83 protein-coding genes and 2 tRNA genes are annotated in these 103,066 nt (G+C 42.7%); 42 read left to right on the top strand and 43 right to left on the bottom strand.

The annotated features are described in order from the left end of the window. The first annotated feature begins 94 nt into the window (after positions 1–94). The 13 genes from GKR48_RS11485 to GKR48_RS11425 all read left to right on the top strand — a co-directional run bounded on the left by GKR48_RS11485 (position 95) and on the right by GKR48_RS11425 (position 14,182). A complete protein-coding gene (locus GKR48_RS11485) occupies positions 95–925 on the top strand; it encodes an SUMF1/EgtB/PvdO family nonheme iron enzyme (RefSeq protein ID WP_154627210.1) in 831 nt (276 codons plus the stop codon). Further along, positions 909–1,169, top strand: a complete 261-nt coding sequence (locus tag GKR48_RS11480) for a formylglycine-generating enzyme family protein (RefSeq protein WP_336431154.1) — start codon at positions 909–911, stop codon at positions 1,167–1,169. Before GKR48_RS11485 ends, GKR48_RS11480 begins: the two co-directional genes overlap by 17 nt. Before the next feature lie 228 nt (positions 1,170–1,397). Then, positions 1,398–1,664 carry a PAAR domain-containing protein gene (locus GKR48_RS11475; RefSeq protein ID WP_154628184.1) on the top strand — a complete coding sequence of 89 codons (267 nt, stop codon included), beginning with the start codon at positions 1,398–1,400 and terminating at the stop codon, positions 1,662–1,664. Between the two features lie 2 nt (positions 1,665–1,666). Continuing rightward, entirely contained in the window at positions 1,667–2,809 is a 1,143-nt protein-coding gene (locus GKR48_RS11470; protein WP_154628183.1) for a hypothetical protein, read from the top strand. A gap of 8 nt (positions 2,810–2,817) precedes the next feature. Then, a complete protein-coding gene (locus tag GKR48_RS11465) occupies positions 2,818–6,153 on the top strand; it encodes an ImcF-related family protein (protein ID WP_230088651.1) in 3,336 nt (1,111 codons plus the stop codon). Between the two features lie 20 nt (positions 6,154–6,173). Beyond that, entirely contained in the window at positions 6,174–7,784 is a 1,611-nt protein-coding gene (tssA, locus tag GKR48_RS11460) for a type VI secretion system protein TssA (RefSeq protein ID WP_154628181.1), read from the top strand. A gap of 23 nt (positions 7,785–7,807) precedes the next feature. Continuing rightward, the gene (gene tssF, locus GKR48_RS11455; RefSeq protein ID WP_006662671.1) at positions 7,808–9,559 is read left to right on the top strand and encodes a type VI secretion system baseplate subunit TssF; all 1,752 of its coding nucleotides are present in this window, start codon (positions 7,808–7,810) and stop codon (positions 9,557–9,559) included. Further along, on the top strand, positions 9,535–10,626 hold the full coding sequence (gene tssG / locus GKR48_RS11450) for a type VI secretion system baseplate subunit TssG (protein ID WP_154628180.1): 1,092 nt from the start codon (positions 9,535–9,537) through the stop codon (positions 10,624–10,626). The genes tssF and tssG overlap by 25 nt, the downstream gene beginning before the upstream one ends. Before the next feature lie 15 nt (positions 10,627–10,641). Continuing rightward, positions 10,642–11,181, top strand: a complete 540-nt coding sequence (tssJ, locus tag GKR48_RS11445) for a type VI secretion system lipoprotein TssJ (protein WP_154628179.1) — start codon at positions 10,642–10,644, stop codon at positions 11,179–11,181. A gap of 1 nt (position 11,182) precedes the next feature. Beyond that, a complete protein-coding gene (tssE, locus tag GKR48_RS11440; protein ID WP_006662674.1) occupies positions 11,183–11,611 on the top strand; it encodes a type VI secretion system baseplate subunit TssE in 429 nt (142 codons plus the stop codon). A gap of 23 nt (positions 11,612–11,634) precedes the next feature. Next, entirely contained in the window at positions 11,635–12,981 is a 1,347-nt protein-coding gene (locus GKR48_RS11435) for a VasL domain-containing protein (protein ID WP_154628178.1), read from the top strand. A 111-nt stretch (positions 12,982–13,092) separates the two neighbouring features. After that, positions 13,093–13,770, top strand: coding sequence for a DUF1345 domain-containing protein (locus GKR48_RS11430; RefSeq protein ID WP_154628177.1), 678 nt, complete (start codon positions 13,093–13,095; stop codon positions 13,768–13,770). 151 nt (positions 13,771–13,921) lie between these two features. Further along, complete coding sequence (locus GKR48_RS11425) at positions 13,922–14,182, top strand: DinI-like family protein (RefSeq protein ID WP_036952942.1); 261 nt, start codon at positions 13,922–13,924, stop codon at positions 14,180–14,182. 170 nt (positions 14,183–14,352) lie between these two features. Here GKR48_RS11425 and GKR48_RS11420 read toward each other — a convergent pair whose 3' ends face one another. After that, positions 14,353–14,592: a hypothetical protein gene (locus GKR48_RS11420; protein WP_154628176.1), complete on the bottom strand. Its 240-nt coding sequence runs from the start codon at positions 14,590–14,592 to the stop codon at positions 14,353–14,355. A 161-nt stretch (positions 14,593–14,753) separates the two neighbouring features. Here GKR48_RS11420 and GKR48_RS11415 point away from each other — a divergent pair, with 161 nt between their 5' ends. From GKR48_RS11415 to GKR48_RS11405, 3 genes are all read left to right on the top strand, one after another. Continuing rightward, a complete protein-coding gene (locus tag GKR48_RS11415; protein WP_154628175.1) occupies positions 14,754–15,428 on the top strand; it encodes a response regulator in 675 nt (224 codons plus the stop codon). Then, positions 15,418–16,785 carry a sensor histidine kinase gene (locus GKR48_RS11410; protein ID WP_336431153.1) on the top strand — a complete coding sequence of 456 codons (1,368 nt, stop codon included), beginning with the start codon at positions 15,418–15,420 and terminating at the stop codon, positions 16,783–16,785. The genes GKR48_RS11415 and GKR48_RS11410 overlap by 11 nt, the downstream gene beginning before the upstream one ends. A gap of 182 nt (positions 16,786–16,967) precedes the next feature. Next, the gene (locus tag GKR48_RS11405; RefSeq protein ID WP_154628173.1) at positions 16,968–17,543 is read left to right on the top strand and encodes a cysteine hydrolase family protein; all 576 of its coding nucleotides are present in this window, start codon (positions 16,968–16,970) and stop codon (positions 17,541–17,543) included. 332 nt (positions 17,544–17,875) lie between these two features. On the opposite strand, the gene GKR48_RS11400 is transcribed toward GKR48_RS11405, so the two are convergent. Further along, positions 17,876–18,400: an anti-virulence regulator CigR family protein gene (locus GKR48_RS11400; RefSeq protein WP_154628172.1), complete on the bottom strand. Its 525-nt coding sequence runs from the start codon at positions 18,398–18,400 to the stop codon at positions 17,876–17,878. Positions 18,401–18,580: 180 nt separating this feature from the next. On the opposite strand from GKR48_RS11400, the gene GKR48_RS11395 reads away from it, so the two are divergent. From GKR48_RS11395 to GKR48_RS11375, 5 genes are all read left to right on the top strand, one after another. After that, a complete protein-coding gene (locus GKR48_RS11395; protein WP_154628171.1) occupies positions 18,581–19,831 on the top strand; it encodes a mechanosensitive ion channel family protein in 1,251 nt (416 codons plus the stop codon). 308 nt (positions 19,832–20,139) lie between these two features. Continuing rightward, entirely contained in the window at positions 20,140–22,569 is a 2,430-nt protein-coding gene (locus GKR48_RS11390; RefSeq protein WP_154628170.1) for a DMSO/selenate family reductase complex A subunit, read from the top strand. Positions 22,570–22,580: 11 nt separating this feature from the next. Beyond that, positions 22,581–23,198, top strand: coding sequence for a DMSO/selenate family reductase complex B subunit (locus GKR48_RS11385; RefSeq protein WP_036952921.1), 618 nt, complete (start codon positions 22,581–22,583; stop codon positions 23,196–23,198). Between the two features lies 1 nt (position 23,199). Then, on the top strand, positions 23,200–23,976 hold the full coding sequence (locus GKR48_RS11380) for a dimethyl sulfoxide reductase anchor subunit family protein (RefSeq protein ID WP_154628169.1): 777 nt from the start codon (positions 23,200–23,202) through the stop codon (positions 23,974–23,976). A gap of 124 nt (positions 23,977–24,100) precedes the next feature. Next, the gene (locus GKR48_RS11375; protein ID WP_154628168.1) at positions 24,101–24,700 is read left to right on the top strand and encodes a TorD/DmsD family molecular chaperone; all 600 of its coding nucleotides are present in this window, start codon (positions 24,101–24,103) and stop codon (positions 24,698–24,700) included. A gap of 61 nt (positions 24,701–24,761) precedes the next feature. Here the strand turns inward: GKR48_RS11375 and GKR48_RS11370 are convergent, their stop codons facing one another. Further along, the gene (locus GKR48_RS11370) at positions 24,762–25,304 is read right to left on the bottom strand and encodes a DUF924 family protein (protein ID WP_154628167.1); all 543 of its coding nucleotides are present in this window, start codon (positions 25,302–25,304) and stop codon (positions 24,762–24,764) included. A 464-nt stretch (positions 25,305–25,768) separates the two neighbouring features. Here GKR48_RS11370 and GKR48_RS11365 point away from each other — a divergent pair, with 464 nt between their 5' ends. Then, the gene (locus GKR48_RS11365; RefSeq protein WP_154628166.1) at positions 25,769–26,044 is read left to right on the top strand and encodes a hypothetical protein; all 276 of its coding nucleotides are present in this window, start codon (positions 25,769–25,771) and stop codon (positions 26,042–26,044) included. 75 nt (positions 26,045–26,119) lie between these two features. Here GKR48_RS11365 and GKR48_RS11360 read toward each other — a convergent pair whose 3' ends face one another. From GKR48_RS11360 to GKR48_RS11340, 5 genes are read right to left on the bottom strand one after another with little or no spacing between them, the layout of a single operon-like run. Beyond that, on the bottom strand, positions 26,120–27,862 hold the full coding sequence (locus GKR48_RS11360) for an acetyl/propionyl/methylcrotonyl-CoA carboxylase subunit alpha (protein ID WP_154628165.1): 1,743 nt from the start codon (positions 27,860–27,862) through the stop codon (positions 26,120–26,122). Continuing rightward, on the bottom strand, positions 27,849–29,453 hold the full coding sequence (locus tag GKR48_RS11355; protein ID WP_154628164.1) for an urea amidolyase family protein: 1,605 nt from the start codon (positions 29,451–29,453) through the stop codon (positions 27,849–27,851). Before GKR48_RS11355 ends, GKR48_RS11360 begins: the two co-directional genes overlap by 14 nt. Before the next feature lie 9 nt (positions 29,454–29,462). Then, positions 29,463–30,269 (bottom strand): putative hydro-lyase, encoded by an 807-nt coding sequence (locus GKR48_RS11350; protein WP_154628163.1) that lies wholly within the window; start codon positions 30,267–30,269, stop codon positions 29,463–29,465. Then, on the bottom strand, positions 30,266–31,045 hold the full coding sequence (locus GKR48_RS11345) for a LamB/YcsF family protein (RefSeq protein WP_154628162.1): 780 nt from the start codon (positions 31,043–31,045) through the stop codon (positions 30,266–30,268). Before GKR48_RS11345 ends, GKR48_RS11350 begins: the two co-directional genes overlap by 4 nt. Positions 31,046–31,072: 27 nt before the next feature. After that, positions 31,073–32,311, bottom strand: coding sequence for an NRAMP family divalent metal transporter (locus GKR48_RS11340; RefSeq protein WP_154628161.1), 1,239 nt, complete (start codon positions 32,309–32,311; stop codon positions 31,073–31,075). 429 nt (positions 32,312–32,740) lie between these two features. On the opposite strand from GKR48_RS11340, the gene GKR48_RS11335 reads away from it, so the two are divergent. From GKR48_RS11335 to GKR48_RS11325, 3 genes are all read left to right on the top strand, one after another. Further along, positions 32,741–33,403 (top strand): GntR family transcriptional regulator, encoded by a 663-nt coding sequence (locus GKR48_RS11335; RefSeq protein ID WP_154628160.1) that lies wholly within the window; start codon positions 32,741–32,743, stop codon positions 33,401–33,403. Positions 33,404–33,798: 395 nt separating this feature from the next. After that, entirely contained in the window at positions 33,799–35,106 is a 1,308-nt protein-coding gene (gene gltP, locus GKR48_RS11330; RefSeq protein WP_154628159.1) for a glutamate/aspartate:proton symporter GltP, read from the top strand. A 342-nt stretch (positions 35,107–35,448) separates the two neighbouring features. After that, positions 35,449–36,957: a phosphoethanolamine transferase gene (locus tag GKR48_RS11325; protein WP_154628158.1), complete on the top strand. Its 1,509-nt coding sequence runs from the start codon at positions 35,449–35,451 to the stop codon at positions 36,955–36,957. A 407-nt stretch (positions 36,958–37,364) separates the two neighbouring features. On the opposite strand, the gene GKR48_RS11320 is transcribed toward GKR48_RS11325, so the two are convergent. The 3 genes from GKR48_RS11320 to GKR48_RS11310 form a co-directional block, all read right to left on the bottom strand. Continuing rightward, entirely contained in the window at positions 37,365–37,652 is a 288-nt protein-coding gene (locus GKR48_RS11320) for a putative quinol monooxygenase (RefSeq protein ID WP_154628157.1), read from the bottom strand. A 443-nt stretch (positions 37,653–38,095) separates the two neighbouring features. Continuing rightward, positions 38,096–38,171, bottom strand: a tRNA-Thr gene (locus GKR48_RS11315). 5 nt (positions 38,172–38,176) lie between these two features. Beyond that, a tRNA-Ser gene (locus tag GKR48_RS11310) sits at positions 38,177–38,264 on the bottom strand. A 215-nt stretch (positions 38,265–38,479) separates the two neighbouring features. Between GKR48_RS11310 and rcsD the strand changes: the two genes are divergently transcribed. Both rcsD and rcsB read left to right on the top strand, forming a co-directional pair. Beyond that, positions 38,480–41,179 carry a phosphotransferase RcsD gene (rcsD, locus tag GKR48_RS11305; protein ID WP_154628156.1) on the top strand — a complete coding sequence of 900 codons (2,700 nt, stop codon included), beginning with the start codon at positions 38,480–38,482 and terminating at the stop codon, positions 41,177–41,179. 1 nt (position 41,180) lies between these two features. Then, on the top strand, positions 41,181–41,831 hold the full coding sequence (rcsB, locus tag GKR48_RS11300) for a response regulator transcription factor RcsB (RefSeq protein ID WP_154628155.1): 651 nt from the start codon (positions 41,181–41,183) through the stop codon (positions 41,829–41,831). 240 nt (positions 41,832–42,071) lie between these two features. Here the strand turns inward: rcsB and rcsC are convergent, their stop codons facing one another. Together rcsC and gyrA are read right to left on the bottom strand one after the other, a co-directional pair. Next, the gene (gene rcsC / locus GKR48_RS11295) at positions 42,072–44,924 is read right to left on the bottom strand and encodes a two-component system sensor histidine kinase RcsC (RefSeq protein WP_154628154.1); all 2,853 of its coding nucleotides are present in this window, start codon (positions 44,922–44,924) and stop codon (positions 42,072–42,074) included. A gap of 147 nt (positions 44,925–45,071) precedes the next feature. Beyond that, positions 45,072–47,675: a DNA topoisomerase (ATP-hydrolyzing) subunit A gene (gene gyrA / locus GKR48_RS11290; protein ID WP_154628153.1), complete on the bottom strand. Its 2,604-nt coding sequence runs from the start codon at positions 47,673–47,675 to the stop codon at positions 45,072–45,074. Between the two features lie 329 nt (positions 47,676–48,004). Between gyrA and ubiG the strand changes: the two genes are divergently transcribed. The 4 genes from ubiG (at position 48,005) to yfaE (ending at position 52,767) form a co-directional block, all read left to right on the top strand. Further along, the gene (gene ubiG, locus GKR48_RS11285) at positions 48,005–48,727 is read left to right on the top strand and encodes a bifunctional 2-polyprenyl-6-hydroxyphenol methylase/3-demethylubiquinol 3-O-methyltransferase UbiG (RefSeq protein WP_154628152.1); all 723 of its coding nucleotides are present in this window, start codon (positions 48,005–48,007) and stop codon (positions 48,725–48,727) included. A gap of 334 nt (positions 48,728–49,061) precedes the next feature. Continuing rightward, positions 49,062–51,353 carry a class 1a ribonucleoside-diphosphate reductase subunit alpha gene (gene nrdA / locus GKR48_RS11280; protein WP_154602862.1) on the top strand — a complete coding sequence of 764 codons (2,292 nt, stop codon included), beginning with the start codon at positions 49,062–49,064 and terminating at the stop codon, positions 51,351–51,353. An 11-nt stretch (positions 51,354–51,364) separates the two neighbouring features. Continuing rightward, positions 51,365–52,501 (top strand): class Ia ribonucleoside-diphosphate reductase subunit beta, encoded by a 1,137-nt coding sequence (nrdB, locus tag GKR48_RS11275; RefSeq protein ID WP_036952796.1) that lies wholly within the window; start codon positions 51,365–51,367, stop codon positions 52,499–52,501. 2 nt (positions 52,502–52,503) lie between these two features. Next, entirely contained in the window at positions 52,504–52,767 is a 264-nt protein-coding gene (yfaE, locus tag GKR48_RS11270) for a class I ribonucleotide reductase maintenance protein YfaE (RefSeq protein ID WP_154628151.1), read from the top strand. A 166-nt stretch (positions 52,768–52,933) separates the two neighbouring features. On the opposite strand, the gene GKR48_RS11265 is transcribed toward yfaE, so the two are convergent. Further along, on the bottom strand, positions 52,934–54,274 hold the full coding sequence (locus tag GKR48_RS11265) for an anaerobic C4-dicarboxylate transporter (RefSeq protein ID WP_154628150.1): 1,341 nt from the start codon (positions 54,272–54,274) through the stop codon (positions 52,934–52,936). Between the two features lie 483 nt (positions 54,275–54,757). On the opposite strand from GKR48_RS11265, the gene tyrP reads away from it, so the two are divergent. Continuing rightward, entirely contained in the window at positions 54,758–55,906 is a 1,149-nt protein-coding gene (gene tyrP, locus GKR48_RS11260; protein ID WP_230088653.1) for a tyrosine transporter TyrP, read from the top strand. A gap of 206 nt (positions 55,907–56,112) precedes the next feature. Here tyrP and GKR48_RS11255 read toward each other — a convergent pair whose 3' ends face one another. Next, complete coding sequence (locus GKR48_RS11255; RefSeq protein ID WP_154628148.1) at positions 56,113–56,655, bottom strand: YfaZ family outer membrane protein; 543 nt, start codon at positions 56,653–56,655, stop codon at positions 56,113–56,115. A gap of 335 nt (positions 56,656–56,990) precedes the next feature. Between GKR48_RS11255 and GKR48_RS11250 the strand changes: the two genes are divergently transcribed. Next, on the top strand, positions 56,991–58,430 hold the full coding sequence (locus GKR48_RS11250) for a catalase (protein ID WP_154602866.1): 1,440 nt from the start codon (positions 56,991–56,993) through the stop codon (positions 58,428–58,430). Between the two features lie 88 nt (positions 58,431–58,518). On the opposite strand, the gene menE is transcribed toward GKR48_RS11250, so the two are convergent. From menE to GKR48_RS11220, 6 genes are all read right to left on the bottom strand, one after another. Continuing rightward, the gene (gene menE / locus GKR48_RS11245; protein ID WP_154628147.1) at positions 58,519–59,934 is read right to left on the bottom strand and encodes an o-succinylbenzoate--CoA ligase; all 1,416 of its coding nucleotides are present in this window, start codon (positions 59,932–59,934) and stop codon (positions 58,519–58,521) included. Beyond that, positions 59,922–60,893 carry an o-succinylbenzoate synthase gene (menC, locus tag GKR48_RS11240; protein WP_154628146.1) on the bottom strand — a complete coding sequence of 324 codons (972 nt, stop codon included), beginning with the start codon at positions 60,891–60,893 and terminating at the stop codon, positions 59,922–59,924. The genes menE and menC overlap by 13 nt, the downstream gene beginning before the upstream one ends. Next, positions 60,893–61,750 (bottom strand): 1,4-dihydroxy-2-naphthoyl-CoA synthase, encoded by an 858-nt coding sequence (gene menB, locus GKR48_RS11235; protein ID WP_154602869.1) that lies wholly within the window; start codon positions 61,748–61,750, stop codon positions 60,893–60,895. The genes menC and menB overlap by 1 nt, the downstream gene beginning before the upstream one ends. A 12-nt stretch (positions 61,751–61,762) precedes the next feature. Further along, complete coding sequence (gene menH, locus GKR48_RS11230; protein ID WP_336431151.1) at positions 61,763–62,545, bottom strand: 2-succinyl-6-hydroxy-2,4-cyclohexadiene-1-carboxylate synthase; 783 nt, start codon at positions 62,543–62,545, stop codon at positions 61,763–61,765. Next, positions 62,539–64,218, bottom strand: a complete 1,680-nt coding sequence (gene menD, locus GKR48_RS11225) for a 2-succinyl-5-enolpyruvyl-6-hydroxy-3-cyclohexene-1-carboxylic-acid synthase (RefSeq protein WP_154628145.1) — start codon at positions 64,216–64,218, stop codon at positions 62,539–62,541. Before menD ends, menH begins: the two co-directional genes overlap by 7 nt. Positions 64,219–64,374: 156 nt before the next feature. Then, positions 64,375–65,700, bottom strand: a complete 1,326-nt coding sequence (locus GKR48_RS11220) for an isochorismate synthase (RefSeq protein WP_336431150.1) — start codon at positions 65,698–65,700, stop codon at positions 64,375–64,377. 720 nt (positions 65,701–66,420) lie between these two features. On the opposite strand from GKR48_RS11220, the gene GKR48_RS11215 reads away from it, so the two are divergent. After that, positions 66,421–67,632: an alpha-xenorhabdolysin family binary toxin subunit A gene (locus GKR48_RS11215; protein ID WP_154628144.1), complete on the top strand. Its 1,212-nt coding sequence runs from the start codon at positions 66,421–66,423 to the stop codon at positions 67,630–67,632. A gap of 11 nt (positions 67,633–67,643) precedes the next feature. Then, positions 67,644–68,651 carry an alpha-xenorhabdolysin family binary toxin subunit B gene (locus tag GKR48_RS11210; RefSeq protein ID WP_154628143.1) on the top strand — a complete coding sequence of 336 codons (1,008 nt, stop codon included), beginning with the start codon at positions 67,644–67,646 and terminating at the stop codon, positions 68,649–68,651. 79 nt (positions 68,652–68,730) lie between these two features. Here GKR48_RS11210 and nuoN read toward each other — a convergent pair whose 3' ends face one another. The 14 genes from nuoN to GKR48_RS11140 form a co-directional block, all read right to left on the bottom strand. Further along, a complete protein-coding gene (nuoN, locus tag GKR48_RS11205) occupies positions 68,731–70,242 on the bottom strand; it encodes an NADH-quinone oxidoreductase subunit NuoN (protein WP_154628142.1) in 1,512 nt (503 codons plus the stop codon). Between the two features lie 9 nt (positions 70,243–70,251). Continuing rightward, complete coding sequence (gene nuoM, locus GKR48_RS11200; RefSeq protein WP_154628141.1) at positions 70,252–71,775, bottom strand: NADH-quinone oxidoreductase subunit M; 1,524 nt, start codon at positions 71,773–71,775, stop codon at positions 70,252–70,254. Between the two features lie 19 nt (positions 71,776–71,794). Continuing rightward, complete coding sequence (gene nuoL / locus GKR48_RS11195; protein ID WP_154628140.1) at positions 71,795–73,651, bottom strand: NADH-quinone oxidoreductase subunit L; 1,857 nt, start codon at positions 73,649–73,651, stop codon at positions 71,795–71,797. After that, positions 73,648–73,950 carry an NADH-quinone oxidoreductase subunit NuoK gene (gene nuoK, locus GKR48_RS11190; RefSeq protein ID WP_006660292.1) on the bottom strand — a complete coding sequence of 101 codons (303 nt, stop codon included), beginning with the start codon at positions 73,948–73,950 and terminating at the stop codon, positions 73,648–73,650. The genes nuoL and nuoK overlap by 4 nt, the downstream gene beginning before the upstream one ends. Beyond that, a complete protein-coding gene (nuoJ, locus tag GKR48_RS11185; RefSeq protein WP_036952750.1) occupies positions 73,947–74,492 on the bottom strand; it encodes an NADH-quinone oxidoreductase subunit J in 546 nt (181 codons plus the stop codon). Before nuoJ ends, nuoK begins: the two co-directional genes overlap by 4 nt. Before the next feature lie 12 nt (positions 74,493–74,504). Continuing rightward, positions 74,505–75,047 carry an NADH-quinone oxidoreductase subunit NuoI gene (gene nuoI, locus GKR48_RS11180; RefSeq protein WP_004259834.1) on the bottom strand — a complete coding sequence of 181 codons (543 nt, stop codon included), beginning with the start codon at positions 75,045–75,047 and terminating at the stop codon, positions 74,505–74,507. A gap of 14 nt (positions 75,048–75,061) precedes the next feature. Further along, positions 75,062–76,039: an NADH-quinone oxidoreductase subunit NuoH gene (nuoH, locus tag GKR48_RS11175; protein WP_036952747.1), complete on the bottom strand. Its 978-nt coding sequence runs from the start codon at positions 76,037–76,039 to the stop codon at positions 75,062–75,064. Further along, entirely contained in the window at positions 76,039–78,771 is a 2,733-nt protein-coding gene (gene nuoG / locus GKR48_RS11170) for an NADH-quinone oxidoreductase subunit NuoG (RefSeq protein ID WP_154628139.1), read from the bottom strand. The genes nuoH and nuoG overlap by 1 nt, the downstream gene beginning before the upstream one ends. Before the next feature lie 88 nt (positions 78,772–78,859). Further along, positions 78,860–80,221: an NADH-quinone oxidoreductase subunit NuoF gene (gene nuoF / locus GKR48_RS11165; protein WP_036952742.1), complete on the bottom strand. Its 1,362-nt coding sequence runs from the start codon at positions 80,219–80,221 to the stop codon at positions 78,860–78,862. Beyond that, on the bottom strand, positions 80,218–80,790 hold the full coding sequence (gene nuoE, locus GKR48_RS11160) for an NADH-quinone oxidoreductase subunit NuoE (protein WP_230086728.1): 573 nt from the start codon (positions 80,788–80,790) through the stop codon (positions 80,218–80,220). The genes nuoF and nuoE overlap by 4 nt, the downstream gene beginning before the upstream one ends. Positions 80,791–80,792: 2 nt before the next feature. Next, positions 80,793–82,595, bottom strand: coding sequence for an NADH-quinone oxidoreductase subunit C/D (gene nuoC / locus GKR48_RS11155; RefSeq protein WP_195848244.1), 1,803 nt, complete (start codon positions 82,593–82,595; stop codon positions 80,793–80,795). A gap of 74 nt (positions 82,596–82,669) precedes the next feature. Then, positions 82,670–83,344 (bottom strand): NuoB/complex I 20 kDa subunit family protein, encoded by a 675-nt coding sequence (locus GKR48_RS11150; RefSeq protein WP_004912254.1) that lies wholly within the window; start codon positions 83,342–83,344, stop codon positions 82,670–82,672. A gap of 18 nt (positions 83,345–83,362) precedes the next feature. Continuing rightward, positions 83,363–83,806 carry an NADH-quinone oxidoreductase subunit A gene (locus GKR48_RS11145; RefSeq protein ID WP_036952734.1) on the bottom strand — a complete coding sequence of 148 codons (444 nt, stop codon included), beginning with the start codon at positions 83,804–83,806 and terminating at the stop codon, positions 83,363–83,365. 978 nt (positions 83,807–84,784) lie between these two features. Beyond that, positions 84,785–85,693 (bottom strand): LysR family transcriptional regulator, encoded by a 909-nt coding sequence (locus tag GKR48_RS11140; RefSeq protein ID WP_154602877.1) that lies wholly within the window; start codon positions 85,691–85,693, stop codon positions 84,785–84,787. An 810-nt stretch (positions 85,694–86,503) separates the two neighbouring features. On the opposite strand from GKR48_RS11140, the gene GKR48_RS11135 reads away from it, so the two are divergent. Then, positions 86,504–87,718 carry a pyridoxal phosphate-dependent aminotransferase gene (locus tag GKR48_RS11135; protein WP_154602878.1) on the top strand — a complete coding sequence of 405 codons (1,215 nt, stop codon included), beginning with the start codon at positions 86,504–86,506 and terminating at the stop codon, positions 87,716–87,718. Positions 87,719–88,090: 372 nt separating this feature from the next. On the opposite strand, the gene GKR48_RS11130 is transcribed toward GKR48_RS11135, so the two are convergent. Beyond that, on the bottom strand, positions 88,091–88,480 hold the full coding sequence (locus GKR48_RS11130; RefSeq protein ID WP_154628138.1) for a hypothetical protein: 390 nt from the start codon (positions 88,478–88,480) through the stop codon (positions 88,091–88,093). Positions 88,481–88,686: 206 nt separating this feature from the next. On the opposite strand from GKR48_RS11130, the gene yfbR reads away from it, so the two are divergent. Beyond that, positions 88,687–89,268, top strand: a complete 582-nt coding sequence (yfbR, locus tag GKR48_RS11125; protein WP_154628137.1) for a 5'-deoxynucleotidase — start codon at positions 88,687–88,689, stop codon at positions 89,266–89,268. Positions 89,269–89,694: 426 nt separating this feature from the next. On the opposite strand, the gene GKR48_RS11120 is transcribed toward yfbR, so the two are convergent. The 5 genes from GKR48_RS11120 to yfbV form a co-directional block, all read right to left on the bottom strand. Then, positions 89,695–90,120: a hypothetical protein gene (locus GKR48_RS11120; protein WP_154628136.1), complete on the bottom strand. Its 426-nt coding sequence runs from the start codon at positions 90,118–90,120 to the stop codon at positions 89,695–89,697. A 175-nt stretch (positions 90,121–90,295) separates the two neighbouring features. Beyond that, on the bottom strand, positions 90,296–92,125 hold the full coding sequence (locus tag GKR48_RS11115) for an SLC13 family permease (RefSeq protein WP_154628135.1): 1,830 nt from the start codon (positions 92,123–92,125) through the stop codon (positions 90,296–90,298). 87 nt (positions 92,126–92,212) lie between these two features. Next, complete coding sequence (locus tag GKR48_RS11110) at positions 92,213–92,887, bottom strand: sugar phosphatase (RefSeq protein ID WP_272522786.1); 675 nt, start codon at positions 92,885–92,887, stop codon at positions 92,213–92,215. A gap of 68 nt (positions 92,888–92,955) precedes the next feature. Next, complete coding sequence (locus tag GKR48_RS11105; RefSeq protein ID WP_036952716.1) at positions 92,956–93,450, bottom strand: YfbU family protein; 495 nt, start codon at positions 93,448–93,450, stop codon at positions 92,956–92,958. A gap of 161 nt (positions 93,451–93,611) precedes the next feature. Then, positions 93,612–94,067 carry a terminus macrodomain insulation protein YfbV gene (yfbV, locus tag GKR48_RS11100; protein WP_036952713.1) on the bottom strand — a complete coding sequence of 152 codons (456 nt, stop codon included), beginning with the start codon at positions 94,065–94,067 and terminating at the stop codon, positions 93,612–93,614. A 637-nt stretch (positions 94,068–94,704) separates the two neighbouring features. Here yfbV and ackA point away from each other — a divergent pair. The 3 genes from ackA to GKR48_RS11085 all read left to right on the top strand — a co-directional run bounded on the left by ackA (position 94,705) and on the right by GKR48_RS11085 (position 99,384). After that, on the top strand, positions 94,705–95,907 hold the full coding sequence (ackA, locus tag GKR48_RS11095) for an acetate kinase (RefSeq protein ID WP_154628134.1): 1,203 nt from the start codon (positions 94,705–94,707) through the stop codon (positions 95,905–95,907). 81 nt (positions 95,908–95,988) lie between these two features. Further along, positions 95,989–98,118, top strand: a complete 2,130-nt coding sequence (pta, locus tag GKR48_RS11090; RefSeq protein WP_154600249.1) for a phosphate acetyltransferase — start codon at positions 95,989–95,991, stop codon at positions 98,116–98,118. A 138-nt stretch (positions 98,119–98,256) separates the two neighbouring features. Beyond that, positions 98,257–99,384 (top strand): hypothetical protein, encoded by a 1,128-nt coding sequence (locus GKR48_RS11085; RefSeq protein WP_154628133.1) that lies wholly within the window; start codon positions 98,257–98,259, stop codon positions 99,382–99,384. A 46-nt stretch (positions 99,385–99,430) separates the two neighbouring features. On the opposite strand, the gene yfcD is transcribed toward GKR48_RS11085, so the two are convergent. Beyond that, positions 99,431–99,973 carry an NUDIX hydrolase YfcD gene (yfcD, locus tag GKR48_RS11080; protein WP_154602882.1) on the bottom strand — a complete coding sequence of 181 codons (543 nt, stop codon included), beginning with the start codon at positions 99,971–99,973 and terminating at the stop codon, positions 99,431–99,433. Positions 99,974–100,244: 271 nt separating this feature from the next. On the opposite strand from yfcD, the gene GKR48_RS11075 reads away from it, so the two are divergent. Next, complete coding sequence (locus GKR48_RS11075; protein WP_154628132.1) at positions 100,245–101,153, top strand: TIGR01777 family oxidoreductase; 909 nt, start codon at positions 100,245–100,247, stop codon at positions 101,151–101,153. A gap of 226 nt (positions 101,154–101,379) precedes the next feature. Beyond that, the gene (locus tag GKR48_RS11070) at positions 101,380–102,885 is read left to right on the top strand and encodes a hypothetical protein (protein ID WP_154628131.1); all 1,506 of its coding nucleotides are present in this window, start codon (positions 101,380–101,382) and stop codon (positions 102,883–102,885) included. Positions 102,886–102,904: 19 nt separating this feature from the next. On the opposite strand, the gene GKR48_RS11065 is transcribed toward GKR48_RS11070, so the two are convergent. Further along, positions 102,905–103,066, bottom strand: a 162-nt coding sequence (locus GKR48_RS11065) for a flavoprotein (RefSeq protein WP_336431155.1), incomplete at its 5' end; no start/stop codon positions are given.

Raw genomic sequence — 103,066 nt, 5'->3', positions numbered from 1 at the left:
CGGATATGAATCAGCAGACACCGTTAAAACAAGTCGATTTTATCTACGTCGACAGTTGTATGCGCGTGTTTGTGAACAATAAGGAGTTAGGATAATGAAAATGCCATGGCGTCTCTACACACCTTTACTGATAGTCATACTTACAGGGTGTGATAGTGGGCAAAAAGCAGCTGAATCGGTTAAGTTGCGTCAAACCTCGATGGATAATATGGTTTCTATTCCCGGCGGGCGTTTTCAGATGGGGGATTTTGGACCGTTAGTGGAAGATAAGCTGCCGTATAGTCTTGATCCGTCGACCCGACCGTTGCACTGGGTTTCATTGCACGATTTTAAGATGGGGAAATACCGGGTCACGTGGGGGGAGTTTAACCGTTGGTTGGATATACAAGGAAGAGAACATCTTGAGTTTTACACTAAGGGTAAAAAGAGCGAACTTACCTATTGGGATATTCTTGGCGATGATTACCCCGCAAAAGTTTCATGGCGGGATGCAAAAGCCTATTGTCAATGGCTAGGGAAGTCGAGTGGAAAAAAAACGGATTTACCCACGGAAGCCCAGTGGGAATACGCAGCTCGGAGTGGGGGGCAGTTTTTAATTTTCGGTAACAGTGATAATCAAATGCACTATGAGCAAGATCCTGAACGAAACTTTGTACCATGGGGAAAACCCGTCGGCAGTTTTGCACCGAACCACATTGGGTTGTACGACATGATGGGCAATGGTACAGATTGGATCAATGATTGGTACAGTGAGGATTATTATCAACACTCACCAGAAGATAATCCGCAAGGTCCTGATAGTGGAAAGGAAAAAGTGACCCGAGGCTACCATGGCAGTATAGATGGTGCATTCACAATCTCTAGAGGTGCAAAAGCTCCTGACCATGAGTATGGTTCTGGATTTCGGTGTGTTGAAAACCCTTGAATGGGTTAACCCTATCGAACTGTATGACATGATGGGCAATGGAACGGATTGGGTTAACGATTGGTATAGTGACGATTATTATCAACATTCCCCCGAAGAGGATCCGCAAGGACCGGAAACCGGAACGAAGAGAGTCGTCCGTGGTTATCGTGGCAGCGTTGATGGCACATTAACGATCACTCGGGGCGGTGAACATCCTGACCGTGAATTTGGAAATGGGTTTCGGTGTGTCGAAAATCTATAATCCCATTGAGAGGATTAATATTTTATCCAGTATGCGCTGTAATCGTTCGATAGCGACACCTGAAATTCAAATATCACCCGGTCATTACCGCCAAAATCTGGCGGCGCTGTATCAACAAAGTCCCCAACACCTATTTCAATCACTGAAAATTATAGCCAATAATTAATATTAAAATACTAAGTTAATATTTTTTGAATATCACACCTACCCATTACTATTTAAACTCTTATGACTAAAAATATTATTTTACTGGGTGATAAAACCAGTCATGGTGGCACCGTTATTACCGCAACTTCCGATATTATTATTAATGGAAAAAGAGCAGCTAAAATAGGTGACTTAGTCAGTTGCCCCAAAAAAGGTCATGGCACTAATGCCATTATTGAAGGTGCTACAGACCTTACGTGTAAAGGCATTCCTGTTGCCGTGGATGGAAGCAAAACAGAGTGTGGTTGTTATCTCATTGCTAGTATTACTGACTTTAATTTAGGATAATTATGTCTTGGAATAAAAAAGCATCGCTACAAGTACCTAAACCTCAAAAACCTCCTTACGTTAAATGGATTATAGCGTTAGGTTTAACATTATTTTTTCTATTTTATTCACTCTATTTTAACGCTCAAAAAGACGTTCTTGATACAGGTAGAGGAAAGATTATCACAATCCTTATGGCTACAGCCCCGTTCATTACTATTTTAAGTGTCTTCTTTGTAAAACTTATTTTTTATTTTAAATTAAAAAATAATTATGAATTCTTAGAAAATGAAAAAAAATATGCGGATAAAAAGTGGGAGGAATGGGGTTCAAGAGCAATTAGTATATTAGACTCCGTTATTTTGCTTCCTGATAAAATCACATTACCCTATATTTTAAAACATCAGAGTTCACATATCGCAAGCTACCAACTACCAAAGAGAATTAATTATTTACCTGAAGATAAATCTCCGTGTTTTATTTTACTAAGGACACTTCAAGATAAAATTCTTGAAGTCAGTACAAAATACCCTTTCTCTGTTCACTATTTAACAAATCAAGACCTCAGCACATCAAGAAAAGAATTTGAATATTCATGGGAAAAATTATTTCATACCCCACCACCACACAATGTAAATTTCACTCATGAACTAGATTACAACTACATCGAAGACACTGTAAGAAACAATGAAGACCTAATCCAACTTGTACTCATTGAGCAGGCATATAACCAAAATCAATCTGCCGCTTTTTCAGCGTTTATTTTTACTTCCGATGAAGTCGCTTTGGCATATCAACTCAATACGATTGCTAATGTAAAAAGACCGATGCCAATCACAATCGATGAAGATAAACAGAATGCCATCCATCTATTTACTGAAATACAGACTGAATCAAAAAATACGTTACTCTGTTTTTCTGACAATAAATGCCAAAACGATTTAATCGGCGCACTTTTCAGCGCCTCTGAGGCACTCCCTAAAATAGAACCCAATAAGTTACTTAACTTAGAATTTTTTATTGGTCCAGTAGGTGAATTTTCAAGTTGGTTAAATTTAGCCATCGCCATTGACTATGTTTCTCAATCCAAGAACTCAGCATTAACACTTTCTCAAGATAATCAATCAATGTTTATTGGAACTATTACTTCGAGTCCATCGATATGAATATAAAATTGAATAAACCCGTAGTGAAGACATTTTCTTTCTTCATTTTTGTTGTCTTACTATGCCTTTGTGTTTGGTTCTATGGTGAACATTTTTACCTAGAAACAGAGTTCAAAAAGTACATTGCGATCGGTATTATTATTTCTTCTAGTCTTATTTATAGTGCCGTTCGATGGGGATTCCATCACAAAAAAATAGCAGATCACCGTGAGGAAAACAAAGACACCGGTACTTACCCAGATAAAGATAAAAAATCCATCCTCAATAACCAGAATTTATCCCCCATATTAGCAACCCTAAAATCCCAATACGGCACTTTCTGGCATTCCAAAGTCTCCATTCAACTCCTCCTCGGCTCCCACTCCGCTGTCGAAAAACTGGCCCCTAGCCTGACTCAAGAAATCTGGCAAGAATGTGATGGCACACTACTCATCTACGGTGGTGACATCGGGAGTTCCATAGATTCAGAGCGACTAGAAACCCTCAAACACCTACGCCGACGTCGTCCGCTCGATGGCGTGATTTGGGTGACTGAAAACAGCATTTCGTCCCAGCTTTTAGACAATAGCGTTACTTTCACTAACCTCAATACCGCAACAGCCCATAACGCCGGGCGTACTATCCAAAACCTCTTCCAAGAATTAGGTTGGCGTGCGCCAGTTTGGGTATGGAGTGTCAGTGACCAACAATCCCTCAGCGCTGTCGAAACGCCCGCTATTCTCTGCATGACAGAGCAAAATATGCCTGCCGAGGCGCTATCCCCTAGCTTATTAAGCCTGATCCCCGCTCTTGTGATCAACGGAACCCAAGCGTTATTGCGTGAACAGAAACACACCTATCTGCTCGCCTTAGCACAATTTCTACAAAACGGTGGCAGCCAGCAGCTTGCGACCGCATTAGCCCCACTCAATACCCAATTACGTACGCTGCCTTTTTCCGGCATCACATTTAGCCCTTGCATCAATCCGTTAAATCATCAGCGTTTGCCAAATAGTTGGCACCCTGATACCCGCTGGAAAAGCTGGTTGAATGTGCAATCTGAACTGGCATCCGGTTTACAGCCTGCCGCTTTAGGCTTTGACAAAAAACGTCTCGTTCAATACGGTGCTGCCACCGCGATGACACTCTGGGGCGCAGGCATGATTGTCTCTTACTTCGCCAATCGCCAGCTTATCGAAGAAAGCTACCAAAGCGCGAGCGTCGCTGCTAACAACCAATTACCGGAGACTGAACGCCTCAAAGCCCAGTATGATTTTCAGCAAACCCTAGGCTTACTCAATCATCGCGAACAAACTTCTGTGCCTTTCTGGCTCCATTTTGGGCTAAACAGTAATCAGCCACTATTAGCCCATTTATGGCCGCTATATCAACAAACGGTATTACCGCCTTTGCGGGATACCATCGCTCAACAATTGACTCAACAATTACAAGCCTATGCCCAGTTATCCCCTAACAGTGATGACCGTCGTCAAGCCACCCAAGGGGCGTATCAAACCCTAAAAACCTACTTAATGATGAGTACCCCTGAACGCATGGATCCGGCGTTTTTTACTGATAGCGTGCTCACTACCCTTCCCGTTCCACAAGGGATGAACGAAGGCGAATGGCAAACCCTCGGCAAAGAATTACTTATGTTCTATGCCCAGCAGCTACCGAAGCACCCTGAATGGCAATTAACTGCCAACAATAACCTGATTAATCAAAGCCGTACTTTACTCATTCGACAAATTGGTCAACGCAGCGAAAGTGCCACGCTGTATCAAGAAGTATTATTACAAGCGCAGCATCAGTTCCCAGATATGACCTTAGATGATATGACCGGCGATACCGATGCCAGCTTTTTATTCACCACCAATGAGTTTGTGTCGGGAATTTTTACCCGCAAAGCATGGGAAGAATCTATTCAACCCGCCATCAAAAAAGTGGTTGAATCCCGCCGCAATGAAATTGATTGGGTATTGAGTGATAGCCAGCATGAACTTAGCCAAGATATTTCGCCAGATGTGCTTAAACAGCAGCTCACCGAACGCTATTTTGCTGATTTTTCTGATAGCTGGTTAAACTTCCTCAATAGTCTGCAATGGCGCCATACTGAAAGTTTGTCCGATACTATTGACCAGTTATCTTTGATGAGCGATGTGCGCCAGTCACCAGTCATTGCATTGATGAATACCGTGGCGTATCAAGGGAAAACCGGACGACAGCAAGAAAAGCTCGCCGATTCCTTTATGAACTCCGCGAAAGACCTGCTCAACAAAGAACAGAAACCCGTCATTAGTCAGAAAGCCGACTTTACGGGTCCACTTGAAGATACCTTTGCCCCTGTTCTGAGTTTTGTGGATCCGCAAGCCACCACGCAAACAAGCGATAACCTCAGCCTACAAGCCTATCTCACCCGTATCACTCGCGTACGATTAAAGCTTCAGCAAGTGGTTAATGCGCCGGATCCGCAAGCGATGTCTCAATCCTTCGCGCAAAGTATTCTAGAAGGTAAAAATGTCGATTTCGCCGAAGCGCGGGATATGGGTAGTTTGATTGCCGCCAGCTTTGGGCAAGAGTGGCAAAGCTTTGGGGATGCGCTGTTAGTGGAGCCGATGACCCAAGCGTGGCAGCAATTACTCACACCAACCGCCCAAGGCATTAATAGCGAATGGCAAAATGCCATTGTCAGTGAATGGAACAACGCTTTCGGCGGACGCTATCCGCTAAAAAATACCCAAAGCGATATCTCCTTACCATTAATGGCGCAATATCTGCGTCCTGATAATGGCCGTATCCAACGATTCTTAGAAACACGTTTGCAAGGCGTATTACGCAAAGAAGGCAATCACTGGGTACCGAATAGTACGAATGCCCAAGGCTTACGCTTTAATCCTGCTTTTTTAACCGCGCTAAATACCCTGACAGAGTTAGGTGATGTGGCTTTCGCGAACGGGGAAGCGCGTCTCTATTTTGAAATGCGCCCGGGCACCAGTAAAAACGTGATGCAGACGATATTGGTGATCGATAAGCAAAATCTTACTTACGATAACCAATTCCCTGAATGGCAACGTTTTGTTTGGCCTGCGGACACGGTCGCGTCAGGGGCATCATTAACCTGGATGACCACGTCTTCGGGAACCCGACTCTATGGCGATCATCGCGGTGTTTGGGGTCTGATCCGTTTACTCGAAACGGCCAACGTTGCGCCTTATGCAGGCAGCACCAGTAGCTATACCGTTTCGTGGGTAACACCGGATGGCAACACGTTGAATTACCAACTGCGCACCGAAATGGGTCAAGGCCCGCTGGCGCTATTAAAACTGCGCAATTTCGTTCTACCTGAAAAGATCTTTTTGGATTAGCCATCGATAGGACATCACCTATGCCTTTATTAACTGCTTTGCGCACCGCTTGCTTTACTGGAAATCCGCTTGCCGCTAACCTGCTTGTTGAGCAACAAGTGGCACTATGGGAGCGCTGGCTACTGCCCATTACCGCCGAAAATCCAATGGGGGATGACCCCGGTTATGACGATGACTTCGAACGCATGAAAGAAGAAGTCAATAAACTTTCAGGCTCGGATACGGAGTTAATTTGCGCCCTTGCCGAGAGCCTCCTGACCAACGTCTGCAAAGATGCGCGAGTTATCACCTACTATATTTGGGCGCGTTTGCATCGTGAAGGGGAAACGGGATTAGCCGATGGACTCGGTCTACTCGCAGGATTACTGCATCGCTACCATGACAGCCTACTGCCTTCGCGTCCAAATAGCCGAAAAGCCGCCATCGAATGGCTGGCAGGTCAACGTGTCCTCGACAGCTTATCTCTCTACCCTGAGGTGGATAGCAACGAATTTTCCCGCATTGTGGCGCTACTTAGCGCGATAGTGGATGAGTTTAATACATGGGATGAAGCAAGCCGCCCTAGCCTTGCTCCCCTCTTACGCGCCTTAGAAAATCGACTCGCCCAATCGGGAGGGGCTGATAGCGTCGTCCCGCAAAATATCAAAGCGTCGGAAAATGTCGCGACAAAGCAAACGGCCTCGGGTATCAGCCCCATCGCCCCCATCCAATCGGGTCGCGAACTGCTCGACCAAGCAAAAGTGCTCGCCAATTATCTACGTAATCAACCCAACGGTTGGCTGTCAGGTCATCGACTGATGAAATCCGTCCGTTGGGATACCCTACACCAATCGCCACCTCAGAACCAGCATGGTTGCACACGTTTAGCGCCACCGCGCTCGGATGCGAAAGCCCAATTAAAACGTTTATATTTGCAACAAAACTGGTTAGAACTCACCGAACAAGCCGACCGGTTATTTGCTGAAGGCGTTAACCATTTTTGGTTAGATGTTCAATGGTACTTACATCAAGCACTCAGTAAATCTCCCGCGCCTTGGGATGGTTGGGCGGACGTTATTGCCTCGGATTTAAAACAGTTTTTATTGCGCCTACCGGGGTTAGAAAATCTCGCTTGGGAAGATGGCACGCCTTTCGCTGATGAAGTCACGTTAGTGTGGATCAAACAGCAGATTCTAGAAGACAATATTCAGTCCCTCCATCACATGCCCGTTCAAGGCGCAGATGACGATGATAACGGCTCGATATTTGCCTTAGAGCAAGAAGCATTAACGCAAGCCGATACCGAAGGGGTAGAAGCCGCCCTAGCATGGTTAATGTCTCGTCCGAATATTCAGACCACCCGCCAAAAATGGCTATTGCAATTGGTAATGGCAAGAGTGGCAGAGCAGTTTGCCCGTCATGATTTGGCACTGAACTTATTGCGTGAATTAGATAATCGCGCTGAGCACATGCAACTGGCTGATTGGGAGCCGCATTCCCTGTTTGAAGTCAAAGCCCGCCAATTACAACTTCTGCGCGGCAAAGCACAGCGTAATCCCCCTGATAAAGCTGATTTACATCACCAAATGTCTGAGTTACTGGCTCAGCTAACACGATTAGACCCTGTGCGAGCGTTAGTGCTCTATCCCTAAATTAATCAAAGAGAACCACACTAATGGATGATTTAACCCTTCGCTATTATGATGCAGAAATGCGCTATCTACGCGAAGCTGCGAAAGAGTTCGCCCAAGCTCACCCCGACCGGGCGGCACTATTGGATTTAGACAAAGCCGGCATTCCCGACCCTTTTGTTGAGCGATTATTTGAAGGTTTTGCTTTTTCGATGGGGCAACTTCGCCAAAAAATTGATGATGATTTACCGGAATTAACGGAAGGATTAGTCAGTCTACTTTGGCCTCATTATTTACAAACCATCCCTTCCCTGTCCGTGGTTGAACTTGCACCGGATATTCACGATATGAAATTATCGTCGGTGATCCCTGCCAATTTTGAAGTACTTTCACGCCCGATTGGTGAGAAGAAAACCGTTTGTCGTTACCGCACCACGCGGGATTTAACCTTAAACCCCATTACGCTATCAACAGTGAATTTAACCACTGAGCCTGATGGGCGTTCCGTGATCCGATTACGCTTCGATTGTGCAAAACTGGTCGATTGGAAACAGAGCCCTCTTGGTGCCATTTCCTTCTATTTAGCGGGTGACGTCCCGACCACTTACGCCCTGCATCTAGCCCTCACCAAACACGTCGCAGCGACCTATATCCGTTTACCATCATCCCCTGACCGAGTTCGTTTACCGCTGTGGTTTTCTCCCGGAGGATTTGCGGAAGAAGATCAATTGTGGCCCAAAGGAGATAGTACCTTCAGTGGCTACCAGTTATTGCTAGAGTATTTTTCTTTTCGCGAAAAGTTTTTCTTCGTCAACTTAAACGGGCTTGGTGAAATTCAATTACCTGAAGGATTAAGTCACTTTGAACTGGAGATTGTGCTCGATACCTTGTGGGATAGCGACATTCCATTAAGTCGCGATAACCTAAAATTGCACAGCGTTCCGGTGATCAACTTATTCAATATTGAAGCGGACCCTCTTACCGTTAACGGGTTAGAAAGTGAATATTTACTGCGTCCCCGCCGCCTACAAGATGGGCATACCGAAATTTATGCTGTCGATACGGTTCATGGTACAAGGCGAGGTGAACACATTCACTATGTCCCATTCAGCAGCTTTCGCCATCGAGGCGGCATGTTGCGCCGCAATGCACCAGAACACTACTACCACACTCGCGTTAAGCGCGGTGTTAGTGGGTTGCATGATACATGGCTGATTTTAGGCGGAGAACGTGAACAGCCTACCGCCACCCTTGAAAGTGAAACCTTATCGTTGCAATTAACCGGCACTAACGGGCAACTTCCACGCAAAGCGCTGCAAAGTACATTGCTAGACAGAACCGAAGAAACACAACAAACCCAGCTGCAAGTTCGCAACTTATGCAAGCCAACCCTGCCTTGCTATCCCCCAGCCGAAGACCGTTTCCATTGGCGCGTTCTCAGCCACCTTGGCGCCAGTTTCCTCAATATGATGGATAACGTAGAAGTATTACGCGGCACATTGGCGCTCTATGACTGGCGAGAGGATGATTTAAACAGCCGCAAACTCGATGCCATGATCCACGTTGAACAGCACCTTATCGAGCGCTTCGAAAAGGGCTTTTTACAGCGTGGTATTGCCATCGATATCACCCTTGATAGCAACGGATTTAACGGTGAAGGTGATATTCATCTCTTTGGTGAAATGCTCAACCGCTTTTTCGCACTGTACACCGACGTGCATCTATTTAACCAATTGACTCTCCATATTTTACCAACAGGAAATAGTCTCACATGGACAGAGAACCATCCTCAGTAAATCAGCTTTTTGATGCGCTAGGGGAGCGTCTACCACGGGTTAACTTCTATCGGTTTTGCCAGCTGCTAGAACAGAGTAATAAACAACGCCCGCCACTTGGTAGCACCCAAGACCCGAAAACAGATGTTATCCGGTTTCGTCCCCATCGTGGGATGGGTTTTCCTGTCACCGAAATTAAAGGTATCGACATTGAAGACCGCTACCGAGATAGCAATACGCCCAGTATTCGAACGACCTTTTTAGGGTTATATGGCGTCACATCGCCGTTACCCACCGCCTACCTCGATGACATCGCGCAACAACGGGAAGGCACCGAATCGCTTACGGATTTTTTGGATATTTTTAACCATCGGATCACGACTCAATTTTACCGTATTTGGCGAAAATATTCCTATCCAGCGACCTTTTCCGCAGGTGGCGAAGATGAAACTTCCCAGTATTTATATGGCTTAATTGGCTTAGGAGTCCCAGGCACTGCCCAACATGTGCAAGCGCCTTTATCCCGCTTTCTCGCCCTATTGGGTACATTGCGTTTTCCAACCCGCACCGCAGAAGGCGTTGTGTCACTCGTTAAATTACTCGCGCCTGACACTCACGTAAAAATCAAACCCCATGACCCGCGGCGCATCGAGCAAGCTACTCAAACGAGGTTATCGTGCAGAACACCGATGACCTTAACCAATAAACCCGTTTTAGGTCAGTATTCTACCGATGTAAACAGCCAAATTTTGATTACCTTACAGACTGATAACTTTGATGAAGCCCGTAATTGGCTGCCAGATGGGCAGCTGTATCAAGACTTAATGGCGCTATTGCATGTCTACCTAGGGTCAAGAGTCAATGCGCGTCTTTGTCTCAAATTACCCAGAAAGTTGCTCCCTAACGCAACGTTAAGCACGCAATCTCACCAAGGTGTTCAACTGGGACGTACTGCCGCAATGGGTGCACTCGCGCCTAATGCCGCTCCCCGAGAACACATTATTACCTTAAATTTAGGGCGCTATCAGCGATTATCGGCAACATTACACTCTACGCCGCCCTCACATTACGCTAATTATCGATTCTAATTCTGGGACTCCCCTATGAAACACATCCCTTTATTGCCACTTTGCGGCAAAACATTGGTGCTTCTGACTGCATTAAACCTCGCTGGATGCGGGCTCACTCAAATGGTCAGTGATGGCACTCGCAGTGCAGCAAACGCGATATTTTATAAGCAAGTGAAAGTCGTCCATCTCGATTTCGTGGCGCGTGAAGCACTCAATACCGATGATACAGGCGCATCGCTGTCCACCATCATTCGCGTATATCAATTAAAAGATACGGAAAGCTTTGATGAGAGTGATTACGCGTCGTTATTTGCCAAAGATAGCCAAGTACTCAAATCCTCTCTCGTGATCCAAAAAGATTTACGTATTCGTCCAGGTGAGTCGATTTCCCTCGATATGCCCCTTGAAGACGGCGCTGAATTTGTTGCCGTCGCCGTGATGTTCCATCACCCTGACCTTATTACCGACGACTGGCGCGTGGTGATCCCCAAAAAGCGGTTACTACCGGATGACCCACGCTTACTCACCCTCGCGGATAACTCCATGACCTTAAAACCACTCGGAGAAAAATAGCATGTCCCAACCTTCATTATATGAAATGTTGACGGGGTATTTTGCGGGTGGATTGGATATTGATGCTATCCCAGAACATGACCAAGTGATGGTCTCTGTGATGGACAATATTCGCCGCATTCTCAACGCCAGAGCGGGCAGTATCGAGCATCTTCCCGACTACGGGTTACCTGATATGAGTAAAATGATCCAAGGTCTCCCCGGTACCGCTCACAATATGATGACCATTTTATCGACAACGTTACTCAAGTATGAGCCCCGCATCAAATCACTCTCTTTAGTTTTATTACCACAAAACCGCTTTGGGGCACTCCATTACGCCCTTGAGGTTGAATTACATGAGCAAGGTTTGATCCGCTATGGCACTGAGTTTATGCCGGATGGACGCATTCTCGTGCACCATCTAAAAAAACAATTCGATACGATTTAAACCGACGACAGCGTGAGAAGACTATGAATCCAGATTTAAACACATTGCGCCTTGGTGGCGACCCGCGCACGCTGGCTGATTTTGCTGCGCTCAAAGAAGAATTAAATAAACGCTTTCACCCTGCCCGCCCAGATGTAGACTGGGCGCGAGCTCATGGGCTATGTTTGTCCTTATTCAACCAAAACGGCGCTGATTTACAAACTTGCGCGTGGTTTACGCTGATCCGCCAGCATCAAAATGGCATCGCGGGATTAAACGAAGGCTTATCTTTACTCCAACATTTACTGAGCCGCTACTGGCAAGGATTATGGCCACAACAGACCCATGCCCGAGTTGAAATCCTCGCTACGCTGAGCCAACAATTGATAACAGGGTTACGCGCCCATGCACCTGTTTATGCAGACCTGCCAGCACTGTATCAAACTGAAGCCACCCTCAACCAAATTGGACAGTTGCTGCAAACATTAGAGCTCAAACACCTCACTCAGCTGGAACGACTGCAAAACTTGCTCACCACCCAAGCCAAACAGCTCGAAAATACCGATGTTCAGGGCAGTGGTTTTATTCCACCAACACCGCTCCAATTGCCAAAAACCTCACCATCATCATTTCATGCCCGTACCGCAGCAACACCAATTTCCATCAAAGCCAATGCCACCATCAGCACACCAACACCGACCAAGCCTTCTTACCGCAAAGGCATTTGTGTGGGCCTGGCTTTCGGTATTGTGCTCACAGGCGCGCTGTGTGCAGGAACCTTGTATGCGTTACACCCGCAAATCAATAACCACGTTTTAGCGCAAGCGCTACCCCAGTTACCTGACTTTACGCCGAATATTGCCTCAATTCTTGAGCAACAATTACAACCTAATGCCGCGCAACCGAATAGTTTTTCTCCTGAAAAACTCAAGGTAATCGATAACTACCTCGTGGAATTAGAGTCCGTCTCCCCAATTTGGTCTCAGCAGTATGGGCTTAGCATGGTAGGTTACCTCACGAAGCAATATGGTGAACGGCAAGAAGTCAGCGCATTTAACGATAAATGGCAGCAAAATATGCAAATTAACGCGTTATCTAACGATAAATTGCAGCAATGGTCTGAAGGAATGGCAGAGTTAAATAATCTCAGTACGCGCTTAGACAGTCTCGATGGTAAACCTCGCAGCTATATCACGGGGTCTGAATTAAAAACCATTATTTTCAATGCCCGCCAGCATTTTAATCAAAGCGTTCCGTTAGAAGAAGAATTGCGTCGTCTTGAGCAACTTCAAACCCAAGGTTCCGTCCCAGAGTCTGAATACCAACGGATTGATAACCATTTTAAACAACTACTCAATCGCTATGCCTTGATAAAACAAAGCGAAAAATAAACCTATTTATTCCTAAGCAATACCTGTGTGGAGCACCTTATTCGTGCTCCATTTTTTTCAGTGATATACTCGTTTAAATTAACATGATAATTATTTTTCAAGGAATACCCCATGCTTCGCTGTGCTGCTCGTATCACCCACCAGCTACGTCATACATTTTATTCTCGACCACGCTTTTTGGTCTCGCTTATTGTTGCTTTCATCACTTTCTTCTCTTTATTTAAAACACAAAATCTGATTATTAACTTAATTATCAGTTGGAATGCATTTGCGTGGTGCTATTTGCTGTTTCTGTTCCAGAGAATTATTAGCCACAATGTGAAAGACATTCGTAAGCTGACAAAAATCGAAGATGAAAGCGCGAGCATGGTAATATTTTTCTTGATGTCAGGCTGCTGCGTCAGTTTATTAGCCTTATTTTTTGCCTTGGGCGGACACAGTGATATCCCGAAAGCCGATAAAATTTACTCTTATATTTTAACTGCCTCGACATTGATATCCTCTTGGCTGCTCTTACCCACCGGCTTTACCATGCACTATGCCCATCTCTATTACGGTCATAGTGAAAATGAAAAACCGTGGCTAATTTTCCCCGATAAAATCACCCAACCCAGCTATTCGGATTTTATGTATTTTTCATTCACCATTGCCGTCGCCTCACAAACAGCCGATGTGGAAGTTGCCTCAACCCCTATGCGACGCGCAGTATTGCTCCAGTCCGTTATTTCATTTGTCTTCAATATGGCCATTTTAGGGTTGTGTATTAATATTTCTGCCAGCTTCTTTTAAAGGGTAAACACCCTTTATCGGAATAACTTGTCAAAATAAAAAGAGTTAGCCTGCTATCACAATAAAAAAATATTCAATGCGGGATATTGACAATATCCCCATATAGATCTAAAAATACTGTATATTAATACAGTCTTTAGTAGAGGCTATTATGTTACGCATCGAAGTGTTATTTGATAAGAATTCACCACAAAAACCAAGTGGCTTGGTTTTACAAGCTTTAGAGTCTGAGATTTTACGCAAACTACAGTCACAGTACCCTGATATGGTCACTCGAGTAGGCTTTAGCTCTCAGCAGGCGATTAATATTTCAGGAACAAAGATTGCGGATGACAAATTACGCATTGAAGAGATCTTAGAAGAAATTTGGATGGATGACGGCTGGCTACCTGAAGCAAATACCGATGACTAGATAATTCGCAGAGAAATGGAAGGGTAATATCCATCTTCCATTTCTTAATTCATTATTCTTTGAAGTTAATCTGAATTACTTTCAATGTGTTTCTGTCTATCACTTATACGCTTCTACATATAAAAACCGATAGCACCACAATTCACTATTCCGCCATTGACGAAAAAGTATTAATAAAGTTTCTGACGAAGATACGATTTAAACTCATTCACCGGATTACGTTTCGTTTTACTCACTTCAAGTATCCGAGCCTCTACTAAGCAAGTTTTCGCATCAGTGCATCGCTGAACTTCATTTAATTTCGTCGGATTCAACGCCAATTGTGGCTTATTGAAACTCTCCCCCATAAATACCATGGCAATAAAAATAATCCCGATAAATAGAGGCACTTCAATATACGCTTGTTTCATGATGAATGCTCTTGTTATGGTTGTTGAGGGTATATTAGTGGTTTTGCATTTTAGTACCTTAATATTTGGTTAAACCAACCTTAAGGGATGCTTAAGGGGGTAAATATCCTAGTTGCTGGGTGAGCGGAGTCTGCTTATACTCCGCAACAGAGGTAATAAATATGAATATTTTATTGGTAGAAGACGATCTTCAGCTCGGCAAAGCGTTATGTCGTGGACTAGAATTAGCCGGATTTAATCCTTGCTGGGTCAGATTATTATCTGATGCTAAGCTGCAATTACAGACACGCAATTTTGATGTCATGCTTTTAGACTTGGGATTACCTGATGGTGATGGTCAAGAGGAATTAATTTCATGGCGCCAATCTGGAGAATCAATACCGATTATTATTCTTACCGCCCGCAATAAAATGGATAATTTAGTGGCGAGTTTAGATTCTGGTGCCGATGATTTCTTAACAAAACCCTTTGAGATGCCAGAGTTAATTTCTCGCGTAAAGGCTATTAGCCGCCGTATGGCTGGGTTTTCATCTGAAATTTGGCAATTGGATAATCTGCAATTAAATCCATTAAACCATCAAGTCACCTTGGATGGTCAATTATTATTACTCTCCGGCAAAGAATATCTGTTGCTATACGAGTTAATTAAAAATGCCGACAATGTCGTGCGAAAAACGGATTTAGAGCAACGTTTATTTGGCTTGGATGATGTGGAAAGTAACTCCCTTGAAGTCCACATTCATAATTTACGCCGCAAAATTGGTAAAGATAGAATTATTACTATCCGTGGCATCGGTTATTTACTAAAAAAAGAAGCGCAATCTGGTGAAGATTAAATCCTTTCTTGTCTACACATTTGGTATTCAGATTGGCGCAGTCATCTTTTTATGGCTGCTGCTAGTCGGTTGGTTACAATTTTTTTATCTACCTGATTTGGTCGATGATGATGAATTTAACCAACAACAGCAAATTGTCACACAAGGGATTGCGCGTACATTAGGCACTGTTTCAGATACCCCAGAACATTTTGATAAGCTCGCGGTTATTCTGCAAAAAATGTATACCGATGCCATGGAAAACGGCATCGAAACTAGCTATAAACCGTATATGGTTGTGCGAGATAATCGGGGACATGTGTTATATCGCAATAGTGAAAAGATTTCGGACCCATCACTAAAATCGGTCGAGATGCTAACTGCCCAACATAAAGATTGGCATTTCACCTCTGCATGGGATGATGACCATACCCTCGAAGTTGTGATTGCAGAATCGTATCTTGAGCGACGAAAGTTAATTGGTAACCCAGCCGAAGGCACCGCCATTCCTCTTGCCTTTATTTTAGGCATAATGTTAATCGCTATTTTGATCACTGCCTATTTTAGTATTCGTCCAATTAAACAAGTCGCTAAAATTATTTCATCGCGTCAACCGGGAAATTTAACGCCGATTGATACCAAAGATATGTATAAAGAAACTCGCCCGATTATTTCCGCAATTAACCAATTAATGGCGCGAGTAGATGCCGCTAATTTACGCGAAAAACGTTTTATGGCAGATGCGGCTCATGAATTGCGGACACCAATTGCAGCAGTGACAGCACAATTACATGTGTTAATGCATATCGATAATCCAAAAGAAAAAGCTGAAATTATTAATGATATGAAAGAGACATTAACGCGGGCCGCCTCTTTATCTCATCAATTAATTGATCTCGCACGTTTGGAAGCGGAAGATTTTGCCATTCGTAAGGAGAACATTGATTTACCGATGTTAATCAGTAATCTCATTTCATCGCACATTCCTTATGCTCTCAATAAACATATTGATGTGGAATTATCCAGTCCAGATTCTTTTTATATTGAAACTGATAAGCTGGCGCTGAGTAATGTGTTCACTAATTTAATCGAAAATGCGATTAAATATTCGCCAGAAAAAGCCAAAATAAAAGTGACACTGGCTGATCTCACCCCTTTTGGAGCCACCATTACAATTCAAGATAATGGACGCGGTATTCCAGAAGAGAGTCGTGCGCATTTATTTTCTCGCTTTTACCGTGTGCCTGGAACATTAGAAACAGGAAGCGGTTTAGGATTATCTATTGCCCATAACTTGGCATCAAAAATAGGTGCGACATTAAAAGTCACTGATGGATTAGAAAATAAAGGTATTGGATTTATTATTGATTTGCCTTAATTGAGTCGGTAGTCGAGAATAATACCATTAATTAAAATAATGTTATTCAGTTAACATCCCGAGTGCGCAATAAGCATTACAATCCCCTATTACGTTAAATTACTTAATTGTCATTAAATGACTTAATGGCAATTAAACGACTTAATGGCAACTAAACTACTTGGCCATAAAAAGGGGCAATAATGTCACAAGCGCTAATCATCATTGATCTTATTAACGATATTGTGGGTAAAAATGGTTTATCCAATAGCAGTTATTCCCAAGTCAATTCCCGCAATATTATTGAAAAGGCGAATCAAGCCGCTAATTACGCAAGAAGTCAGCGTATTCCTGTTATTTGGGTCAAAGTTGGCTTTAGCGATAATTATCAAGATATCCCCGCAGGCTCTCCACTTTTTTCACAAGCTAAACAGAAAGGCGCATTAAAATTAAGCGGCTATGGCTGCCATTGGGTGGAAGATTTGGAAGTTCATATGCAAGACAGGGTTATTATTAAGAAAGGCGTCTCGGCATTTGCAGGCAATAAGCTCCACCAATGGCTCAACGATAATGATATTACTCAGCTCTATTTTGGTGGCGTCAGTTCAGTAATGGCAATCCAAAGTAGTGTGAGACAAGCCCATGATTTAGGCTATTTTTGCCATGTCCTCGAAGATATGTGCGCCGCTGCAACCATTGAACTACACGAACAAAGTATGCAGGCGCTGACGAGTTTAGCCACGATTTCATCCAGCAAGACGTTTATGCAAGGCAAATAACCGTCATGATGAGTATGATGTAAACAATAATTTACAACTTTCAGATTAAAAATTAGTTTAATATTTAAAATATCTTTTGGCTGATTATTGACTTTGATCAATAAAAAACTAGAATGCTCCTACGTGATCAAGATCACACATTAACATTCGGAGCGAACATGAAAAGCATCAAAGAATTTTTCGTTAACCTGCAAGAAGTTGTTGAATTACTGTCCAAGCGTTTTATGTAATTTGCTTTAAACTTTAGTTAAACCTTAGTCAATCAAACCTTTCATTTACCTCATTCAAGTATTTGCAAATTTTTGCTAACGGCCTTTTTTAAGGCCGTTTTTTTATTCAAATACGTTCTCAATAATTTCTGCCACTATCGCCGTTTTAATCGCGACTAACAGCAAATCTTTTCCGCTCATTCGCCACTCATACCCTGAGTAAGTTGGCAAACAAGCTCTAAATGAGGCGGGTAACGCTTTTTTAGCAATTCCCGGCGGCAACGGCTTACCTCGACGGATCTGTTTTTCAATTCCAGGAGGAAGTCCTTGATAACCCACTAGCCCATAATTGATGGCAACGGGGCGAACATCGCCGAAATTGATATTAATACTAATCAAAGAGTTATCATAATGACTTGAGTGTTTCTTCACATCACAGTCATATTTTTTGCCCTTATGTTTATGCTTTTTATTATGCTTATGATGGTGGTCATCATGATCATAATAATAATAGTCACCCTTATGCTTACCATTTCCTTCATTACCTTGATGGTTAGAAGCCAGAGCAAATAGCGGCATGCACATGAGTGCAGGCAGTAAGATAAACTGCAAAATAAATGGTTTTTTGGCTTTATTTTCGATGTGCATTTTATTGTGAATTCCTTACCATGCTGGGTCGTAAAACATTATGTCCCCAGTAAGAGGACAGCAATAGGAAATGGCTCATTCACAGTAATGTTATGTAAATGTTAGTAATTTCAGCCAAACTTAAGTCCTATTTGCTTATACTGGGTCGTCATTTATGGATAACGCAATAAAGGAGAATTTATGCAGCAGCAACTGCTCGACTGGGCTCGCCAGTTTAATCAAGACTATGCCACTCTCGCCTCTCTCTTAATGGTTCTTGGGCTGATACTGATTGTCGCCCTGATTTTGCATCTTTTTCTGCACAAAATTTTGCTTCCTACGATTGAAAAAAGAGGATTAAAATCGGGTTCCGGTTGGCAACATCAACTCACCCAATATAATCTGTTCAATCGAATTGCCTTTATTATTCAAGGTATTGTGGTCAACATTCAGTCCACCTTATGGCTATCTTCGGGCTCAACGACACAAATGGTATTGAATGTCGCTTCCCAAGCATGGTGCTTGCTGTTTGGCTTGCTGGCTATTTATTCCATTTTAGATATCACGCTGGGCGTATTACAACGTGCGGCAAAAACGGCACATCTCCCGCTACGTGGAATTTTCCAAAGCATTAAGCTTATCGCCACTGTTTTAATTTCGATTATGATCATCGCGCTACTGATTGGTAAATCTCCGTTGATTATCCTCAGTGGGTTAGGTGCGATGACCGCTGTCATGATGTTGGTGTTTAAAGATCCGATTATGGGATTAGTCGCTGGTATTCAGCTCTCTGCGAATAACATGGTCAACATTGGTGATTGGCTGGAAATGCCGAAATACGGTGCAGATGGTGCGGTGATTGATATTGGATTGACTACGGTTAAGGTTCGAAATTGGGATAATACCGTCACCACCATTCCAACTTATGCCCTGATTTCAGATTCCTTTAAAAACTGGAAAGGCATGACCGAATCAGGCGGACGCCGTATCAAGCGCAGCCTACGTATCGATGCCAATAGTATTCATTTTTTGAAACCTGAAGAAATTAACAACTTTGAAAAAGCCAACTTATTAGAGCCTTATATTGAGAAAAAAATCTCTGAAATTCAGGTCTTCAACTCTGCGTTACCCGAAGATAAATCGACGCCACTCAACCAGCGACGCCTCACAAATATCGGGACATTTCGTGCCTATATTGAAGCATATCTGCGTGCTCACCCGCAGATCCATAAAAATATGACCATCATGGTTCGCCAACTGGAGTCAGACTCAAACGGTATTCCAATTGAGATTTACGCGTTTACCAACACGACAGTGTGGTTAGAGTATGAACGTATCCAATCGGATATTTTTGACCATATTTTTTCTATCCTGCCACAATTCAACTTATCTGTGCATCAGTCACCTACCGGTAATGATGTTCGATTCTTAGGTCATTCAGCGAATAAATAACTCATCATAGGTAACTTATAAATACTACTTAATGATTAGCGAACATGGCCAGCCTACCTAGAGGGGGAAACCCCTCTTATACCCACAGATCACACCCTACCATTATATAATCTTGAATATAACGATTGATAATAAAAATAGAACAAAACGGGTACTCACGACAAAAAAACTCCTTATAAATTAAACAAATAAAAATATTTCCCTTGATGTTATCAAGGATATTATTGATGCATATCATGTTAGTGAGCGGGTATTTTTTCTAACATATTGAACATACCTAATACGTTATTTACATATAGGCAATGTCAATGCATAAAAATAAAACAAATACTCATTTCGCAGAACTGAGCAGGAGGGAATTTCTTCAGACCTCCGCAACCGTAGCGGGTGCAGCCGCCGTTGCAGGCTCAATCACTCTGCCTTTTGCTGCTCAAGCAAAAACACCAACCATCATGCCCGACGAAGTCAGTGAGAAAATCAGCTACAGCGCTTGTTTAGTCAACTGTGGTAGCCGCTGCCCTCTAAAAGTTCATGTGAAAGATGGCGTTATCAGCCGTATTTCCAATGAAACCATGTATGACGATTCAACACTGGGAGAGCACCAAATTCGCCCTTGTCTGCGTGGTCGTTCAGTTCGCTGGAAAACCTATAATCCAGATCGTTTAAAATACCCAATGGTGCGTGTGGGGAAACGTGGTGAAGGTAAGTTCAAAAAAATTAGCTGGGATGAAGCCACCACTATCATTGCTGAAAAACTGAAATACACCATCGATAAATACGGCAGCGATGCCATTTATTACCAATATGGTTCCGGTTCAACAGGTGCCAACTTGCATGGTCGAGCGGCCTGTAAACGTCTTTTAAGTTTAACCGGTGGATTTTTAGGTGACTACGGGACTTATTCCTACGCACAGCTAATGGAAATCACGCCATATGTTTACGGCAGTGTGGAAGAGTCTTATTTAACTGAAATCCAAAACTCCGATCTCGTGGTGATGTTCGGTCATAACTTGGCTGAAACCCGTATGTCCGGTGGTGGTCAGTTCTATGAAACGCTAAATGCCCTCGATAAGAGCAAAGCAAAAGTGATCATTATTGACCCTCGCCGCACCGATAGCGTCACAACGTTAGGCGCTGAGTGGATCCCTATTTATCCGGGTACTGACGCCGCGTTAGTGGCAGCCCTGGGTTATGTGATGATCCAAGAAGGCTTAACCGACGAAGAATTCCTGAAAAATTACTGTGTGGGCTGGGATGAATCAACCCTGCCAGCTTCAGCGCCACGTAATGCCTCTTACAAAGATTACATCTTGGGCAATGGTCCTGATGGTATTGCGAAAACCCCTGAGTGGGCGAGCAAATTAACAGGTATTTCAGTTTCACGTATCATTCAGTTAGCCCGCGAAATTGGTAACGCTCAACGTGCTTGGATCTCACAAGGCTGGGGCTTACAACGTACCGAAAATGGTGAGCAAGCCTGTCGCTCTATCATGATGCTGCCTATTATGTCTGGCAATATTGGTCGTTCAGGGACTAACACTGGTTTATGGGGTAACAGTTTTGCCTATCCAGTGGCTGGATTTGGCTTACCGAACCCAGTGAAAGCGTTGATCCCTACGTATATGTGGTCAGAAGCGATTGTGCGCGGTAAAGAGTTAACCGCTGAAAATGGTGGGATCAAAGGCGTTGATAAGCTGAATAACGACATCAAATTTATGTGGTGTTATTCCAGTAATGTCATCGGAAACCAGCATGGTGACTTGAATAAGACCCATGAAATTCTGTCTGATGAATCAAAATGTGAGTTTATCCTTGTTTGGGATAACCACGACACTCCATCGGCAAAATATGCGGACTTACTGCTGCCAGATGTGACCACCGTCGAAACAAACGACCTGATCAATAACTCCTATGCAAGTGGGGCTTATCACTATCTGGTGCGTCTACAAAACGCCATTGAACCACTGTGGGAAAACCGTCCAAACTACGATGTATTAGTCGAAATTGCAGAAAAAATGGGCGTGAAAGATCAGTTCACTGAAGGCCGCACCTACGCAGAATGGATTGAGTTTTGCTACAACAAAACTCGTGAAAAAATGCCTCATTTGCCTGAATTTAGTGAGACTGATGGTGCGGGGATTATCGACCGTAAGTTCCTCAATAGCGCTGAAAACGTGGCACTGAAAAGTTTCCGTGATGACCCAGTGAATAATCCACTGAAAACGCCATCGGGCAAAATTGAAATTTACTCCGAAAAACTGGCTGAACGCGTGAAAAACTGGGAACTTCCAGAAGGTCAGCGTATTCCGGCTATTCCTGAATATTGTGTGAATAAAGAAGGTGTTGAAGCGCAAGCCTCACAGAAAAAACACTCTTTATTAATGACGGGCTTCCACGATAAAGGTCATGTTCACTCAACCTATTACAACGTGGCTATGTTGCGTGAGGCTATTCCTCATCAATTCTGGTTAAATCCAATTGATGCACAAGAACGTGGTTTGAAGAATGGCGACTTAGCTGAAATCTTCAATGATCGCGGGCGTATTCAGATTAAGGTCAAAGTGACTGAGCGCGTCTTACCGGGTGTGATTGCGGTGCCTCAAGGTGCATGGCGCACATTGAATACCGAAGGTTTAGATGTTGGTGGTTGTATCAACACCCTAACCTCCCATGTCCCTTCTCCTCTGGCGAAAGGCACACCACAACATACTAACCTTGTTGAAGTCAAACGCGCTTAAGGAGTTAATTGATGAAACAGTATGGCTTTTATTTTGACTCCACAAAATGCACTGGCTGTAAAACCTGTCAGGTCAGTTGTAAGGACGAAAAAGATTTAGATTTAGGTCCTAAGTTCCGTCGTGTGTATGAATTCGGTGGCGGTAGCTGGCAGAAACAAGACGGTATTTGGCAACAAAACGTCTATAGCTACTACCTGTCTATTTCGTGCAACCACTGCTCGAACCCTACTTGTGTAGAAGGTTGCCCAACGGGTGCAATGCACAAACGCAGTGAAGATGGCTTAGTGGTTGTTGACCAGTCTATCTGTGTAGGCTGTCGTTACTGTGAACTGCGCTGCCCATATGGTGCACCACAGTTTGACGAAAAGAAAAAACTGATGAGCAAATGCGATGGCTGTTATGAGCGTGTCGCAAAAGGAATGAAGCCGGTTTGTGTAGAGTCTTGCCCGCAGCGCGCTTTAGATTTCGATGACATTACCGTTTTACGTGAGTTACACGGTACGGAGTGCGGCATTGCACCGATGCCAGATCCAAGCCTGACTAACCCGAATATCGTCATCAAGCCACACAAAGATGCTAAACCATCGGGTGATAAAAGTGGCGAATTGAAAAACCCTGCGGAGGTCTAATATGCATGAGTTACCACTGGTTTTCTTTACTGTCTTAGGGCAATCCGCGGCGGGTTTATTTCTGTTAGCTTATATTGCGAAAAAAATGGGGTCAATCGACGATAAGCAGCTGAAAACAGCTAATATTATCGGATTTATCATTGTGATGATTGGCTTGGGTATTGGCGCACTGCACGTCGGCCAACCTCTGCGTTTCTTCAACATGTTGTTGGGTGTCGGTCGCTCACCAATGAGTAATGAAGCGTTCTTAAGTGGCGTGTTTGTGGGCTGTGCTGCCGCGACGCTGTTTTTCACTCACTTTGTTAAACAAGCGGCTCTGCGCGAGCTGTCTAACATTGCAGCGGTGATTTCAGGGTTAGCGTTCGTTTGGTCGATCCCGCAAGTGTATAACATTGCGACAATTGCTAACTGGGATACCCAATTCACGACACTGCAAATGTGGACAACCCTGTTTGTGGGCGGTGGTGCACTTGCAATGGCAATCGGTGCTCGAGGTTTAGGATTAACAGCATTTTTAGTCGGTACCTTTGCGATTTTTGCCAGCCGTGCCAGCTACCAAGCATTTTTAAGCGAAACTGCACCCGCATTAAGTGCAGAGCAGACTGGCTTTTGGGGCTTCCAAGTGATTGTATTAGCGATTGCCTTAGCAGCGTTCGTTGGCTTCGCTATCAAGCAGCGTTCACCGAAAATTCCATTACTGACCTGCGCAGCCGCCGTATTACTCGCAGAACTGTCTGGTCGTATTGCCTTTTATAACCTGTGGCAAATCACCATGTAAGGTGCTATAACCGCAGATTATGGTTAGCAGTATAAGATAAATAATAATATAAGAGCCTGAATTCAGGCTCTTTCTTTTAAGTTAATTGAAGCTTTAAATTAATTGCAGCTTTATAGGTAATATCATGCAAACTCTCGATACCACACTTTTTCGTATTTTAGGGGGAATGTTTTACTACTCTCCTGAAACTCCCACGTTTCAAACCTTGCAACCTGTACTGCGTGAAATCCCATCCCTGTATGATTGGCAGGAATCCACTCAGCTGATTGCCGATTGCGAAGCATTAAGTGATTACCCAGCAGACTCGCTTACCTATGATTTTTCGATTCTTTTTGAAGGTCAAGGTGCGATGCCAGCACCACCATGGGGATCTGTGTATCTGTCTCATGACAACACCGTTATGGGGGATTCCACCAGCGCCTATCGCCAGTTTTTAATGTCTCATGGGTTGGTTACTGATACGGGATTACGGGAACCGGAAGACCAATTTGGTCTGATGTTAATGGCCATTTCAGCACTGGCAGAGCAAGGTCAAGACGACGCCATTGTGGAATTACTCGAACAGCATTTATTGCCTTGGGCGGAACGTTACTTAACGTTAGTCCAGCAAACATCAACTGAACATGGGTTTTACCCTACCCTTGCCAAAATCACTCAGGCCTATTTGGCTGGCGTGCAAAAACAGCTAGGTTTACAGCCTGCCACGGCCGAGCTTTTTCGTTAATCAACCTTAAAAGAAAATGAGTTTGCGAGTATGTAAGCAAACTCATTTTTATATAGACGAATTAGAATGACGAGTTAGGTTGCTGTAAAAAGGCAATTTCTTCTCGAGTTGACGGTCGACCGAGGATCTCGTTACGATGCGGATAGCGCCCAAACTTATCGATAATAGCCTTATGACGCATTTCATAATCCAGCGTACTATCATCCCCCAACATACGGAATAGCTCCACCGCTTGCAGGTGGATAAAGCTTGATTCTGAATGCATAAATGGCATCAACATAAATTTTCGCTGAGATAGCGTAAGCAGATGATAATCCGGCTGTTTAATGGCTTCTTGTGCCAGCGCTAGCGCCATCGCATCTTGCGCGAATGCTTTTGGGGTATCTCGCCATAAATTACGGGAAAACTGGTCAAGAATAATAATTTCCGCTAAACGGCCGCGAATAGAGACTCGCCAATAAGCCAGCTCCCCTTTTGCCGCCTGTTCACTGAGCGCAGTAAAACGTTTTGCGATGGTTAAGTCGAATTTCTCGCTTTTTTCAAACCACTGTTTTGGGGTTGATTCTTCAAACCAAAATGAAAGCACTTCTTCCATGGCATTCATAAGTTACCTATTTATATTATTATTGCGATTATTATTACGATATCGGGTTCATCGTAGATAAAAATAGTTCAAATTGACAGGATGGAGATCTGAAAACACAAATTTGCAGATAAAAATTTTGTTATTTGCGAGCTAGCCCTAAAATAATCGCGATAGCACTCTGTAACTTCCTACTGTTTTTACTACATCACGTTTTTATTGCATCACGTTTTTATTGCATCAAGACAAGTATTCTTTTTTTGATAATGATAAATGCTCGATCACACATTCTTATTTGCTGTTTAATGTGAATTTAAATTTATCTATCGTATGAATACATACATTTATTTAATCCAATGTTAGAATTTGACTTATATTTTATAGACAAAGCATTTTATAGACAAAGAACACGCCCCTATATATTGAGCGTGTTAATTTGACATCTTGGGTGTACTTCATTAGCGGTGAGTGGGAAGGCAAGATAAATGGCAGGACATATGGTACTTATCGGTTGGGCTTTGTGGGTCAGTCCTTGTGGCACTGATTCATGCGATGCATTACCCGTGACCGAAACCATTTTTACCCAAGAACAGTGCATGAGCCGAAAATCCTATTTAGAGGCGAAACGCCCTAATTTGTTTTTCTTATGTGGTGAGGTTTATCGTGATAGCGATGAAATCGCCAAAGAGGAAAAAAATATCGTACCCGCACCTAATCCACCACTCCCCGTACGCAACTTACCGGAACGTAAATCACGTTGAGTTAGGATCAAATAGGTAAGGCGGTGGTCGTTCGCCACCCCCTATTAACAATTAATCGCCATTAGCAATTAACGATTAAATAATCTCCGCAATTTTATTATCTGCATTGATAAAATCCCCTTGTTTAGCCGTATATTTCAGTTCCCCTGAACGGTGGGCAATAACTTGAACTTCCATTTTCATTGCCTCCATCACACCAATGATGTCCCCTTCTGTCACCTTATTTCCTTGAGGAACTAACCAGTTGAATAGCACGCCAGAAATAGGGGCATTCACGCTGTTAGGGTTATTTTCAACGCTTTGAGTCGCTGGGGTAACCGTCGTTGGATTCACTGCCATTCCAGCAAACAGTTGCGCGGGCAAACCCAGTTCGCAACGTTTCCCGTCAATTTCAATAAATGACCGTGTTAACGGGGGTTCGGCTTGTGGTAATTGGCGTTTCGCAGGGGAAATTTCAACACTAAATTCCGTTTCAATCCAACGGGTATGCACCTTAAAGTTCTCACAAAAATCCGCTTGCTCCATTACCGCACGATGAAAAGGCAATACGGACGCGATCCCTTCAATGTTAAATTCCGCTAATGCGCGACGCGCACGTACAATCGCTTGTTCACGAGTTTGCCCCACCACAATCAGTTTGGCCATTAACGAGTCAAAAGTACCGGGAATGGTTTTGCCTGTTTCAACGCCACTATCAACACGGACGCCAGGGCCTGATGGCGCATCAAAACGTAAAATGGTTCCCGGAGTCGGTAAGAAACCATTTCCGGCATCTTCTGCATTGATACGAAATTCAAAAGCATGACCACGAGGCTTAGGGGTTTCTTGAATACTCAGAGGCAAACCTTCAGCAATGCGTAGCTGCTCAACCACCAAGTCAATGCCTGCCGTTTCTTCTGTAACTGGGTGCTCAACCTGCAAACGGGTGTTCACTTCTAAGAAGGATAAGGTACCTTCTTGGCTTAATAAGAACTCGACCGTTCCAGCGCCCACATAGCCCGCTTTACGGCAAATATCCGTGGAAGCGCGAATGATTTGCTGTTCCAGTTCAGGGGCTAAAAACGGGGCGGGTGACTCTTCCACCAGCTTTTGGTTTCGGCGTTGCAACGAACAATCCCGCGTTCCCACGACAACAACGTTACCGTGGGTATCGGCGATAACTTGCGCTTCAATATGGCGCGGGTTATGCAAAAATTGCTCAATAAAACATTCCCCGCGACCAAATGCCGCTGTCGCCTCACGCACCGCAGAGTGGTATAGCTCTTCGACTTCGTGCATCTGCCACGCCACTTTTAAACCGCGACCACCGCCGCCAAATGCGGCTTTAATTGCGATGGGTAGCCCATGTTGATGGGCAAATTGCACCACTTCTTGAGCGGTTTCAACGGGATCTTTGGTTCCCACAACGAGCGGCGCACCGACTTGTAAAGCAATATGGCGAGCTTGAACTTTATCCCCCAAAATATCAATACTTTCAGGGCTTGGTCCAATCCAAATCAAGCCAGCTTGTTGCACTGCTCGCGCAAATTCAGCACGTTCAGAAAGGAAACCGTAGCCCGGATGCACCATCGTTGCACCGGATTTTTTCGCTATCTCAATCAGTTTCTCAATGTTTAAGTAGCTCTGCGCTGGGGTATTGCCACCTAGCCCATAAGCTTCGTCCGCCATGTTGACATGCAATGCGTCAATATCGCTATCGGCATACACTGCCACAGACGCAAAACCATAATCGCGGCAAGCACGAATAATACGTACGGCGATCTCACCGCGGTTGGCAATCAGTACATTATGCTGTGCATTTTTATTATTGGTATTCATAAGCTTCATGACTCCCTTCAAGTTGATAAAATTCACGTAATGGATTAAAGCGGATTTTGCCATTCACAGGGATTTGCCCTGCAAGATCCAAATGATAGTCACACACCGCCCCTATCACCGGATATCCTCCCGTCAATGGGTGGTCATTTAAAAATAAGACCGGCTGCCCATTAGCGGGGACTTGGATGGCACCAATACAGGTACCTTCACTTGGTAATTCATGCAACAGCTCTCGGCTTAGCGGCACTTCACCCGCAAGGCGTAACCCAATACGGTTTGAGGCGGCAGTCACCTGCCAAACTTGCTGGCGCAGTAATTCCGCTGCTTGTTCAGTAAACCAATCTGTTCTAGGCCCCATCACCACATCCAGTACCACCACATCATCTGCGGTCGGGTAGTCAAAAGCTGGTGATTCTGTGAGTGAAATCGCGCGATGGTTCATTTTTTGATAAATCGATAAAGATTGCCCAACCATTAATGGTGCGGGACCAACCTGAGCTAACGTATCGAATGAGCAGCTTTCAAGAACCGGTGTCACAGAAAAGCCCCCACGTACGGCAAAATAGCTACGTACACCTTTAGTTGGGCGTCCTAATTGAATGACATCCCCTTTCGCGAGGTGAATGGGGTGGTAAGTTGCTGAGGTGTATATCTGCCCATCTTCCGTCGTGATGGTGACAGGACATTCAGCACCGGTAATACCAACCAACAGGTCTCGATTAGCACGGACTTTTAAGCCGCCTTGCGTCACTTCCAATACGGTGGATTGCGTGCAGTTACCCACCAAACGATTGGCACTGTATAGCGCCGATTTGTCCATCGCCCCTGATTCGGAGATCCCTAACGCGGATTGCCCTATACGCCCTTTATCCTGAAATAAAGTTTGTAGCCCGGTCGCCAGCACAGTGAGATCGTAAGTTTGGCTCTCATCGATAGGTTTAATGTCCGTTTGGCTCGGTAAGCTATAGCTCACGGGACTCTTGCTTTGGTCAACAAATTGCACCCGATAACCCGCTTGTAAGAGTGCTGGCTCTGGGCGATTAATATCCCATACGGCTAAATCTGTCTGACCTATCAGCTGCCAACCGCCTGGGCTGGCTTGTGGATACACACTGCTAAATTCCCCCGCCAATGCCACTGAACCAGCAGGAATTCGCACGCGAGGGGATTGGCGGCGCGGTACCTGTAATTGGGCTTGCTTCGAGACCATATAACCAAATCCGGGGGCGAAGCCGCTAAAGGCCACCAAATATTCACTTTCAGTATGACGGCGGATCACCTCTTCAATAGAGATGCCTAAATACTCCGCGACTTCCGATAAATCTTCCCCAGTATAGTGCACCGGAATCGTGATTAATTTTCCCGTTTTGGATTCACCGCCTTCAATATTACGAAGAGAAATTTGCTGCACGATCGCATTAACATGCTCAATGGCTGGGTTATAACGCACTAATACCGTTCGTGCCGCTGGGGTTATCTCTTCAATGCCTTTAATCGGGTAATGCGTTAATGAGTCCGTCAGTGCCATCGTCTGTTCGAGGCTCGGCAGTTCAACCATAAACGCGCTTAAATTGACAGGTAAGAAACGCATAAGCCTCCCCTATACGTGGTAAGCATTGTCAGGAACATCCGTGATAAACATATATCCCGGAGCATGACTCAACGCAAAAGGAACACCCGATTTCATCACCGCTGCTTGAGGCGTCACACCACAAGCCCAAAATACGGGAATTTCACCGTCTTCAATGCGGACGGCATCCCCAAAATCAGGGCGCATAATGTCTTGGATCCCCAGTAATTCAGGTGCGCCAATATGTACGGGAGAGCCGTGTACCGCGGGGAAACGCCCCGAAATCATAACGGCATCGGCAACACGATCGGCAGGGATTGGGCGCATGGATACCACGAGCTCGCCCTCTAAACGCCCCGCAGGGCGACATAGTTGGTTAGTTTTATACATCGGCACATTGGAACCATCAGAAATGTGGCGGACATCAATACCCGCCTCTATCATCGGTGTTTCAAAGGTAAAACTGCAACCAATCAAGAAAGTCACTAAGTCAGGATGTTGCTGATAAATGGCCGTCGCATCCGTTATTTCATCCACCAGCTTGCCCTGTTCCCAAACACGATAACGAGGAATATCGGTACGCAGATCGGCACCTTCGGCTAACACTGTTTGCCAACTCCCTGATTCGCACACATCCAAAACAGGGCAACTTTTGGGATTACGTTGAGCATAAAGTAGGAAATCAAACGCCCAATCTCTCGGCAACGCAATCATATTGGCTTGAGTCATTCCCGGCGCCATACCTGCTGTGGGTTTATCATAGCCATAGCGAATCGCTTCTCTTGCCACTTTCGCAGCTTGAATTGCCTCTTTTGAGGCTTTCATTAATGCATTCATGCTTGGCCTCCCTTTCCTGCAAATGGATGGATACCAATTCCTTGCAGCTCAAAGAGTTCACGCACTTTTCTCGCCATCTCTAATGCACCGGGGCTATCCCCATGTACACAAATGGAACCTGCTTCAATGGGGGTGAATTTTCCATCAATGGCGAGTACACCGCCTTCATTCACTAACTGCAACATGCGCTTAGCCACTAACTCTGGATCATGCAGAACGGAACCCGCTAGCTTACGAGAGACCAGCGTACCATCGCTGTTGTACGCTCTATCCGCAAAGGCTTCTGCAACCACATTCAATCCGCTCTCTTTTGCCCAGCCAATCAATGGGGCCCCCGCTAATGCCACCAGCGTTAACTGGTTATCAATCCTCAAGATCCCATCAATGACAGCCATTGCTTGGCGCTTGTCATGGGCGATGGTGTTATACAGCGCACCGTGAGGTTTGACATATTCCACTTGGGTGCCTGCCGCCGTTGCAAGCCCCTTTAATGCACCAATTTGATAAATCACGTCTGCGGTTAATTCGTTAGACGCAATATCCATATTTCGACGACCAAATCCGACTAAATCCGGATATCCCACATGCGCTCCTACCGTCACCCCCTGCTTTTGTGCGGCAATGAGCGTTTGGAGGATCCCATCGGGAGAGCCCGCATGAAATCCACAGGCAATGTTGGCGCTACTGACAATGCTCAGCATTGCCTCATCATTGCCCATTTTCCATTGACCAAAACTTTCACCAAGATCGCTATTTAGGTCGATTTGCTTATTCATTATTGTTCCTCAATCCTTGATAACGGCTTATTTTAAGTAGTTGAAAATTGCACTCACAGACATGGCGCCCATATACCACGTTAAGGCACAGGTCACGACACCCGACCACAGTAACCAACGTGGGTAATGATAGCCTTCCATTAAATCTGCACGTTTCCAGCCAATATAGACAAACAAAGTCAGACCAATCGGTAAAATCAAGCCGTTAAAACCACCAGCGAAAACCAATAAAGCAGCTGGCGCGGTTCCCATTAACAGGTAAACAGCCAATGAAATGGCAATGAACAGGATAGTGGCAATATTACGTTGTCTTTCCGTAATGGACGATTTGAACGCTTTTAAGAAGCTCATGGAGGTATACGCTGCACCGATAACGCTAGTCAGTGCCGCCGCCCATAAAATTAAACCGAAAATACGCAAGCCAAAGTTACCCGCCGCGGCTTGGAAAGCTTGAGAGGCAGGGTTCGCCGCTTTACCTGAAATATCAATCGTCACGCCACTGGCAACCACACCTAAGATGGCTAAAAACAGGACATAGCGCATTACGCCGACGACGATGATTCCTTTGGTCGCCGCACTAGACACTGCTTTGATGTTTTCTACGCCAACTTCGCCTTTATCCAGTAAACGATGCGCCCCTGCGTAGCAGATATAGCCACCGACCGTTCCGCCAACGATCGTGGTGATCATCGCAAAATCAACGGTGTCTGGGAGTACGCTTTGACGTAGTGCTTCACCAATTGGTGGATTAGATGCAATCATCACAAAGAGGGTTAGACCAATCATGACCAAACCTAATGCAATGATTAATCTATCAATAAAACTACTGGCTTTGCGGGACGAGAATATATAAATCGCTAAGAGCGCACTGAGTAAACCACCCCATTTAGGGTCGAGACCAACAAGTGCGTTCAGACCTAAACCTGCCCCGGCAATGTTACCGATATTAAATATCAATCCCCCAAAGATGACTAATACAGCCAGCAAATAGCCACTTCCGGGAATTGTTGCATTGGCGATATCGGATGAGTGCATTTTCGTGAGTGTCACCACTCGCCAAATATTTTGCTGTACCACGAAATCAATCACGATAGAGGCTAAAATACCAAAAGCAAATGCGGCACCTAAAGTCACGGTAAATGTCGCGGTTTGAGTGATAAATCCGGGACCAATCGCTGATGTTGCCATTAAGAAAATAGCGCCAATCAGCGAGGAACGGCGTTTCTTCACATATTCTGCTGTCGAGATATTTTCATGAGCTGCCATATGCATACTCCTCTGTAGTTTTTGTTGTTATCTGTATTTTGATGTTGTGCAAGTTTTTTAATACTGAACTCATTTGTAGAGGCAATTTTCGTGCCATTGTTCTATCAATAGTATGGATTGTTAATTTATTGAATACGGATTGTTGAACAATTAATACGGAGCGATGAATAATTAAGCAATCAAAATCGTTTCTGGTAAGTTAAAAATCAAATCTTGATCACTTTTTTAACAATTAATGTTTATCTGTAACATTAAGAATGAGAGGCGTAATACGTCAAAGCACCAATTTAGTGCTCAAAAAGGAAAATGCCCTGAATGAGTGCATAAAAGGAGTCTTGCTGCCCTACAGCGAATATGTGAAGATAGCGCTCAAATACCTGTTTTAATGAACTGTTCACCCTACTTTTCTTCAACTAGGCTCGCCTTTTTATGAAAAAACAGTCCGTCGCACAAACCTTGTCAGTCACTATCGCAGAAACTATCCGCCATAAAATTACGATTGGTGAGTTAACGCCGGGGCAACGTTTATCAGAAGCTGCATTGAGTGAAGAGCTGGATATTTCTCGTAATACTTTAAGGGAAGTCTTTCGCGTATTAACCCAAGAAGGTCTACTCACCTACGCTCCCAATAAAGGGGTGTATGTTTCCGTCCCAGATATGGCGGCAATTATTGATATTTACCAAGTACGTCGATTAATTGAATGTGATTCATTGACCCATGCTTATGCACTGCATCCTGCCGTTCAAAAAATGAAACTCGCTGTCGCTGAAGCTCGAGAACATGAAAAAACGGAGAATTGGGTGGGTGTCGGTACCGCCAATATGAAGTTTCATACCGCGATTGTGGAATTGTCGGACAGTGAAAGGTTAATTAAGCTTTATCATAATATTGCCGCAGAGCTACGTTTAGCTTTTGGTCATTTAAATGATGCCAAACTGCTCTACGCTCCCTATATTGATAAAAACCACGCTATTTTAGAATTACTTGATGCGGGTAAAAACCAAGAAGCTGCCACTGAACTTCTGCACTATCTGGATTTATCTGAACGAACATTACTTGCCGCCTACAAACGCAGTCAATCACTACTATAAAATCCTCAATGTTGCGGGTTGCTCACTTTATTCACTGTCTTTTGTTACCCCTTTATTTTTTTAATTCAATATCTATGCAAGATTATTTGCATAGATATTGCAGAATTAAACACTTCATAAAAATCTCAACTCACAAAAATTGCATTTAACAATCTTTATAGATTAGATTAATCACTTTTTGTTATCAGTTTATCAACACATACAGATACAAACAGAAATAAATATTAACAAAACATTCTATTTCAGAAACTTAATTTACAATTTGTTATAAGTAACCATTGTAAATAACTCTACTTTCTCGAATAAATCATTGTGGTTTTTCCGAATATTGGTTATAAAACTGAGCATAATAAAAATACAATGTTAAATATTATTAATATAAACGAGAATTATTTATGACACTAAACAACATCGTTCCAAAAAAACCGTTTAAATTTGGTTTAGGGTGGCAGATTCTAGTTGCGCTTATTTTAGGTGTTATCGTTGGCGCTTTATTGCACGAAAGCGTGGAATACAAAGATTGGTTAATACTGAATGTTCTCTCTCCCGCAGGTAAGATTTTTATTCAATTAATCAAAATGATTGTTGTACCTATCGTCATTTCGACCTTGATTGTGGGGATCGCTGGTGTCGGGAATACAAAACAATTAGGCACGCTAGGTTTCAAAACTATTCTTTATTTTGAAATCATTACTACTATTGCCATCATTGTGGGTATTTCGTTTGCCAATATCTTCCAACCCGGTGTGGGCATTGATATGTCTCAGCTCACTCAAGTGGATATTTCTCAGTACCAAAAAACGACACAGGAGGTTGCTAGCCATCCTTCAGGGATCGTGAATACTTTATTATCTTTGGTACCGAGCAATATTTTTGCTGCTATGGCGAGTGGCGATATGCTTCCTGTGATCTTCTTCGCGGTTTTATTTGGTTTAGGTTTATCCTCTTTACCCATAGCCAAAAAACAGCCGCTATTAGATGTTCTGCAAACTTTTTCTGAAACCATGTTCCGCGTGACTAACATGATTATGATGTATGCACCAATCGGGGTGTTTGCATTAATTTCCGTCACCGTTGCAAACTTTGGATTTACCTCACTGGTTCCTCTGCTGAAGTTAGTTATTTTGGTTCACTGTGCGATTATTTTCTTCGCCGTTGTGGTACTTGGAATTGTAGCTCGTTATTGCAAAATTAATATTTTTACTCTGATGAGAATATTGAAAGACGAGTTGCTGCTTGCTTATTCCACAGCCAGCTCTGAAACTGTACTTCCACGTATTATGGATAAAATGGAAAAGTATGGTGCGCCAAAATCTGTCACCAGTTTCGTTATCCCAATTGGTTATTCATTTAACTTAGATGGCTCCACTTTATATCAAAGTATTGCCGCCATTTTTATTGCTCAGTTATATGGTATCGAGCTGTCATTAGGGCAAGAGCTTATTTTAGTCTTTACCTTAATGATCACGTCAAAAGGGATTGCTGGGGTTCCGGGAGTTTCATTTGTCGTCTTGCTGGCAACGTTAGGTTCTGTGGGGATTCCATTGGAAGGTTTGGCATTCATTGCTGGTGTTGACCGTATTCTCGATATGGCAAGGACTGCACTTAATGTGGTTGGTAACGCGTTAGCTGCCTTGATTATCGCCAAATGGGAACACAATTATGATGAGAAAAAAGCCCGAGAGTATGAGGAAAGTTTTTAATTAAAGACTAAAAATCCAGACTCTTCTTATTTCTAACTAAAGCCATCTTTAAAATATTAAAGATGGCTTTGAATCAACGTGTTCATCGTTGATCTCCCCTCACCCAGTCTTATGATAATCATTTTAGCATTCAATCGGTTATGCTAACATTACCTAAAATCAGTTGATTAATAGAAATAATATCTATCCTTATCAAAAAACGATTTATTAAATATTTTTTATTGCGCTATTATTTCATTCTACTGCTGATGTTTGTACACTATTAGATCTACGATTGATATATACTCAATGACGACCAGCTAAGCGATAACCTCTTACTCAAAAACAGAAATTGATGAAAATATGCACAACCTAGTGAAAAATAATTTCTTATTAAAATTTATTGCGTTATTTTTGTTCTTTACCGCTATTCATTATGCAATGGGTTACCACTTCAAGATTTTCTACATCCTGGCTATCACAGGAATATTAATTGTCGTTAATGACTATCCTAAAGTGTATAAGACCATTATTGCCATTTATGCGTTGGTGGGTATCAGCTATCTACCTGTAGGGTTACTTTACGGCTATCCCGATTATAATATCTTTTCATCTTTTTATTATACGGATAGCGAGGAAGCTAAAGGCTTTCTTAAAAATATCAATTACAAGTATTATTTATTCTCAATTCTTCTCCTGTGCTTCAGTTATTTCATATTCAAATTGAAGTTTGAAGTGAATAAAAAAAGCAAATATGTTTTCTCTGCTATTTTTTTGATAATCACCGCGATATCCCCTATTAAAGCTCTTTCTGAAGGAAGCTGGCGGTTGCTTTTAACATCTGGATTACCTGAGTATCGTTTCTTTACTGAAAGTCTTTTTTACCTAAACTATTTACAGCAAGAAAAAAAATCTATTGAAGGTGATGATACCTTTGAAACAGTCACCTCCAATCCTAAATATCATGTTTATGTTATTGTTATTGGAGAAAGTGTTCGCCGTGACTTCATACACAGTTATGGCTTTCCAATAGAAAACTCCCCTTTCACCGATACAGTAAAGGGCTATATATTCGATAATTATATTTCTGCATCAGGTTCAACCAACCTTTCGTTGTCGAATACCTTATCTTTATATCCTCAAATGCAAAATAATATTATTTCTCTCGCAAACAAAGCGGGTTTCAAAACTTTTTGGATTTCGAGACAAGGCACTTACGGTAAACATGATGGTCCTGTAGCATCAATCGCCAAGCGTGCAACACATGCTTATTTTGTAGGTGGTAGTGCATTACTCGATAATAATGTTATGTCTCAAGATGCCCCTGTAATCCCTAAGTTTATTGAATCCTTAGAGCAGCCGGGTCAACATAAACTTATTGTGGTGCATTTAATTGGTAGTCATTCACCATTTTGCGATCGGATTGATAATACTTATGAGCAATTTCATATAAGTGACAAACTCTCTTGCTATATTCAATCTATCAAGAATACGGATGTCTTGTTATCTCAAATACAACAGCTACTTATAAAACAAAATACATCATGGTCTATGCTTTATTTCTCTGACCATGGGCTGTCTTTTATCGATAATCAAACTGATCTGATCCATGGTGATAAAACACGGCAAAATTTTGAAGTCCCGTTTTTTATTACATCGTCTGATTCGACTCAACGAGAGGTTATTTCTACTCGTCGAAGTGCAATGAGTTTTATGACATTATTCTCTCAGTGGACAGGAATATCAGAGAAGAGCATTTCTCAATCATGTCTAATGATTTCTAATCAAGAATGTGAAAATCAAAATACCGTCATTAATTTTGATAAAGATCCAATGAGCTTTGAACGGCTCAATCATGACGAAAAAAAATAAAATACCAATCAAAGGCGATAAATTAACTCAGTTTATCGCCTTTTTAATAGTTATTTTTACGTAATTTGAAATTTAATTAGTTACTTATGTGATATTTTTTCGCAAGATTTTATTTCATTACTACGCTAAATATACACTTTAATTTAGGTCATTCTTTATTTGGATCAGCAGCAATGAATCAGGTCAGACGCTTTCTTTTATTCTTAAAAGTTTTACAGCACCTAATGATTATCTTTGTGTTTACGCTGTCATATTTTCTGTTTCAGAATTGGCTATAATTCGATAACGTTGAGCTTAAATCAAATCCCCCCTTTTCTAGTAAAGTAATAAACCGACTATTTAGGGGGAAACTTCTGAGAAGTTATTTGGATGGGTTTTACATAAAGTATTAAATGTACTATTCCGTGTTAAAACGCCGCATCCATCAAGATAAATTTAGGCTCCGCTCTTTGATAGTGATTAATCATTGGTACTAATCGTTGAAAGTGTTCAGACGCACAATGTGAATCTAATGCAGCACGATTCGGCCACTCTTCAATAAAAACAAAATGCCCAGGATCCTTCTCATCAATATAAAGGTCATAAGCAAGACATAGCGGTTCTTTCTTTGTGGCTTCAACAAGTGCCTTATAGAGCGGCAACACAGTTTCTACCGCTTCCGGCTTGATAAAATCTTCAGCAATGACTTTTAGCATGGTAATCCTCTTTGTTTAGCTTGTTAAAATTCAAATCAATCCCTTTCAACTAAGCGAGCCTCAAAGCTCTTATTGAGTCAGCTTAACATCCACATTTCTAATTATCTGCGCTAATTTGGCCTTATCATCATCTGAAAGATAATCATGGTATTTTTCAACAAAGCGCTAGATTCGCTCTGCCCCAGCAATAATTTTCCCTGCGGCTTTATTGATGTCATCTTGATGGGTATTCATGTTGGAACCTCATTAATCTACGCCATGACAAAGAAGGTATTAAGCGTTTGATAAATAATCACCGAGCATACCTTTGCATGGTATATGTTAATTACTGAAAACTTACTCAGCATATAGGGTAGTGAAAGTACAAGAAAGAAATAAGGAAATGGATAAATGACTGACAAAGAAAAAACCCGCTACATCTTTCGATGTAGCGGGTTCTTATTTGGTGCCGGCTACCGGAGTCGAACTGGTGACCTACTGATTACAAGTCAGTTGCTCTACCAACTGAGCTAAGCCGGCTAATTTGGCGGAGAGATAGAGATTCGAACTCTAGGATGGTTTCCCATCGGCGGTTTTCAAGACCGCTGCCTTCAGCCGCTCGGCCATCTCTCCATGGGGCGCGATTATGGAGGAATCACGGGGGCTTGTCTACCCCTGATAGTAAAATAATTGCATTTTTTTGTTCGTTTGACTAATCTTCACTCAATTGTTCTCTATTGCCCTAAAAAAATGCTAATATCTGTGCAAAATCAGTGTCTATAGCGTACCTAGGCGTATGATTTTTAATCTGATTAATCTAATTTGCCAGTGTGACGGCGTGGGACTGTATGTACAAACAATCATTATTAAAACCGAATGTTCTTTCTCGCATTTTTATTGTCTTTATTGTGTTGCTCGTCACAATGCTTTCGTTGTCCCTCTATAATTACTATCACGCATGGATGTTGGCGCACCAAACTGCTATCAACACCCTCGCTAATCGGCTCGCTTATCAAATTGAAGATTATCGTTATCAAGCAGGTCACATCTATAAGCTTGCGAATGATAAAACCACACCAGACTCTGTTAACGACATTTCTGTGACAGAAATGCGCCACGATGTTTATTGGCTGAGTAGTAATAACCAGACCATTGATTCCATCGTCTTTGGTCTCAATAAACCAAGCAGTAAAATCTTAGCGACAAAGCTCGCGAACTATATGGAGATTGTATGGGGAGCGAGGAATGAATTTAACTCCATGTACTACCTGAATGGCCAAGACAACTCCTTAGTGCTGGTAACCACCCATTCCATCCTAAAACCAGAGATACGATACAAAGAAAGCTATCTAACGCTAACCGCGGAAGACAAACGCTCGGATATGATCACTCAATCGACATTATTAGATCGCCGTGAAGTCATCTCCAATATGCAGAAAAATGCGCAGGATAATGTCTACTTCTATACCTATCGTTTAGTCTTTAATTCGCCAGGGCGCTTAAGTAGTGTGATCTCCTTTGATATTTCTATCAATTCAATCCTCCCTTTTACGCTACAGGCCGATGATATTTCGATCTCACAGCGCCCAAACAATCAAGAAAATAGCCAAGCGGCCAGCAAACTCATTGGTACCAGCTTGATGCTATCTCAACCCATTGAAGGTACGAATTACCAGATTAACTATACCCTTTCACTGAAAAGTATTATTTTCGGGGTACTAAGTTACAATTTTTGGCTAATTACCTGCATGATTGCGGTCAGTGTTTTGGCCTTGATCACCACAATGTTTATCCGCAAGCGTATTATTTCACCCAATGCTTCAATGCTGGATGAGCTTCAGTTTAAAGATGCACTTAATAATGACATTCTTAGCCATATTTCTTATGGCATCCTAGTCTTTGATTTTAATAGCAATAAAAAGCTATTGAGCAACAGTATCGCGAACCACTTATTACCGTCTATGGATCTGATACATATCAAAGAGATGGCAACCGATCATAATGATATCATTCAAGTTTCAATAGAAAACAATATCTATGAAATCATTTTGGTGAAAAGCTTAATTAAAGAAAACACCATTTTGTTTATCATCATAGATAAAGATAAAGAAGTTCTGACGCAAAAACGCCAAGAAATGGCTACGCGTGAGCACCAAAGAAATATCCAACTTAGAAAAGTGGTTTTCGAGAATATTTGTCAGGAAATTTTGCCTGCCATTAACCAAATTGATGCCAAATTTAATCAATTGAGCATTTCACTCGACGAACCTAAAAATCCATTATTATCTGAAATTCAAAACCAACTGTTTTATATCAATAATTGGTTTAGAAATATCGCGCTTATTAGCCAATTGGAAACTCAACAGATTGAGTTTAAAACAGAAAAATTTGCAATTGGTCATATAATTAATCAATTTCTTAAACAAAATTTAGCCCATTTAAATCGTAAAGGACTTTCGTTCTATTTTTATAACAACATAAATCCGGACTCATTAATTGAAAATAACCCGGATTATTTCCAAACTTTATTCCAATCAATTTGGGAATATTCAATAGAGACTACAGCCTTTGGTAAAATTGTTGTTTCAATTGACTACATCGCAGAAAAAAATGAAATTTCTATTGATATAAAAGACAGCGGAATTGGATTAACTCAGATTGAATTGAACAACTTGCAAAGCCCATTCACAGGGAAAACACAAAGTTCAAATCAATTTAAGCGTTCTGGAATGACCTTTTATCTCTGCAAATTATTAACGAAAAAAATGCAGGGAACATTTAGTATCAAGTCAAGTGATGCTATCGGAAGCCACTATCAAATTAGGCTTCCAGCGCAACCTCAGATGCAAAGCCATGAATACCCTGCTCTGCTTGAAGATATTTATATTCGATTGAATATTCAGAATATTGATGCACGTCAGATTGTTAAACAGACCTTATCGCATTATGGTGCTGAGTTTCTTGATATTGATGAAAGCTCGCCACATAGTAATTGGGATCTCTTAATCGCCGACAATGATGACGTTTCCTTTAATAACATAATTAAAATTAAGGGAAATTTATCTTCAATGACTTGTATTGACCCAAATTACATTGAAGTTAACTACAATTTCGCGGATGAACTTATCGATGCTATCTCACTATTGATAGAACAAGCAGATAAGACAGAAGATAATGATGAATCCGACCTACCTTCATCACTCATTCTACGAGAAAATAACTCTCACTCGAATAATTCTGTCGATAATATTCTTTCAGGCTATCATTTAATTCTGTCGAAGAGCGATTATAAAGATTTGTTTATCTCAACAGTACCGATAGATATTAATAAACTGTATAATAGTGAAAGTGTTGCGAATTTAACCGAATTAAAAGACACTGCACATCGTTTAAAAGGAGTTTTTGCTATGCTTGAATTCCATTATCTTCATAAACTTTGTGAAGATTTGGAACATTACATAGCAGATGAAAACGGATTTGAAATAAAAAATTGCATTAGAGAACTGGATGTCTCAGTGAAAAGACTAATGCCAGAAGGTAACCAATAATATGAATAACCTAAATGTCATTGTTGCCGATGATCATCCTATTGTTCTTTTCGGTATCAGAAAGTCGCTTGAACAGATTGAATGGGTAAACATCGTCGGTGAATTTGAAGATTCTACTTCTTTAATTAATAACTTAGCGCGCCTGAATGCAGACGTTCTGGTTACTGATTTGTCTATGCCTGGCGATAAATACGGCGATGGTATTACATTAATTAAATACATTAAGCGTCACTACCCTGACTTATCGATTATTGTCCTTACCATGAACAATAATCCGGCGATCTTAAGCGCTATTCTTGAGCTTGATATTGAAGGTATCGTACTAAAACAAGGTGCGCCTGCTGACTTACCAAAAGCACTAGCAGCCTTACAAAAAGGGAAGAAATTTACCCCTGAAAGCGTCAGTAAATTGCTTGAAAAAGTGAATGCGAGTGGCTATGGCGATAAACGTTTATCACCAAAAGAAAGTGAAGTTCTACGCTTATTTGCTGAAGGCTTCTTAGTCACTGAAATTGCTAAAAAACTGAATCGCAGCATCAAAACCATTAGTAGCCAGAAAAAATCGGCGATGTTAAAACTGGGTGTTGAAAATGATATTGCACTGCTGAATTACCTTTCATCTGTCAGTATCGACAACACGCCTTCTGAATAACCGTTTTTTTTGCGCTAAAATAGAAGCCCGTTATAGGGCTTCAGACCATTGACAAACCCATCAGGTTTGGAAATGGCTCTTTTGGGTTGTAAAATTAACAAGGAAAATCAATTTATTGATTTTCGACTGATAACACAAAGCAGGAAAAACGACGCTTTTATCCTGCTTTGTCATCAACCTCAAGCCCGTTATAGGGCTTTTATTTTTTCTATTCAATAGATTAGCTATCTAACCAGTGAGTCATTCACTGGGTTTAACATACTTCACCAGCGATTCCCGTAGCACGCTAATCGATGTAGGCTTCGAGAGACAATCATTCATGCCAGCATCAAGACAACGCTGCTTCTCTTCCGCCATGGCATTTGCCGTTAACGCCACAATCGGCTGCTTAAAGCCTTGTTCTCGCAACGTGCGCGCTAATTGATAACCGTCCATATTGGGCATATTCACATCAGAGAGGACGATATCTGCATGATTATGCTCAAGGAATTTCAGCGCATCTAATCCATCGACTGCTGTATTGGTCATAAAGCCAATGCTTGCCAGCTGTTCTGTCAATAGCATCCGGTTAATAGGATGGTCATCAACAATCAAGACTTTAAACGTATTCAAATCTGCATCGGCACCTTCGAGATCGTGGTTTTCTAAACTCTCTTTACTGCCTTGAGCCAGCTTAACAATGATTTTATCAATCAACATTGGCAACTTATCGAGCTGATAAGTGTTATAAAGCCAAGTATTTGGTTGAGTTTCAAATAATTCACCTGAATATAAACTACTGAGTTTGAGTAAGTTTCTATTCTGTAAGACAACACTTTCTTGGCTATCCGTGATCAACAAGTCATACGTCTCATTGATATCAATGGATGAGCCCGTCACCACATTAAAATCATGGTGTTCGAGCAATCTTACAAGAAAATCAATTAAGAATGCATTTTGTCCCGTTACGGCTATACGGTAATTTTTTCGGTACTCCGGAATAGCGGGTTCTAAATATTGCTGGCCGTATAGTGGAATGCGGATCGTAAACGTACTTCCCAGCCCCGCTTGAGAATCCACTCCAATGTCACCATCCATCAAGTTGATGAGTTTCTCGCAAATAGCGAGCCCTAACCCTGTTCCTTTGTGCCCATTATTTTGATCGTAAACTTGGAAGAAGGGATCAAATAATTGCATAACCACTGCTGGGGTCATTCCAATCCCCGAATCTTTGACCTCAATTTTTAAATAATTTTCATCTTTCCAAATATGCAACATCACAAAGCCCGAGTCCGTGAACTTTATGCTGTTATTCACAATGTTGGAAATAACCTGTTGTAGACGCACTGGGTCGCTAAGCATCAGGTCTGGAATGTTAGGCTCAATATAAGAGTAAAGCGACACTTGTTTTTTAGTCGCCAAAGGCACGTAATTAGCAAGGACATAAGCAAATACATTACGGCAATTGAATAGCTTATTTTCGATTTTCAATTGCTTGGATTCAATTTTAGAGAAATCCAAAATATCACTGATAATCTGCAACAGCAGCGATGACGAGTTATCCATCGTAGAGACTAATCGAAGCGCTTTATCTGATAAATCATATCGTTGTAATAATTCAATATTACCGATAATCCCATACAATGGCGTTCTCAATTCATGGCTTACCGTGGCTAAGAACATCGATTTCGCTTGGTTCGCCTGATCCGCAGCATCTGCGACATCCTGTAATGATTTTTCCATCTGCACGCGGATACTAATATCGATCAATACGCAGATAGCTACATCTTCATTTTGGTAACGTGAATTCACAAAACTAATCTGTAGATGGGTGCCATTTGTAGCAACAACATCAATGTAATTGCTAGATTTTTGGCGAATAATCATCAAGATGCGCTGTTTATCATCTTCACTCAGCAAGCGAAAATAGTTATGTGCGAGCTCATTACTCAGAATATTGCCGCCATCACTTAGCCTTAGAATAATGATCCCAACAGGGGCTGACGCCACAATTTTATGGTTAAACTGTTCATGCTCTTCAAGGCGAATAGCCGTATTGGCTGCTGGTTCTAGCATTCGTCTTTCTAATAACCAAATTAAAAAGAAGATTAACGTACCAGATAGGACATTAATTAATATTGCGTAAATTATTGATGTTTTTAAGTTATCGATTAAATATGATGTTTGGATTGAATAAATAACCGTTAGCTGCGAAGACGCTAAGCGCTTCTTAAAAAACAGCTGAGTATAATCAGAGTTAAAACCGAAATAATTTATCTCTCCAGATGTCAGTAATGGTGAATTTTTAATATTCGCATCTGACGAAGTATAGAGAACCGGTTGATTTGATGAGTTAATTAATGTGATTTCAACGGCCGGATTATTGCGTAAATTAAACTGATTTAAGTTGATCGCACGCTCAATCCCAATAAAACCAACAATTACGCTTTTCCTATAAATAGGGATCATCAAATAGAGTTGACCATTTGATGGTTGAGAGCTGTGAATAATAGTATATAAATTACGCTCTTGCCCCTGCTGCCTTAGCTGCTTATAGATCCGCGTATTGTCATAGACCACTTTTTTTAACGTATCAATATCAGAAACAGCAGCGCGAATTGAATAATCCATCATGCAATAACTGCCTGTTCCAAAGACAAATACGTGATTTAAGCCTTGGGGTACCGCAATGCTATCTTTCCAGAAAACATTAAGTTGTTCAAAAGCAGAAAGGTAGTTCTGAGTTCGCTGCTTAAATACATCACAATCTGCCGATGGCATGAGTGGGTATAGCGAGTACGACGTGGATGTGGGTAAAGTGATATCTTCTTGTTGAATACCCACTTTTTGTTGATGTTCTTCGTCTTTGAGCCGTTGCTGTTCTGTCATGGAATGGATCAGGCGAAGAGTAGCATTCGACTGCTGAATGTAAACTTGCAGGTTTTCATAACCAGAATGGAATTGCTGGCGCAGATCAGATTTATGCTCATTAAACTGGGTATAAAGGAAAAACAGAGTGATGAAAAGCCCCATTCCCCATAGCATAACGCCTAGGACACGAAAAAGATCTCTAGATAATCTGAGGGATGTTTTAAACGAGGGTAAATATCTCAATCCGTTACCTACAAGTACATTATCACTATTACTGAGTATACTCGATTAACTCAATGAAAAGCGACAACCAATAACTTCCATGTCTATTGCTCGTGTAAAGATACAAAAACGGGCGGATAATCCGCCCGTTTCATTTATGGATGAAACTTACTCTTCGGTATCTGCATCCGTTTGTGCTTCGCTGTCGACATCAATACCCTCTTCATCGGTATTTTCATCATCTTCAGTTTCAGCAACACGCTGTAAACCAACAACTTTTTCATCTTCAGCAGTACGAATCAACGTCACACCTTGAGTATTACGTCCAACGACGCTAACTTCAGAAACGCGGGTACGAACCAGAGTCCCTGCATCCGTAATCATCATAATTTGGTCGGTATCCTCAACTTGGATAGCACCAACAACTTGACCATTACGCTCGCTCACCTTAATAGAGATAACCCCTTGAGTTGCACGAGATTTTGTTGGGTATTCTGCTTCTTCAGTACGTTTGCCAAAGCCGTTTTCAGTCACGGTCAGAATATGGCCTTCACCACGAGGAATAATTAAAGAAACAACCTTATCGTCGTCCATTAATTTAATACCGCGAACACCTGTCGCTGTACGTCCCATCGCACGAACCGCATCTTCTGCAAAGCGTACAACTTTACCTTGCGCAGAGAACAGCATGACTTCATTGCTACCGTTGGTTAAATCAACACCAATCAGCTCATCGCCTTCGTTCAAGTTTACGGCAATAATACCAGCACTTCTTGGGCGGCTGAAATCTTGTAGAGGGGTTTTCTTCACGGTACCACTCGCGGTAGCCATAAAGACATAATAGCCCTCTTCGTATTCACGCACTGGTAAAATCGCGGTGATACGTTCATCTTGCTCAAGTGGCAGTAAGTTCACAATTGGACGTCCACGAGCACCACGGCTAGCTTCAGGCAATTGATAGACTTTCATCCAATATAAGCGACCCCGACTTGAGAAACACAAGATAGTATCGTGGGTATTCGCCACCAACAGACGCTCAATAAAGTCTTCCTCTTTAATACGCGCTGCAGATTTACCTTTACCACCACGGCGCTGTGCTTCGTAGTCAGACAATGGCTGATACTTCACATAACCTTGGTGAGATAGCGTTACCACCACATCTTCTTGGTTGATCAAATCTTCAATATTGATATCTGCGGTATTTTCAGTGATCTCAGTACGACGCGGGTCGTTATAAGCATCACGAATCGCTTCTAACTCTTCACGAATAACTTCCATTAAACGCTCAGGGCTACGCAGAATAAACAGTAATTCTTCGATTTGTTTCAGAAGTTCACGATACTCTTCCAGCAGTTTTTCATGCTCAAGACCGGTTAATTTCTGTAAACGCAGATCCAAAATCGCTTGTGCTTGCTGTTCAGTCAGGAAATATTGACCTTCATGAACACCATATTGTGGCTCTAACCACTCAGGACGCGCAGCATCATCACCCGCACGTTCCAGCATTGCAGCAACGTTACCCAGATCCCAAGAACGGGCAATCAGCCCAGCTTTTGCTTCTGCTGGTGTTGGTGCTTTACGGATCAATTCGATAATTGGGTCGATATTCGCCAGTGCCACCGCCAACGCTTCAAGGATGTGCGCACGGTCACGGGCTTTACGCAGTTCGAAAATAGTACGACGTGTAACAACTTCACGACGATGGCGAACAAACGCGGCAATAATATCTTTCAGGTTCAAGATTTTTGGTTGACCCTGATGCAGAGCCACCATGTTGATACCGAAAGAAACTTGCAGTTGAGTCAGTGAATACAGGTTATTGAGCACCACTTCGCCAACAGCATCGCGTTTAATTTCAATAACAATGCGCATACCGTCTTTGTCAGACTCATCACGCAGTGCACTGATACCTTCAACGCGTTTTTCTTTAACTAATTCCGCAATTTTTTCAATCAAGCGCGCTTTGTTCACTTGATACGGAATTTCGTTGACGATAATGGTTTCACGGCCATTTTTTTCATCAACTTCGACCTCGGCACGCGCACGAATGTACACTTTACCGCGACCGGTACGATACGCATCGATAATACCACGACGACCATTGATGATAGCGGCGGTCGGGAAATCTGGGCCTGGGATGTGTTCCATCAAGCCTTCGATACTAATATCTTCGTCTTCTATATAAGCTAAGCAACCATTAATCACCTCCCCTAAGTTGTGCGGAGGAATATTCGTTGCCATCCCGACGGCAATCCCCGAAGAACCATTGACCAAAAGGTTAGGTATCTTCGTTGGCATGACTTCTGGGATTTGCTCTGTACCATCATAGTTAGGAACAAAGTCTACGGTTTCTTTTTCTAAATCAGCCAGCATTTCATGGGCAATTTTCGCCATACGGATTTCCGTATAACGCATTGCAGCGGCGGAGTCTCCGTCAACTGAACCAAAGTTCCCCTGACCATCTACCAGCATGTAGCGCATAGAGAAAGGCTGCGCGAGACGGACGATGGTCTCATAAACGGCGCTGTCTCCATGTGGATGGTATTTACCGATGACGTCCCCGACGATACGGGCAGACTTTTTATAGGGTTTATTCCAATCATTTCCCAGTACATTCATCGCAAATAACACTCGGCGGTGTACTGGCTTCAGCCCATCTCGAACATCTGGAAGTGCACGACCGACGATAACGGACATTGCATAATCCAAATAGGAACTTTTCAGTTCTTCTTCGATATTGACTGGGGTGATTTCTCTGGCAATCTCGCTCATGGAACCACTGTCCCTCATAACTTCAGATTCAAAGAGTAAACTATACCACAACTCCCTTATTTAATTAAGAGATAAGAGAAGTGAGTATTTGTCTTTCAAGCTATGTATAATAGCGGAAAAATGCGCTTATGTGTCCGAATCTTGTAGATTTTCAAGCAATAGTCTCTCAAGGATTTTCATATTTGGTCCATAATCCCAATAAATTAACTCACGGGCGACTATCGTCCCATTACGAATTCCAACCTATTTTTGCATTTTGCAAAATAAATATAGTCCAATAGGTAAAAATAAGTAATGCGAGGATAGAAATAGATATAGGAGTTCCTCAGATGAATGATACCCAAGACCAAGCGTACCTAAACGTCGACAAACAAGAAATTGAAAAGTTTGAATCGATAGCGTCACGTTGGTGGGATCTTGAAGGCGAGTTTGCCCCATTGCACCGTATTAATCCGCTGCGTTTAGGCTACATCATGCAACGTGTAGACGGCATTTTTGGTAAAAAAATCCTCGATGTTGGCTGCGGTGGCGGTATTTTATCTGAAAGCATGGCGCGCGAAGGTGCGGATGTCACGGGTTTAGATATGGGCGCAGACCCGTTAATGGTCGCTCGTCTACACTCTCTGGAATCCGGTATTCCTGTAGAATACGTCCAAGAAACCGTCGAGCAACATGCGGATAAACACCCTCAGAGCTACGATATCGTGACCTGCATGGAAATGCTTGAACACGTCCCAGATCCAGAATCTGTGGTAAGAGCCTGCGCGAAGTTAGTTAAGCCTGGCGGACATGTTATTTTTTCCACCATTAACCGCAACAGAAAAGCATGGCTAATGGCTGTCGTGGCAGCGGAATATGTGATGAAAATGGTTCCGAAAGGCACCCACGATGCCAATAAGTTTATCCGTCCATCCGAATTAATTAGCTGGGTCGATAAAACGCAATTAAAAGAACAACATATGATGGGGCTGCATTATAATCCAATCACCGATAAATTTTGGTTAGGGCCTAACGTTGATGTGAACTATATGCTGCATACGATCAGCGAATAAATAGCAAGCGGTACGTTTAAGAAAACAGCAAACGGTCTCAACTTTACAAAATAATTTTTAGTCAAATGTCGGTAAGTCAATTTTTAGCAACTCCACTTCTCATGCAGCTTACCGACATGATCAATTTTTATTATCCAGTTGTTATCCACAAGAACCATCAAATTTGTACACTTGATAAAATCACACATTAACATTATCTTGTTATTAGATTCTTAACAAACTACTACATATAGTGGTCATCACAAATTTAATATACAAGTCTCATGACCATCCATCATGAGCTTTTTTACGTTTGGGACCCTCTATTTGTAACTCAACCAAGGTGTACTTGCTCATGAACCAGAGTCTGTTAGTCACAAAACGTGATGGACATAAAGAACGCATTGACCTCGACAAAATCCATAAAGTTATTACATGGGCGGCGGAAGGTCTTAGTAACGTATCAGTTTCACAGGTGGAGTTACGTTCTCAGATTCAGTTTTATGATGGGATCAGAACTTCTGATATTCACGAAACGATGATTAAAGCCGCTGCTGACTTAATCACCGGTGAAACACCAGATTACCAATACCTTGCTGCACGCTTAGCGATTTTTAACCTGCGCAAAAAAGCCTATGGCCAGTTTGAGCCACCAAAATTATATGCCCACGTAAAACATCTGGTTGAGATGGGTAAATATGATAAGCATTTGCTGGAAGACTACTCTGAAGCAGATTTCGAGCAAATGGATGGTTTTATTGACCACTGGCGTGATATGAACTTTTCCTACGCCGCTGTTAAACAGCTAGAAGGGAAATATTTAGTTCAAAACCGTGTCACCGGTGAAATCTACGAAAGCGCCCAGTTTTTATATATTCTGGTTGCGGCATGCTTGTTTTCTCATTACCCACAAGCAACCCGTTTAGATTACATCCGTCGTTTCTATGATGCGGTATCAACATTTAAAATTTCTTTACCTACGCCAATTATGGCGGGGGTACGTACACCGACACGTCAATTCAGCTCTTGTGTTCTGATTGAGTGTGGTGACAGCCTTGATTCTATCAACGCAACCTCAAGTGCTATCGTGAAATATGTGTCTCAGCGTGCCGGTATCGGTATCAACGCGGGTCGCATCCGTGCACTGGGTAGCCCAATCCGTGGTGGTGAAGCCTTCCACACTGGCTGTATCCCATTCTATAAGCATTTCCAAACTGCGGTAAAATCTTGCTCTCAAGGTGGCGTACGCGGTGGTGCAGCAACCCTGTTCTACCCTATCTGGCACTTAGAAGTAGAAAGTTTATTAGTCCTGAAAAACAACCGTGGTGTTGAAGGTAACCGTGTTCGCCATATGGACTACGGTGTGCAGCTCAACAAATTAATGTATGAGCGCCTGATCAAAAACCAAGATATCACCCTGTTCAGCCCATCGGATGTTCCGGGTTTATATGACGCGTTCTTCGCCGATCAAGACGAATTTGAACGTTTATATGTGCAATATGAGCAAGATGAGAAAATCCGTAAATCCAGTGTGAAAGCGGTAGAATTATTCTCATTAATGATGCAAGAACGTGCATCCACAGGCCGTATCTATATTCAAAACGTTGACCACTGCAACACCCACAGCCCGTTTGATCCGCAGGTTGCCCCTGTTCGTCAATCTAACCTGTGTCTGGAAATTGCACTGCCAACTAAACCATTAAATAACGTTAATGACGAAAATGGTGAAATTGCCCTGTGTACGCTGTCTGCATTTAACTTAGGCGCAATTGAAAGCCTCGACGAGTTAGAAGAGTTAGCTATCTTAGCGGTTCGTGCATTAGACGCACTGTTAGACTACCAAGATTACCCAATCCCTGCTGCGAAGAAAGGCTCCATGGGTCGTCGTACTCTGGGTATTGGTGTGATTAACTACGCTTACTACTTAGCGAAGCATGGCGTTCGTTACTCCGATGGTAGCGCCAACAACCTGACGCACAAAACGTTCGAAGCGATCCAATATTACTTATTGAAAGCCTCAAATGAATTGGCAAAAGAGCAAGGCGCTTGCCCGTGGTTCAATGAAACCACCTATGCACAAGGCGTGTTACCTATCGACACTTACAAACGTGAGCTCGATAAATTAACTGACGAACCACTGCATTATGATTGGGAAGCGCTGCGTAACGATATTAAACAATACGGCCTGCGCAACTCAACACTGTCTGCATTAATGCCATCAGAGACCTCGTCTCAGATTTCGAACGCGACTAATGGTATCGAACCACCGCGCGGTTATATCAGCATTAAAGCATCAAAAGACGGTATCCTGCGCCAAGTGGTACCAGATTACGAAAATCTGAAAGGTGCTTACGAGCTATTATGGCAAATGCCTTCCAATAGCGGCTATTTGCAGTTAGTTGGGATCATGCAGAAGTTTATCGACCAGTCGATTTCTTCGAACACAAACTATGACCCAACCCGTTTCCCGAATGGCAAAGTGCCAATGAATCAACTGTTAAAAGATTTATTGTTAGCCTATAAGTTTGGTGTGAAAACACTTTACTACCACAACACCCGTGATGGTGCTGAAGATGTTCAGGGGGATCTGGAAGAGGTTGTTGAAACCGCAGATTCTGATTGTGAAGGCGGAGCTTGTAAAATTTAATAGGGATGGTTATGTCACATTCATACACGATTTTTTCTCAAAAAAAGAATAACCAGCTGCTGGAGCCGATGTTTTTCGGCCAGCCTGTGAACGTTGCCCGTTTTGATCAGCAAAAATACCCTATTTTTGAAAAACTGATTGAAAAGCAACTCTCATTCTTCTGGCGCCCAGAAGAAGTTGACGTGGCGCGCGACCGTATTGATTACAATGCGCTGCCTGATCATGAGAAACACATTTTTATCAGTAACCTGAAATACCAAACGCTGCTCGACTCTATTCAGGGTCGCAGCCCTAACGTGGCATTTTTACCACTGATTTCAATCCCAGAATTAGAGACTTGGGTTGAAACTTGGTCATTCTCGGAAACTATTCACTCACGTTCATACACGCATATTATTCGTAATATCGTGAATGACCCGGCGATTATCTTTGACGATATCGTTGAGAATGAAGAAATTCTGAAGCGTGCAAAAGATATTTCTGAGTACTACGACACGCTGATCGAAATGACCAACTATTATCATATGTTTGGTGAAGGGACGCATACGCTGGGTGGTAAACAAGTCACCGTTTCACTGCGTGCACTGAAAAAGCAACTTTATTTATGCTTAATGAGCGTTAACGCCCTTGAAGCAATTCGTTTCTATGTCAGCTTCGCGTGTTCTTTCGCCTTTGCAGAGCGCGAATTGATGGAAGGTAATGCAAAAATCATCAAGCTAATTGCTCGCGATGAAGCGCTACACTTAACAGGGACTCAGCATATGCTGAATCTGTTACGCTCTGGTCAAGACGACCCTGAGATGGCAGAGATTGCCGCTGAATGTGAAGATGAATGCTATCGCCTGTTTGTCGATGCGGCAGAACAAGAAAAAGAGTGGGCTGAATATCTGTTCAGCGAAGGCTCTATGATTGGTCTGAACAAAGATATTCTGTGCCAGTATGTCGAATATATCACCAACATTCGTATGCAAGCAGTTGGTCTGAAATTACCATTTGAAGCGCGTTCTAACCCTATTCCATGGATCAACGCATGGTTAGTGTCTGACAACGTTCAAGTGGCGCCACAAGAAGTGGAAGTCAGCTCTTATTTAGTCGGTCAGATTGACGCTGAAGTTAACACCGATGATTTGAGTGATTTCGAACTGTAATTATGGCAAGTCATAAAATCACCCTGCGTCTTACGCAGGGTGTGCAAGTCCCCTACCACACGGATGTTCACACCAGTTTATTGGACGCCCTTGAAGATAGCCGAGTGCCTGTCGAATACCAATGCCGAGAAGGCTACTGTGGCTCATGCCGCGTAACATTATTAAAGGGAAAGGTTGGATATAAACAGAAGCCTTTGGCCTTTGTTCAAGAGGGTGAAATATTACCCTGTTGCTGCCATCCGCTTTCCGATATTGAAATCGAGTAGCGGCCCAAGTAATACGGGGTCTATCTAACAATAAAAAGCGATTGCTTTGATGACTCGAGCAATCGCTTTTTGCTTATAAACTTTTTACTTATAAAATAATACCTAAAATAATGCAGGTTGCAGGTAGGCAGCTAGCCCCCTGCAATTTAAAGTATGACGGGTATCTTTATAAATAGCCGTACATTGCAGCAAAAATCCAACCAAACACACAGGATACACCCACCCCGATTAAGCCCGGCAGAATAAAGCTATGGTTGATAACAAACTTACCAATGCGCGTGGTACCAGAACGGTCAAATTGAATTGCCGCAAGGTCGCTTGGATACGTTGGCAGGATATAATAACCATAACACGCTGGTGCAGATGCGATAATGTACGCAGGATCAACACCGATACCCAGAGCAATTGGCACCACCGCTGCTAATGCCGCAGCTTGCGAGTTAACAAACTTCGATACCAACAGCAAAATCACTGCATACGCCCAAGGGAAATCTTTGACTAATGAACCTAAAGTGCCTTTGATTTCATCCATATGGGCGCCGAACATGGTTTCAGCCATCCACGCGATACCATATACCGCCACGATAGCAATCATCCCTGAACGGAATACTTCGTTTTTAGAAATCTGTCCTGGATTGGTTTTACAAATGATAATGATCAGCGCACCCGCTAATAACATGAACATCTGGATCACTAATACCATCGATAACGGCTTACCGTTAATTAATGGTCTGAGCTCAGAAAATGCGCCCAGTAATGCCACCACAACGATAGATGCTAAGAAAATCCACATTGCTACCCAGTTAATTTTTGGCAATTTTTTATCTAACAGCGTAACGCTATCACCATAAACATAGTCATTGTTTTCAGGCACAGAGATAAATTCTTGGAATACCGGGTCTTTATCCAGATCTTTACCGCGGAACCAGCTAAAGATACCTATCGCTAAGATACCGATTAAGGTTGATGGGATGGTGATTGCCAATAAATCTAAAAATTCCAGTGACTTACCGTTGATGGATACGCCATTTAACATGGCGACTAAAGAGACAACTGCCACGGAAACAGGGCTGGCAATAATCCCCATTTGCGCCCCGATACTACTCGCCGCCATGGGTCTTTCAGGACGAATATTATTCTTGATCGCTGCATCGTAAATGATTGGCAAAATGGTATACACCACATGCCCAGTACCACACAAAATGGTTAAAATACAGGTAACGAAAGGTGCAACAATAGAAATGTATTTTGGATTTTTACGCAGTAAACGTTCTGCGATTTGTAGCATAACGTCCAAACCGCCTGATGCTTGTAAGGTTGCTGATGCTGCAACAACAGCAATGATAACAAGCATAACGTCTACAGGCGGTTTTCCTGGAGGTAAACCAAAGCCAAAGACAAGTATAACTAGGCCAACACCACCTAGCAGCCCGAGCGCCATCCCCCCTTTTCTTGCTCCGTAGAACAAGCAGACAAGAATAATGGCAAGTTGAATCATAAAGTCCATAGGTCCATCCTTTATTTATAGGTTTCCCTTATTATCCAGATGGTCTTAACGTATTAATTTGATTTATATTAATTTAAAAAACAATATTGTTTTATTTTCATTCCTAATATTTTGCCCTCATCACAAAATTTCCCTTTAGTTGCTGCCATAATGCTCAGTTAAGTAATATAATGAGTAAAATCAATCTAATAAACCCCATTTTTTAACATTTAAACCCCACCACGGTTACCCTTTCCATCATTCTTTAACATCATTTCACACATCGTTATCAACACTTCCTTTAGGGCAAACATTAAATAATCTTTTATCTTATTTAGACTGTTAATATATATTTACACTCACTGTAATTCAGATTTGACAGAGTAATCGCAATCGCATAATCTGCTTAAATTATTAATAACCCGAATTCAATCAGAGGAATTTGTGAAGAATCGTACCCTTGGCAGTATTTTGATCGTGGCAGGAACAACAATTGGTGCAGGAATGCTAGCAATGCCGCTAGCGGCAGCGGGTGTTGGCTTCACTGGAATAGTATGTTTGTTAATAGGTTTATGGATGCTAATGAGTTATACCTCATTACTACTGGTCGAAGTTTATCAGCATAATCCTGCCAATATGGGTCTCGGTAGTGTTGCGAAAAAGTACCTCGGCCCCGTTGGTCAAATTGTCACGGGTTTGAGTATGTTATTACTGATGTATGCTCTGACAACTGCCTATATTGGCGGAGCTGGGGTGCTTATCTCTGATAGCCTATCCTCTTGGTGGGGGATCACCGTTTCGACTCAAACAGCCATTATTATGTTCACTATTGTTGGTGGTGCTGTGGTCTGTGTGGGAACACACTCTGTTGATTTTATTAACCGTATCCTTTTTACCGCTAAGACGATTTTCTTAGTGATCATGCTTGCCGTTATGATGCCTCATGCAGAGGCGGTTAACCTAAGCACCATGCCACTCGAAAAAGGCCTTATACTCGCCGCGGTTCCCGTGATTTTTACCTCTTTTGGGTTCCATGGAAGCGTACCAAGTTTAGTCAATTACATGAATGGTGATGTACGCAAACTGCGTATCATTTTCATTACAGGGAGTGCAATTCCTCTGGTTGCCTACATTTTATGGCAGATTGCGACTCTCGGCGCTATCCCATCAAATACATTTATGGGGATCCTTGCCCAGTCTTCAGGCTTAAATGGACTATTAACCGCTATCCGTGATGTCGTTGCCACTCCACGCGTGAATATGGCGGTTGCCCTATTTATGGATTTAGCGTTAGCGACTTCGTTCTTAGGTGTGGCTTTAGGTTTGTTTGATTACCTTGCAGACTTATTTAAGCGCAGCAATGATTTTATTGGTCGTGCGCAAACCACGCTGCTGACCTTCGTACCACCGTTACTTGCCGCCCTATTCTTTAGTAGCTTTGTACAGGCATTAACTTACGCCGCTGTCGCATTATCAGTCCTCGCATTAATCATCCCAGCACTGTTAACGATGCGAGTTCGTAAATTAGAGGCCAAAGGAGTTTATCGCGTCAAAGGTGGCACACCAATTTTAGGTTTAGTTCTGCTCTGCGGTATTGCGGTCATCGCTATCCAATTTGCCATCGTGGCCGGCTTCCTACCGAATGTTGGTTAATCCCCACAAAATTCCACTCATAAAAAAACACCCCAATATGGGGTGTTTTGCTTTTTAAGCTTTTAAAAATGTCTAAATCTATTTTTCAAAATAGTTCATGTTGTAGCTAGGCGGCAAACGCGCTAATCCCTAGGAGCATACACAAGTATGTGACTAGGGTTAGCAAGAGCAGCCAACAACGCTACAACGTGAAGTATGAAGAAAAATTAAAAGGACAGGCCGGCACCTACATACCACCCATCTGCTAACTTCTCATTACGATCATCATGTGCACCTTTCATTTCAATCAGGCGGTAACCTGCATCCACTGAAAGTGGTTTAAATACGGTGTAACGCGCACCTGCTTTCGCTTCCATGTAGGATTTGCTGCCTGAAGTCAGTGATTCTGGTGCGCCATACGCTTCACCGTAGAAACTTAATGATGGCAGTGCTTGCCAGCTTAAGCCGCCGCCTAATGCTGCCGCTGCACCATCAGAGCCATCTTCTGGAGATAAATACAGCGCTTTACCGCCAACATAGGCATTAAATGGTCCTAATGGCAGGCCGAACGTTGCGCCTAGGCTACCTAACTGACCATTGTGGTCACTGCGCGCCCATGAGCCATTAAATGCTAAACCAGAACCTTGAGTTCCTAAACCAGCACTTAATTCTGTAAAATGTTCACCCGCACTGAAATCAGCAGAAATTGCTTGAGCAGCACCCATATAAAATGCAGAGGTCGCTGCAACAGCTAAAAGAACTTTGCGCATTATCATTTCCTTTATTATTAAAAATTAAAGTATCTTGACGATGTTACGTGATTTAGTGCACGTACTCAGTTTTTTTTGCTTAAATTTACGTTAGAACACCGTTTAACGCACAATAAGTGAAATTCATCAGTGGTTTACTTCAATTCAATTCTTCATTTCCTGACTAAACTTCTTACTATGATTACAATGATTGGTCAGAGCGATTAGATAATTAATTCTTTACTTATTATACTGTTCATCAAGTTTATTATAGAGATGAAGTGATATTCTACAAATATTCATCCAGTTAGTTACTTTTGTGTAGTCTATAAATCTAATAGCTTGGGAGTATTGTGATGAAAAAAAGAGGTCTAACTACCGCTTCAGGCGCACCTGTAGTGGATAACAATAACGTGATGACTGCGGGCAAACGTGGCCCGATGCTGTTGCAAGATGTTTGGTTTTTGGAAAAGCTCGCCCACTTCGATCGTGAAGTGATCCCAGAGCGCCGTATGCACGCTAAAGGTTCAGGAGCATTCGGTACTTTCACTGTCACCCATGACATTACCCGCTATACCCGTGCTAAATTATTCAGTGAAATTGGCAAGAAAACTGATTTATTTGTCCGCTTCTCCACCGTAGCAGGTGAACGTGGTGCCGCTGATGCCGAGCGCGATATCCGTGGTTTTGCCATGAAATTTTATACCGAAGAAGGTAACTGGGATATGGTGGGCAACAACACCCCTGTATTCTATCTACGTGACCCGCTGAAATTTCCAGACTTAAACCACGTCGTTAAACGCTGCCCTTACACCAATATGCGCAGTGCAGCCTATAAATGGGATTTTTTCTCTCATTTACCTGAGGCACTGCATCAATTAACCATTGATGTGAGCGACCGTGGATTACCAAAAAGCTATCGCTTTATGCATGGCTTTGGTAGCCATACCTATAGCTTTATCAATGCGAATAACGAACGTTTTTGGGTGAAATTCCACTTCCGTAGCCAGCAAGGTATCGAAAACCTTATGGATGACGAAGCAGAAGCGCTGATTGGTAAAGATCGTGAAAGCTCTCAACGTGACCTGTTCGATGCTATCCAACGTAAAGAATATCCTCGCTGGAACTTACAGATTCAGATCATGCCAGAAAAAGAGGCGTCAACCGTCCCTTATAACCCATTTGATCTAACCAAAGTGTGGCCACACAAAGACTATCCATTGATTGATGTGGGATATTTTGAACTGAACCGCAACCCAGATAACTATTTCTCGGATGTGGAACAAGCTGCATTTAGCCCAGCGAATATCGTTCCGGGCATTGGATTCTCTCCAGACAAAATGCTGCAAGGTCGCTTATTCTCTTACGGGGATACTCAGCGTTACCGTTTAGGTATTAACCACTATCAAATTCCGGTGAATGCGCCACGCTGCCCATTCCACAATTATCATCGTGATGGTGCAATGCGCGTTGATGGCAATAGCAGCAATACCGTAACCTATGAGCCAAACAGCGCAGGTATGTTCCAAGAACAACCGGACTACAGCGAACCGCCATTATCCATCGAAGGTGCGGCTGATCACTGGAATCACCGTGAAGATGAAGATTACTTCAGCCAGCCTCGTGCACTGTATGAATTACTGGACGATGCCGAACATCAACGTATGTTCCAACGTTTAGCAGGCGAACTGATTGAAGCGTCAGAAGAGACACAAAAACGTCAAATCGAGTTGTTTAAGAAAGTACACCCAGAATACGGTGCTGGTGTTGAAAAAGCGCTGAATGCGCTGAAATAAGCAAAAGTCTCCTGTTATAACCAAGCGCTAGAGCTTTCTAGCGCTTTTATCTATTCCTTAATTAATTCATTCCACGATTAATTCATCACTATCTCTGTGTTAACACCCACTGCTTCACCCGCTGGCGAGACACTTTAATCCCCCCAGCTTTCAATTCAAGATCTAAATGATAAAATGCGATTGGTAATTGATACGGGGCTAATTTATCTTTTAGCCAATCCGCCAGCATGTTCAAGTCGATTGATTCATTAGCTTCGATCACTGCCACTGGACGCTGCCCAAATTGCACATCATCAACAGGAATAATAAAGCTTTGGTGCACATCAGGATGCGCATTGATCACCGCTTCAATATCTTCCGGCTGCACACACTCCCCACCACTGATAAACAGATTATCCAAACGGCCTAAAACCTGATATTCACCCTCAATAAAGGCGCCTTTGTCATTGGTTTTAAACCAGCCATCCACTAAATTTAAAGGATGTAATTGACCATCAAACCAATACCCTAAGGATTGGCTATCCGACTGAATTTGGATTTCATCATCCACCAGCCGTACTTGTTTACCCGTTAACGGAAGCCCCACACCTTTCTTACCATCTGTACGTTTAGCACACACGGTTGACGCCATTTCTGTCATCCCATAACCGCTCCAGCAGATAATACCGCGCTGCTCGGCTAGCGCCGTTAAACTGGTTGGGATCATGGCACCACCCAACAACACTTCTTTCAACGAAATATTCAATGGCATCTCGTCATTCAATAACCGCCACAGCTGAGTCGGTACTAATGATGCATGGGTGACACCCTGTAATGCTTCTGGCAATGGTGTAGAACGAATAGCGAGTTTTGCACCGCTCAGTAACCAACGCCATACAATCCCTTGCCCTGAAACGTGAAATAATGGCAACGAGAGTAACCAGCAATCCTCTTGCTGATAATTCATGGCATTCAGTACGCCCGCCGCACTGTTCAAGTGAGCCGAAACACTGTGTACTGCGGCTTTAGGTAACCCCGTTGAACCTGAGGTTAAAATTAGCGTTGCAGGTTGCCCTGCGATTTTCTGAAAGCTTACAGAAGGGAAATTATCATATTCAATAAAATGATGATAAAGCTGGTGGTCCAAATGGCGATAATCCGCTAACGCGTTCTGCTCATCGGTAAAATCAATCACTGCACCAATATCAAGATGCGGTAATAATTCATTTAATAACCGCTCAGGAAGGCGAGGATTAAGAGGCAAGACTTTCGCCCCACAAGCTAGCAATGCCAATTGACTGAGTAGTAATTCGACGGAATTTTTACCGCGCAAAGCGATACATTGCCCTTCTTTCACACCTTGCATCGTGAAGTAAGTGACTAAATCGGCAATTTGCTGATTTAACGCCGCCCACGTCACCGCGTCAGTATCCGTAAAAAGTGCAATGTTATTCGGTTGAAGACTGGCCCAATGCTGCCAAGGCCAGTCGGTAAAGCGGCTAGACGACAATGTTAACTCTGCCATACAACCGTCAGTTCATCTAACTGTTGAACAGGAATTTGGCATTGTGGCCAAGGCCTCACTAACTGAGATTGGATCAGTGAAACCGTATCTAAGCCTGGAATGGTGTTCGGTGTTAACCAATTTGCGACCCGCGCCAATTGGGTTAAACCAAAGCTACTTTCGATGGAGGAACTGATCACGGCTTGCATCCCTAACTGATGAGCTTGTTCCACCAAACTACGGCAATAACTCAAGCTGCCCGTTAAGGTCGGCTTAATAATAATCGCCGCCACACCCGGCTGTGCTTCGACTTTGAAGCCTTCTTCACGCACACTTTCATCCCATGCGATAGCGATGCCAGTCTCCGCGGAAAATTGCAAAGATTCCTCACGGGTTTTACATGGCTCTTCAAGAAACGCAATTCGTGCACGGTAATCTGGATTCACATATTTAGCAAAACCATCTGCTTTTGCTCGAGTCCAGCTACGGTTAGCATCTAAACGCAGCTTTAGCTCAGGCACCGCTTCCAATAATAAGTTTGCCACCATGCCATCACGTACAGCTTCGTAGAGCCCCACTTTCACTTTGGCGACTTTTTCCCCATCCATGGCATCGAGGCTTAGGATCAGGTCATCGGGGTCACCGCTACATAATGGCGCTTTACGATAATCCGCTTGTTGTGGAAGCTCACCGGTCAGCTCTGCTAATGCACAGCTACAGCCAAAGGCAACTGAAGGTAAATGGCTTGGCGTCATTGTGCCTTCATTCACCCATTCATTTAGCCATGCGATGGTGTCTGCGGTTGCTTCTTCCAAGGTTTCACGGCTAAATTCTGGCAGAGGTGAAATTTCCCCCCAGCCTTCGCTATCCCCATCTTGTAAACACACCAAAAGCCCATCACGGGTTTTTAGTCGTTGATAGCGAAGGATAACGCCTGCCTCCATCGGCAGGCTGAACGAGTAAAGTTTGGCTTTTCTCATTATGGGTTACGCTTATATTTAGAGAAATCTGGCGCACGTTTTTCGTTGAATGCGTTACGCCCTTCTTGACCTTCATCCGTCATATAGAACAGCATCGTTGCGTTACCCGCTAGCTCTTGCAGACCCGCTTGACCATCACAATCAGCGTTCAGTGCTGCTTTCAAGCAACGTAATGCCATTGGGCTATTTTCCAGCATTTCACGGCACCAGCGCACAGTTTCTTTTTCTAAGTCAGCATAAGGTACAACAGTGTTTACCAGCCCCATATCTAACGCTTCTTGGGCATTGTATTGACGGCACAGGAACCAAATTTCACGGGCTTTCTTTTGACCGACGATACGTGCCATATAAGATGCGCCCCAACCGCCATCAAACGAGCCAACTTTAGGGCCGGTTTGACCGAAAATCGCGTTATCGGCTGCGATAGTTAAATCACACATCATATGTAAAACGTGACCGCCACCGATAGAGAAACCAGCAACCATTGCCACGACAGGTTTTGGACAGGTACGAATTTGACGTTGGAAATCTAATACGTTCAGATGGTGCGTACCGCTTTCATCGCGATACCCGCCGTAGTCACCACGGATTTTCTGGTCACCACCTGCACAGAAGGCTTTTTCGCCTTCACCCGTTAGGATGATAGTCCCGATATGGTCGTCATAACGCGCGTCTGACAATGCTTGGATCATCTCTTTCACGGTTTGAGGACGGAATGCATTGCGCACTTCAGGGCGGTTAATGGTAATTTTAGCAATTCCTTCTGGGGATTTGTGATATCGAATATCATCAAAACCTTCTGAGCAATCTTGCCACTCAATCGGTGCGTACAGTTTTTCTTCGCTTGGATAAATCATTATCAAGTTCCTTTAACCACAGTGTGATAAAAAATAGTGAAGTGCAGCTGCGTAATGTTGGGGATTTTCCCGATGCGCATTATGCCCTGCATTCTCAATTAGCGTAAACGGCAATGCATATTGTTGCGAAACGCCTCGAAATTTTTGGTCTTTCTCACCGCAAAAATAGCAGTAAGGGACCGATAATTGCTTTAGTGACTCGACTAAAAACGGCTGTTTGGATAACGACGTGTTTTCCAACATATCAGCGACTGCTAGCGGGTTATTTTGACCCCGTAATCCCACCAGCTTTTCACGTTGGGCAAGAGTAAGGTCGGCAAAAACCGCTTGTTGGTACCAGTCATTCAAAACCTGTTCGATAGGCTGATGACGAAAACGCTCGGCCCAGCGATGGTCGTTATCCGCACGCGCAATACGTTCCTGTTCATTCGGTAAACCGACATTGCCCCCTTCTATCACCAAGCCTTGTAGCCCTTTATGAGCGCTAAAGCAGGCAAAGTGCATCGCTAAGCGTGCACCGAGCGAATAGCCAATCAACACATATTGTGAAGCCGAGTAATGCGCTAACAACTGAGTCAGTTGCTTGTCAAAATCCATAAAGCCTTGGCAATCGATGCTATGTGAATCACCATGCCCCGGCAAATCGACCACTAAACGCGGATAATTGGGGCAAGCCTCAACAATCGATGACCAATCATCGTGACTACCTAATAAACCATGAAGGAAAACTAACCACGGTGTTTTGTCGCCGTTGGCAGGTTGTTCCTGACTCGGATAATAGTGCGCAGCTAGCACGGTAAACTTTCCACGTCTTGCAGCAATTGTTTTAGGGTTCGAGCACCTTCATCCCCATCAACCACTAACTCAATCAGCAGTGTACCGTGTTGCTTGAGCCAGAATTCTTGCACTGTCTCTTTTAAGCTCGACCAATCTGTTGGCGCGCAGTATTGCAGACCAAACATCATCGCCGCACCTTCAAAGCTTACATTTTGTGGCATGCAATAATAGTTTTGGCGAGCTTCTGGGGAGGTTGGCAGCATCGAAAAAATTTGTCCGCCATTATTGTTTACTATAATCAATACGCTAGGAGCTGAAGGTTCACGCAATAATGCCAAACTGTTTAAGTCATACAGGGCGGAGATATCGCCGACGATACCGAGTGTTGGCTTCGCGGTTGCTCGCTGTACGCCAGCCATCGTCGAGATCAAACCATCAATGCCACTGGCACCACGGTTACTAAATACCGGGTAACCCGCTGGCAATTGAGCCAGTGCATCAATTAAACGCACAATTAAGCTATTCCCCACGAAAAGTTGCCCGCGAGGCGGGAGAAGCTCAGGGAGTTGATGCGCTACCGCAGCTTCAGAAAACTGGTTTTGCAGCTGAGTTTGAACATGTCGCAAGGTACGATTTGTTAAGTCCGTTAAGCCTTCGCACCATGCACCGCGCGGTTGAGCAGGATGTTGCTCTATCCACCCTTTTACGCTGCAAGTGAGCTTACGCCCCTGATGGTTGGCAGGATCTAAACGCCCAGGGATGGTATCAATTATCCAGTACTCTTGAGGATGACACTGGCTTTGCCACTGTAATGCGCGTTTTCCCGTTAAGCTGGAGCCAAATTGAACCACTAACTCTGCTTCATCTAACCAAGCTTTGGCGTTTGGGTGCTGTAACCATAAATCAGCACATGGATAAGGTTGTCCAGTCTGAGAGAGCACATCACCGATAACTGGCCAACCAAGTTCTGCAGCCCATTTTGCAACAAGCTCGCCATCGCTGCTACTCATACGTCCAGCGATAACGACCCCTTTTTTCTGGCGCCAAAAATACCAATCCACCACCAATGCGACTGTGTGAGTCGGAGGTTCACTTAGCCACGGGTGAGACGATTGCCACCAATCACCTAAACTCGCTTGCCACTCAGTTTCCCCTTCCGTTTCACCATATAATGGTTCAGCAAAAGGACAGTTCACATGAAATGCCCCATGGCGCAGCTGATTCATCCCGTTATCTAGCGCAGAAACCAACCATTTCGCTGAAATATCGCGAGTGGGTCTTGGTAACATGAGATTTTCAAACGGATGGCTAGCAAAAATGTGGGTTTGGCGAATAGCCTGATTAGCACCACAGTCAATTAATTCTGGTGGTCTATCTGCCGTAAGGAAAATCACTCTTTCCCCGGTTAATCCCGCTTCTATCAATGAGGGATAAAGGTTAGCAACCGCTGTACCAGAGGTGACAATCACACCAACAGGTTCGCCACTCGCTTTCGCAAGCCCAAGAGCAAGATGACCTAATCCGCGCTCATCAAAGTGCGTATGGCAATGCAGTTTTGCATTATTTGCAGCAGCTAACGTTAACGGCGTGGAGCGAGAGCCGGGAGCAATACAGATATTTTTCATTCCGTGGCGGGCTAGCGCCTCAATAATTACCTCAGCCCAACGGAGATTAAATGCTGAATTCGACATAATGTGCTCGGTAAATTATTCATGATGCTGAGTGTAATAGGATTGAGAAAAATTTCTTGATCTCAAAACAATTTTTCATGAACTAATTGAAAATAAAAAAGAAATAACCATTTTAGCTATAGGGTTTTTAGCCTATTTTTCATTGTGCTTGGTTTTTCATTGCGTTTTCAGTAAGGATTTTAGCCCAGCCGCTTTGTTTTCAATTTCTTCCCACTCTTGCTCGGGATCTGAACCGCTCACAATCCCTGCGCCTGAATAGAGGGAAATTTGGGCGCCATCAATTTGAGCACAACGCAGCGAAACCGCAAATTCACTGCGATTTAAACTGATAAAGCCACCTGTTCCAGCATACCACCCACGAGAAAATGGCTCGTGTTCGGCAAGGAATTCACGGGCAACGCGACGGGGTAAACCACATACCGCTGCTGTCGGTTGTAAACGCTGTAAACAGTCACTGTCTGAAGGCGCTAGCAGCGTTGCTGCAATAGAGCGATATAAATGTTGGATTTTTCTCAGACGGATCACCTTCGCGGGTGAAACATCAATACCTGTTACTGCACCTTGTAATTGCTGACAAATATCATCAACCACCACTAAATTTTCATGCTGGTTTTTACTGTCTTCCATTAACCATTTAGCATTTTCAGCCGCAATCGAATCATCGACATGGTTCGCAACTGTGCCAGCTAATGCTTCAGAGTTAAGTTGAGTACCTTGGCGCAAGTAAAGACGCTCTGGCGTCGATGACATAAATCCGGAATGCGCACTAAACGCCATCATAAAATGGTAGCAATGGTGATTCACTTTTTGGCTAGCGGATAGAAACTCTGCCACAGTGATAGGCTGAGATAGAGACAATTTGGTTTCCCGAGCCATCACCACCTTTTCCATTTTGCCTGCTCGCATATCGTGAATTGCCCCAGTGAGTAATGCACACCATTCGTCATGATCGGGTATATGCTGCTGTCCAATGATTTGAGTCGATAGTGGGAATACGTCGTTCGATGCCGAATTTAGCTGCTGTATAAATACAATGGCAGCTTGGAGATCCTGTGCACCATCAATGTTTAGCGCAACCGTCACCGTTGAGCGCAAGCGGAAGATTTCTAATCGAGGTAGAAAATAGAATGCGGATTCTCGCTTAAGGGTTTCATTGATACCTTCCCCCACACCATTCCAACCATTTAGCCCCCATAATCGCATATCGGGAATTTCAGTATGCTCCGAGATAAATTGCTCAGCATCCGTAATTGCATTAAATGATTTTACTGTGCCTAAAGCACTGCATTCCTCTGAACCAGTACGATGATACCAATAGAACTGAGGGTAGCTATCTTGGGACGATAACCACGCTAATCCCGGAAACGCCTCTTTTGTGTCCATCTTCCACGCTAAGCGGGTATATTCGTTAGAATTGAGTACTAATGTAGACAAATGGGTCAGAATTTCAGCTAATAATTTATCAATTTTTGTTTTTGTCACTTTAGATTCCCACTGCACCATCACAACAACGACATCGATTTACTTATAATTATTATATATCGCAATGTAATTTATTAATACATTCATTATTAATAGCACAAGATGTTTAAAAAACCGTCAGATAAAAATCAAAAATGATACGATTACGACATGTGCACGTTTTCGAAATCATGTCATATCAAGTTGTTAAATAAGAGCTTATACCCTTATCATTTGTATAAATTGACTATCAAGTTGCGAATTAAATATAAAATATTAATAATTCACCTTATAAACCATTTTTATTCTCTAATTAATTCTAGACATTGAATTCTAATTAAGATTAATTTCTTATTATTTAAAAACCATAATATTCACTTAGAAACTCAGTGACGGCTCTATATCTAAGTTTGAAAATGGTAATTTATGTAATAGATAAATATTTAAAACTACAACCAATGAGTTATTTTTTAGCGCTGATTTTCATTTTTTAATATCAACATAAGCTCTGCGTTTCTAGTAGGTTATGCGTTATAACTTTGAACGTGATAAGCCTATTGTTTATTACTATTAAAAACTTATAACGATAAAAATTTCACAGTAACTAGAAATCCATCATCATTAGAATCTTATAACTATTAAAAACGAAACGTAAATCGATAAATTAATCATCTAAGTAATAAGATAATTAGCTCTCTAACTTTATCATTCCATCTTCATTTAATTAATTGGAAATCCAGAATGAATACTCAGCTTAACTATGACCGAATTATTGAAAAGGAAAACATTGGCGATGCAACATTGGCATTATTAACCAATCAAGATTCCTTATCCGCAAGATCCGCAGGTATATTCACCCTTGAAGATTTAATTAATATTCACCGGCACATCCAGTTTGCTTTAACCCTTCCCACTAAAGAAATTGATATTTTCAAATGGTTCGGTATTAATGATGAAAATGATTCATTACTGCCAGCTAATGAGTTAACTGAGACAATCCTGAGTATTCGTAAACACGCCAACACCTGGGATAATGTTGAGCTCAAAGTGAAAGAGCAATCTATCGATTTATCTTTAACCAGTCGTAACATCATACAAACTGGCACCCAAATTCTTGAATATATTAACCATATGCCGATTATTCAAAAAATCTCAGACAGTTTAGACGATTTATCGGAGAGTGATTTAAATCAGATTACATACCAAAACGACGATCAACAAATTGCCACCGAACTTTTAAGTATTTTGCATTTAATAAAAGGAGATATAAAACAGCAATCGATTAAAACCATTAAAATTAAAAACACAGTCTCAGATTTTCGAGCTCATATTACCGGTGGATATCTTTCAGACTATACCCATGTAGATTCATTACTCTTCACAATAAAAGGACTATATCAACAATTAGAATCTAACGAGGCCCCCAGCAATAACGAGTCATTCTATAAAGAACTTATCGCCTTTAAGAAAAATGAACTACACCAATTAGAGCAGGAGTATAGCCACTTTGTTAAGCTTTGTTTTACAGGACTTGCGGGAGGCATTATTGGTTTAGTGATTACAGGCAGTATTTTTGGCGTAAAAGCAGAAAGCATCCGTGATAGGAAGAATAAATTAATTAAAGAAATCGAAGAAATAAATCACAAATTGCATCAAGAAGAGCTACTACAGAAAACTATCTTTGATATTCAAATTAATTTACAAAAAATTGAAGGCTTATTTAAAGATGCACGTCTCGCTATTGACCACTTAGATTATATGTGGCTCGTAATCCTCACAGAGGTTAAACAATCTATTGATATATTTGCAAGGATAAACAATGCAGAAAAACTGATCCGGTTTATCACGCAATTCAAACGTATCATCACATCTTGGACTTCTATTCAAGATTATTCAGTTCATTTGATTAAGCTATTTGATGAGCTACAAATCAATGAAAAAAACTCACAATAAAAGGCGTTAATATGCATGATAACCTCGATTTACCTATGCTACCCTCCATTGACATCTACCAATTAAGGTGTATTTCAAATAGCATTAGTTCTTTCAATAAAAATATTCTTAATTATGATTATATTATCTATGGTCGAATTCAAAAGATCGCAATTAAAATTGAAAGGCTCAATGAACTGATTAGAAATTCCGTTCCCATTCTAAAAATTAAATTGAATTATATTATTAGAAATGATGATTATACATTGCTATCGTATGAAAACAGTGATGATTTATCAGATATGCGCCGAAAAATTGCGATTACAGGCTTTGTAGATGACTTAATGGATGTCAAATTCGAACTTGAAAAGCTTATTTCAAAAACACGCTATACATTAGAATCATTATTAGTTTTTCATTTAAATGAGCCTAACAAACTAAAACTTTCACAATATACCAAACAAAAAGAGTTTCTTGTGAACTCTAAAAATAGTAAGCAATCCAAGGTCAACGAATTAAATAACAATCTCTCTGTGATCCTCGCTGCGGAAGATATTATATTAAAACATAAAATTACAGATTTCTTTGACCGATATTTTCAGGGGAAAGAACTTATCGACTCTATTGAGATTCAACCAAATAAAAAAGACATTTTGAAAGCGGCTATTAGTTATATCCGTAACTTATTAACCATGGTGGATGATGGGCTCGAATTTAGTCAACTGGTTGATGTAAGAATCTATATCAGTGACCAAATTATTGAGGCGCGCGAAGAGATAAATACGATGGATAATAATATATTTCGACTCTCGCAGCTCATGAGCTATGCCAATGATATCAATCAAATAGAGGTCCACAAACAGACCATTATCACTCAAGCTAGTGCGTTAAAATCTTATTGGGAATCTTGGTGTGGGTTTATGAGTGAGAAAGTCTCTGAGGAGTGTTTGAATTTCAGTCAAATTAAAACCGTTAGCCAAATGCTAATGACCTATTTGAACGATATTGAGTATCAATATCAACGACAATTACCAGATTAAAAAAAGCCCCGTTACTGTTAAGTAGCGGGGCTTTTATCGCAACTGATTTGTTGACTCTAAACGAGTTATCTATCTAAACTTAGTTAAGAGGTGGCAGTGTTGATGTAGCAATATCAATAATCGGTTGTGGCCACAGACCAAACACGATAACCGCTATCGCACACAGCGCCGCAAACACAGTTCCCAACGTCATTTTTTGTGGGCCAGTATAACGGTCTGTATGTTCTGCATCACGGCTATACAAGCTCGCCATAAAGCGCAAGTAGTAGAATAATCCAAGTGCACTACCTACCACAACAGCCCCAGTTAACCACCACAATTGTGCGTAAACGGCCGAAAGAATGGCATAGAACTTACCGATGAATCCAAGTGTAATTGGAATACCCGCTAGAGATAACATCATCACTGTCATCACCATGGCCAAGACTGGCTTGTGCCAGAATAAGCCGCGAAATGCACTAAAGTCATCTTGGTCATCACCACGGTATGGGCTCGAAATCACGCTAACCACACCAAACGCCCCCAAGCTCGCTAATAAATAGCTCACTAGGTAGATAGCAATGGTGACTTGCGCCAATTGAGCATCCACACGCATTGCCACTAACGTAACCAGTAAGTAACCCATATGGGCGATAGATGAGTAACCAAGCAGACGCTTAGCGCTCTTCTGAGTCAATGCCAGTAAGTTACCAAACAAGATTGACGCAATTGCAATCACACCAACAACAGCTAATAACGTATCTGTTTGCGCGATACCATCAACATGTGTAATCGGTGCTTCTAAGAAGATACGAACCAATACCGCAAAGATAGCGATTTTACTGCCGGTTGCTAAGAAAGCGGCAACAGGCGCAGGCGCACCTTGATAAACGTCTGGCGTCCATAATTGGAATGGGAACAACGATAATTTAAAACCGAAGCCCACAATCATCATGCCTAAACCGACTAAAATCAGAGGCGCGTGAATGCTGCTATTCGCTAAGCTTTGACCGACTACGCTGAAGCTTAAGCTACCTGATTCTGCGTATAATAAAGCGATACCAAACAGCAGGAATGAAGACGCGGCTGCGGATAACACCATATACTTGATACCCGCTTCTAAAGTACGGCTACGCTCAAAGGTATAAGCAACCAGACCAAACAATGGGATAGAGATCAATTCGATACCGATAAACATCGAAGCCATATGGTTCGACATCCCCAGCAGAACGCCACCCGTTACCGCAATGCTCAATAAGAGGTAAAACTCTTCTTTGTTATCATTAAAGCCTTCTAACCAATGATAAGCAAAAATAGCGGTACCCATACCTGCGATCAGAACCAGTCCTGAGTAGAACAGAGCAAAACCATCAACTAACAGCAGTGAAGTCACTGCTCTTGGCAGTAATGCTTCCTCACCCACTGATGTAGGAATGGCATAGCCATTAACCCAAATCAGTGAAACAAATGTCAGGAGAAAGCCAACAACCGTTATTGCGGCACTGGTTAAGTGATCTCGCCGCCACGCAATTGACAGCATCACAATCACTGCGGTCAATCCGGAAAGGATTAACGGCAGCATTGCTAACACTTCTAAAGTTGTTATTGTCATGGCGAATTACTACCCTTGTGTTGAAAGTGAAGCAGAATACAGGTTATGTAGTGTTTCCATCGAACCCGCAGACGTATCTAAGATAGGTTGTGGGTAGAAACCAATGATAACCAATAAAGCCGCCAGAACCAGTAAAACACCAAACTCACGAGCCGTTAGCCCTTTCAGTTCAGTGTCTGATTTCGGCGTTCCGTAGTAAGTCTGCTGCATCATCCAGAGTGCATAGATAGAGGCAAACACCACACCAAACACCATAATACAGGTCACTAATGTGAATTGGCTAAAGCTACCGAAGAAGATCATGAATTCGCCGATAAAGTTACCTGTGCCTGGCATACCTAAAGTTGCTGCGGCAAAGAACAGGGATAAACCCGGTAACCATTTGATGCGTTTCCATAATCCACCCATCATACGCATATCACGGGTCTGAGTACGTTCGTACAACTGACCACTGATAATAATCAGCGCCGCACCCGACAGACCGTTAGTAATCATTTGCACCACTGCACCTTGATAGGCCAGTGTTGATGCTGCGTAGATAGCAACAGTCACAAAGCCCATGTGGGACAAGCTACTGTACGCCGCTAAACGTTTAATATCCGTCTGTTTGAATGCTAACCATGCACCGTAGAAGATACTGATCACACCCAGCGTCATTGCCACTGGCGTGAATTGCAGTGAAGCTTCAGGAAACAGTGGCAGTACAAAACGTAATAAACCGTATGCGGCTGTTTTCAGCATGATACCGGAGATATCGACAGAACCCGCCGTTGGCGATTGTTCTTGGGTATCGGCCATCCAACCGTGGAATGGCACTAATGGCATTTTTACTGCGAAAGCAATAAAGAAGCCCAGCATCAGTAAGAAACTAGCAGTACCTGACAACGCACTTTCAGTACCTAACAACGCGTTATAGTCGAATGTCAGTTCATTGAACGCAATCCAGTGAAGGATAACCAAACCGACAATCGCCACCAGCATGATCAAACCACTGACTTGCGTATAGATAAAGAATTTTGTCGCTGCCTTAACATGTTGACGGTTACCTGACCCTTTGTGTCCCCAATTCGCAATCAGGAAGTACATCGGGATCAACATCATCTCCCAGAAGAAGAAGAATAAGAACAGGTCAACCGCCGTAAAGATCCCCATCACACCTGCAATAATCCATAACAGGTTAAAGTGATAAGCACCTTGGTTCTCTTGCTGTTCGCTCCACGAACTGAGGATTGAAAACGCGCCCATGATGGCGGTTAACACCACCATCAATAGCGATAATCCATCAACCGCTAACGAGAAATTGATACCTAGCGCAGGGATCCATTCCGTTGAGTATGTACTTTGCCACTCTGGAATACCTTGCGGGTTAACCAGCGAATAATCCCCTTGCGCCCAAAATAGTACCGCAAGGATAAGCGTGATCCCCATTGTCCCCAGCGCAACCCAACGAGGTGCACGGTGACTAAATCGGTCAGCCTGCCAGCTTAGCAGGGCACCGATAAAGGGAATAAGTATTAGCCAATATAATTGCATGGCGCAATGTGTCCCTTAATTAAACCAAAAGCAGCAGAGCAAGAATCAGCACTGCACCCAGCCCCAGAGAGGCAACATACCAACGGATCTGACCGTTTTCACTCACTGCTAGCCCTTTGTTTGCCCAACGTGAAAGATGTGCAGGGATATTCATCAGTGAGTTAATCGGATCGCTTTCGAGTAACCATGCAATCCCTTTGAAAGGTTTTACAAAAATTACATCATACAACCAGTCGAAGCCCCATGCGTGGTACCACCACGTTGAGAAGAAACGACCAATTGCTGTTTTCGCAATCGCATCAACGATAGAACGTCTAAACAGATAGAGGAACGTCGCAATCAACAGACCTGCGATAGCAAAACCACCCGAGATAGCTTCGATGAACAGTTTACCGTCTTCAGCTTCCATTGGTTTTGCAGGGAATACGCCCTCTAATGGCTGATGGATCATTGCACCCACGAAGGTTGCGAGAATTGCCAAAATAGCCAGTGGTATAGTGTGAGTGATGCCTTTAACTTTATGCGCTTTGATTTTTGCTTCACCGTGGAATACGATGAAAATCATACGGAAGGTGTAAATTGCGGTCATTAATGCACCGAGGATACCCGCCCATAACAGCACAGTTTGTCCATCCACTTTCGCGCCCCACAAGATGGCATCTTTACTGTAGAAACCAGAAGTAAACAGAGGCAACGCGGCCAATGCACTACCACCGATTAACATCACAATATAAACGAATGGAATCTGCTTACGCAGGCCACCCATCTTGAAGATGTTTTGCTCGTGATGACACGCGATGATCACCGAACCTGCGGACAGGAACAGTAATGCTTTGAAGAAGGCGTGAGTCATTAAGTGGAAAATTGCCGCATCCCATGCTTGTACGCCCAGCGCCAAGAACATATAGCCAATCTGGCTCATAGTCGAGTAAGCAAGAACGCGTTTGATATCCGTTTGAACCAGTGCTGCGAAACCTGCAAACAGCAATGTTACCGCACCCACAACACCCACTAAATGCAGAATGTCTGGTGTTAACAGGAATAGCCCATGAGTACGCGCAATTAAGTACACACCAGCAGTAACCATGGTTGCGGCGTGGATCAGTGCAGAAACAGGTGTTGGACCCGCCATCGCATCGGCTAACCATGTTTGTAATGGTAACTGAGCTGATTTACCGACTGCGCCGCCTAATAACATCAGCGTTGCCCAGTTCAGCATCGATAAGCCTTCCGGAGACAACTGAACCGCACGTTGTGCCATTTCGCTGAAGTTTAAGGTGCCCAGTTCGTTGTACAGGATAAACATGCCGATAGCCAAGAACACATCACCGATACGGGTCACGAAGAAGGCTTTCATTGCCGCTTTGCCGTTCTCTGGGTTAGTGTAATAGAAACCAATCAACAGATAACTGCACAGCCCTACCCCTTCCCAACCCAGATACATCAGCATCATGTTATCAGCCAGCACTAATACCACCATGCTCGCGATAAACAAGTTAGTGTAAGTGAAGAAACGTGAGTAACCTTCCTCGCCACGCATATACCAAGAGGCATACACATGAATAAGGAAGCCCACACCCGTTACCACACCTAACATGGTCAGAGAAAGACCATCAAGGGACAGGCTAAATGGAATGGTGAAATTACCCACAGACATCCAAGTCCATAACATTTGTGGGTATGGCTCATATCCACCATTAGCTAAAACAGGTTGGGCTAAAAACTCAGAGCCTGCATAAAATGCAACTAGAGCGGCCAGACCCACTGAGCCTGCACCGATAATCGCAGATACATTTTCTGACCAACGACCGCGGGAAAATGCGAGAAGCACAGACCCTAACAGCGGGAACAGAATCGTTAAATAGAGTAAGTTCATTCGCGCATCTCACTGACTTTATCAATGTTCAGGTTTTGACGATGACGATGGAGTTGCAGTAACAACGCCAATCCAATACTCGCCTCCGCTGCCGCCAGAGTGATTGCCAGAATATACATAATCTGACCATCTGGTTGCCCCCAAAAACTGCCCGCGACCACAAAGGCTAATGCCGTTGCGTTCACCATGATTTCCAGTCCGATCAGCATGAAAAGCAGGTTGCGGCGAATAACAAGACAACTCAGTCCCATTACAAAGATAATTGCCGCTAAAATCAGACCATGTTGAAGAGGTATCATTGTTTCTCCCCCGCATTACGGCTGTTGCTGACAAGATCAGCGCTGTTTTCTGAACGGTCACGACCCACGTGGAAGGCAACAACCAGACCCGCGAGTAATAATAACGATGCTAATTCAACGGCTAAGACGTAAGGACCAAACAAGCTGATACCCACTTCTTTCGCTGTGATAATCACACCTTCCGTTTTTTCTTGGTGAGAAAGGCTGGTGATCCCATACACTAAAATACCCAGTAAAACAGCAGATAACACTGCGGGACCAATCCACGTTTTCGGTGTTAACCAAGCGCGCTCTTGTTCTTGTACTGAGCGACCTAAGTTCAACATCATTACCACGAAAACAAACAGAACCATAATGGCGCCAGCGTAAACGATAATCTCCAATGCTCCGGCAAAATACGCACCGAGCGAGAAGAACACCATTGACAGTGCCAACAGAGAAACCACCAGATACAGTAGCGCATGCACTGGATTGGTATTAGTAATCACCCTCAAAGTTGCTAGAACAGCAACTAGACCGGCGATATAAAATGTAAATTCCATGAATATCGCTCCTTACGGCAACAGGTCTTTGACGTTGATAGGTTTCGCTTCGTTATCCGCTTCGCCTTTATCTTTACCTGCGATCGCCATACCTGATTTACGGTAAAAGTTATAATCAGGGTATTTACCTGGCCCTGAAATCAACAGGTCGTTTTTCTCATAAACCAGATCCTGACGACGCCAATCTGCCATTTCGAAATCTGGCGTCAATTGGATTGCCGTGGTTGGGCAAGCCTCTTCACACAGACCACAGAAAATGCAGCGGGAGAAGTTCACGCGGAAAAATTCGGGATACCAGCGTCCATCTTCGTGCTCGGCTTTTTGCAGTGAAATACATCCCACTGGGCAAGCAACCGCACACAAGTTACACGCAACACAACGCTCTTCACCATCAGGATCGCGCGTTAGCACGATGCGCCCACGGTAACGGGGTGGCAGATAAACCGGCTCTTCTGGGTACATTTGCGTTTCCCGTTTATCGAACGCATGTAGACCCACCATCCAAATACTGCGTACTTGGGTGGCGAAACCGACCAATAACTCTTTTAATGTCATGGTTCAATCACCCCTTACTGAGCGTTGTATAAAATCACTGCTGCGGTACCCAGCAGGTTAAGCAGTGTCAGTGGCAGACAAATTTTCCAGCCGAAGGACATTACTTGGTCATAACGTGGACGCGGTAATGAAGCACGGATCAAGATGAACATCATCATGAAGAAGGCTGTTTTAATCGCAAACCACAGGAAAGCAGGCAGGAACGGACCATGCCAACCACCAAAGAACAGCGTTACAATCAGCGCGGACACCGTCACGATACCGATATATTCACCCACGAAGAACAGACCGAATTTCATCCCGGAATATTCCACATGGTAACCGTCGGCAATCTCTTGCTCCGCTTCTGGCTGGTCAAATGGATGACGGTGACATACCGCGACACCCGCAATCGCAAACGTGATAAAACCAAAGAATTGTGGGATCACGTTCCACATACCCTCTTGGGAATTCACGATGTCGATTAAGTTGAATGAACCCGCTTGTGCGACCACACCCATCAATGACAAGCCTAAGAACACTTCATAACTCACCGTTTGAGCTGATGCACGCATCGCACCCAATAAGGAGTATTTGTTGTTACTTGACCAACCGGCGAACAGTACCGCGTACACAGCCAGACCTGCCATCATCAGGAAGAATAAGATCCCGATGTTCAGATCAGCGACGTGCCAAGTCGGACTGACTGGCACAATGGCAAACGCTAAGAACAGAGAACAAAATGCGATAACTGGGGCAAGCGTAAAGATTTTCTTGTCCGCAAACTCTGGGATCCAGTCCTCTTTAAACAGCATTTTGAACATGTCGGCAATCAGTTGTCCCATTCCAAATGGACCCACACGGTTAGGACCGTAACGGTTTTGGAATAGACCGAGAATACGGCGTTCGCCGAGACTCATGTATGCCCCGCAGGTCACGACAACCAGCAAGATGACAACCGATTTAAGGATGGAAATCAGGACTTCCATCACCGCAGGAGAAATCCAATCCATCATGCGCCCCTCCGCAGATTATTCACTGACACGCCCGCCATTACCGGAGCAATTCCTGGCATACCCAGAGGTAAACCGATTTGCCCCACAGCAAGGTGCTGACTAATACGCACTGGCAGGTTAAAGGTTTGACCTGCATGACTAAATTCAGCTTTCACGCCAGTATTTAGCCCCAGTGCTGCCGCATCTTGCGCGTTCAACATGATATAAGGCTCTGGCATACGCTGCTGAATGACATCAGAACGTTGTGAGGTTTCATCACTACCAAACAGATGATAGTAAGGCGCCACAACCCACTGTGCTTCGCCGCTTTGGTAAGCCGCAGGAACCTCAGTGAAGTACGCTAATTTACTTTCTGTCGAATTGAATAAACGCACGCCCGGATCACCAAAGAGTAAGTGTCCGCCCACTTCTGCTTGGAATTTGTTCCATGCTTGTGGTGAGTTCCAGCCCGGTGCCCATGCAAATGGAATTTGCTGACGTGGTGCTTTCGGTTGGTTATTCCCTTCCATTGAGAACGCAAATGGTGAGTCTATATCTTGCGGTTGACGCGGTTCATGAACCGATTTGTCCGCCAGCATTGCCGTACGGCCGCTGTAACGATGCGGTTCACGCGCCAGTTTCTGTCCACGAATGCGGAAAGAGGCTTTCGGTGCCGTATCTCTAATACCCGCAAACTGTGGCAGAGCTGCCACACACTCTTCGATAACGTGGTCTAATTGCGACCAATCCGCATCACGTTGCTGCGCTTCAGTTTGCAGAGAATGCATCCAGCGCCAGCTTTCGTTCATCACGATGCTGTTATCGTAGTAAGTTGGGTCAAAAACTTGGAAGAAACGCTGAGCACGACCTTCTTGGTTGATAAGCGTACCGTCTGCTTCAGCAAAACTTGCCGCTGGCAGCACTAATGTCGCTTTATCCATGATGTCCGTGTGCTGGTGGTCTGCCACGATCAGGTGCTTCAATTTCGCTAATGCGCTATTGACGGCATCCACGGTGCTGTGACGGTAAAGGTCATTTTCCATCACGATAGCCACATCCGCTTCGTTCGCTTCAATGCGAGAGAACGCATTCTCTAATGGCAATGCGTTCATCATCGCGAGGCCAAAGCTGTTGGCATGAGGCGCGACATAAGACAGACCGACGTTCGCCCCTTTCGCTTTCAGTGCAAATGCGACGTTAGCTGCGGCTTCAATCATCGCATCGCTAGCGCTATGGCTACCACTGATAATCAGCGGTTTTTTCGCACCCGCTAAAGCTTGAGCCACAGTTTCTACTTTCGCTTTCACATCAGCTGGTAAATCATTCACTGCTGGTGCGTCACCGTTGATCAGGTTAGCAATCGCAAAACCGAAACGCGCTTGATCAGCCACTGGTGCACGGTAGTTGTATGCCGCGACATCATCTAAACGCGTGTCATCCACGTTAGTGATAAACAGCGGGTACTTGGCATGTTGACCAATGTTTTGAATCGCCGCGATTTGCCAGTCAGCCACTTTCTGTGCCGCTGCCATTTCACGGGCTTTACCTTTCACCGCTTGGCGAACAGATAATGCCATACGTGCGCCCGTCTGAGTCAAATCTTCACCCAGAACTAACACCGCATCGTAGCCTTCGATTTCACGCAATGTAGGGGTGTAAACACCGCCGTTTTGCAGGATGTTTTGCATCAGCGCTAAGCGACGCTGTTCATCCTTAGAAATGCCGGAGTAGAAGTTTTCCGCACCGACTAAAGCACGCAGTGCGTAGTTGCTTTCGACGCTAGCACGTGGGGAGCCGATACCAATCACTTTCTTCGCTTGATTGATGATCTGCGCACCGCTTTGCATCGCTTCAATCGCCGAAACCACCTGCTGTACGCCATCTTTGGTTAACAGCGCTTGGCGAGGACGGTCTTTACGGTTTACGTAACCATAACCGAAGCGACCACGGTCACACAGGAAGTAATGGTTTACAGAACCGTTATAGCGGTTTTCAATACGGCGCAGTTCACCATAACGCTCACCTGGGCTGGTATTACAACCGATGCTGCACTGTTGGCAGATACCCGGTGCAAATTGCATATCCCATTTACGGTTATAGCGTTCTGAGTGCGTTTTGTCGGTGAATACCCCTGTTGGGCACACTTCGACGAGGTTACCGGAAAATTCACTTTCCAGCGTGCCGTCTTCAGTACGACCAAAGTAGACATAGTTATGCGCGCCATACACACCTAAGTCGGTGCCATCGGCATAATCTTTGTAGTAACGAACGCAACGGTAACACGCGATACAGCGGTTCATTTCATGACTAATGAATGGACCGAGATCTTGGTTTACGTGCGTGCGTTTTGTAAAACGATACTTACGCATGGTATGACCGGTCATCACCGTCATATCTTGTAAGTGGCAGTTACCACCTTCCTCACAGACTGGGCAGTCGTGTGGGTGGTTGGTCATCAGCCATTCAACAACACTTTCACGGAATTGTTTGGCTTCTTCATCATCGATTGAGATGTAAGTACCTTCCGTTGCCGGTGTCATACAAGACATCACGAGGCGACCACGAGTGTCATCCGCGTTTTGATACTGCTTCACCGCACACTGGCGGCAAGCGCCAACGCTTCCCAGCGCCGGATGCCAGCAAAAATAAGGAATATCTAGCCCCAACGATAAGCAGGCTTGTAACAGGTTTTCAGACCCGTTTACGTCATATTCTTTGCCGTCTACATATATCGTAGCCATAGTCAGCATGCTTCCCAAAGGCCCGCGTTAGCAGGCGTTAAACATAAATACGTTCTTCGTCAAAAATTCGTTTAGCGGTTGCTCAATCGCTAAATGCTTACCAACGCTGCTTGAGCAGGTTTGGCTGGATCCCGGCAATCTGCACGATGTTGCGCAGATCTTTTTTCGAGATACCCGCTTCGAACTCTCCACGGAAATATTTGATGGCGCTTTGTAATGGCTCAACCGCACCTGGTGCGTGTGCACAGAAGGTTTTGCCCGGTCCTAAGAAACGGCAAAGTTGTTCAAGAGTTTCGATATCCCCTTCTTGACCTTCGCCTTTTTCCAGTGCCTGTAGAATTTTTACGCTCCACGGCAGACCATCACGACACGGTGTACACCAACCACAGGATTCACGCGCAAAGAAGGTTTCTAAGTTACGCACTAAAGAAACCATGTTGATTTCGTTATCGACTGCCATCGCTAGCGCTGTACCTAAACGGCTGCCTGCTTTTGCAATGTTTTCGAAATCCATCGGTAAATCGAGGTGATCGTTGGTCAGGAAGTCAGTTCCTGCGCCACCCGGTTGCCATGCTTTGAGTTTTAATCCATCACGCATACCGCCCGCATAGTCTTCTAAGACTTCACGTGCCGTTGTACCAAATGGCAGTTCCCACAGACCCGGATTTTTCACGCGTCCAGAGAAACCCATCAGCTTAGTGCCCGCGTCTTTACTCTTGCCCGCGCTTAAATCGATATACCACTGGTCACCGTGCTCTAGAATTGCAGGCACGTTACAGATAGTTTCGACGTTATTCACGCAGGTCGGTTTACCCCATGCACCTGAACTTGCAGGGAATGGTGGTTTAGAGCGTGGGTTTGCACGACGACCTTCAAGGGAGTTAATCAGTGCAGTTTCTTCACCGCAGATATAACGACCTGCACCGGTATGCACAAATAGCTCAAAATCAAAGCCCGAACCGAGAATGTTTTTACCTAAGAGACCCGCGGCTTTGGCTTCTTCGATGGCGCGACGTAAATGTTTCGCCGCTTCAACATATTCACCACGCAAGAAGATATAACCACGGTAGGCTTTTAATGCATAAGCGCCGATGATCATCCCTTCCACTAATAAGTGAGGTAGTTGTTCCATCAATAAACGGTCTTTATAAGTGCCCGGCTCCATTTCATCCGCGTTACATAAGAAATAACGCAGTTTCATGTTTTCGTCTTTTGGCATTAAACTCCATTTCAGACCTGTCGAGAACCCTGCACCACCACGACCTTTCAGTCCGGCGTCTTTGACAAGGTTAACCACTTCATCAGGAGCCATGCCTTTGAGGGCACGTTCGACACCTTTGTATCCGTTTTTGCTACGATACTCATCTAACCAGACTGGCTGCGCGTCATCGCGTAGGCGCCATGTTAATGGATGAGTTTCCGCAGTACGGATCACAGGGTTTGCGGAGAAGTTTGTCATGGATACTGCTCCAGTAGCTTTTGAATATTTTCAGGCTGCACATGACTGTGGGTATCGTCATCGATCATCATCGTTGGACCCTTGTCACAGTTACCTAAGCAACAGGTTGGCAGCAGCGTAAAGCGACCATCAGCGGTGGTTTGACCTGGGCGAATACTCAGCTGTTTAATAATTTCAGCTTCTAAGCCTTGGTAGCCCGTAATATGGCAAACAACGCTGTCGCAATAACGAATAATGTGGCGACCCACTGGTTGACGGAAAATTTGGCTATAGAATGTTGCCACGCCTTCTACGTCACTCGCAGGAATACCCAAAACTTCAGCGATAGCGTGAATAGCGCCATCTTCGACCCAGCCACGATTTTTTTGCACAATTTTCAGCGCTTCAATTGACGCCGCACGTGCATCTTCGTAGTGGTGTTTTTCCCCTTCAATTTCCGCACGCTCATGTTCGGTTAAAACAAAACCGTGATTAACTTGCGGTTCGAAGGTATTCACCACGTCAGACTGGCTGTTACAGCCGCATTGGCCAGTGCCACATTGACCTTGTTTATCTTGTTCATTATGCATGGTTAGCGATCCACATCCGACATTACAAAATCGATACTACCCAGATAGACAATTAAGTCAGAAACCAAGCTACCTCTGATTGTCGCCGGAATTTGCTGCAAGTGCGCATAACTCGGGGTACGAATACGTGTACGATAGCTCATGGTGCTGCCGTCACTGGTTAGGTAGTAGCTGTTGATCCCTTTGGTTGCTTCAACCATCTGGAATGATTCGTTAGCTGGCATTACCGGGCCCCAAGACACTTGTAAGAAGTGGTTGATTAGGGTTTCGATATGCTGCAATGTGCGCTCTTTCGGCGGCGGCGTTGTCAGTGGATGGTCAGCTTTAAATGGACCTTCAGGCATATTCTTCAGGCACTGCTCAAGAATACGGATACTTTGACGCATCTCTTCCACTTTGATCATTACGCGGTCATAGCAGTCACCGTTATGGGCGATTGGAATGTCGAATTCAAAGTTTTCATAACCTGAATAAGGACGTGCTTTACGTACATCAAAATCCACACCCGTTGCACGTAAGCCTGCACCCGTCACACCCCACGCTAATGCCTCTTCCTTGGTGTAAGATGCCACACCAATAGAACGGCCTTTCAAAATGGAGTTTTTAAGCGCTGAAGTCACATAGGATTCTAGGCGTTTCGGTAACCAGTCTAATAATTCACGCAGTAATTTATCCCAGCCACGCGGTAAATCGTGAGCAACCCCACCGATGCGGAACCATGCTGGGTGCATACGGAAACCGGTGATCGCTTCAATCACGTTGTACACTTTCTGTCTATCAGTGAACGCAAAGAACACTGGCGTCATCGCACCAACGTCTTGAATATAGGTACTGATATACAGTAGGTGACTGTTGATACGGAACAGTTCAGACATCATGACACGGATAGTTTTTACGCGATCCGGTACTTCGATACCTGCCAGTTTTTCAACCGCAAGAATATATGGCATTTCATTCACACAACCGCCGAGGTATTCGATACGGTCGGTATAAGGAATGTAGCTATGCCATGACTGACGCTCACCCATTTTTTCTGCACCACGGTGGTGGTAGCCGATATCGGGAACGCAGTTAACAATCTCTTCACCATCCAATTGCAGCACGATACGGAATGCACCGTGAGAAGATGGGTGGTTTGGCCCCAAGTTCAGGAACATGAAATCTTCGTTTTCATTTCCGCGATCTAAGCCCCACTCTTCTGGTTTGAAAGTCAATGCTTCCATTTCCAGATCTTGCTTTTGCTTAGTCAAAACAAAGGGATCGAATTCCGTGGCGCGCGCAGGGTAATCTTTGCGCAGCGGGTGACCTTCCCAGCTTGGAGACATCAGCAGGCGACGTAAATTTGGGTGACCTTGGAAGGTGATCCCGAACATGTCCCACACTTCACGCTCATACCAGTTGGCATTGGGGAATAAAGAAACCACCGATGGCACGTTTAAGTCTTTCTCATTAAGAGCCACTTTCAACATGATGTCGCGGTTTCGGTCAATGGAAATGATGTGGTAGAACACACTAAAGTCTGCGTCAGGCAGACCTTGGCGATGAATACGCTGGCGTTCATCGACTCCGTGTAAGTCGAACAACATCACATAAGGTTTAGGTAGTTTCTTTAAGAAATCTACAATTTCCAGTAATTGTTCACGGCGTACCCAAACCACTGGCATGCCAGTGCGGGTTGCTTGAACTGAAAAGGCATCCGGGCCAAATTGGTTGCGCAGTTCCAGAAGCACAGGATCATTAATGTGATCTTGTGTCTGCCATTCTGGCTGATTATGACTCGCTTGCGCTATCTGATCTGTCATCATTCTTCACCATAACGCTTGATCAGGTTTATTATTTCGCAACAACATTGCTCTGTTACGCTGTATGGCTAAAAGCCTTAAATTTCGTCAGGGGTACGCAGGTTGGTTACTGCGATACGTTCACCGTGTTTTCTTTCTCTTTCTGACTGCATATTCGCACGATAAACACCCTGATCACCGACAACCCATGAAAGTGGGCGACGTTCTTTGCCGATGGATTCTTGTAACAGAAGGAGAGCCTGCATATAGGCTTCAGGGCGTGGTGGGCAGCCTGGAATGTACACATCCACGGGAATAAATTTGTCGACGCCTTGAACAACAGAGTAGATGTCATACATCCCACCTGAGTTCGCACATGACCCCATGGAGATAACCCATTTTGGTTCAAGCATTTGGTCATAAAGGCGCTGGATGACGGGAGCCATTTTGGTAAAACAAGTTCCCGCAACAACCATAAAGTCGGCTTGACGAGGAGAAGCACGCAGTACTTCCGCACCAAAGCGGGCTACGTCATGAACAGCCGTGAACGACGTCACCATTTCTACATAGCAACATGAAAGACCGAAGTTGTATGGCCACAGAGAGTTTTTACGTCCCCAGTTCACCACATCATGAAGTGCATGGGATAATTTCCCCATATACACACTGTTTTCAACTTGCTGCTCAAGGGGATCAGTAACGATTTCTTGAGTTTGCAGTGGGTAACGGTCGTTCTCACCGTTCGGATCTATGCGGGTGAGCGTATAATCCATTGTATAATGCCTCGCTTTTTACTGCGGATGACGATTGCTGATTTTAATAACTTCACTAGGACCTTTAACTGCGCGACGTGAACGGATTGGAGTCCAATCGAGTGCACCAACGCGGATCAGATAAAATAATCCCGCCAACAATACCAAGATAAAAATAGCGGCTTCGATGAAACCGACCCATCCCGCTTCGCGGATGGCGACAGACCATGCAAATAAGAACATAGCCTCCACATCGAAGATCACGAAAAACATCGCGACCAAGTAGAACTTGGCTGACATACGAAGACGAGCACTACCGACAGAGTCAATACCTGACTCGTAGGGAACGTGTTTTGTTCTGGCTTTGGCGCGGCTACCCAAGAAATGACCTGCGGTCAACATGAAAGCGCAAAGACCAATAGCGCCGAGAAGGAATATAGCAAAGCCCCAGTTATGGGCTAACTCTAGGATTGATGTAGACATACTCGTTGCTTACTCATTACTTATGGTACTTAACTGCTCTTTTTTATAACACGGCAGTATTGCACCACAATTGCCCAGTTAATCGAGAAGAAAGACCAAAATTGACCTCAAAACTAAAAGATCCCCCAAACTAAAATCAGCCTGACGACTGCCGTTTGGTTTGCCCCTCTCTCACTACATTTTATTTTGCTCAAATGAGACAAAATAACCGTATTTATTACAAATAATTCACACGTGAAAAACATCTGCAAAACAAAAATAACTCATTAACTGCTAAAACGTGTCAGTGTTACTATACACAAATAAACACGCAAAGTAGTCTAACTGATTATTCGCTTTTACTACACCATTATCTCAGGAAAAACCTGTCTTAACAGACGAAAAAATGTGCTTTTTATTTGATCTAACGCACAGATTTATTGAAAAAATACTCAATTTGTTTACATAACATCCAAATTTAATTTAAGAGGCAGTAACGAATTTTTATTCATCATCCCCACTAAGCCTATGACTACTCTCAGCTATTTTATCAATTCAGCAAATAAATATTGTTAACGGCGTAACAAATCGTTAACTAACTAATGAATTTCATGTTATGCCATATACATCACAATTATTTCATGCTCTTACGCGTAAATCCATACTTAATAAGTGGTTAATCCGTGTATTTTGTCACCTATTGAACAGAAACATTGTTCACTTTTTTATCACCTCGTTATTAAGTAAAATATCGTACTGCAAAAATCGCCTTCCTCCCCTATTAACCACTTAATGAGTACGGCCAGTAAATTTCAGTTAAGAACATTTTGATAACAATTGAAATGCGTAAAATTGTGAAGACGGTTTTCAGGCGGGATATTCATAAAAATAAAACGGCTGAGTCAGGATTAACTGATTCAGCCGGATAATATCACTCTATGTATGTTTGACACTTATCATTGATAAAAACCCTATTTTATCGATAAGGAGAAATTGCTCTTATTGGGCGCTGTTCTCAGTTTGGTCCGCAACGGCATAAGAGATTTTTTTGTTTTCAATGGCATTAAAGACAGTGAGCACAAAATCTTTTTGCTCATCCGCATTTTTATATAACCAGTACTGAATATCTGGCAGACGCGGTAAACCATCTGACTCACCTAAAACACGCAGATCTGCGTTTTGCATTTCCATTGGGCGAGCAGTCACTCCGACTTCTGCATTCACCGCAGCACGAACCGCTGGTAATGATGCAGCTTCATAAGCCACATGCCATGGTAAGCCTGCCTCATCTAATGCCTGAGTACATAACTTACGGTATGGATTCGTTTCATCCATTACCACCAATGGGATTGGCTCATTTGTACGTAGCTGAAAATCAGGTGCGCTGTGCCATAAAATCGGGACAGTTCTTAATGCTGTTTTTGGGTGCTGAGGAATACGGCTTGTCGTCAATGCTAAATCAATTTCATGATTATCTAACATTGACTCAATAAACTGAGCACGTTTAATTCTCACTTCTACCGCGATGCGTGGAAATACGGAGGCAATACGGTTTAGTAAGAAAGGTAATAAGATATCGACTGTATCGTCGGATGCCCCGATACGCAATTCACCATCTGCATCGTTATAGGTTAAAGATGCGGTGGCATCGTCATTCGCACGTAAAATCTGTCTCGCATAGCCGAGTAATTGCAAACCGTGGGCGGTTAATAGCTTATTACGCCCGTGGCGTGCAAATAATTCACGACCAACTAATTGCTCTAAACGTTGCATTTGCTGACTAACAGCGGACTGGGTTCGACATACTGCGGCAGCAGCAGCGGCAAAAGTGTTAAGATCAGCCACTGCGACAAATGTGCGTAGTAAATCGAGATCTAAGTTCATTATGGGACGATTGGAATTTATCATCGTACATTCTCTTTATATAATTTTATGATACCTGGTGTTTCTGCTCTCCTCCGTGAGAATCAGCGAGTCTTAAAAATAATCCAACTTTTTGCATTTCTAATCCGTAGATCTGCATTTATTGTATTCAATACTCTATATTGCTATATCTATTTGATAATTAACTTAAACAGCTCAATTATCCAATTAGCGTTTTAAATTTCTATCAATTAAAGCGGGGTTGATTAACATAAAACTCAATAAGCACGAAATAATTGAAGAAGACTAAATAGTAACATATTTAATGTAGTTGCAATTATTTTAATGTAAGCTCTTTATGTAACATATGATGTAAATTAACAATTTTATTAATTATCAATACACTAAACATTATAACCACGGTTTCACTAAGAATATTCTCATTAAAATAATCAATATTGCTAACAAAAAAAGCCAAAAACCCCCGAAAACACCCTGACCAATAGTTAAATTTATTTCTAATTTAATGATTTAAGATGCAAACTTACAGAGTGATACAATTTTTGTCACTTTGTCATTACGCGACTTTTCCGCCATTTTTTTACGACTCATTCACTAACACACTCCAAAACTACGATAATTATCAGAATTAGATTCCAACTTAATAGCCATAATTAGAGCCATCATCTAACTTATTCAATACTTTAAGATAGCACATATCTGTTTTATGTCTAAACCAACCTTTTGCACCAAAAATTATCTAGCATCTTCAAAAGCTTCCGAGGGAGGAGTACAGTAGATAGTAATGCCGGAAGTCCCCTATGATTGCGAGCCCGTTAGGGTAATGAGAGAACCATGAATACGATAATGAAATCCAATAAGCTCGATAATGTTTGCTATGACATTCGTGGGCCAGTTTTAAAAGAAGCGAAACGCTTAGAAGAAGAAGGCAATAAAGTCCTAAAACTGAACATTGGTAACCCGGCACCGTTTGGCTTTGAAGCACCTGATGAGATCCTCGTTGATGTCCTGCGCAATCTGCCAAGCTCGCAAGGTTACTGTGATTCCAAGGGCTTATATTCTGCGCGTAAGGCAATTGTTCAACACTACCAAGCCCGTGATATCCACGATATGACCGTTGAAGATGTCTATATTGGTAACGGTGTTTCTGAATTAATCGTTCAAGCCATGCAAGCGTTATTAAACAATGGCGATGAAATGCTGGTTCCAGCCCCTGACTATCCACTCTGGACAGCCGCTGTTTCGCTATCAGGCGGTAATGCTGTTCACTATATGTGTGATGAACAACAAGGTTGGATGCCGGATATTGACGATATCCGCAAGAAAATCAGCCCACGTACCCGCGGGATTGTCATCATCAACCCAAATAACCCAACAGGGGCGGTGTACAGCAAAGAGCTATTAATGGAAATCGTCGAGATTGCTCGTCAACATAGTTTGATTATCTTCGCCGACGAAATTTACGATAAAATTCTGTATGACGATGCGCAGCACCACTCTATCGCTGCACTGGCACCTGACTTACTGACTGTCACGTTTAACGGGTTATCAAAAACTTATCGCGTCGCAGGTTTCCGCCAAGGCTGGATGGTATTAAATGGCCCGAAAAAACAAGCCAAAAGCTATATTGAAGGGTTAGAAATGCTGGCATCTATGCGCTTATGTGCTAACGTGCCAATGCAACACGCTATCCAAACAGCATTAGGCGGTTACCAAAGTATCAGCGAATTTATCCAACCAGGTGGTCGTTTATACGAGCAGCGTAACCGTGCATGGGAACTGATTAACCAAATTCCTGGTGTCTCTTGTGTTAAGCCACAAGGCGCCCTGTATATGTTCCCGAAAATTGATATTAAACGTTTTAATATCCACGATGACCAAAAAATGATCCTTGACCTGTTACTGCAAGAAAAAGTGTTATTAGTTCAGGGAACCGCATTTAACTGGCCACACCCAGACCATTTCCGTATTGTCACCCTCCCTTATGCAGATGACTTAGAAATGGCAATCAATAAATTTGGTCGTTTCTTAGAAAACTATCGTCAATAAATTTTCGTTTTATCAAAATAAAATAGCCCAAATAAGGGCTATTTTTTTATCTTAATAAAAACAAGTTTCTTTATGAAACTCTAAATTCAATAGTCTTTATTAGATTAATTAAATAATAGAAATAAAGTAAACAGCTGCTAAGAAAAATAGCACTAATATAATTGGGAAATATTTCATTTCATCCTCGATCAGTTTAATTATATACCTCTCGATTATAGTGACTAAAAATATCAAATCAATTTATTATTGGATGATAACTTGTTTACTCTTTTACGTCTTATTTAGATAATTGAGTATGGATACTCTCAATTTGACTTTTTTATTTCATTCTTTTTTGATCATTTCATTGCATGATTATGAATCGAATATTAATTATAGCCAAACTTGATTCATACTGTCAGAACAACGATCTCCACTGTCTAGAACTGTGTAAATTCGTTTAGACTCGCCATTGACTCCAATAATTACATGCCCCTCCGTCGGACTTTCCGTTTCATCAATAGAACAATCATACATAGGTTCTGAGCGATAACGTGTATTTTCTTGAGTCACAATATCTAAAATCCAGTAATCTCGCGGCTTTCCAATACCCCGTTGATAAATAAACTCCATCGCATTTTTAATAATCGCCCCCTGAGGCACATCCTTTAGTTCAACAGTGGATGTTCGTAATGATAAGTGTGTAAGTTTCATCAATTTTAAGGGCTCTCCCCAAAAGTTCTCTAATGTAACCGTACCTTTTGCTGATAACGCGATTTCCATATAATCTCCTCGATGCTATTGGATTGATGGTTGGATAATTAATGGGAATTTTAATGTATTTCTTCCTATGCTTAATTCATTTAAAACATCAGCTTTCATTAAGTTATATTCACTTATTCAAAATAGAAGCGCTTAATATTAAATATAAATTTACTTGTATCTGATGTATGATTTTCACATATGATTATTTCAATCAAGGAGGAATTATGAGTTACTTTTTTGCCCATCTTGCTAGAATGAAACTCATTCATCGCTGGCCCCTAATGCGTAATGTGCGGACTGAAAATGTTTCAGAACACAGCCTACAAGTCGCGATGGTGGCACATGCACTCGCAATCATTAAAAACCGTAAATTTGATGGTAATGTTAACGCCGAAAAAATTGCACTATTCGCCATGTACCATGATGCAAGTGAAGTCATCACCGGTGACTTACCAACGCCCATTAAATATCATAATCAGCAAATCGCCCACGAATATAAAAAAATCGAGAAGTTTGCCCAACAAAAATTGTTGGGCATGCTGCCAGAAGAGTTGCAAGACGATTTTAAATGTTTGCTAGTAGAAGAGCTGCAGTCTGAAGAAGAACATTTTATTGTAAAACAAGCAGATACTTTATGTGCCTATTTAAAATGTTTAGAAGAGCTATCTGCAGGCAATAGCGAATTTAAGCTCGCCAAAAGGCGCCTGGAAAAAATGCTCGCTGAGCGCAATAGCCCTGAAATGGAATATTTTATGAAAACGTTTGTCCCGAGTTTTACGCTTTCGTTAGATGAAATCAGTCACTAAGGAAATATAAGGAATGGCGAATGTCATTCCTACTTTTAACATCCTGTTCAGCTTGATGTACACTTCCACTTACTTATCTACAATATCGTTTATTTAGATGTTCGTGATTTTTATCATAAAACATAATGAGTCATTCATGCTTTATTTTCAATTGAAACAGGATAATGGACGTATAAATTTTCAGATTCGCCATTGATGCCAAGAATCACTTTTCCTTCATCGGCTCTTGTCATCGAGCAATAAAATTTGCTCTTTGTATGATAGCGTTTTCCATCTTCTGTTGTTATATCTACATACCAGTAATTATAAGAATCCTCGGTATCTAGCTCGTAACTGAACCACATAATATTATCTATCTTTATTTTATCGGGTATATCATGATAAATAGTTCCGCCATTTTATTTCATCCTGAATTAAAGTTATTTATTATAAAACCTCAATCAATTCTGTCTTGCATCCTGATGATGATGAAAATGCGATATATAATGTTTTCGCCGTACCATTCACACCAATAATCGCATCTAAAGAATCATAGAAGGCATAAGAACAACGAAATCTGTCTTTCGTTCTAAAAACTCGCCCACTTTTAGTATGCATGGTCATATACCAATAGTCATACCGATCCAGCTGTCCCAGAGCCGTTCGTATGAAAAACACTTTTTTTAGCTCTGTTCGATCCGCAATATTTGCTAATTCAACTGTTGTTAACATATGTCTCGTGTCATCAATTATACCTGAAACATAATGTTCTAATCGAACAGAAACTAATTCTTCACCCCAATAGTTTTCGAAAGTACAAAAACCATCATTTCCATAAACTACCACTTTCTCTTTTGTTATTTCAGTATTCATTATTACCTCACTATAATTATCTGTTAATTTTAAGGATTGTTCCGGAAATAAAAATAACAAGATTCAACGGATAGGCGGTAATGGATTAAATATTACGAATTGATCTTTATCATCATGGGCAGTAAGTTTTATTGAGTTTAATAGCGCCTTAATAAAGTAGGCGCTATTGATTTAATTAGAATGGGAACAAGATAGGGATCACAGCCACACTGATAAACATGACGATAATCGTAAAAGGGACGCCAATCTTCAGAAAATCAGCAAATTTATAACCACCGGGACCCAATACTAATGTATTCACAGGGGAAGATACTGGCGTCATAAATGCAGCGGATGCCGCGATACCAATCACCATCGCAAAAGGTAATGGAGAGACTTCCATTTGGCGCGCGGCAGCAATGGCAATCGGTGCCATTAATACTGCAGTGGCCGTATTGGAAATAAACAAGCCTATCGTCGCGCATAGAATAAACAAGCAGACTAGCATGACATGAGGTCCCAATCCGCCAGCGATCTTCATCAGTGCGTCTACCGCGAGGGCTATCCCCCCGGTTTCCTGTAAAGCGATAGCGAATGGCATCATCCCAACAATCAAAATAATGCTCGGCCAATGAATTGACTTATACGCACTTTCCATATCAATACAGCGAAATTTCCCCATTAATAGACAGGCAATTAATGCTGCAATAAAGTTAGGAATTTCATTGGTGACCATCATCGCCACCATGAGTGCAAGGCAAAATAACGCATGAGGGGCTTGTGAGGAGGCTGGTGCAACGGCCTCAACCTCAGCGGCTAAGTTCAATACGATAAAATTACGTGGTTTGGTCGATAGAATACGGATCAGCTTCCAGTCCCCAATGACCAGCAAAATATCCCCTAAGCGCAGAGGTTCATCCACCAGCTTTCCATCAAGGGCCTTTCCATCACGGCGGATCCCTACGATGTTTAAACCATATCGGGTACGAAATTTAATCTCTCGTAACGTTTTACCCAATAATTCTGAGTCTGGGTTCATGGAAACTTCCGCCATCCCTACATCCCTTGATTGCTCGGAAAAATAATCCCCGCGCAAGATCATCGGTTCAAGAAGTTGCTCACTGCAAAATTGGCGCAGTTCATCGTCAGTCACTGAAATATCAATCAGCAAAACATCGCGCTCGCGTAACTCAGTTCCCCCTGTTGCACTCACCATCACACGGCGAAACTTACGCCAGCGCTCAATCCCCACCACGTTTGCGCCATAACGGGAACGTAAATGAAGCTCATCAAGCGAGTGTCCTATCAGTGAAGAGCCTTTACGAATAGCTAATCGGCGAGCGCGTCCTGCTAATTTATAATCGCGGATCAGGTCACGGAAACTGCGTTGATATTTAACAGGTTGTTTATCCGGCTCATTACTCCCTAACCAGCGACGAGTTAGCCACATATAGCCAATACCCGCGATTAAAATAAGCAGCCCTATCGGGGTAATTGAGAAAAATTGAAAGCTGGGTAATCCTTCGCGAACTAATTCACTGTTCACCACCATGTTGGGCGGTGTTGCGACTAATGTCATCATACCGCTGATTAAGCCAGCAAAGCCCAGCGGCATCATTAATCGACTTGGTGAGGTTTTCATCCGTGCCGCTACACTGAGCACCACCGGAATAAAGATAGCGACCACGCCAGTGGAGCTCATAAATGCACCGAGCCCCGCCACCGTCATCATTAAAAAGACCAGCATTTTACTTTCGCTGCTGCCTGCGACTCGGACGAGCCACTCCCCCATTTGGTAGGCAATTCCGGTACGAACCAGACCATCACCGATGACAAATAGAGCGGCAATCAACAAAACGTTAGGATCCGCAAAACCCGCCGTTGCCTGTTGTAAGGTCAGTGTGTCACTTAATACAAACGCCACAATCACTAATAAGGCAACCACATCCATGCGGACTTTATTGGTAGTAAATAGAACAACCGCTATCAATAGTAGGGTTAGCACCCACAGCAATTCTCCGTTCAAAGTATCCCCTTTCGACGAAAAAAAACAGGCTAAAGATTTTAGTTAGTTAAGCATGTTTTTCAGAGGATTTCTTTGATTAGATCGTAATTAGGCGTTTTTCGATACGAAAAGCTCAAAATAGCCGTTATTGTCAGGGCCTGTCACGGAAATTTGTTCTAATGTACTAATAATTGCAGAGATTTCATCTCGTCTTGGCATACCTTCAGGATCATGAACCGCAATCACTTGGCAACCCGCACTTAATGCTGAATGGATCCCTGCTGGTGCATCTTCAAAAGCAATGCACTCTTCAGGAGGCAGCTCGAGGCTTTTCGCCCCTAATTGGAACGGTTCTGGATCAGGTTTGCCTTTAGAGACTTTTTCAAACGTGACCCAGTGCTTCGGCTCAGGTAAACCCGCCGCTGCTCGGCGTCCGTGAGCAATTGGCACTGTGCCCGATGTTACAATCGCCCAAGGGGCACCTAATTTATTCAGTAAAGATAACAGCGCTATTGCACCTGGCAGTGCAACAACGCCATCCATATCTTCGCTTTCCATTTTCTCTAACCAACGAAAATGGCTTTGCAGCTCTTCTTCGCTTGCATTGGGTAGGAAATGACGCAATGTGGTCATTGCTGGTTTTCCATGGATATAGTCGATAATCGCTTGATGATCTTCACCAATTCTATCGCCGAATAAACACCAACAGCGCTCAACGACGGCCAGTGAATCCGCCAATGTTCCATCGAGATCGAATAAAAAACCTTTTGCTTTTAACTTCACATCAAACCCTTTTTTAGAAAATCAGCTACCTAATACAAGACGTCAATGCGTCCACCTAAAAAGATAGGTTAAGCATTGAGAATTTGAGAAACCTCAACCGCTGAAAGGTGATATTGGCGAGGACAAGCTTGCCAAATTTTCAGCATTCTTAAATATTTATCCCACATTGGTGTTTGTGAGTTAAAGCCATGAGTTCCGCTATCGAAATGGGTATATCGCCCTTCTGTATTAACCATAAAGCGCACATAACTCAGATAACGCGCTTCCGTTGCGGCATCAAAGCCCAAAAACTGCACACGACGACCATCCACACCATGTTTGTCTTCCATGTTGCCGTAAGAAACTTGCAGCGCATGGTACATTTCCATCACTTCAATAACCGTACGGCACGTTTGCTCGCTGAGTTCACCAAAATCCCTATCCAGCTCGCGCATTTGTAAACCAAATCCACGCTCAATGATAGTTTGTAGACGGCGGTAACGCTCTGCGTTATCCGGGTCTAACATGGTCATCATTTTATATTGATTGGATAAAATTAAGCGTTCAGCATTGGTCATTTCCATCACAGCTCTCCGTTGATAATTTTCTGCAATCTTCGCATTCAATGTTGATAATGCACAGATTAAATATCACTTTTATTGATCTAAACAGTTGTTTTGCGTTAATTACTGTTACATAACGGTTTGTTATCAAATCGAATGCTAAATAAGGTTCAATGAACCGTTTAGATATCTTCCATAAAGGTATGATCTAACTGATTGAACGCTTTTTTCAAAAGTTCGGCTAACGCCATATAGTCAGGCTGCTGCTCAACGGGTGCCATCGCAATTCCCGCTTCGGTAAATTTATCGCGAATTTCATAGAACCAGCTTAATAACCCTGCCGGTAATGGTGTGACAGCACGCTTACCTAACCACCATAACCCTTGCATTGGCAAGCTGCAGGCAAATAATGCCGTCGCGACAGCTGGACCTAACTGCCCGCCTAGCGCAATTTGCCAAGCCAGCGTAAATATCGCAATGGGCGGCATAAAGCGGATCCCAAACCGAATCGCTTTATTGATACGTAGTTCAGGAAACAGTGGCGTTAGCTTTTTTTCCATAGGAAAAACCTTCAGATAGTGATTACCTAATCTGAAGCGTTTAAAAAAACCTGGAGGGGTACTTTGCATTGTGCTCATCAATTAATTTCCTACTACTTATTCATTTTTTACTGCCATTGATTTTCAGTGACTATCAATTTCAATTGGTCATCACAAAAACAATATCAATCTATGGCTAGCTTACGTCAAATTCAACGTGAACGCACACTCAGTTTTTAAGTTAATTTTCACAAATTTAGCTTTAATTAAGCTAACTTAAATGAAACCCGCTATTCTCTTGAATACGTAACTCACCGCTATAACTACACTTTATATGGTATTTATGATTTTAATCAACCAAACGCCCTATTTTTAAAAAAAACGTATAAAATATAAAATAGTTTTAGTAGAATCGACCGCAATTAGAATTACTGCCGAACTATGTTACTTAATAGTTCTCTTTAATAAGTCAACAACAGTGATATATTGGGGTTCTGCACGTTATTTCAACACAATACTGTGACTTATTTTTCACAGTTATTTAACAGCATCACGTAACGTTTGCGCGAGAAACCCCTGTAAAATCATCGACCCATGTGCTTTTTTGCACATATCATGATATCAATCATGAATTGGTCGGATATAAATGCGCTAGGCTCTAGCGAATAACATTTTTCAACCAAGTCTGTGTGTCCTCATAACGGGCTTCACAACATCAACTAAGATAGGTATTTCCATGTCAAGTAAGCTGGTACTGGTTTTAAACTGCGGTAGCTCCTCACTGAAATTTGCAATCATCGATCCGACTAATGGAGATGAATTTCTATCAGGTTTAGCTGAATGTTTTAATTTACCTGAAGCTCGTATTAAATGGAAAATGGACGGTGAAAAACATGAAGCACTTTTAGGTGCAGGCGCTGCGCACAGCGAAGCACTGAACTTCATCGTAAACACAATCCTGGCTGCTAAGCCTGAATTGTCCGCACAGATTTCCTCTATCGGTCACCGTATTGTTCATGGTGGCGAGAAATTCACGTCTTCTGTTCTTATTGATGACGAAGTCATCGCAGGTATTAAAGCGGCAATCCCATTCGCGCCATTACATAACCCTGCTCACCTTATCGGTATTGAAGAAGCGAGAAAATCATTCCCTCATCTGATCACCAAAAACGTAGCGGTATTCGATACAGCATTCCATCAGACAATGCCTGAAGAAGCTTACCTGTATGCACTGCCATACGAGTTATATTCCGAGCACAGCATCCGTCGTTATGGTGCGCACGGTACTAGCCATTTCTATGTTTCTCGTGAAGCGGCGAAAAAACTGAACAAGCCAGTTGATGAACTGAACGTTATCACTTGCCATTTAGGTAATGGTGGTTCAGTATCTGCTATCGTTAACGGTAAATGTGTTGATACATCAATGGGTTTAACTCCATTAGAAGGCTTAGTCATGGGGACTCGTAGCGGCGATATCGACCCTGCGATTATTTTCCACTTACATGATTCATTAGGCATGAGCGTTGACCAAATCAACAAAATGCTGACTAAAGAATCTGGCTTACTGGGCTTAACTGGCGTGACTAGCGACTGCCGTTATGTTGAAGATAACTACGGCACTAAAGCGGATGCAACCCGTGCAATGGATGTGTTCTGCCACCGTTTAGCAAAATATGTTGGTGCGTACAGCGCGCTGATGGAAGGTCGTCTTGATGCAATTATCTTCACTGGCGGTATCGGTGAAAACTCTGCACAAGTGCGAGAAATTACGCTGAAGAAACTGGCAATCCTTGGTTTCGAATATGACCACGAGCGCAACTTAGCCGCACGTTTCGGTAAAGAAGGTGTTATCACCACCGACAACAGCCGTCCGGCACTGGTTATCCCAACCAATGAAGAGTTGGTGATTGCCCAAGATGCTGCACGCTTAACAGCATAAAGACTTTCTCGCCGCCAGCCTTATGCTGGCGGTACTGCTTTAGAGTAACCAAAAAACGAGGTTCCTGTGTCCCGTACAATTATGCTAATTCCTACTGGCACCAGCGTTGGTTTAACCAGCGTTAGTCTGGGTGTCGTCCGCTCAATGGAACAAAAAGGTGTCCAGCTGAGTGTGTTTAAACCTATCGCACAACCACGCGTTTCCGGTAATAAAGACCAAACTACTGAAGTTTTACGTTCACACTCCAGCATCACAACCATTGTTGAACCACTAACAATGGAATATGTCGAATCTCTGCTGACTTCATCAAAGAAAGATATTTTGATGGAAGAGATCGTGGCGCGCTACCACGACCACACTAAAGATGCGGAAGTGATCCTAATCGAAGGTTTAGTCCCAACTCGCAAGCACTCTTTTGCACAATCACTGAACTACGAAATCGCCAAAACTTTAGGCGCTGAAATTGTCTTTGTTACTGCGCCGGGCAATAGCTCAATCCAGCAAATGCAAGAGCGTTTAGAGCTGGTTCGTAACGAATTTGGTGGCCAACGTAATGAAAGCATCATTGGGGTTATCGTTAACAAAGTTAACGCACCCGTTGATGAGCAAGGTCGTACTCGCCCTGACTTGTCTGAAATCTTTGATGATTCCACCAAAGCGACTGTGGCCAATATCGATGCCAAAGCGCTGGAGTGTTTAAATCTGCCAGTATTAGCGTCAATTCCTTGGAACTTTGACCTGATTGCCACTCGTGCAATCGACATGGCAAAACACTTAAATGCAAAAGTCGTCAACGAAGGTGAAATCAACACTCGTCGCGTTAAGTCCGTCACTTTCTGCGCACGTAGCATTCCACACATGCTGGAACACTTCCGCCCAGGTTCATTGTTAGTGACTTCAGCTGACCGCCCTGACGTGCTGGTTTCAGCCTCTTTGGCGGCAATGAATGGCGTAGAAATCGGGGCTATCTTACTAACTGGTGGCTATGATATCGATGCACCTATTCGCAAACTTTGTGAACAAGCATTCGAAACGGGCTTACCTGTGTTTATGGTGAACAGCAACACATGGCAAACTTCGCTGAATCTGCAAAGTTTCAGCCTTGAAGTTCCGGCTGATGACCATGAGCGTATTGAAAAAATTCAAAACTATGTGGCTCGCCACATTAGCAGTAACTGGATTGAATCTCTGGTTGCAGACTCTGAGCGTCCAAACCGCCTGTCTCCTCCTGCATTCCGTTACCAGTTAACTGAACTGGCTCGTAAAGCAGGCAAACGCATCGTGCTACCTGAAGGTGATGAGCCACGTACCGTTAAAGCAGCATCCATTTGTGCTGAACGTGGTATCGCGACCTGCGTACTGTTAGGTAATCCTGATGATATCCGCCGCGTTGCGGCATCTCAAGGTATCGAATTAGGCGCTGGCATCGAAATCGTTGACCCAATTAAAGTTCGCGAAGAATATGTTGCTCGTTTAGTCGAACTACGTAAAAGCAAAGGCATGACCGAAGTCGTTGCTCGTGAACAACTGGAAGATAATGTTGTTCTGGGCACATTGATGCTGGAAAAAGGCGAAGTAGATGGTCTAGTCTCTGGTGCAGTTCATACCACTGCAAACACCATTCGCCCACCATTACAGTTAATTAAAACTGCGCCAGGTAGCTCATTAGTTTCTTCTGTATTCTTTATGCTGCTGCCAGAGCAAGTGTTTGTTTATGGTGACTGTGCGATTAACCCAGATCCAACAGCAGAGCAACTGTCTGAAATCGCAATTCAATCTGCGGATTCAGCAAAAGCGTTTGGTATCGAACCTCGCGTTGCAATGATCTCTTACTCTACGGGTAATTCCGGTGCGGGTAGTGATGTTGAGAAAGTACGTGAAGCAACACGTTTAGCGCAAGAAAAACGCCCTGACCTGATGATCGACGGCCCATTACAGTACGATGCTGCGGTAATGGCTGATGTGGCAAAATCTAAAGCGCCAAACTCGCCAGTTGCGGGTAAAGCAACTGTATTTATCTTCCCAGACTTGAACACCGGTAATACCACCTATAAAGCAGTACAACGCTCTGCTGACTTAGTCTCTATCGGTCCAATGCTGCAAGGTATGCGTAAACCTGTTAACGACTTATCCCGTGGCGCACTGGTAGACGATATTGTTTACACTGTTGCACTGACTGCGATTCAAGCGGTACAAAACGAAAACGCATAATCTTAGTTATTAAGCTTTGAGTTAAAAGGTCAATCCAGAAATGGGTTGACCTTTGTTTTTTCATCGTTATATGAAAATGATATCCCCCTCATTTCATATCATTAACCTCTATATTTTCACAAAATATTGAGGCTGATTATGATCACTCCCCAAAGAGTCAGTATTAAGTTTGAACAGAAAAAATTAACAGATTATTTTAAAGATACCGCTAAAAATGAGTTTTCTCGCAATATAATTGGCATTAAAAATATGCAAGAAGCCGAAAAAGGTGTCTGTTATGGATTAGCACATGCTTTCTTATTTTATGCCCATGCAAATGATGAAAAGAAATATATAAAAAATCTGGCGATAGCATTGAAAAAAACACATAACTCCAAGGAGAATATTCGCCATTATCACACTTTTTTAAATGATGCTTTTTGTCAAATTATTTATAGACAGAAAATAATTGATTATGTTCTGAAGATTGACCATGCCATAAAAAAATTTGATTTTTCAAATGATAACCGAGAGTTAAAACAAAGAAATATGCTTAACTCAATCAATGCGGTATTTTTTAAAAACAGTGCATTATTACTGGATAATATAGGGGAAAATGATGTCATTAATTTTAAAAAATTATTACATCAGTTATATTTTTATACCTATTCCACATCAGCAAGTGCCAGGGAGAATATATTAAAAATGAAAAGTCAATTTGAACTTAATTTAATTAAATCAACTGCTCGAGAAATTAAGAAAAAATGTTCTAACTTTGCAATGACTGATTTATCAATCAACAGCATTAAACCATTTTTTGAATTAGTTAAAAACCACCAGAAAAAAATCATTAAGCATCAAATAACACAAAGAAATAGCCAATATAATATAAAATATGACACCTATACGACTATTGATAATAACGTAAATTTAAATTCACAAAATTATATAACCTTTGAGCAATTCAAGCAGCGCATTAATAATCGACTACAGCAACAGAAGGATACCATTTGTGATTTTCTGACTAAACATCATGCTATGGGGATCACGATTAAACATATCAACGATAAAATCATATTCAAGTTCTTTGAACCTAATAGAGGCCTTTATATAACAGAAAATAAGAAAAAGTTTTTTAGTCTCATTGAAAAAACAATGTCTCAGCAAGAGTGCTTTGTTAATGCTCTAGATGAGAAAATCATCGAGATTAATACCTCCTACGCCGATAAACTTCATCAATATCCGCTGTTCAACAAACTCAAAGAACCTAAATTTTATAAATCATAAAAGTACAAAAGGACTACCAAGGTAGTCCTTATTTCAATACTCGCATTTACTCTGGGTTTGAACAGCTAATCGCTTTATCCGCTTCATTATTACGCGTTAACCATAATGACAGTGCTTTAAGCGAATCTGGCGTAAATTCATCACAACGAGCGGTAATTTCCTTGGGAGTCAACCAAGTTACTTCTACGACTTCACTTTCTTGCAAAGCAAAAGGACCGTGACTCACACAACTAAATAATCCACCCCACACGCGGCAAATTTCATTTTCATAATAGAAAGTACCATGTTCTGCAAACGGAACACCTGCAATCCCCAATTCCTCTTCAGCTTCACGCTTAGCTGATTCAAGGATCTGTTCATCTTGCATCACGACACCACCCGCCGTCGCATCCAAAAGCCCTGGGTAGAAATCTTTAATGTCCGTTCTCCGTTGCACCAGAATTTTACCCATTCCATCGTGCACCACGATGTAGGTCGCACGGTGGCGTAAGTTTTCTGCACGCATTTGGCTACGAGTTGCTTGCGCTATTACATTATTATCTTCGTCAACGATATCTACCCATTCGACGAATTCGGTCTGTTGTTCCATCCTGAAAACCTTATTTAGCTTGTCCACCAAAATACTTTGATACAAGGTATTCTTTTCGCATATATGTTGCAAGAGATCCTACCCAAATTTGACCTTGCTTTCCATCACAAAAATCAATGCATCTCTTTAAGATACAGTACAAAATTCTTTTTTGTGAAGCGTTAACTGAAACCCAACAATTCCCATTTGCAAATGCTATAGTTATCTTTATAGGGTGGTAAAAATTGGATTATTTAGAGTGTGATAGCGCTTTAAATATAGGGGATAAAAAATGAGAATTCTAATAACAGGCGGAACAGGGTTAATTGGCACCCAACTGGTTCAAACGTTAGTGATGCATTCACATCAGGTCACCGTATTAAGCCGTTCACCACAAAAGGTATACAGTTTATTTTGTAAAGCGGTTGAATGCTGGACAACCCTTCAGGATAAAACCGACCTTAATGGGTTTGATGTGGTCATCAACCTTGCTGGTGAACCTATCGCAGAAAAGCGTTGGACCACAGCGCAAAAACAGATCCTTTGTGACAGTCGCTGGAAAATCACTCAGCAATTGACGAACTTAATCAAAGCCAGTCAAAACCCACCGAGCGTATTCCTGTCAGGCTCTGCCGTTGGTTACTATGGCGACCAAGGTCAATCCGTCGTGACGGAAGAAGATCAACCTCATGATGAATTCACCCATCAACTAGCTGCTCGCTGGGAAGCTATTGCCCAAGAGGCGCAATCGGATAAAACCCGAGTGTGTTTATTACGCACAGGGTTAGTTTTATCCCCTAACGGCGGTTTGCTCGCCAAAATTCTGCCTATTTTTAAAATCGGTGCTGGCGGGCCGATTGGTCATGGAAAACAATATATGCCGTGGATCCATATTAACGATATGGTGAAAGCGATTTTGTTTTTAATGGAAACACCGAATTTATCAGGCCCGTTTAATATGACGTCGCCTTATCCTGTCCATAATGACCAATTTGCTGCCATGATGGGAGATGTACTCAATCGCCCTTCCTTTATCCGCACACCCGCTTTCGCCGTAAGAGGTGTACTTGGGGAATCCGCAACATTATTGCTTGGTGGGCAGCAAGCCATTCCAAAACGTTTAGAAGAGTCTGGCTTTGAATTTGAATTTATTGAACTGAGAATTGCTTTGGAAGATTTATTGGTTTCCAGTGGAAACTAACTCATTTTTACGCTTCTAACACCATAATATCCCTGCCATCTCGTGAGATAAATAATGAGATGGTTTCTATCGTGTTTCTCTTTACAACTACCCTGTTTAAATCATTCCTGTTTAAATCATTTGCATTCACGCTTATTATATGTACATTCAAATAATTGAAATTTGAAAGATATAGATAATAAATATATGTATGGTGTTATTAATTTAATCAATTATGGATAACATTATGCCTATCGAAAGTTCCACCGTGAAAAAAACACCTTTTTCCCAATCAAAATTTTTAAATTTCCTGACAACAGATGATGCCGCATCTTTCAAAGAAAACATATTGAAAGTCTCAAATTCAAAAGAGCGTTTCGGTGGTTTTTGTTTTGGTGCATCTGTGAAATTTTTACACTATAGTGATAAAGGTTTAGAGCATGAATATATCAATATTTATAATAAACATTTAGATAACATAACAGCCAACAACCCTATAACAAATGCAAAGCCTTCTAATATAGAGATGGCATCAGTTTTACATTACAAAGATTACACAGAAAAAAAACACGAAATCAAACAAGGGAATAAATTACTTAAGGAAATATTTGACATACAAAAATTACAAGCAGAATCAACACTAAATAATAACTTATCACTGCCCATTTCATTTTTATCATCTGCACTGGCAGAACAAAACTTTATAAAGGTAATAGATCTAGCTTTGGATGAAAACGTGGAAAAATATTGCAATAAGGAAAGTAGAATGCAAAAAATAATTTGTGCAGCAGTTCTTGACGAAAAAAGAAAATATATAAAAAACAGATATTCAATAAAAAAAACTGACAAGCTAGATGAAATTTTTCTCTGTCTTAATTCAAATCCCGGCATCCGTTCTAGATATAGAGCTATTAATAGTCTATTAGATTCATCACGAATTCCCACAAATGCGAAAACAGAAACTGCTTGGGTGGAAAAAAATAAGCAGCAAAATTTAAACTCTAATATAAAAATAGCAAATAAAATCAGACAGACAAAGAAATTCAATGATTTTATGAGTATGATTAAGGCTTGTAAGGATGATACCCAAAATTATCTATTTTCAAGCCCTTATCATACTTGTGCAATCAATATTAAGAGAAATAAAGAAACTGAAAAATATGAATTTTTTGACCCTAATGAAGGCCTTTATGAATGTGATAGTTTTGATGAATTTTCGCTTTTTCTAAAAAACTACATGGATGAAAATCAAGAATATGAATTCATAAAAGATGAAAAATCTGATTATCAAATAGCATTCGTTAAGTTAAATAGGATAAACCAAAATTCAGCTAACTATAATGAAAATAAAGGTTTTGATAGTAATTTAAAAATCAACAAACTACTCGCATTAGATAACTTTAAGGTTATATTAAAAAGAACATCATTAAAAAGCAGAGTACTGAAAAAGAAAAGCGATAGTATTGTACATCAAAGTTTTAACAAAAAAAATCATTTAGTTACATTAGAATTTAATTACACTAAGTCAAATGAATCTAAACAAAAGACCATCTACTCTTCAAATATTGACGCGTCGGATCTTCACCAAGTTATTCGGAAGAATCTAGCTCAATTAAAACAGACAGATCAGAATATTTTTATTGATAAAAAAGGAAATATATACCCTATAGCCCCTCATATTTCTATGGCTAATTTTCATATTAATACGGTGCCTAGTGATAATTTTAGCCCTGTTACACTCAATAATAATTGAGCATTACGATCCCATTAAATTACTTTGTCCCATGCCAACGGGTAAACCAATCGTGTTCAAGTTGAATATCAAATTGATCAAGTACACGGTTCACGGTTTGGTCGACAATATCTTGAATAGATTGAGGCTGATGATAAAACGCAGGCATTGGGGGCATAATCACCGCTCCCATTTCTGCGGC

The organism is Providencia sp. wls1943 (assembly GCF_009706275.1).
GTDB classification, from domain to species: domain Bacteria; phylum Pseudomonadota; class Gammaproteobacteria; order Enterobacterales; family Enterobacteriaceae; genus Providencia; species Providencia zhijiangensis.
The sequence above is the reverse complement of the archived record's forward strand: the minus strand, read 5'-3'. Positions and strand labels throughout refer to the sequence as shown.

Excerpts from the sequence above, each read along its gene's own strand:
- gyrA (WP_154628153.1), bottom strand. The coding sequence starts at position 47,675 with ATGAGCGAGATTGCCAGAGAAATCACCCCAGTCAATATCGAAGAAGAA.
- GKR48_RS11320 (WP_154628157.1), bottom strand. The coding sequence starts at position 37,652 with ATGCTAAAAGTCATTGCTGAAGATTTTATCAAGCCGGAAGCGGTAGAA.
- GKR48_RS11255 (WP_154628148.1), bottom strand. The coding sequence starts at position 56,655 with ATGCGCAAAGTTCTTTTAGCTGTTGCAGCGACCTCTGCATTTTATATG.
- nrdA (WP_154602862.1), top strand. The coding sequence starts at position 49,062 with ATGAACCAGAGTCTGTTAGTCACAAAACGTGATGGACATAAAGAACGC.
- pta (WP_154600249.1), top strand. The coding sequence starts at position 95,989 with ATGCTAATTCCTACTGGCACCAGCGTTGGTTTAACCAGCGTTAGTCTG.
- GKR48_RS11335 (WP_154628160.1), top strand. The coding sequence starts at position 32,741 with ATGAAAAAACAGTCCGTCGCACAAACCTTGTCAGTCACTATCGCAGAA.
- ubiG (WP_154628152.1), top strand. The coding sequence starts at position 48,005 with ATGAATGATACCCAAGACCAAGCGTACCTAAACGTCGACAAACAAGAA.
- nuoH (WP_036952747.1), bottom strand. The coding sequence starts at position 76,039 with ATGGATTGGATTTCTCCTGCGGTGATGGAAGTCCTGATTTCCATCCTT.
- tssA (WP_154628181.1), top strand. The coding sequence starts at position 6,174 with ATGCCTTTATTAACTGCTTTGCGCACCGCTTGCTTTACTGGAAATCCG.
- tssE (WP_006662674.1), top strand. The coding sequence starts at position 11,183 with ATGTCCCAACCTTCATTATATGAAATGTTGACGGGGTATTTTGCGGGT.
- nuoN (WP_154628142.1), bottom strand. The coding sequence starts at position 70,242 with ATGACAATAACAACTTTAGAAGTGTTAGCAATGCTGCCGTTAATCCTT.
- GKR48_RS11365 (WP_154628166.1), top strand. The coding sequence starts at position 25,769 with ATGGCAGGACATATGGTACTTATCGGTTGGGCTTTGTGGGTCAGTCCT.
- yfbV (WP_036952713.1), bottom strand. The coding sequence starts at position 94,067 with ATGAGCACAATGCAAAGTACCCCTCCAGGTTTTTTTAAACGCTTCAGA.
- nuoI (WP_004259834.1), bottom strand. The coding sequence starts at position 75,047 with ATGACATTAAAAGAGTTATTGGTCGGTTTCGCCACCCAAGTACGCAGT.
- GKR48_RS11390 (WP_154628170.1), top strand. The coding sequence starts at position 20,140 with ATGCATAAAAATAAAACAAATACTCATTTCGCAGAACTGAGCAGGAGG.
- nuoC (WP_195848244.1), bottom strand. The coding sequence starts at position 82,595 with ATGATGACAGATCAGATAGCGCAAGCGAGTCATAATCAGCCAGAATGG.
- GKR48_RS11135 (WP_154602878.1), top strand. The coding sequence starts at position 86,504 with ATGAATACGATAATGAAATCCAATAAGCTCGATAATGTTTGCTATGAC.
- GKR48_RS11430 (WP_154628177.1), top strand. The coding sequence starts at position 13,093 with ATGCTTCGCTGTGCTGCTCGTATCACCCACCAGCTACGTCATACATTT.
- GKR48_RS11265 (WP_154628150.1), bottom strand. The coding sequence starts at position 54,274 with ATGGACTTTATGATTCAACTTGCCATTATTCTTGTCTGCTTGTTCTAC.
- rcsD (WP_154628156.1), top strand. The coding sequence starts at position 38,480 with ATGTACAAACAATCATTATTAAAACCGAATGTTCTTTCTCGCATTTTT.
- GKR48_RS11405 (WP_154628173.1), top strand. The coding sequence starts at position 16,968 with ATGTCACAAGCGCTAATCATCATTGATCTTATTAACGATATTGTGGGT.
- yfcD (WP_154602882.1), bottom strand. The coding sequence starts at position 99,973 with ATGGAACAACAGACCGAATTCGTCGAATGGGTAGATATCGTTGACGAA.
- GKR48_RS11360 (WP_154628165.1), bottom strand. The coding sequence starts at position 27,862 with ATGAATACCAATAATAAAAATGCACAGCATAATGTACTGATTGCCAAC.
- nuoM (WP_154628141.1), bottom strand. The coding sequence starts at position 71,775 with ATGCAATTATATTGGCTAATACTTATTCCCTTTATCGGTGCCCTGCTA.
- tssF (WP_006662671.1), top strand. The coding sequence starts at position 7,808 with ATGGATGATTTAACCCTTCGCTATTATGATGCAGAAATGCGCTATCTA.
- GKR48_RS11415 (WP_154628175.1), top strand. The coding sequence starts at position 14,754 with ATGAATATTTTATTGGTAGAAGACGATCTTCAGCTCGGCAAAGCGTTA.
- GKR48_RS11485 (WP_154627210.1), top strand. The coding sequence starts at position 95 with ATGAAAATGCCATGGCGTCTCTACACACCTTTACTGATAGTCATACTT.
- GKR48_RS11350 (WP_154628163.1), bottom strand. The coding sequence starts at position 30,269 with ATGAATGCATTAATGAAAGCCTCAAAAGAGGCAATTCAAGCTGCGAAA.
- nuoG (WP_154628139.1), bottom strand. The coding sequence starts at position 78,771 with ATGCTGACTATGGCTACGATATATGTAGACGGCAAAGAATATGACGTA.
- tyrP (WP_230088653.1), top strand. The coding sequence starts at position 54,758 with ATGCTAGCAATGCCGCTAGCGGCAGCGGGTGTTGGCTTCACTGGAATA.
- ackA (WP_154628134.1), top strand. The coding sequence starts at position 94,705 with ATGTCAAGTAAGCTGGTACTGGTTTTAAACTGCGGTAGCTCCTCACTG.
- menB (WP_154602869.1), bottom strand. The coding sequence starts at position 61,750 with ATGATTTATCCAAGCGAAGAAAAACTGTACGCACCGATTGAGTGGCAA.
- nuoE (WP_230086728.1), bottom strand. The coding sequence starts at position 80,790 with ATGCATAATGAACAAGATAAACAAGGTCAATGTGGCACTGGCCAATGC.
- GKR48_RS11475 (WP_154628184.1), top strand. The coding sequence starts at position 1,398 with ATGACTAAAAATATTATTTTACTGGGTGATAAAACCAGTCATGGTGGC.
- GKR48_RS11250 (WP_154602866.1), top strand. The coding sequence starts at position 56,991 with ATGAAAAAAAGAGGTCTAACTACCGCTTCAGGCGCACCTGTAGTGGAT.
- GKR48_RS11425 (WP_036952942.1), top strand. The coding sequence starts at position 13,922 with ATGTTACGCATCGAAGTGTTATTTGATAAGAATTCACCACAAAAACCA.
- yfbR (WP_154628137.1), top strand. The coding sequence starts at position 88,687 with ATGAGTTACTTTTTTGCCCATCTTGCTAGAATGAAACTCATTCATCGC.
- GKR48_RS11105 (WP_036952716.1), bottom strand. The coding sequence starts at position 93,450 with ATGGAAATGACCAATGCTGAACGCTTAATTTTATCCAATCAATATAAA.
- menD (WP_154628145.1), bottom strand. The coding sequence starts at position 64,218 with ATGTCGAATTCAGCATTTAATCTCCGTTGGGCTGAGGTAATTATTGAG.
- GKR48_RS11075 (WP_154628132.1), top strand. The coding sequence starts at position 100,245 with ATGAGAATTCTAATAACAGGCGGAACAGGGTTAATTGGCACCCAACTG.
- GKR48_RS11355 (WP_154628164.1), bottom strand. The coding sequence starts at position 29,453 with ATGCGTTTCTTACCTGTCAATTTAAGCGCGTTTATGGTTGAACTGCCG.
- menC (WP_154628146.1), bottom strand. The coding sequence starts at position 60,893 with ATGAGAAAAGCCAAACTTTACTCGTTCAGCCTGCCGATGGAGGCAGGC.
- GKR48_RS11345 (WP_154628162.1), bottom strand. The coding sequence starts at position 31,045 with ATGAATAAGCAAATCGACCTAAATAGCGATCTTGGTGAAAGTTTTGGT.
- GKR48_RS11385 (WP_036952921.1), top strand. The coding sequence starts at position 22,581 with ATGAAACAGTATGGCTTTTATTTTGACTCCACAAAATGCACTGGCTGT.
- GKR48_RS11070 (WP_154628131.1), top strand. The coding sequence starts at position 101,380 with ATGCCTATCGAAAGTTCCACCGTGAAAAAAACACCTTTTTCCCAATCA.
- GKR48_RS11340 (WP_154628161.1), bottom strand. The coding sequence starts at position 32,311 with ATGGCAGCTCATGAAAATATCTCGACAGCAGAATATGTGAAGAAACGC.
- yfaE (WP_154628151.1), top strand. The coding sequence starts at position 52,504 with ATGGCAAGTCATAAAATCACCCTGCGTCTTACGCAGGGTGTGCAAGTC.
- GKR48_RS11435 (WP_154628178.1), top strand. The coding sequence starts at position 11,635 with ATGAATCCAGATTTAAACACATTGCGCCTTGGTGGCGACCCGCGCACG.
- rcsB (WP_154628155.1), top strand. The coding sequence starts at position 41,181 with ATGAATAACCTAAATGTCATTGTTGCCGATGATCATCCTATTGTTCTT.
- GKR48_RS11210 (WP_154628143.1), top strand. The coding sequence starts at position 67,644 with ATGCATGATAACCTCGATTTACCTATGCTACCCTCCATTGACATCTAC.
- GKR48_RS11120 (WP_154628136.1), bottom strand. The coding sequence starts at position 90,120 with ATGAATACTGAAATAACAAAAGAGAAAGTGGTAGTTTATGGAAATGAT.
- GKR48_RS11470 (WP_154628183.1), top strand. The coding sequence starts at position 1,667 with ATGTCTTGGAATAAAAAAGCATCGCTACAAGTACCTAAACCTCAAAAA.
- GKR48_RS11400 (WP_154628172.1), bottom strand. The coding sequence starts at position 18,400 with ATGCACATCGAAAATAAAGCCAAAAAACCATTTATTTTGCAGTTTATC.
- GKR48_RS11140 (WP_154602877.1), bottom strand. The coding sequence starts at position 85,693 with ATGATAAATTCCAATCGTCCCATAATGAACTTAGATCTCGATTTACTA.
- tssG (WP_154628180.1), top strand. The coding sequence starts at position 9,535 with ATGGACAGAGAACCATCCTCAGTAAATCAGCTTTTTGATGCGCTAGGG.
- GKR48_RS11370 (WP_154628167.1), bottom strand. The coding sequence starts at position 25,304 with ATGAATGCCATGGAAGAAGTGCTTTCATTTTGGTTTGAAGAATCAACC.
- nuoF (WP_036952742.1), bottom strand. The coding sequence starts at position 80,221 with ATGACAAACTTCTCCGCAAACCCTGTGATCCGTACTGCGGAAACTCAT.
- GKR48_RS11215 (WP_154628144.1), top strand. The coding sequence starts at position 66,421 with ATGAATACTCAGCTTAACTATGACCGAATTATTGAAAAGGAAAACATT.
- GKR48_RS11145 (WP_036952734.1), bottom strand. The coding sequence starts at position 83,806 with ATGTCTACATCAATCCTAGAGTTAGCCCATAACTGGGGCTTTGCTATA.
- GKR48_RS11130 (WP_154628138.1), bottom strand. The coding sequence starts at position 88,480 with ATGGAAATCGCGTTATCAGCAAAAGGTACGGTTACATTAGAGAACTTT.
- nuoK (WP_006660292.1), bottom strand. The coding sequence starts at position 73,950 with ATGATACCTCTTCAACATGGTCTGATTTTAGCGGCAATTATCTTTGTA.
- GKR48_RS11325 (WP_154628158.1), top strand. The coding sequence starts at position 35,449 with ATGCACAACCTAGTGAAAAATAATTTCTTATTAAAATTTATTGCGTTA.
- nrdB (WP_036952796.1), top strand. The coding sequence starts at position 51,365 with ATGTCACATTCATACACGATTTTTTCTCAAAAAAAGAATAACCAGCTG.
- GKR48_RS11150 (WP_004912254.1), bottom strand. The coding sequence starts at position 83,344 with ATGGATTATACGCTCACCCGCATAGATCCGAACGGTGAGAACGACCGT.
- GKR48_RS11380 (WP_154628169.1), top strand. The coding sequence starts at position 23,200 with ATGCATGAGTTACCACTGGTTTTCTTTACTGTCTTAGGGCAATCCGCG.
- nuoL (WP_154628140.1), bottom strand. The coding sequence starts at position 73,651 with ATGAACTTACTCTATTTAACGATTCTGTTCCCGCTGTTAGGGTCTGTG.
- nuoJ (WP_036952750.1), bottom strand. The coding sequence starts at position 74,492 with ATGGAATTTACATTTTATATCGCCGGTCTAGTTGCTGTTCTAGCAACT.
- GKR48_RS11085 (WP_154628133.1), top strand. The coding sequence starts at position 98,257 with ATGATCACTCCCCAAAGAGTCAGTATTAAGTTTGAACAGAAAAAATTA.
- tssJ (WP_154628179.1), top strand. The coding sequence starts at position 10,642 with ATGAAACACATCCCTTTATTGCCACTTTGCGGCAAAACATTGGTGCTT.
- GKR48_RS11395 (WP_154628171.1), top strand. The coding sequence starts at position 18,581 with ATGCAGCAGCAACTGCTCGACTGGGCTCGCCAGTTTAATCAAGACTAT.
- menE (WP_154628147.1), bottom strand. The coding sequence starts at position 59,934 with ATGGCAGAGTTAACATTGTCGTCTAGCCGCTTTACCGACTGGCCTTGG.
- GKR48_RS11420 (WP_154628176.1), bottom strand. The coding sequence starts at position 14,592 with ATGAAACAAGCGTATATTGAAGTGCCTCTATTTATCGGGATTATTTTT.
- gltP (WP_154628159.1), top strand. The coding sequence starts at position 33,799 with ATGACACTAAACAACATCGTTCCAAAAAAACCGTTTAAATTTGGTTTA.
- GKR48_RS11375 (WP_154628168.1), top strand. The coding sequence starts at position 24,101 with ATGCAAACTCTCGATACCACACTTTTTCGTATTTTAGGGGGAATGTTT.